This is a genomic window from Lachnoclostridium sp. An196 (assembly GCF_002160135.1).
GTDB classification, from domain to species: domain Bacteria; phylum Bacillota; class Clostridia; order Lachnospirales; family Lachnospiraceae; genus Hominiventricola; species Hominiventricola avistercoris.
In genome coordinates this window covers 1-115,343 of sequence record NZ_NFJZ01000008.1, presented here as the reverse complement: position 1 = coordinate 115,343, position 115,343 = coordinate 1, and the positions used below count along the sequence as shown (strand labels likewise).

113 protein-coding genes, 1 tRNA gene, 1 other RNA gene and 3 pseudogenes (1 of these 118 running past the window's edge) are annotated in these 115,343 nt (G+C 48.9%); 89 read left to right on the top strand and 29 right to left on the bottom strand.

The window, feature by feature from the left end; genetic code table 11:
* The 4 genes in view from B5F29_RS10615 to B5F29_RS10600 are tightly spaced (at most 33 nt apart) and all read right to left on the bottom strand, a layout consistent with a single transcriptional unit that may run on beyond the window.
* On the bottom strand, positions 1-10 hold the beginning of the coding sequence (locus tag B5F29_RS10615) for an Imm17 family immunity protein (protein ID WP_087154609.1). 215 nt of this gene lie to the left of the window's left edge; only the first 10 of its 225 coding nucleotides appear in the window; its start codon is at positions 8-10; its stop codon lies beyond the left edge, outside the window.
* An 18-nt stretch (positions 11-28) separates the two neighbouring features.
* Entirely contained in the window at positions 29-871 is an 843-nt protein-coding gene (locus tag B5F29_RS10610) for a DUF2262 domain-containing protein (RefSeq protein WP_087154608.1), read from the bottom strand.
* 33 nt (positions 872-904) lie between these two features.
* The gene (locus B5F29_RS10605) at positions 905-2,020 is read right to left on the bottom strand and encodes a hypothetical protein (protein ID WP_087154607.1); all 1,116 of its coding nucleotides are present in this window, start codon (positions 2,018-2,020) and stop codon (positions 905-907) included.
* Complete coding sequence (locus tag B5F29_RS10600; RefSeq protein WP_087154606.1) at positions 2,004-2,207, bottom strand: hypothetical protein; 204 nt, start codon at positions 2,205-2,207, stop codon at positions 2,004-2,006. The genes B5F29_RS10605 and B5F29_RS10600 overlap by 17 nt, the downstream gene beginning before the upstream one ends.
* Positions 2,208-2,710: 503 nt before the next feature.
* Between B5F29_RS10600 and B5F29_RS10595 the strand changes: the two genes are divergently transcribed.
* From B5F29_RS10595 to B5F29_RS10580, 4 genes and pseudogenes are all read left to right on the top strand, one after another.
* Positions 2,711-3,925: an ATP-binding protein gene (locus B5F29_RS10595; RefSeq protein WP_087154605.1), complete on the top strand. Its 1,215-nt coding sequence runs from the start codon at positions 2,711-2,713 to the stop codon at positions 3,923-3,925.
* A gap of 214 nt (positions 3,926-4,139) precedes the next feature.
* Positions 4,140-4,361, top strand: a pseudogene (locus B5F29_RS10590) (ATPase); the annotation flags it as partial.
* A 399-nt stretch (positions 4,362-4,760) separates the two neighbouring features.
* Positions 4,761-4,982 (top strand): type II toxin-antitoxin system Phd/YefM family antitoxin, encoded by a 222-nt coding sequence (locus B5F29_RS10585; protein ID WP_087154604.1) that lies wholly within the window; start codon positions 4,761-4,763, stop codon positions 4,980-4,982.
* Positions 4,979-5,386, top strand: coding sequence for a PIN domain-containing protein (locus tag B5F29_RS10580; protein ID WP_087154603.1), 408 nt, complete (start codon positions 4,979-4,981; stop codon positions 5,384-5,386). Before B5F29_RS10585 ends, B5F29_RS10580 begins: the two co-directional genes overlap by 4 nt.
* Before the next feature lie 109 nt (positions 5,387-5,495).
* Here B5F29_RS10580 and B5F29_RS10575 read toward each other — a convergent pair whose 3' ends face one another.
* Complete coding sequence (locus B5F29_RS10575; RefSeq protein WP_206414206.1) at positions 5,496-5,648, bottom strand: hypothetical protein; 153 nt, start codon at positions 5,646-5,648, stop codon at positions 5,496-5,498.
* Between the two features lie 371 nt (positions 5,649-6,019).
* On the opposite strand from B5F29_RS10575, the gene B5F29_RS10570 reads away from it, so the two are divergent.
* From B5F29_RS10570 to B5F29_RS10505, 14 genes are all read left to right on the top strand, one after another.
* A complete protein-coding gene (locus B5F29_RS10570; protein ID WP_087154602.1) occupies positions 6,020-6,565 on the top strand; it encodes a hypothetical protein in 546 nt (181 codons plus the stop codon).
* 9 nt (positions 6,566-6,574) lie between these two features.
* Complete coding sequence (locus B5F29_RS10565; RefSeq protein WP_087154601.1) at positions 6,575-7,105, top strand: dihydrofolate reductase family protein; 531 nt, start codon at positions 6,575-6,577, stop codon at positions 7,103-7,105.
* Between the two features lie 85 nt (positions 7,106-7,190).
* Positions 7,191-7,652, top strand: coding sequence for a YunG family protein (locus B5F29_RS10560; RefSeq protein WP_087154600.1), 462 nt, complete (start codon positions 7,191-7,193; stop codon positions 7,650-7,652).
* Between the two features lie 7 nt (positions 7,653-7,659).
* Complete coding sequence (locus tag B5F29_RS10555; RefSeq protein WP_087154599.1) at positions 7,660-8,262, top strand: DUF4317 family protein; 603 nt, start codon at positions 7,660-7,662, stop codon at positions 8,260-8,262.
* 496 nt (positions 8,263-8,758) lie between these two features.
* The gene (locus B5F29_RS10550) at positions 8,759-9,430 is read left to right on the top strand and encodes a YczE/YyaS/YitT family protein (protein WP_191398523.1); all 672 of its coding nucleotides are present in this window, start codon (positions 8,759-8,761) and stop codon (positions 9,428-9,430) included.
* Between the two features lie 224 nt (positions 9,431-9,654).
* The gene (locus B5F29_RS10545; protein WP_087154598.1) at positions 9,655-10,494 is read left to right on the top strand and encodes a carbohydrate ABC transporter permease; all 840 of its coding nucleotides are present in this window, start codon (positions 9,655-9,657) and stop codon (positions 10,492-10,494) included.
* Positions 10,495-10,543: 49 nt separating this feature from the next.
* Entirely contained in the window at positions 10,544-11,800 is a 1,257-nt protein-coding gene (locus B5F29_RS10540; protein WP_087154597.1) for an extracellular solute-binding protein, read from the top strand.
* Between the two features lie 16 nt (positions 11,801-11,816).
* Positions 11,817-12,710 carry a carbohydrate ABC transporter permease gene (locus B5F29_RS10535; RefSeq protein WP_087154596.1) on the top strand — a complete coding sequence of 298 codons (894 nt, stop codon included), beginning with the start codon at positions 11,817-11,819 and terminating at the stop codon, positions 12,708-12,710.
* Between the two features lie 15 nt (positions 12,711-12,725).
* Positions 12,726-13,703: a ComEC/Rec2 family competence protein gene (locus tag B5F29_RS10530; protein WP_143449144.1), complete on the top strand. Its 978-nt coding sequence runs from the start codon at positions 12,726-12,728 to the stop codon at positions 13,701-13,703.
* 16 nt (positions 13,704-13,719) lie between these two features.
* On the top strand, positions 13,720-14,892 hold the full coding sequence (locus B5F29_RS10525; protein WP_087154594.1) for an ABC transporter ATP-binding protein: 1,173 nt from the start codon (positions 13,720-13,722) through the stop codon (positions 14,890-14,892).
* Positions 14,893-14,904: 12 nt separating this feature from the next.
* A complete protein-coding gene (locus B5F29_RS10520) occupies positions 14,905-15,792 on the top strand; it encodes a PfkB family carbohydrate kinase (RefSeq protein ID WP_087154593.1) in 888 nt (295 codons plus the stop codon).
* 139 nt (positions 15,793-15,931) lie between these two features.
* Positions 15,932-16,438 carry a flavodoxin gene (locus B5F29_RS10515; RefSeq protein ID WP_087154592.1) on the top strand — a complete coding sequence of 169 codons (507 nt, stop codon included), beginning with the start codon at positions 15,932-15,934 and terminating at the stop codon, positions 16,436-16,438.
* A gap of 29 nt (positions 16,439-16,467) precedes the next feature.
* On the top strand, positions 16,468-17,169 hold the full coding sequence (locus B5F29_RS10510) for an ABC transporter ATP-binding protein (RefSeq protein ID WP_087154591.1): 702 nt from the start codon (positions 16,468-16,470) through the stop codon (positions 17,167-17,169).
* A 16-nt stretch (positions 17,170-17,185) separates the two neighbouring features.
* Positions 17,186-20,764 carry an FtsX-like permease family protein gene (locus tag B5F29_RS10505; RefSeq protein WP_087154590.1) on the top strand — a complete coding sequence of 1,193 codons (3,579 nt, stop codon included), beginning with the start codon at positions 17,186-17,188 and terminating at the stop codon, positions 20,762-20,764.
* Positions 20,765-20,767: 3 nt separating this feature from the next.
* On the opposite strand, the gene hcp is transcribed toward B5F29_RS10505, so the two are convergent.
* A complete protein-coding gene (gene hcp, locus B5F29_RS10500; protein WP_087154589.1) occupies positions 20,768-22,381 on the bottom strand; it encodes a hydroxylamine reductase in 1,614 nt (537 codons plus the stop codon).
* Here hcp and B5F29_RS10495 point away from each other — a divergent pair.
* Positions 22,358-22,609 carry a Crp/Fnr family transcriptional regulator gene (locus tag B5F29_RS10495; RefSeq protein WP_087154588.1) on the top strand — a complete coding sequence of 84 codons (252 nt, stop codon included), beginning with the start codon at positions 22,358-22,360 and terminating at the stop codon, positions 22,607-22,609. The genes hcp and B5F29_RS10495 overlap by 24 nt on opposite strands.
* Here the strand turns inward: B5F29_RS10495 and B5F29_RS10490 are convergent.
* Positions 22,584-24,122, bottom strand: a complete 1,539-nt coding sequence (locus tag B5F29_RS10490; protein ID WP_162608406.1) for a D-alanyl-D-alanine carboxypeptidase family protein — start codon at positions 24,120-24,122, stop codon at positions 22,584-22,586. The two genes, B5F29_RS10495 and B5F29_RS10490, sit on opposite strands and share 26 nt — an antisense overlap.
* Positions 24,123-24,657: 535 nt before the next feature.
* Between B5F29_RS10490 and ileS the strand changes: the two genes are divergently transcribed.
* From ileS to B5F29_RS10470, 4 genes are read left to right on the top strand one after another with little or no spacing between them, the layout of a single operon-like run.
* Entirely contained in the window at positions 24,658-27,816 is a 3,159-nt protein-coding gene (gene ileS / locus B5F29_RS10485; protein WP_087154586.1) for an isoleucine--tRNA ligase, read from the top strand.
* 12 nt (positions 27,817-27,828) lie between these two features.
* The gene (locus B5F29_RS10480) at positions 27,829-30,297 is read left to right on the top strand and encodes a glycogen/starch/alpha-glucan phosphorylase (RefSeq protein ID WP_087154585.1); all 2,469 of its coding nucleotides are present in this window, start codon (positions 27,829-27,831) and stop codon (positions 30,295-30,297) included.
* Between the two features lie 49 nt (positions 30,298-30,346).
* Positions 30,347-31,156: a hypothetical protein gene (locus tag B5F29_RS10475; protein ID WP_087154584.1), complete on the top strand. Its 810-nt coding sequence runs from the start codon at positions 30,347-30,349 to the stop codon at positions 31,154-31,156.
* 30 nt (positions 31,157-31,186) lie between these two features.
* Complete coding sequence (locus B5F29_RS10470) at positions 31,187-32,014, top strand: M23 family metallopeptidase (protein ID WP_143449143.1); 828 nt, start codon at positions 31,187-31,189, stop codon at positions 32,012-32,014.
* Positions 32,015-32,062: 48 nt separating this feature from the next.
* On the opposite strand, the gene trhA is transcribed toward B5F29_RS10470, so the two are convergent.
* Together trhA and B5F29_RS10460 are read right to left on the bottom strand one after the other, a co-directional pair.
* Positions 32,063-32,716, bottom strand: a complete 654-nt coding sequence (gene trhA, locus B5F29_RS10465; protein WP_087154582.1) for a PAQR family membrane homeostasis protein TrhA — start codon at positions 32,714-32,716, stop codon at positions 32,063-32,065.
* A gap of 175 nt (positions 32,717-32,891) precedes the next feature.
* Complete coding sequence (locus B5F29_RS10460) at positions 32,892-34,001, bottom strand: C40 family peptidase (RefSeq protein WP_242955641.1); 1,110 nt, start codon at positions 33,999-34,001, stop codon at positions 32,892-32,894.
* 237 nt (positions 34,002-34,238) lie between these two features.
* On the opposite strand from B5F29_RS10460, the gene B5F29_RS10455 reads away from it, so the two are divergent.
* Together B5F29_RS10455 and B5F29_RS10450 are read left to right on the top strand one after the other, a co-directional pair.
* Positions 34,239-34,634, top strand: a complete 396-nt coding sequence (locus B5F29_RS10455; protein WP_087154581.1) for a Fur family transcriptional regulator — start codon at positions 34,239-34,241, stop codon at positions 34,632-34,634.
* A gap of 118 nt (positions 34,635-34,752) precedes the next feature.
* Positions 34,753-35,295, top strand: a complete 543-nt coding sequence (locus B5F29_RS10450; RefSeq protein WP_087154580.1) for an NADH peroxidase — start codon at positions 34,753-34,755, stop codon at positions 35,293-35,295.
* A gap of 41 nt (positions 35,296-35,336) precedes the next feature.
* Here the strand turns inward: B5F29_RS10450 and B5F29_RS10445 are convergent, their stop codons facing one another.
* On the bottom strand, positions 35,337-35,897 hold the full coding sequence (locus B5F29_RS10445; RefSeq protein ID WP_087154579.1) for an HD domain-containing protein: 561 nt from the start codon (positions 35,895-35,897) through the stop codon (positions 35,337-35,339).
* Positions 35,898-36,421: 524 nt separating this feature from the next.
* Here B5F29_RS10445 and trmB point away from each other — a divergent pair.
* From trmB to B5F29_RS17190, 4 genes and pseudogenes are all read left to right on the top strand, one after another.
* Positions 36,422-37,066 (top strand): tRNA (guanosine(46)-N7)-methyltransferase TrmB, encoded by a 645-nt coding sequence (trmB, locus tag B5F29_RS10440; RefSeq protein ID WP_087154578.1) that lies wholly within the window; start codon positions 36,422-36,424, stop codon positions 37,064-37,066.
* Between the two features lie 94 nt (positions 37,067-37,160).
* Positions 37,161-37,233, top strand: a tRNA-Lys gene (locus B5F29_RS10435).
* A gap of 178 nt (positions 37,234-37,411) precedes the next feature.
* Positions 37,412-37,672, top strand: a pseudogene (locus B5F29_RS17195) (GIY-YIG nuclease family protein); the annotation flags it as partial.
* 138 nt (positions 37,673-37,810) lie between these two features.
* Positions 37,811-38,410, top strand: a complete 600-nt coding sequence (locus B5F29_RS17190; protein ID WP_242955646.1) for an HD domain-containing protein — start codon at positions 37,811-37,813, stop codon at positions 38,408-38,410.
* A gap of 34 nt (positions 38,411-38,444) precedes the next feature.
* Here the strand turns inward: B5F29_RS17190 and B5F29_RS10425 are convergent, their stop codons facing one another.
* Positions 38,445-39,194 (bottom strand): sensor histidine kinase, encoded by a 750-nt coding sequence (locus tag B5F29_RS10425; RefSeq protein WP_087154576.1) that lies wholly within the window; start codon positions 39,192-39,194, stop codon positions 38,445-38,447.
* A 142-nt stretch (positions 39,195-39,336) separates the two neighbouring features.
* Between B5F29_RS10425 and B5F29_RS10420 the strand changes: the two genes are divergently transcribed.
* Genes B5F29_RS10420 through B5F29_RS10410 form a run of 3 tightly spaced genes read left to right on the top strand, consistent with a single transcriptional unit; the run spans position 39,337 to position 40,841 of the window.
* Complete coding sequence (locus B5F29_RS10420; RefSeq protein ID WP_087154575.1) at positions 39,337-39,750, top strand: HIT family protein; 414 nt, start codon at positions 39,337-39,339, stop codon at positions 39,748-39,750.
* The gene (locus B5F29_RS10415; RefSeq protein WP_087154574.1) at positions 39,747-40,295 is read left to right on the top strand and encodes an RNA polymerase sigma factor; all 549 of its coding nucleotides are present in this window, start codon (positions 39,747-39,749) and stop codon (positions 40,293-40,295) included. The genes B5F29_RS10420 and B5F29_RS10415 overlap by 4 nt, the downstream gene beginning before the upstream one ends.
* 3 nt (positions 40,296-40,298) lie before the next feature.
* A complete protein-coding gene (locus B5F29_RS10410; RefSeq protein ID WP_087154573.1) occupies positions 40,299-40,841 on the top strand; it encodes an RNA polymerase sigma factor in 543 nt (180 codons plus the stop codon).
* A 2-nt stretch (positions 40,842-40,843) separates the two neighbouring features.
* On the opposite strand, the gene B5F29_RS10405 is transcribed toward B5F29_RS10410, so the two are convergent.
* Positions 40,844-41,908 (bottom strand): undecaprenyldiphospho-muramoylpentapeptide beta-N-acetylglucosaminyltransferase, encoded by a 1,065-nt coding sequence (locus B5F29_RS10405; protein ID WP_087154572.1) that lies wholly within the window; start codon positions 41,906-41,908, stop codon positions 40,844-40,846.
* Positions 41,909-42,005: 97 nt separating this feature from the next.
* Here B5F29_RS10405 and B5F29_RS10400 point away from each other — a divergent pair, with 97 nt between their 5' ends.
* The gene (locus B5F29_RS10400) at positions 42,006-42,764 is read left to right on the top strand and encodes a DUF4367 domain-containing protein (protein WP_087154571.1); all 759 of its coding nucleotides are present in this window, start codon (positions 42,006-42,008) and stop codon (positions 42,762-42,764) included.
* Positions 42,765-42,842: 78 nt separating this feature from the next.
* Entirely contained in the window at positions 42,843-43,328 is a 486-nt protein-coding gene (locus B5F29_RS16305) for a DUF6147 family protein (protein ID WP_143449142.1), read from the top strand.
* A 357-nt stretch (positions 43,329-43,685) separates the two neighbouring features.
* Here the strand turns inward: B5F29_RS16305 and B5F29_RS10395 are convergent, their stop codons facing one another.
* Positions 43,686-44,279 (bottom strand): CDP-alcohol phosphatidyltransferase family protein, encoded by a 594-nt coding sequence (locus B5F29_RS10395; protein ID WP_242955640.1) that lies wholly within the window; start codon positions 44,277-44,279, stop codon positions 43,686-43,688.
* Positions 44,280-44,465: 186 nt separating this feature from the next.
* Here B5F29_RS10395 and B5F29_RS10390 point away from each other — a divergent pair, with 186 nt between their 5' ends.
* On the top strand, positions 44,466-45,452 hold the full coding sequence (locus B5F29_RS10390) for an Rpn family recombination-promoting nuclease/putative transposase (protein WP_087154570.1): 987 nt from the start codon (positions 44,466-44,468) through the stop codon (positions 45,450-45,452).
* 121 nt (positions 45,453-45,573) lie between these two features.
* On the opposite strand, the gene B5F29_RS10385 is transcribed toward B5F29_RS10390, so the two are convergent.
* Together B5F29_RS10385 and B5F29_RS10380 are read right to left on the bottom strand one after the other, a co-directional pair.
* Positions 45,574-46,041, bottom strand: a complete 468-nt coding sequence (locus tag B5F29_RS10385; protein ID WP_087154569.1) for a DUF1700 domain-containing protein — start codon at positions 46,039-46,041, stop codon at positions 45,574-45,576.
* Positions 46,034-46,357: a PadR family transcriptional regulator gene (locus tag B5F29_RS10380; RefSeq protein WP_087154568.1), complete on the bottom strand. Its 324-nt coding sequence runs from the start codon at positions 46,355-46,357 to the stop codon at positions 46,034-46,036. The genes B5F29_RS10385 and B5F29_RS10380 overlap by 8 nt, the downstream gene beginning before the upstream one ends.
* A gap of 139 nt (positions 46,358-46,496) precedes the next feature.
* Between B5F29_RS10380 and B5F29_RS10375 the strand changes: the two genes are divergently transcribed.
* The gene (locus tag B5F29_RS10375) at positions 46,497-47,816 is read left to right on the top strand and encodes a replication-associated recombination protein A (RefSeq protein WP_087154676.1); all 1,320 of its coding nucleotides are present in this window, start codon (positions 46,497-46,499) and stop codon (positions 47,814-47,816) included.
* Positions 47,817-47,821: 5 nt separating this feature from the next.
* On the opposite strand, the gene B5F29_RS10370 is transcribed toward B5F29_RS10375, so the two are convergent.
* On the bottom strand, positions 47,822-48,682 hold the full coding sequence (locus B5F29_RS10370) for an AraC family transcriptional regulator (protein WP_087154567.1): 861 nt from the start codon (positions 48,680-48,682) through the stop codon (positions 47,822-47,824).
* Between the two features lie 228 nt (positions 48,683-48,910).
* On the opposite strand from B5F29_RS10370, the gene gmd reads away from it, so the two are divergent.
* The 7 genes from gmd to B5F29_RS10335 all read left to right on the top strand — a co-directional run bounded on the left by gmd (position 48,911) and on the right by B5F29_RS10335 (position 56,050).
* Positions 48,911-49,966 (top strand): GDP-mannose 4,6-dehydratase, encoded by a 1,056-nt coding sequence (gene gmd / locus B5F29_RS10365; RefSeq protein ID WP_087154566.1) that lies wholly within the window; start codon positions 48,911-48,913, stop codon positions 49,964-49,966.
* Positions 49,967-49,996: 30 nt separating this feature from the next.
* Positions 49,997-50,938 (top strand): GDP-L-fucose synthase family protein, encoded by a 942-nt coding sequence (locus tag B5F29_RS10360; RefSeq protein WP_334293254.1) that lies wholly within the window; start codon positions 49,997-49,999, stop codon positions 50,936-50,938.
* 21 nt (positions 50,939-50,959) lie between these two features.
* The gene (locus tag B5F29_RS10355; protein WP_087154564.1) at positions 50,960-52,276 is read left to right on the top strand and encodes a sugar phosphate nucleotidyltransferase; all 1,317 of its coding nucleotides are present in this window, start codon (positions 50,960-50,962) and stop codon (positions 52,274-52,276) included.
* On the top strand, positions 52,245-53,255 hold the full coding sequence (locus B5F29_RS10350; RefSeq protein WP_087154563.1) for a type I phosphomannose isomerase catalytic subunit: 1,011 nt from the start codon (positions 52,245-52,247) through the stop codon (positions 53,253-53,255). The genes B5F29_RS10355 and B5F29_RS10350 overlap by 32 nt, the downstream gene beginning before the upstream one ends.
* A gap of 10 nt (positions 53,256-53,265) precedes the next feature.
* The gene (locus tag B5F29_RS10345) at positions 53,266-54,963 is read left to right on the top strand and encodes a phospho-sugar mutase (protein ID WP_087154562.1); all 1,698 of its coding nucleotides are present in this window, start codon (positions 53,266-53,268) and stop codon (positions 54,961-54,963) included.
* A 45-nt stretch (positions 54,964-55,008) separates the two neighbouring features.
* Entirely contained in the window at positions 55,009-55,536 is a 528-nt protein-coding gene (locus tag B5F29_RS10340) for a spore maturation protein (RefSeq protein ID WP_087154561.1), read from the top strand.
* Positions 55,537-55,615: 79 nt separating this feature from the next.
* A complete protein-coding gene (locus B5F29_RS10335) occupies positions 55,616-56,050 on the top strand; it encodes a MarR family winged helix-turn-helix transcriptional regulator (RefSeq protein WP_087154560.1) in 435 nt (144 codons plus the stop codon).
* Between the two features lie 9 nt (positions 56,051-56,059).
* On the opposite strand, the pseudogene B5F29_RS16845 reads toward B5F29_RS10335, so the two are convergent.
* The 9 genes and pseudogenes from B5F29_RS16845 to B5F29_RS10290 all read right to left on the bottom strand — a co-directional run.
* Positions 56,060-57,595 (bottom strand): annotated as a pseudogene (locus tag B5F29_RS16845) (DUF885 domain-containing protein); the annotation flags it as partial.
* A gap of 563 nt (positions 57,596-58,158) precedes the next feature.
* Complete coding sequence (gene metG, locus B5F29_RS10325) at positions 58,159-60,111, bottom strand: methionine--tRNA ligase (RefSeq protein ID WP_087154558.1); 1,953 nt, start codon at positions 60,109-60,111, stop codon at positions 58,159-58,161.
* Positions 60,112-60,195: 84 nt separating this feature from the next.
* Positions 60,196-60,762: a glycerol-3-phosphate responsive antiterminator gene (locus B5F29_RS10320; protein ID WP_087154557.1), complete on the bottom strand. Its 567-nt coding sequence runs from the start codon at positions 60,760-60,762 to the stop codon at positions 60,196-60,198.
* A 60-nt stretch (positions 60,763-60,822) separates the two neighbouring features.
* A complete protein-coding gene (locus B5F29_RS10315; protein ID WP_087154556.1) occupies positions 60,823-61,518 on the bottom strand; it encodes an MgtC/SapB family protein in 696 nt (231 codons plus the stop codon).
* 9 nt (positions 61,519-61,527) lie between these two features.
* The gene (locus B5F29_RS10310; RefSeq protein WP_242955639.1) at positions 61,528-62,208 is read right to left on the bottom strand and encodes an MgtC/SapB family protein; all 681 of its coding nucleotides are present in this window, start codon (positions 62,206-62,208) and stop codon (positions 61,528-61,530) included.
* A 5-nt stretch (positions 62,209-62,213) separates the two neighbouring features.
* Positions 62,214-63,059 (bottom strand): carbohydrate ABC transporter permease, encoded by an 846-nt coding sequence (locus B5F29_RS10305; RefSeq protein ID WP_087154554.1) that lies wholly within the window; start codon positions 63,057-63,059, stop codon positions 62,214-62,216.
* 10 nt (positions 63,060-63,069) lie between these two features.
* Entirely contained in the window at positions 63,070-63,951 is an 882-nt protein-coding gene (locus B5F29_RS10300; RefSeq protein WP_242955638.1) for a carbohydrate ABC transporter permease, read from the bottom strand.
* A 119-nt stretch (positions 63,952-64,070) separates the two neighbouring features.
* The gene (locus B5F29_RS10295) at positions 64,071-65,399 is read right to left on the bottom strand and encodes an ABC transporter substrate-binding protein (protein WP_087154553.1); all 1,329 of its coding nucleotides are present in this window, start codon (positions 65,397-65,399) and stop codon (positions 64,071-64,073) included.
* A 315-nt stretch (positions 65,400-65,714) separates the two neighbouring features.
* The gene (locus tag B5F29_RS10290; RefSeq protein ID WP_087154674.1) at positions 65,715-65,936 is read right to left on the bottom strand and encodes a YaaL family protein; all 222 of its coding nucleotides are present in this window, start codon (positions 65,934-65,936) and stop codon (positions 65,715-65,717) included.
* A 140-nt stretch (positions 65,937-66,076) separates the two neighbouring features.
* Here B5F29_RS10290 and B5F29_RS10285 point away from each other — a divergent pair, with 140 nt between their 5' ends.
* The 22 genes from B5F29_RS10285 to B5F29_RS10180 all read left to right on the top strand — a co-directional run bounded on the left by B5F29_RS10285 (position 66,077) and on the right by B5F29_RS10180 (position 85,168).
* Positions 66,077-66,349, top strand: a complete 273-nt coding sequence (locus B5F29_RS10285; RefSeq protein ID WP_087154673.1) for a pro-sigmaK processing inhibitor BofA family protein — start codon at positions 66,077-66,079, stop codon at positions 66,347-66,349.
* Positions 66,350-66,602: 253 nt separating this feature from the next.
* Positions 66,603-67,523, top strand: a complete 921-nt coding sequence (locus B5F29_RS10280; RefSeq protein WP_087154552.1) for a sugar phosphate isomerase/epimerase family protein — start codon at positions 66,603-66,605, stop codon at positions 67,521-67,523.
* A gap of 66 nt (positions 67,524-67,589) precedes the next feature.
* Positions 67,590-68,720 carry a sugar ABC transporter substrate-binding protein gene (locus tag B5F29_RS10275; RefSeq protein WP_087154551.1) on the top strand — a complete coding sequence of 377 codons (1,131 nt, stop codon included), beginning with the start codon at positions 67,590-67,592 and terminating at the stop codon, positions 68,718-68,720.
* Between the two features lie 87 nt (positions 68,721-68,807).
* Positions 68,808-70,319, top strand: coding sequence for a sugar ABC transporter ATP-binding protein (locus B5F29_RS10270; RefSeq protein ID WP_087154550.1), 1,512 nt, complete (start codon positions 68,808-68,810; stop codon positions 70,317-70,319).
* On the top strand, positions 70,319-71,287 hold the full coding sequence (locus tag B5F29_RS10265; protein WP_087154549.1) for an ABC transporter permease: 969 nt from the start codon (positions 70,319-70,321) through the stop codon (positions 71,285-71,287). The genes B5F29_RS10270 and B5F29_RS10265 overlap by 1 nt, the downstream gene beginning before the upstream one ends.
* 9 nt (positions 71,288-71,296) lie before the next feature.
* Positions 71,297-72,211, top strand: a complete 915-nt coding sequence (locus B5F29_RS10260; protein WP_087154548.1) for a ribokinase — start codon at positions 71,297-71,299, stop codon at positions 72,209-72,211.
* 161 nt (positions 72,212-72,372) lie between these two features.
* The gene (locus B5F29_RS10255; protein WP_242955637.1) at positions 72,373-73,086 is read left to right on the top strand and encodes a DeoR/GlpR family DNA-binding transcription regulator; all 714 of its coding nucleotides are present in this window, start codon (positions 72,373-72,375) and stop codon (positions 73,084-73,086) included.
* Between the two features lie 279 nt (positions 73,087-73,365).
* Entirely contained in the window at positions 73,366-74,364 is a 999-nt protein-coding gene (locus tag B5F29_RS10250) for a hypothetical protein (protein WP_087154546.1), read from the top strand.
* Between the two features lie 8 nt (positions 74,365-74,372).
* Positions 74,373-75,605 carry a CpaF family protein gene (locus B5F29_RS10245; RefSeq protein WP_087154545.1) on the top strand — a complete coding sequence of 411 codons (1,233 nt, stop codon included), beginning with the start codon at positions 74,373-74,375 and terminating at the stop codon, positions 75,603-75,605.
* Positions 75,606-75,645: 40 nt separating this feature from the next.
* Positions 75,646-76,314, top strand: coding sequence for a type II secretion system F family protein (locus B5F29_RS10240; protein ID WP_143449141.1), 669 nt, complete (start codon positions 75,646-75,648; stop codon positions 76,312-76,314).
* Positions 76,304-77,497, top strand: coding sequence for a type II secretion system F family protein (locus tag B5F29_RS10235; protein WP_087154543.1), 1,194 nt, complete (start codon positions 76,304-76,306; stop codon positions 77,495-77,497). The genes B5F29_RS10240 and B5F29_RS10235 overlap by 11 nt, the downstream gene beginning before the upstream one ends.
* Before the next feature lie 25 nt (positions 77,498-77,522).
* The gene (locus tag B5F29_RS10230) at positions 77,523-77,705 is read left to right on the top strand and encodes a Flp1 family type IVb pilin (protein ID WP_087154542.1); all 183 of its coding nucleotides are present in this window, start codon (positions 77,523-77,525) and stop codon (positions 77,703-77,705) included.
* Positions 77,662-79,101: a DUF5702 domain-containing protein gene (locus tag B5F29_RS10225; RefSeq protein WP_087154541.1), complete on the top strand. Its 1,440-nt coding sequence runs from the start codon at positions 77,662-77,664 to the stop codon at positions 79,099-79,101. The genes B5F29_RS10230 and B5F29_RS10225 overlap by 44 nt, the downstream gene beginning before the upstream one ends.
* Positions 79,094-79,840: a hypothetical protein gene (locus B5F29_RS10220; RefSeq protein WP_143449140.1), complete on the top strand. Its 747-nt coding sequence runs from the start codon at positions 79,094-79,096 to the stop codon at positions 79,838-79,840. The genes B5F29_RS10225 and B5F29_RS10220 overlap by 8 nt, the downstream gene beginning before the upstream one ends.
* Positions 79,816-80,211 carry a hypothetical protein gene (locus B5F29_RS10215; RefSeq protein ID WP_087154539.1) on the top strand — a complete coding sequence of 132 codons (396 nt, stop codon included), beginning with the start codon at positions 79,816-79,818 and terminating at the stop codon, positions 80,209-80,211. The genes B5F29_RS10220 and B5F29_RS10215 overlap by 25 nt, the downstream gene beginning before the upstream one ends.
* Complete coding sequence (locus tag B5F29_RS10210; protein ID WP_087154538.1) at positions 80,208-80,606, top strand: TadE family protein; 399 nt, start codon at positions 80,208-80,210, stop codon at positions 80,604-80,606. Before B5F29_RS10215 ends, B5F29_RS10210 begins: the two co-directional genes overlap by 4 nt.
* 15 nt (positions 80,607-80,621) lie before the next feature.
* Positions 80,622-81,677, top strand: a complete 1,056-nt coding sequence (locus B5F29_RS10205) for a DUF6382 domain-containing protein (protein WP_087154537.1) — start codon at positions 80,622-80,624, stop codon at positions 81,675-81,677.
* A 137-nt stretch (positions 81,678-81,814) separates the two neighbouring features.
* Positions 81,815-82,597, top strand: coding sequence for a TatD family hydrolase (locus tag B5F29_RS10200; protein WP_087154536.1), 783 nt, complete (start codon positions 81,815-81,817; stop codon positions 82,595-82,597).
* A complete protein-coding gene (gene rsmA, locus B5F29_RS10195; RefSeq protein ID WP_087154535.1) occupies positions 82,594-83,481 on the top strand; it encodes a 16S rRNA (adenine(1518)-N(6)/adenine(1519)-N(6))-dimethyltransferase RsmA in 888 nt (295 codons plus the stop codon). Before B5F29_RS10200 ends, rsmA begins: the two co-directional genes overlap by 4 nt.
* Before the next feature lie 49 nt (positions 83,482-83,530).
* Complete coding sequence (locus B5F29_RS10190) at positions 83,531-84,040, top strand: hypothetical protein (protein WP_087154534.1); 510 nt, start codon at positions 83,531-83,533, stop codon at positions 84,038-84,040.
* Positions 84,012-84,482 carry a tRNA adenosine(34) deaminase TadA gene (gene tadA, locus B5F29_RS10185; protein ID WP_330397583.1) on the top strand — a complete coding sequence of 157 codons (471 nt, stop codon included), beginning with the start codon at positions 84,012-84,014 and terminating at the stop codon, positions 84,480-84,482. Before B5F29_RS10190 ends, tadA begins: the two co-directional genes overlap by 29 nt.
* Positions 84,479-85,168 (top strand): YjjG family noncanonical pyrimidine nucleotidase, encoded by a 690-nt coding sequence (locus B5F29_RS10180; protein ID WP_087154532.1) that lies wholly within the window; start codon positions 84,479-84,481, stop codon positions 85,166-85,168. The genes tadA and B5F29_RS10180 overlap by 4 nt, the downstream gene beginning before the upstream one ends.
* A 60-nt stretch (positions 85,169-85,228) precedes the next feature.
* Here the strand turns inward: B5F29_RS10180 and B5F29_RS10175 are convergent, their stop codons facing one another.
* Entirely contained in the window at positions 85,229-85,777 is a 549-nt protein-coding gene (locus tag B5F29_RS10175) for a Uma2 family endonuclease (protein ID WP_087154531.1), read from the bottom strand.
* Between the two features lie 78 nt (positions 85,778-85,855).
* A complete protein-coding gene (locus B5F29_RS10170) occupies positions 85,856-86,053 on the bottom strand; it encodes a hypothetical protein (RefSeq protein WP_087154530.1) in 198 nt (65 codons plus the stop codon).
* Positions 86,054-86,403: 350 nt separating this feature from the next.
* On the opposite strand from B5F29_RS10170, the gene B5F29_RS10165 reads away from it, so the two are divergent.
* The 4 genes from B5F29_RS10165 to B5F29_RS10150 are packed head-to-tail and all read left to right on the top strand — an operon-like array spanning position 86,404 to position 90,538.
* Entirely contained in the window at positions 86,404-87,441 is a 1,038-nt protein-coding gene (locus B5F29_RS10165; RefSeq protein WP_087154529.1) for an ABC transporter ATP-binding protein, read from the top strand.
* A 20-nt stretch (positions 87,442-87,461) separates the two neighbouring features.
* On the top strand, positions 87,462-88,364 hold the full coding sequence (locus B5F29_RS10160; RefSeq protein ID WP_087154528.1) for a carbohydrate ABC transporter permease: 903 nt from the start codon (positions 87,462-87,464) through the stop codon (positions 88,362-88,364).
* A 13-nt stretch (positions 88,365-88,377) separates the two neighbouring features.
* Positions 88,378-89,223: a carbohydrate ABC transporter permease gene (locus tag B5F29_RS10155; protein WP_087154527.1), complete on the top strand. Its 846-nt coding sequence runs from the start codon at positions 88,378-88,380 to the stop codon at positions 89,221-89,223.
* Positions 89,224-89,257: 34 nt separating this feature from the next.
* Positions 89,258-90,538, top strand: coding sequence for an ABC transporter substrate-binding protein (locus tag B5F29_RS10150; RefSeq protein ID WP_087154526.1), 1,281 nt, complete (start codon positions 89,258-89,260; stop codon positions 90,536-90,538).
* Positions 90,539-90,595: 57 nt separating this feature from the next.
* On the opposite strand, the gene B5F29_RS10145 is transcribed toward B5F29_RS10150, so the two are convergent.
* Both B5F29_RS10145 and B5F29_RS10140 read right to left on the bottom strand, forming a co-directional pair.
* Positions 90,596-91,972, bottom strand: coding sequence for a response regulator transcription factor (locus B5F29_RS10145; RefSeq protein ID WP_087154525.1), 1,377 nt, complete (start codon positions 91,970-91,972; stop codon positions 90,596-90,598).
* Positions 91,969-93,678, bottom strand: a complete 1,710-nt coding sequence (locus B5F29_RS10140; RefSeq protein ID WP_087154524.1) for a cache domain-containing sensor histidine kinase — start codon at positions 93,676-93,678, stop codon at positions 91,969-91,971. Before B5F29_RS10140 ends, B5F29_RS10145 begins: the two co-directional genes overlap by 4 nt.
* Positions 93,679-93,836: 158 nt before the next feature.
* Between B5F29_RS10140 and B5F29_RS10135 the strand changes: the two genes are divergently transcribed.
* From B5F29_RS10135 to B5F29_RS10040, 20 genes are all read left to right on the top strand, one after another.
* Entirely contained in the window at positions 93,837-94,544 is a 708-nt protein-coding gene (locus tag B5F29_RS10135) for an MgtC/SapB family protein (RefSeq protein WP_087154523.1), read from the top strand.
* A 21-nt stretch (positions 94,545-94,565) separates the two neighbouring features.
* The gene (locus B5F29_RS10130) at positions 94,566-95,150 is read left to right on the top strand and encodes an HDIG domain-containing metalloprotein (protein ID WP_087154522.1); all 585 of its coding nucleotides are present in this window, start codon (positions 94,566-94,568) and stop codon (positions 95,148-95,150) included.
* A gap of 129 nt (positions 95,151-95,279) precedes the next feature.
* Positions 95,280-96,128, top strand: a complete 849-nt coding sequence (locus B5F29_RS10125; RefSeq protein WP_087154521.1) for a DUF3737 family protein — start codon at positions 95,280-95,282, stop codon at positions 96,126-96,128.
* The gene (locus B5F29_RS10120) at positions 96,125-97,447 is read left to right on the top strand and encodes an MATE family efflux transporter (RefSeq protein ID WP_087154520.1); all 1,323 of its coding nucleotides are present in this window, start codon (positions 96,125-96,127) and stop codon (positions 97,445-97,447) included. The genes B5F29_RS10125 and B5F29_RS10120 overlap by 4 nt, the downstream gene beginning before the upstream one ends.
* A gap of 60 nt (positions 97,448-97,507) precedes the next feature.
* Positions 97,508-97,770, top strand: an RNA gene (gene ffs, locus B5F29_RS10115) — signal recognition particle sRNA large type.
* A gap of 263 nt (positions 97,771-98,033) precedes the next feature.
* The gene (locus B5F29_RS10110) at positions 98,034-99,110 is read left to right on the top strand and encodes a 6-phosphofructokinase (RefSeq protein ID WP_087154519.1); all 1,077 of its coding nucleotides are present in this window, start codon (positions 98,034-98,036) and stop codon (positions 99,108-99,110) included.
* 18 nt (positions 99,111-99,128) lie between these two features.
* Positions 99,129-100,700: a DNA polymerase III subunit gamma/tau gene (gene dnaX / locus B5F29_RS10105; RefSeq protein WP_087154518.1), complete on the top strand. Its 1,572-nt coding sequence runs from the start codon at positions 99,129-99,131 to the stop codon at positions 100,698-100,700.
* Positions 100,701-100,715: 15 nt separating this feature from the next.
* Entirely contained in the window at positions 100,716-101,063 is a 348-nt protein-coding gene (locus tag B5F29_RS10100; RefSeq protein WP_087154517.1) for a YbaB/EbfC family nucleoid-associated protein, read from the top strand.
* Positions 101,063-101,659 carry a recombination mediator RecR gene (gene recR / locus B5F29_RS10095; protein WP_087154516.1) on the top strand — a complete coding sequence of 199 codons (597 nt, stop codon included), beginning with the start codon at positions 101,063-101,065 and terminating at the stop codon, positions 101,657-101,659. Before B5F29_RS10100 ends, recR begins: the two co-directional genes overlap by 1 nt.
* 18 nt (positions 101,660-101,677) lie before the next feature.
* The gene (locus tag B5F29_RS10090) at positions 101,678-102,721 is read left to right on the top strand and encodes an aldose epimerase family protein (RefSeq protein WP_087154515.1); all 1,044 of its coding nucleotides are present in this window, start codon (positions 101,678-101,680) and stop codon (positions 102,719-102,721) included.
* A 63-nt stretch (positions 102,722-102,784) separates the two neighbouring features.
* The gene (locus tag B5F29_RS10085; protein ID WP_087154514.1) at positions 102,785-104,398 is read left to right on the top strand and encodes a response regulator; all 1,614 of its coding nucleotides are present in this window, start codon (positions 102,785-102,787) and stop codon (positions 104,396-104,398) included.
* 8 nt (positions 104,399-104,406) lie between these two features.
* A complete protein-coding gene (locus B5F29_RS10080; protein WP_087154513.1) occupies positions 104,407-105,852 on the top strand; it encodes a sensor histidine kinase in 1,446 nt (481 codons plus the stop codon).
* 164 nt (positions 105,853-106,016) lie between these two features.
* A complete protein-coding gene (locus tag B5F29_RS10075; protein WP_087154512.1) occupies positions 106,017-107,144 on the top strand; it encodes an ABC transporter substrate-binding protein in 1,128 nt (375 codons plus the stop codon).
* Between the two features lie 115 nt (positions 107,145-107,259).
* On the top strand, positions 107,260-108,780 hold the full coding sequence (locus B5F29_RS10070) for a sugar ABC transporter ATP-binding protein (protein WP_087154511.1): 1,521 nt from the start codon (positions 107,260-107,262) through the stop codon (positions 108,778-108,780).
* Positions 108,773-109,840 carry an ABC transporter permease gene (locus tag B5F29_RS10065; protein WP_087154510.1) on the top strand — a complete coding sequence of 356 codons (1,068 nt, stop codon included), beginning with the start codon at positions 108,773-108,775 and terminating at the stop codon, positions 109,838-109,840. The genes B5F29_RS10070 and B5F29_RS10065 overlap by 8 nt, the downstream gene beginning before the upstream one ends.
* Positions 109,837-110,853, top strand: a complete 1,017-nt coding sequence (locus B5F29_RS10060; protein WP_087154509.1) for an ABC transporter permease subunit — start codon at positions 109,837-109,839, stop codon at positions 110,851-110,853. The genes B5F29_RS10065 and B5F29_RS10060 overlap by 4 nt, the downstream gene beginning before the upstream one ends.
* A gap of 117 nt (positions 110,854-110,970) precedes the next feature.
* On the top strand, positions 110,971-111,996 hold the full coding sequence (locus B5F29_RS10055) for an ABC transporter substrate-binding protein (RefSeq protein WP_087154508.1): 1,026 nt from the start codon (positions 110,971-110,973) through the stop codon (positions 111,994-111,996).
* A 100-nt stretch (positions 111,997-112,096) separates the two neighbouring features.
* Positions 112,097-113,365: a LysM peptidoglycan-binding domain-containing protein gene (locus tag B5F29_RS10050; protein ID WP_087154507.1), complete on the top strand. Its 1,269-nt coding sequence runs from the start codon at positions 112,097-112,099 to the stop codon at positions 113,363-113,365.
* Between the two features lie 54 nt (positions 113,366-113,419).
* Entirely contained in the window at positions 113,420-114,604 is a 1,185-nt protein-coding gene (locus tag B5F29_RS10045; protein WP_087154506.1) for a DUF5711 family protein, read from the top strand.
* Between the two features lie 14 nt (positions 114,605-114,618).
* On the top strand, positions 114,619-115,212 hold the full coding sequence (locus tag B5F29_RS10040) for a CvpA family protein (protein ID WP_087154505.1): 594 nt from the start codon (positions 114,619-114,621) through the stop codon (positions 115,210-115,212).
* Positions 115,213-115,343: the final 131 nt, after the last annotated feature.

Genomic DNA, 115,343 nt, shown 5'->3' with positions numbered 1-115,343 from the left:
CGCCGTTCATTTAGGGTTCCTCCTCACCTTATCCTTGTATATCAGCGTCAACGGGGCCTTTTTTCAGTGTCCCATCCACAGTGATCACATGGCCCCAGAACATATCGTCGTCCTCATACCAGGCGGTAAATCGTCCGCCAGGAGATACTGTAAACTCGGTGAGCAGGATGCGCCGGGCGAACTCATCCTCGGTGATGGGGTCTTTCTCCGGATCCCGGTCGGTCTGGTCATCGTCCGCCAGCCACTCGTTGGCCTGAGCCGTGAGCTTCTGGGCAGCCATAGTTCGCAGAGACTTATCCCAGACTTCCTGATCTGCCAGCAGTTTCTTCATCACATTGGCCACGCGGGTCCAGGACGCTTTCTTTTCAATCTCCACATCCAACGAGATCTGGACTTCTTTTCCCATCCACTTACAGGTCCCATCGAATGTGCTCATCTCACGATCCAGCGTGAGGGTTCCCAGTACTTCGTCTTTCAGAAGAATGGGCTTTGTGTATTCCGCCCAGATCTCCTCCAGCGCCGGACAGGACACACCTTCCTCCAACACTTCCGTGACATACCACTGGGGTTCACTGAGGGCGTCGCCTTTCCAGGCACGAGCTTTGATTCGGTAGATCTGGCCCTTGGAAAACAGCTTGGAATAGTCTCCGTTTTCTCGTTCATTATCCGTCAGCGGCCAGCTCAGATAGCAGCGGCCGGAGATCACCTGTCCGGTCCAGGCGTCCGCCATGGCAAGGGCATAGGTATGGGCTGTCCAAAAGGTATCCAGAAAGGTTTTGTCCGCGCTGATACCGCTCTGGATCAGTACCAGCTTTTCCTCATCTTCTGATGCGTAAAGGACAACAAAGTCTTTGATTTTTCTTTTTTTCATGGTGTCCTCCCGTAAGCACAGTTCAGACGATTTTCAGGTCTGCTGATGCTGCATGGATACGATCTGGCAGTCCGGGCAGAACTCCACATAGAGCGTCCCCTCCGCACAGTCAAACACCGTATCCCACTGGATCTGAGCCAGATACTTCATGGGCTTCCCACAGTGTGGGCAGGTCGTATATTCCGCGTCCTGTACCCAGTTGGCAAAGCCGCCGATGGTGTTCACATCCTGGCAGGCCGCACCGTAAAACAGGGGCACTGGCGCTTCGCCCAGCACAAAGGAATTTTCCGTGAGCGCCTTGTAGTCCTCGGGGCTGACATAGCAATCCGTCTTCTTCGCCCCGTCAAAGAGCTCGGAGGGAAAGACCTCCACGCCGCCATCCAGGGTAAAACTGTTAAAGGCTGGACCTTTCAAAAATCCCACACAGTTGGGGCAGCAGGTGGCAGTCAGGATACCATCCAACCCCAGAAATTTCAGCCGCTCATCCCGGCCATCCATCACCAACATATCCACCATACGCCCGCCGCAGTGAGGGCAGGTGTCCTCCCGTGCCCGGCCAATGCGAACAGGAGATTTCTCGCCAGTGGTTCCCTTGACCATAGGATAACAGGTGCCGAAGTTGAGTTGGATTTTCTGACCCTCCTTGTCGAAGGTCCAGCCTCCGATCTGCGCATAGCTGGATGGGTCTACATAGAGGCCCTTGCGCCAGGGCCGGGGATTTCGCTCCAGCTCCAGCAGAGTCTTCATTGCCTTGTCATCTCCCTGCATAGAAAGGCAACTCATCAGGTTGGCGGCATTTCGAGAGTATTCTGTTTTTAGCAGGGCAGCAACTAAAGCGTCCCGCACATCCTCTGGCGCGTGGTAGTAGAGTTCACAGGGCCAGAACACCTCTGCGACCAGTGCCGCCCGCTGGATCTCCGGGGTAATGGCATCATGGTAGCCAAGCAGCTGCCAGAAGTTGGTGAGCTCCGGGTCCTCCATATCCGCCAGCCGCTGGATGTTCTGGATCAGGTTTCTTTGCTTCTCTGCGATTTGTTCCGGCGTCCAGGCCAGCGCAGCATTTCGCTCCTGCTCGCACTCACATTTCCAGCACAAGCCCTCATAGCCCAAAGGTGTCCCACAGCCAGGGCAATTATAGTTTAGCTTCATCTTTTGCGCCTCCTGTTTTGTAATAAAAAATGCCCTGCGCCGCACTGCCACAAGGGCAGACGAACGCAGGACATAAAAAGTCCGCAAGAGAGGAGCCACATCTACCAGCTGATGTGGTTTCTTCGACAGCTAAAATGGATTTTTTATTTCTAAGAACAGTTGGTGGCTGTCCAAGGACTCTGCCCATAGCGGTGCCTCCTTTATAGCCATAACTTTATATTTTATTATATCATAAGGCGCTTGCCATTGGAAATGTTTTGTCAGTTCTGCCGATTAACTTTTTGCGAATTTGTTATTTATTTGAGATATGTAATATCAGCAGTGTCAGGGTGAATCAGGATGAATGGATCAATGGCAATCTCTCTCTTCGGTTATAGTATAGTCAATTTCATTCAGAATTTTCGTCCAAACCAAATTATTATTTTTGTTTGACAAAACTTTTGCCACAATTCATGTGATGAAAATTGGACGGCAAAAGAAAGCAGCCGATGTCCCGAATTTTATTTGTGCTTTCAATTTGATACGCTATCCTCATTTCCGTTTCATTGCGTTCCCTTTTTTATTTTACCTGTCAATCCATGTCAAAATATAAGTTTTATCGGTTATAACCGTTAAAAAAGATTCCTGTTGATTAAAATCCAGTATATCCGTGATATTATAAAAATAATCCCAGAAAGGAGGCCGATCATTATGATTAAACGGGAAACTTATATGAGCCGTATCCGTCCTTTTATCGGAAATGACCTGATAAAGGTTCTGACTGGTATTCGCCGGAGCGGAAAGTCGGTTATGCTGGACCTGATCAAAGAGGAGCTGTGCGGCTCCGGTGTGGACAGCAGCCAGTTTATTTCCATTGACTTTGAGAATATGAGCAATGCCCATCTCTGCAACGCCGTGGCGCTTCACGATGAGATCATTCGTCAGGCTTCGGAAATCAAAGGCAAAGTTTATCTTTTCTTTGATGAGATACAGGAGGTGGACGCCTGGGAAAAATGTATCAACTCCTTCCGAGTAGAATTGGACTGCGATATTTACATCACCGGTTCCAATGCTAAGCTGCTTTCCGGCGAACTGGCAACTTATCTGGCCGGACGGTATGTGGAATTTGTGGTCTATCCTTTCTCCTTTGCGGAATTTATCGAGCTGTACCGCACTGTCTACCCGAATACAGATAACCGCCAGTGCTTCAGCAAGTATCTGACTGCGGGCGGTATGCCCTATCTGTCCAACCTCCGCTATGACGAAACGGCAAGCCGCCAGTATTTGCGGGACCTGTGGGGCTCCGTGGAACTCAAAGATATCGTCAAGCGAAACAACATCCGGGATGTGGACATGCTGGAACGGATCATTGCCTATGTGACCTCCAATATCGGCACGACTTTTTTCTCCACCGCCATTTCCAAGTATCTGAAAAGCGAGGGACGGTCCGTATTGCCGGAGACAGTGTTGAGTTACATCAAGGCCTGCACCGATGCCTTTCTGTTCTACCAGGTGAAGCGGCAGGATCTACAGGGCAAGAAGATACTCACCGTAAATGAAAAATATTATGTGGCCGATCATGGTATCCGGGAAGCCGTGTTCGGAGGCAATATGAAGGATATCAATCTGGTCCTGGAAAACATCGTTTACATGGAACTTCTGCGCCGGGGCTATGCTGTTACCGTTGGCAAGATAGGAGATAAGGAGATAGATTTCGTATGTGAGGATCAGGGGAACAAGCTATATCTCCAGGTTGCTTACCTGCTTGCCTCAGAAGATACAATAGAGCGGGAATTTGGCGTCTATGACCGTGTCCGTGACAACTTTCCCAAGTACGTTATTACCCTGGATGAGTTTGACATGAGCCGCAACGGGATCAAGCACCGCAATATCCGGGACTTTCTGCTGCAGGAGGAATGGAACTGATATGCCATCCGCCCTTTCGTGCCAGGCAGAAAATGAATGAAAAATAGTCCTGAAATGCAAACAGCCGCAGGTATTTCGCCTGCGGCTGTACCAAACTTATTCTATTTCTTCTTCTGTCTCTGCCTCTATTTCTTCTGGTTCCTCCATCTCCAGCCAATCCTCAAAGGACTGCCTGGAAATACGAATCATGTTGCCAATGCGGATGATTTTGAACGGCAGAGTTTATAAAAATATGGTCTGCATTGAGCTTCTGCGCCGTGGTTACGATGCTTATGTTGGAAAGCTGTATCAAAAAGAGATTGAAAGAGAATATTCTCTGTTGTTGTAAATTCGAGATGCGTATCCGAAAATGATTATCGCACGAACCAGACATCCAAAGTACAGCTATGAAGGTATTGAAATTCACGATATCGCAGAGTGGCTGTTACAGGAATAATAATACAGCTATCTCCGTCATTCGAAGCGAAAATGACGGAGATGGCTTATCAATGAGGCAGATACCTCTGTTACATAGCAGTCGTACATTTCGGTGTATGGCTGCTTTTATTTTTCCAGGAAAGGAGCAGATGCAAATGAAATTACTGCCAGCATTTTCCGTCCGTTTTTCTGCTGAGCCGCCATCTCCCTTTTTGAAATTCAGGGTTATATACCCCACTTGAAAGCGCGATTTTTCACGCGATACTACGCGCCCGATACACATCGCTCGATTTTAGAGATTTAAATACCCCTACCCATATAGAACATTTTGTATCGTACGATTTTATGATGATATTTTCGATCGATTTGTGTATAATAACAATATACAAAGCATATCCCGAACAAAGGAGGGATTCGTATGATCGTTACTGCAACGGAATTTAAAACCAATCTCGGAAAATATCTGGAAATGGCAACGTCCCAGGATATTTTTATTACCAAGAACGGAAAAAGCATTGCCCGCCTCACAAGCCCCGCCGTCAATAAGTTGGCGCTTCTGGACGACCTCGTAGGAATCGTCCCGCAGGAGACGGCAATGGATGAAAATACCATACGAGAGGAGCGGCTGTCCAGACAATGAGAATACTGATTGATACCAATGTCATTCTGGATATTGTCCAGAAACGGGAACCATTCTTCGCCGATTCCTACCAGGCGCTCCGCAAGGCCATTGAAGCGGATGCGGAATGTCTGATCTCTGCATCCGCTGCCACGGATATTTTCTATATGCTCCGCAAGGCGTTCCAGTCCGCGCAAAAAGCAAAAGAGCGGATCGAACAGCTTTCCCAGATCGTCACCTTTGCGGACGTACAGGGCGTAGATATTCATACCGCACTCATGTGCTCCATGCCGGACTTTGAAAACGCGGTTGTTGATGCCGTAGCGGAACGAAACGGCGCAAGCTATATCCTCACAAGGAATATCAAGGACTTTGCCGGTTCCTCCGTTCCGGCGATCACGCCGACTGAATTTTTGAAAAAGTAATAGATACTGCCGCTCTTACCGGGTGGCAGTATTTTTATCCCCACCGTCCGCCTTCACGGAATTTCTCGCATAATGGATGCTCTGCTAGATACCGGTCGCGGATCTTCCATTATGCCCGCCCATACTGTCGCTTGCTGGCCGGATCGCGCTCATGCTTATTGTAGTGCACCGTAATGATCTTCTGATGTTCCTCGCAATATCGGCCCGATACCAGCCAGGGGAAACTGGGATAAGAACAGGGGCGCTTCGGCTTATAAGGCATAGCTGCCGCCTCTTTCCGGACAGAAAGAAAGCCCCCGCAGTTTGTTCTGCGAAGGCTTCTGTCTTTTTCTTTGTTGCTATTGTAATCCTACCAGATTTCCATAGTGTCTTTCTATGTCTTTTAGTGTTCTCTTTTCAATATTATAGTTTTAGTATAGCCAGAATTTTACGGGGCGTTAATGATATTTCTGGCTATACTAAATTATGATTTTTGTTGGGCGTGCGGAATTTAAAATTTCATTTTTTGAGTATATTATTCATGATGGTCACATGTTTCCAAAATTCTCATTTGATATTATAATCTAGTTAGATAAGAATACTGCTCAACCATACATTTTCGTATGAGAAAGTCAGATTATGCGAGGTAGACAAATGAAAGAAAAGATTAGATTATATGTGAATATCTTGTTGCTGATGTTTGTAATCTTAGCAGCTCTTTCTCTGTTTTTCAGCGTCAGAAATATGACGGAAATCCGTTCCATCTCTGCATACGAGGATCAGGGGGTTTATACCTTTGTACCTGTGGAAGTATTTCCTGTACAGGAGGAAAATAACGCTTCAGGGAAAATGAGGAGAAATCACCCTGTAAAAACTGTCTATGTAGTTTCTTATCAGGCATCGGATGGTTCGGGATATGAATACGATTATGAGGCTGGTTCTGTTGACACGATTGCTCAGAAGATTGTGGAAGAAGGCGAGCCAATAGAGCGGAGGGTACTTTCTGCTCCGGATGAGGGCACCTATATTACGGTAGAAGAGGATGAAACGGCGGAAACTTATGTGGCAGGACAGAGAAAAAGATTTGTTTTGATTTCTATAGTTTCGGTGCTGTATCTGGCGGTCTGGGGTATGGTGAATATAATCCTTATGAAAAGAAGAAAAGGAGTTCCAGTCTCCGGACCAGGCCGGACCGGATGAGGAAAATATATGAGAAAAGTGATTTTATTTATAGCCATGAGTCTTGATGGATATATTGCAGATGAAAAAGGCGGTGTCGATTGGCTGAATGGACAGGGCGACGATGATGAAAATCTGGACACTTATTCTGAGTTTGTAAAAGGTATTGATACCATTCTGATGGGATGTAAAACTTATGAGCAGATTATCAATGAACTTTCTCCGGATAGATGGATATACAGTGATTTTACAACTTATGTGATTTCACATCGTGAGCATGCTCAGATGGAAAATGTTCATGTTACAGATCTGGCGCCCGCAGATCTGATAAAACAATTAAGGGAAAAGCCGGGAAAAGACATCTGGATCTGCGGAGGAGCAAACATTGTTCAACAGCTGATGGAAGAAGATCTGATCGACTGCTATCACATAACCGTTATCCCAACACTGCTGGGAGCGGGAATCCGGCTGTTTGAAAATGGGAGAAGTGAAAGAAAATTAAGACTGGCCGGTACGCGGTCGTATAACGGTATGGTGGAATTGGTTTATGTACGAAGATAACATAGAAATATGGAAAAAGAGTACGGTTAAAAACGGAAGCGCAAAGCGATTAGAAATCTTTTAATGAGGTGAAAGGAGTTACATTATGAAATACAATTTCTGGGGCTGGGAGCAGGCGAACATTCCGGCGGTTACGGATCGATATGAAGGGATACATACGCCGCTTGATTTATATGATGCGCTGTCACAGATCTGGTGCGCGGAAACCTGTGCGCCCAGAATGCGGCAGAACTGGACGCCGGAAAACAAGACGCTGGGGCAGTGTTCCATTACGGCGTTTCTGGCGCAGGATATTTTTGGAGGACAGGTGTACGGTGTTTTGCGTCCGGGAGGAAACTATCATTGTTATAATGTGGTAGGAGACTGCAGGTTTGATCTGACCAGCGAGCAGTTCGGAGATGAAAAACTGGTTTATGAAGGCAATCCGGAGCAGTTTCGGGAGGTACATTTTGCAAAAGAAGAAAAACGTCTGAGATATGAATATTTGAAAAAGGAACTGGAAAAATTATGCAGAAATCAAAAGCCAAAGAGTACAGGAGAGGAATAGAAAACAGATGATTAAACGGGAAGAAATGCTGGAACTGACCAGAAGAATGACCCCGGCCCGGTCTTCCGTGCAAAGAATCGCAGGCGCGTATTTTGATGAAGAAGGCTATGTGGATGGAACGTTTAATACGCATTTTCTGAAGCTCTCCCAGGCTGAACGCGCAAAAAACCTGAATCTGGCAAAGACGATTCTGTTGTCCAAAACGAATGAACAGCTGAAGGAATTTAAAATATCTGCGGAGAAAAGAAAACCGGGAAGTATCTGGCAGATGCTGGATGGTATCCGGGAGTCCGGGCTGAAGAACGATGCCCTGCTTGATGTCCTGTATGAATTGATCGGTGAACAGTTCCATCCGGGCCATTCTTTTGCCTGTTTTCTTTTTTTCGGGCAGTACGACGTACCGGTAAAAGGCAGCGACCAGGAGTGGCAGGAGGGATCGGAAGAGGTATATACCTATCTTTTATGCGCGGTCAGTCCGCTGGTGGGCGAATATGAACCCGGGAAACCGGAGGGCGGATTTTTATATCCGGCTTTTCGGAACAGGACGGCAGATATGGAATATATAAATGTGTTTCATGAAGAGCTGTTTAAATACATTGTACATGGATAGTCATAAATTATGTACCATAGTAAATGGTATGTCTAAAAAATCCCCGTGCAGGAGATTTCCTGCAGCGGGGGTTTTTGTTGTTTCTCCACTCTTTGTATAACTCTTTAAAGAGCTTTTATAATAAACGCTTAAAGTGCATTTATCATTTTACTGCTGATGCATAATTTTATGGCATGTTATGGACAGATGCCGCTGCGGGGTATCCAGGTGAAAAAGCAAGGGGTGAAAACCGCCAGTAATGCGTGTATTGTCCGTCAGGTTCAAGCAGAATATGAAATAGAATGGAGCTGTTTTTATGACTGCAGTAAATGGAATTTTAAAAAGAATTAAGAAGCATTTTACAAACAATAACAGTTTTTTAAGATGCTTTACAAGAAAAAGATAGATGTAGATTAAAATGCAAATTATAATTTGAAATGCTGCTGACAATATATGCAGTATTTAATTATGTACGGCTTTCAGAGATTTGTCAGACTGAAGAGGGAGGAGTTTTCTAATGAAGAAGTCGGATAAGATGTTTGTCAGGCGGATGATCATGATGCTGGCCGGGATTGCATTTATTAGTTTGAGCGTAGGGCTTTATAGACTGAGCGGATTTGGCGTAGATGCGTTTACCTGTATGAATTTGGGAATCAGTGGTTATCTGAATATGCAGTTCGGAACCTGGCAGTTGATAATGAATGCGGCTATTTTGATCGTTCTTTTTTTCCAGGGAAGAGAATACATAGGAGCCGGGACGATTGTAAATATGGTATGTGTAGGATATGGGGCGGATTTGTTTTGCTGGCTGGCGCAGGATCTGGCCCGTATAGAAATGTCTCTTGTGCTGAGGATTGGCGCTTTGATTTTTGGGTGTCTGTTTGCCGGTCTGGGAGTAGCATTTTATATGGTGGCCGAAATGGGAATGTCACCTTATGACAGTGTCGCGGTTATGCTGGAAAAAATGACGCATGGAAAGATTCCGTTTCAGTACGCCAGGGTCTGCAGCGACGTTACAGTAGTCATTGTGGGAATTATATTCTGCCTGTTGTCGGGGAATTCCTTATGGACAATCGTCGGACTTGGAACGATCTGTAATGCATGTTTTAATGGTCCGGTGATCCAGTTTTTCCGGATACATGTCAGTGAACCGCTGCTGGGAATGTCCGGTATGAAAGAAAACCTTTAATAACGAATAGGAGCTGCTGCAGGCTGACATGCCGAACAGCAGTTCCTATTTTTTACCATTATTTATGATTGTTTTTATGTTTTTAATATATGTGATTTTTAATAATGTAAATTTTACTGTATTTTTACAAAAATTTACAGAAGTGTGATAGTGAAATGGTTTTCAGATATGTTAGATTAAAACGCGGTGAGCACAGCACGATTGAAAGGAGGAGTTAAAGAAGAATGAAAAAAGATGTGAAAGCCGGTACCATTGGAAAAGGGATCGGATGTGCGGTGCTTCTGTTTATATCCCTGTTTCCGATTTACTGGTTAATCGCTATGGCGATTCGTCCGACAAGCGAGATGGAAGGCAGCATCTCTTTATTTCCCCGGTCGCTGACCTTTGAGTATTTTGTTGACCTGTTTCAGAATGAAGGATTTGGACAGGCAATTCTCAACAGTGCACAGACGACTTTCGGATCGCTGGTTATTTCCCTGCTGGTAGGGATCTGTGCGGCATATGTGATCGCCAGAAAACGTTTTCGGTTCGGGATGAAACAACCCATGACCTACTGGGTTTTGCTGATACGCGTACTGCCGCCGGTGGCGTTTGTGATTCCGCTGTATATTATGTTTAATCAGATTGGCCTGATAAACACGAAAATACCGGTGCTGCTGGCATGCGTTCTGATCAATGTGCCGCTTATTATCTGGTTCCTGCTTAGTTTTTTCCAGGATCTTCCGGATGAAGTGGAAGAGAGCGCAAAGGTGGATGGAGCGACAGAGTGGCAGCTGTTCTATAAGATTGTGCTTCCGTTGGTCGCACCCGGTATCGCAGCCGTTGCAATGCTTTCCTTCATGTATGCATGGAATGAATATACTTATACCGTTATTTTTACAAGAAGCTCCATGAATAACACCGTACCTCTGGCGTTGGCGCTGCTGAATACAGAGGACAGCCTGACGAACTTCGGACTGGTAGCGGCAGGCGGAGTGATTTCTGTGATCCCGATCACGTTGTTTGTAATTTTTGCCCAGAACTATCTGATCTCCGGTCTTTCCAGCGGAGCGGTCAAAGGCTGACGGGCTGCAGACAGAAAAGATATCTTAAATGTTTAGGAGGATAATAATAATGAAAAGAAGATTATTGGCACTGATTTTGGCAGGAGTGACCGTATGCTCGCTGACAGCGTGCGGCGGAAGCAATTCCGGAAACAGCAATGAAAGTGCAGAGACTTCCGCAGAGGGCGGAGCGACGCAGATGTCGATCGCGCTGCGCGGCGGTGTATATGCAGATGTAATTAAAGAATGCCTGCCGGCATTTGAAGAAGAACATAATGTAACTATCGACGTACAGGAACTTTCCGAGGAAGACCTGCATACTTCCGTAGCGCTGAACGCCACAAGCGCACAGGGCGCATATGACCTTTGCATGGTAGACGGATCCTGGATGGCGGAATTTACGGATGCCGACGTGCTGGCGAATCTGTCCGAGCTTGGTTATGAGCTGGATGACGATATCATCGAGGCGACAACTTCAATCTGTTATGTGGATGACAATGTATATCTGGCTCCGTATTACGGAAACGTGACGGTGCTGATGATGAACAAAGCAAATGTAGAGGAGGCCGGTTATACGGTAGACACAGTGGATTCTCTGGATGCCGTACTGGATATCTGCCAGCAGGCGCAGGCCAATGGCAAGAAAGGTTTCATCTACCGCGGAGACAGCCAGAATAACCTGGTTGTAGATTTTCTCCCGATTCTTCTTTCCTATGGCGGATGGGTGGTAGATGAAAATAACCAGCCGACAGTAAACAGCGAGGCGTTTGTTAACGCTATGAATTATTACATGGAACTGATCGCTACCGGTGAAGCGCAGGTAAAAGATGACCTGGTAGCGTCTGTAGACTCCGGAGCGGCGACTATGGGAATCGCATGGCCGGGCTGGTATACGCCTACGGCAGATTCTGCGGCAGATTATATTGCGCTCAGTGGAAAAGCAACCGACGCTTCGGAGGCATACAATGCGAATGTATATGGAATCTGGTGCCTGGGTGTTCCATCTAACAGCCAGAACAAAGAACTTGCGGTAGAACTGCTTACTTATCTGATGGATCCGGAAGTACAGCGCGGTACCGTGGCATCCGGCGGAGTTCCCTGCCGCTACTCCAGTCTTCAGGACGAAGAGGTGCTTGCAGAGTATCCGCAGTATGAGGTGGTATGCCAGGCGCTGGAAAGCGGAATATACCGTCCGGTTATTTCCCAGTGGACCGAATTCTACACCATTCTGGGATCAGAGATGGACAACATCATCAATGGCGCCAAGACTGTGGAAGAGGGACTGAATGATGCGCAGACGTCACTGGAAGAGCTGATGGCAGAGTAACAGCAGGGTGACGATTATGATGGGAAGAAAAAAAGTCAAAGGAGCTGAGCTGCAGACAAGGCGCTTCAGCGCGGCCATGATTACGCCTACAGTGATCGTGCTGGCGGTTATGACGGCCTATCCGCTGATTTTTACGCTGGTCTACAGTTTCACGGATTATAATCTTCTGGGGGCACTGAACAGTGCCCCGGAAGTAGTCGGAGCCAAAAATTATCTGGATCTTCTGACGGATCCGTATTTTCAGCAGTCCGTATGGAATACGGTAAAATTTACGGTATTGACAGTGATCCTGGAGATGCTGATAGGTTTTGGGCTGGCACTGTTCGTCAACAGTCTGCACAAAGGGCAGAAAGTCATGAGAACGCTGCTTCTGCTTCCTTATCTGCTTCCAACGGTTACCGTGGCTCTGATCTGGCGGATGATGCTGTCGCCGAATTACGGGATCGTCAATCAGGTCCTGGAAGCACTGCATCTCCCGGTTTACAACTGGTTTTCCGACATACATACGGCATTTGGCATGCTGGTGCTGATCGATGTATGGCAGTGCGCGCCGTTTGTTTTTCTGCTTTTATATGCCGCGCTCCAGGCGGTGCCCCAGGATCAGTATGAAGCTGCCCGCATGGACGGCGCCGGACGGCTGAAAATCCTGTTTTATGTGACGGTTCCGAATATTAAGAGCAGTCTGGCGCTCTGCGCTCTGCTGCGAACGATTGACAGTTTCAGACTCTTCGATAAAGTCAACCTGCTGACCGGAGGCGGTCCTGCAAACAGCACAGCCACGATCACGCAGTATCTGTACAACTATGGAATCAAGACATTTGACTTTGGCCTTGGCAGTGCCGGCGCCATTGTTATGACCGTGATTGTTCTGATCCTGTCCAGTTTTTATATAAAACGCGCGATTAAATAAATGAAGATGGAACAGATGAAGCTGACATTTGTAAATGTAGGTTACGGGGAAGCAATCCTGTTGGAAATACCGGAGGCTTCCCGCCGGGACGGCATCTTTACGGCATTGATTGACGGAGGGAGCGCGGACAGGCAGGAATACGAAGACCGTTCTTCCGGGCGCATCCCTGTGTGGGATTATCTGCAGAAAGAACATATCGGGCATCTGGATCTGATGGTATGCACGCATATCCATGAAGACCATGTCAGCGGGATGCGGAAAGCGGCTCAGATACTGCCTCCCGGAGAACTATGGCAGACGCTGCCGGTCTCCTTTTATGAGAACATGAGAGACCTGGATCCTGCTGCGGCACAGAACCTGTCTCAGGACAAATTTTTGAGAGCACTGAACGATTATAGAGAGCTGTGTGTACAGACTGTGGAGCATGGCGGATTTATCCGGAAAGTAGATTGCGGACAGACCATGTTCCTTGGCGGGGACGGATATCTGGAAGCGCTGGCGCCGTCCGAAAGAGAACAGAGCGAGCTGGAAGAAGCCATGGCAGAACTGTTTGCGGAATCAGAGACAGGCAGGTTTCTGCAGAAGCTTTCTGAACTGGACCGCCGTATGAATAATTACAGCCTGATCCTTCGGATTGTGTATCAGGACCGCTGCGTCCTGCTGCCGGGGGATACCAACGCCAGAGGTTACGCGGGGATACCGCAGGAGAAACTGCAGGCAGATTTATTTAAAATCGGGCATCATGGGCAGAAGGACGGCATCAGCGGAGAGCTCCTGAAAATAATCTCTCCGGAAGCTGTGGTATGCTGCGCATCCAGCGACCGGAGGTATGACAGCGCGCATCCGGATGTGGTGCGTATGCTGGAAGACATGGGTATCAGACCGTATTTTTCGGATTGTCCTCCGACAGCGAATGGGGAGATACCGCCGCACCGGGCGCTGAGATTTATTGTGGGCAGAGAGCATCCCATGACCGGGGAATATATATCGTAATAGGAGGAATATCACCATGGCAGAAGTGGTTCTGAAGCATATAAAAAAGGTCTACCCTGACCTGGATCTGAAAAAGGGGAAAAATACGAATCTGAAGGTGACGGATGAAGGTGTCCTGGCGGTTCAGGACTTTGATCTGGATATTAAGGATAAAGAATTCATAGTTCTGGTAGGTCCTTCCGGATGCGGAAAATCGACGACGCTCCGAATGGTTGCCGGACTGGAGGAAATCAGCGGAGGCGAACTGTATATCGGGGGCGAGCAGATGAATGATGTCCCGGCCAAGGACCGCGATATCGCCATGGTGTTTCAGAGCTATGCATTGTATCCGCATATGACCATCTATGATAATATGGCGTTTCCTCTGAAACTGAGAAAAATGCCGAAAGAGGAGATCGATAAACGTGTCCGTGAAGCGGCGGAAATTCTGGGAATCACCCAGTATCTGAAGCGGAAGCCGAAACAGTTGTCCGGCGGACAGAGACAGAGGGTGGCGATCGGACGGGCCATTGTGCGGGAACCGAAAGTGCTTTTGATGGATGAACCGCTGTCAAATCTGGATGCAAAACTGCGCAACCAGATGCGGGCTGAGATTATAAAACTGCGCAATAAAATTAATACTACGTTTATTTACGTGACTCATGACCAGACGGAGGCCATGACTCTGGGAGACCGTATTGTCATCATGAAAGACGGAGAAATCCAGCAGATAGGGACGCCCCAGGAAGTCTTCAACCATCCGGCCAATCTGTTTGTGGCAGGGTTTATAGGAGTGCCCCAGATGAACTTCTATGACGCGGAGCTGGTAAAGGACAGCGATGGAAAATACGCGGTGGAACTGGAAAATGTCCATGTAACACTTTCGGACGAGAAACAGGAGAACCTTGCCAGAAACCAGATAAAGGAAGGACCGGTTACGCTGGGCGTCAGGCCGGAGCACCTGCATCTGGCAGATAAGGCGGAAACAAAGATTTCCGGCACCGTGGAAGTGAGCGAGATGATGGGCAGCGCGGTCCATCTGCACATCAGAGCGTGCGGCACCGATACCATCATGATCGTGCAGCTGATGGATCTGGACGAGACTGCAGGCTTCCCGATTGGCAGAGAGGTTGGCTTCTCTTTTAATGGAAAGACAGCTCACATATTCAGCCGCGAGACCGGGGAAAACCTGGAAAAGGTACAGGCATAACCGGAGGAAAATATGGAAAAAAAGTATGACGTAATGGTCATTGGACCGGTATCCATTGATTATAATATTGACTACCAGGGAAATGAGCGCAGAGAAATCGGAGGCGCGGTGGTCGCTTCGGGATTCGCCGCTGCCGGAAGCGGGGTCCGCACAGCGGTTTTCTGTAAATCAAATGAAAAGGATGCAGACATAAAGGAGCGCTTTGCCGGCATCCAGGCAGATTTGTACTGGAGTCCTTCATCAGCTACTTGTTCCATCCGCAACCAGTATTTTACTGCGGACAAGGAAAAGCGTCAGTGTACTTCTCTGGGAGTCTGCGATCCCTTCCGGTTTGCGGAGATTCCTCAGGTGGAGACAAAGGTGTACCATTTCGCAGGTCTGGTATATGGGGATTTTGACGGCGCTTTGTTTGAAGAAGCCGCACAGCACGGAAAAGTGGCTTTGGATGTACAGTGCATGCTCCGTCATGTGGAATCGGACGGTTCCATGAAATTTCATGACTGGGAAGATAAGAAAAAGTATCTTCCGTTGATGGATTACTTTAAGACTGACGCTGCGGAAGCAGAGATCATTACCGGTCTGTCAGACCGCGCGGAGGCGGCCAGACAGCTGCATGCCTGGGGCGCCAGGGAAATCGTAATCACGCACAATACAGAAGTTCTCGCTTATGATGGGAGTGAGATTCTGACCTGTCCGATCAAAGCCCGGAATCTGTCCGGCCGCACAGGCCGCGGAGACACGACCTTTGCCGGGTATATCGCTGCCAGACAGGAAGGAAAGAGCGTACAGGACGCGCTTCTTTACTGTACGGCGCTTGTGTCTTTGAAGATGGAGACGCCCGGACCTTTCCGGGGAACGAAGCAGGATGTGCTGGATTATATAAAAGAATTTTATCTCTGATACAGCAATATTTTGCGTGTTGGCAGAAGGTCCCTTTACACGGCCCCATGCAGGTGGCTGCGTAAGGGGATTTTTTTCTTTCTTATCTGGTTGGGAAGCGTTATAATATAGGTAACATAATGAGAAGGAGACAATAACAATGGCAAAACTGATCGCATATTTTTCAAGAGCAGGCGAGAATTATTTTAATGGAAGTATTCGAAGTGTTCCGGTGGGAAATACGGAGATTGCGGCGAAAAAACTGCGGGACATCACAGGGGCGGATCTTTTCAAAATCGAACCGCTTCATCCATATTCTGACGATTATAAAGAATGCGTGGCACAGGCAAGGGATGAGATGCAAAATGACGCGCGCCCGGAGCTGAAGGCCTATCCGGAGAGTCTGGATGATTATGATACCATTTATCTGGGATATCCCAGCTACTGCGGAACCATGCCCATGCCGGTATTTACGTTTCTGGAGCGCTACGATTTTACCGGAAAGACCGTGAAACCATTCTGCACCAACGAGGGCAGCGGTATGGGGCGCAGCGAACAGGATATCCGCAGACTCTGTCCGGGAGCAAAAGTGGAAAAAGGGCTGTCGATTCACGGAGGGGATGTGGATAAATCCGAAGACGCGCTGCGGGCTTGGAGCGAGGCTTAAGATTCAGAGGCTGACACGGAGGACGAAGCATGAGTTATGTGGAACTGAAAGATGTGACAAAGGTCTATCAGATGGGCGAAGTGGAGATCAAAGCCTGCGACGGGATCAGTTTTCAGATTGAGAAGGGTGAATTTGCCGTAATTGTGGGTCCCAGCGGCGCGGGGAAGACGACGGTTCTGAATATACTGGGCGGTATGGATACAGCTTCAGGCGGAACTGTTATGGTGGACGGTCAGGACGTCAGCGCTTTCCGGGGACGGGATCTGATCCGGTACCGCAGAGAAGATATTGGTTTCGTCTTTCAGTTCTATAATCTTATGCAGAATCTGACGGCCCTGGAAAATGTGGAACTGGCTCTTCAGATATGCAGAAACCCTTTGGACGCAAAAGAAGTGCTGAAGGAAGTGGGGCTGGAAAGCCGGATGAAAAATTTCCCTGCTCAGCTTTCCGGCGGAGAGCAGCAGAGGGTGGCTATCGCCAGAGCACTGGCGAAGAACCCGCGTCTTTTGCTCTGTGATGAACCTACGGGAGCGTTGGACTATGTGACAGGAAAAGCTATTCTGAAACTGCTTCACGATACTTGCCGGACCAGAAACATGACTGTGATTGTAATCACCCATAATACGGCGATTACCCCTATGGCGGACAGGGTGATACACATTCACAGCGGAAAAGTAAAAAGTATGGAGAAGAACGAACATCCGCAGCCCATAGAGCAGATAGAATGGTAGACTTAGGAGGAAGACCGTGAAAAGAGCTTTGAGGAAGGACTCCCTGCGCGAGATACGCAGGAATCCGGGAAGATTTATTTCCATTTTTTTCATCATCGCCCTTGGCGCGGCCTTTTTTACGGGCATTCGTTCTGCAAAATATGATATGAAATACTCGGCGGATCTTTATTATAACAGCGCCAGCCTGATGGATATGCGCGTATTGTCAGATTTAGGGCTGACAGACGACGATCTGGAAGCTTTGCGGCAGGTAGACGGTGTGAATCTGGCAGAAGGCAATTATACTGCGGAAGCAATCTGTGAACAGAACAATGAAGAATATGTCGTGTCGTTGATTTCGATTACAGAAAATATCAACCGGCCGGAGATCCGTCAGGGGAAGATGCCGGAAAAAGATGATGAATGTCTGGTGGATACGCTCTTTCTGGAAGAGAGCGGATATAAGATCGGAGATGTGATCCAATTCCGGAGCGGGACAGATACGTCTATTTCCGACACGCTGACCCGCGACACCTTCACGATTGTAGGTACCGCAGTTTTACCCCATTATATGGATCTGGAACGGGGAAACGCAGGGATCGGAGACGGGACGATCGATGGTTTTGTCCTGCTCAGCCGGGATGTGTTTTCTCTGGATGTGTATACAGAGGCACTGATCCTGATTGACGGCACGGAAGGAGAACTGAGTTACAGTACGGAATATGAAAACCAGTCAGAACTGGTACAGGATAGAATTGAAGCGATTGCCGACGCGGAATGCCAGCGCCGGTACGACGAGGTCTACGCCGAAGGGCGCAGCAAGCTGGATGACGCCGAGCAGCAGATCGCCGATGCGGAGCAGGAACTGGCCGACGCGGAACAGGAGCTGGAGGATGGCCGGCAGAAAATTGCGGACGGAGAGCAGATGATCGCAGAAAATGAGCAGGAACTTCAGGATGCGCGTCAGAGCCTGGCAGACGGAGAGCTGGAACTCCAGGATGCCTGGCAGCAGATCCAGGACGGACGTCAGCAGATTGCAGATGCCTGGATGGAAGTGGCGAAAAATGGCGCAAAGCTGGAGAAAGGGCAGGAACAGGTCGATCAGGGGCTGGAGACACTGAAGCAGCAGGAGGAACAGCTTTCCCAGGCAGAAGCGCAGTACGAAGCAGGATATGCTCAGTATCAGACGGCGGCGGAACAGATCGCTGTCCAGAAGGAGCAGATCGCGCAGGCAGAAGCCGCGCTTCCGGGAATGAAAGAGCAGCTTGCCGCATTGAAAGCACAGCTTGCCGCGCTGCAGGAGCCGGAACCGCCATCAAATCCGGATCCGGAGGCTGAAACATCGGAAGGAGATGCCTCCCATACGCCCGCGGAAGGCGAAGAGACGGAAGAAAATACAGGAGAAGATACACAGCTTCCGGAGGAAATCGCTGTATTGGAAGCACAGATCGCGGAACTGGAGGCAGCCATAGTTCAGATGCAGACAGCGGTGGACATGGGGCCGCAGCTTTTGGCAGCGGAGGCAGAGCTGGAGGCGCAGGGCGGGACACTGCAGCAGACCCGGATCGCTTTAGACCAGGCAAAACAGCAGATTCAGCAGGGATACGCAGAGCTGGACGATGCGCAGGAAGAAGTGGATGCCGGAGAAGAGGAACTGGAAGCCGGGATCGCGGAACTGGACAGCCAGAGCGCGAGACTGGATGAAGCGGAAGCCGAATATGAAGACGGACTGCAGGAACTGGAAGATGCCAGGCAGCAGACCGCAGACGGAGAACAGGCGCTGGCCGACGCCCGCGCGGAGCTGGAGGACGCGAAGAAAGAGCTGGAAGACGGCCAGCGGGAATATGATGAAAAAGCAGCGGATGCCAGACAGGAGATCGCGGACGCCAGAGAAGAGATCGCAGACGGAGAGCGGGAATTGGAAGACCTGGAAGTTCCCTCCTGGTATGTGCTTGGAAGAGATACGATTGCATCCTATGTGAGCTATGAGATGGATGCGGACAGGATGGGCAGTCTTGGCAATGTCTTTCCGGTCATGTTTTTCCTGGTCGCGGCGCTGGTCAGCCTGACTGCCATGACGCGTATGGTGGAAGAACAGAGAACGGCCATCGGTACGCTGAAGGCATTGGGATACGGAGACGGCGTTATTACCTGGAAATATCTGAGCTATGCCATGGCGGCGGCCATAGGGGGAAGTATCCTGGGCGTGCTGGTCGGCTCTGTACTGATCCCCTGGGTGATCATGAATGCCTACGGTACAGCCTTATACCGGGGGCTTTCGATCTACCTGATGCCTCTCAATATGGATCAGGCAATCCTGGCTGTGGCGGCCAGTGTCTGCAGCACCGGAATCGCGACTATGGCGGCGGCTTACCGGGAACTGCGCTCGAAGCCGGCTCAGCTGATGCGCCCGAAAACGCCGGAGAGCGGGAAACGGGTGCTGATGGAACGGATTCCGTTTATATGGAAACATCTGAATTTTACATGGAAATCTACGATTCGCAACCTGTTTCGTTATAAAAAGCGGTTCCTGATGACGGTTATCGGAATCGGCGGTTGTATGGCGCTGATGCTGGTGGGATATGGACTGCAGGATTCTATCTCTGTGGTGGCCGAACGGCAGTATGGAGAATTGTTCCTGTATGACGCTCAGATAACGATAGATACGGAGCAGGATCAGGAGGTTCAGGATACTTTTACGGAATACTGTACCGGGTATGAAGGCGTGGATCGTTCCCTGAGAGTCTACGCAGAGAATGTGACGCTGATTTATGGGGAAGAGGAACATGACGCGGAGCTGGATGTGCCGGAGAATCCTTCGCGTATGGATGAATTTGTGACTTTCCGGGACAGAGTCACACAGGCAAATTATGATTTCCCGTCGGAAGGGGCGGCGCTGAGTGAAAAGACTGCGGATTCGCTGAATGTATCGGCCGGGGATCTGATCCGGATCGAATTTGACGACGGAGGAACAGCAGAGGTGCAGGTGGCTGAAATCATAGAAAATTATATGATGCACTATATCTATCTGTCGCCGGATGTTTATGGGCAGCTTACAGGAAATACTCCGGAATACAATCGGATCTGGGCCGGCTGCTCTATGGATGAGAATCAAAGATACGCATTTGAAAATGATATGACGGCGCAGGATGCCTGCTACAGTGTGGTATTTATGGAAAGCATGGCAGAAAGTCTGAACGATATGCTGGATATCCTGAATGAAGTCATGTATGTATTGATTATCTCCGCGGGACTCCTGGCGTTTGTAGTGCTTTATAATCTGAACAGCATCAACATCACCGAACGGGAACGGGAGCTGGCGACATTGAAGGTGCTGGGATTTTATGATGGAGAAGTGGCGGCATATGTCTACCGGGAAAATATCATATTGACATTTATCGGCATTGCGGCGGGCGTATTTATGGGCATACCGCTTCACCGGTTCGTGATACTGACGGTGGAAGTGGATCTTATGATGTTTGCCAGGGAGATACAGCCCATGAGCTTTGTGATCTGCGCGCTCTGGTCTATGCTGTTCTCCCTGATCATGAATGCGGTCATGTATCTCCGGCTGAGGAAGATCGATATGATCGCGTCGTTAAAAAATGTAGAGTAAATATTAATTGTGCAGAATTTTCTTCAAATCTTCTTCCGGTGTGCTGACAGGCGTGATCTGGTAATTGTCCACCAGGTACTGCAGCACATTTGGGGAAATAAATGCCGGCAGCGTGGGGCCCAGATAGATATTCTTCAAACCCAGATACAGAAGGGAGAGAAGGATACAGACGGCTTTCTGCTCGTACCAGGACAAAACCAGAGTCAGAGGCAGTTCGTTCAGGCCGCAGTCAAAGGCCTCTGCCAGGGCGGCTGCCACTTTGATGGCGCTGTAAGCGTCGTTGCACTGTCCCATGTCCATGATGCGGGGGAAGTCTCCAATGGAGCCCAGATCCAGATCATTGAACCGGTATTTGCCGCAGGCAAGAGTCAGCACAATGGTATCCGGAGGCGTCTGTTTTACAAACTCTGTATAATAATTTCTGCCGGAACGGGCTCCGTCGCATCCTCCAACCAGGAAGAAATGACGGATGGCGCCGGATTTTACAGCGTCAACGATGGTTCCGGCTGCCGACAGCACAGCATTGCGGGCAAATCCGGTGGTTACTTCATGACCGCCGTTGATTCCGGTAAATTCCTGCCGCGTTTTATATCCGCCAAGTTCCAGCGCTTTTCGGATCACCGGGGAAAAGTCCTTTTTCCCGTCGATATGGGTTATCTCCGGATATTCCACGACGGAAGTGGTGAATACCCGGTCCGCGTAGCTTTCTTTTACCGGCATCAGACAGTTGGTGGTGAAAAGGATCGGAGCAGGGACATCGGCCAATTCTTTTTGCTGGTTCTGCCATGCGGTGCCGAAATTGCCTTTCAGATGCGCGTATTTTTTCAGTTCCGGATAAGCGTGGGCCGGAAGCATCTCTCCATGCGTATAGATGTTGATGCCGGTCCCTTCTGTCTGTTCCAGAAGCAGCTGGAGGTCGCGCAGATCATGTCCGCTGATGATAATAAAGGGTCCCGGCTCTACGGTCAGCGGAACGGTGACAGGCTGAGGATTTCCATAGGTTTCTGTATTGGCTCTGTCCAAAAGTTCCATATAGGCCAGGTTTACTTTTCCCACTTCCATGACCACCGGAAGCAGGTCTTCCATCTCATAATTTCCGCCGATCATCAGCAGCGCTTTATAGAAAAACTCTTCCGCAGCTTCGTCCCGGTATCCCAGGATCATGGCGTGATAAGCGTAGGCCGCCATGCCGCGTATACCGAACAGGATCAGGGACTTCAGGGAACGGATGTCTTCCGGCGCGTTCCACAGCAGATTCATATCATAGTCTGCCTGATTTCCGCAGGGAGAGGCGCAGGAAAGACAGTTTGAGGACAAACGCGCTTTTTCTGCTTCCACCAGGCGGATCAGTTCTTTCAGGGATTCACCGCTGAAATTCACGTTGGTAACGGTAGCGAACAAGGCTTCGACCATCAGACGGGTCATTTCCTCTGTGGGCGCTGTATTGCCGGCGGCTCCGGCAAGCCCGATCAAGGCTCCGGTAAGACGGTCCTGCAGAGCGGCGATATCGGAAGTTTTTCCGCAGACTCCTTTGTCTCCGGTGCATCCGGTACATGCGGCGGTCTGCTCACCATACTGGCGGAGAAAAATCTGATGCTCACGCACAAAATAGAGCATATGGCGCAAAAAAATACCCGGGACAAGCTGCTGTCGTATCTGTCTATGGAAGCGGAAAAAAGCGGAAGCGCGGAATTCCGTATCCCTTTTAACAGGCAGCAGCTGGCGGATTATCTGTCTGTGGACAGAAGCGCCATGTCCCGGGAACTGAGTCATATGAAAGAAGAAGGTATTCTGGAATATCAGCGGAACCGGTTCCGGCTTATTTCTCCCAGAATTTCCAGTTGAATTTTCTGCGGCGTTTCCGGCTCCGGTAACGGATGCGGTTCTGGTTGCCGAACGCGTTTCGGTCAGAACGGTTTCTTCTCCATTTGCGGATAAAATTCCATTCTACGGAGAAGTTTCCGGAAAACTTCCGGAGAACCAGAATGAGCACGATGAGCAGGATGATTACGGCCGCGACAACGCCTACGATGCGCAGGTTGATCTTGACCAGCCGGACCTGAGCATCATTTTCACCGGCAGCGGCGCTCTGTTCTTCTCCGTCTTCCCCATCGTCAATTTTTTGAAAATTGAATTCCTGAATGTCGGTGCCTGTCATCAGAAGATCCGTGGAACCGACCTCCTGTCCTGCGAATGAATAGGTCAGGGTCGCGATGACTTCATCGTCTCCGTCTACAAATTCGAGCTGCGGAGAAGCCGCGGAAAAATCCACGCCCGCCGGGAGCACTACATATCCGCTGTCATCCAGCTCGATCATAGGAGTGGTATTCTCAAAGAATGAGCTTCCGGTGCTGAATAGTTCATTTTGATTGATGGTAAAGTTTGTTTCATTCTGTGAAATGTTAATTTTCTGGAAATTTTGGCCCGCATAATCCAGAAGATTAGCCGTGTCGGTGTACAGGGGGACTCCCTGTTCGCCGCTTCCCTGTGTTTTCATGGTTACGCAGAGAAGGTCCATGCCGTTCCGGGTGGCACAGGTTACCAGCGTGTTCAGAGCCACTGTGGTATAGCCTGTTTTGCCGGCGAATACGGTATCGTCCAGAAAACGGGAAGTCTTGTAGGCGGAGATCATGTAATGATGATTGTTCATCAGAAGTTCTTCGTCTTTCAGGTTGGTCGCCCGCAGTGTGTAGTTTGCGGAACCGCTGATGCGGCGGAACGTCTCATGTTTGACGACCTCCTGCAGGATCAAAGCCATGTCGTGAGCAGAAGTATAATGATTCTCATCCGGAAGACCGTGAGGATTCGCAAAATGAGTGTTGGTACAGCCCAGTTCGGCTGCCCTTTCGTTCATCATCTCCGCGAAAGCTTCCGTGGTGCCGGCGATGTGTTCTGCGATGGCGTTGCTGCATTCATTGGCGGATTCCAGCAGAATAGCATACAGACACTCTTCCACGGTCAGAATCTCGCCTTCGTCTCTGGCGATATGGCTGCTGGCATAATCGATGGAATAGACTGCATTATGCGAAAATACGACCTCTTCATCCAGGTCGCAGTTCTCCAACGCCAGAAGCACTGTCATGATTTTGGTGATACTGGCGGGATAATGCTGGTCGTCTATATTTTTTGCGTAGAGGATAGTGCCGGTGGAGGCTTCCATCACGATCGCGGATTCTGCGTAGACCTGGGGACCGGCTGGCCAGTTTTCCCAGGAATTGGACTGAATGTCCATATAATAACGGTCTTCGGGGGTAAGGTTCCGCTCTTCCACTGCCGCGAAGGACGGAAAAGACAGAACTGCGGACAGGCAAAAAGCCGCAGCCAGTACGGATGCTGTATATCTATATAAACGTTTCATGAATAACCTCTTTTTCATCTGGTTTCTATATGCGGGTTTTCCTAATTATAGAATATTTATGGAAACCATGCAAGAGAGGAACGGAAAAGTTTATAAATCCTTGACAAACCGATAAAATCACCGTTATAATGGCATTTGTGTGAAAGGCTTTGACGAAGACAGTAGGAATGATGGAAATACCCAGCGAGCCGGAGAGGGTGCGAGTCCGGTAAGAGTACAGATTTCTGAAGATCACTTCCGAGCTGCGGGCTGAAAGTATGTACAGACAGAAGAAAGCGGGCAGAAAGCAAGTAGGTACCGACGGTGTCCCGCCGTTAGAGGGGACGCATATGGCAGTATGTCGTTACAGGTGGTTTACAAACGGGCAGCAGGCTCCGTCCTTAAGACAGGACGGAGCTTTTTATATTCCGGGAAAGTCCCGGATTGTAAAAGGCTCCGCGGGGAATACGCTGCTGCGGGGCAGAATTCTTATTTATAAAGGAAGAAAGATTTCCTTTTAAAAAATCGAGAAAAAGAAAAATAAGGAGGTTTTCAGATGGTTTACAGTAAAGTGAATTCGGACATGAACTTCGTAAGCCGCGAGAAAGAAGTGGGACAATTCTGGAAAGAACATGACACTTTCCGTAAGAGCATGGAAAACCGCAAGGAAGGGCCGGTATATACTTTCTATGACGGGCCGCCTACGGCAAATGGGAAGCCGCATATCGGTCATGTCCTGACCCGTGTGATCAAAGACATGATCCCCAGATATCGTACGATGAAAGGCTACATGGTACCCAGAAAGGCAGGATGGGATACCCACGGGCTTCCGGTGGAGCTGGAAGTGGAGCGCAAACTGGGACTGAACGGCAAAGAACAGATCGAAGAATACGGAATGGAGCCGTTTATCAAAGAGTGTAAAAAGAGCGTATGGAAGTACAAAGGCATGTGGGAAGATTTCTCCGCTACAGTAGGATTCTGGGCGGATATGGATGACCCGTATGTCACGTATGAAGATGATTATATTGAGTCTGAGTGGTGGGCTTTAAAGACGATCTGGGACAGAGGGCTCCTTTATAAAGGGTTTAAAATCGTTCCTTACTGCCCCCGCTGCGGCACACCGCTGTCTGCCCAGGAGGTTTCCCAGGGCTATAAGACTGTAAAGGAGCGCTCCGCTATCGTGCGCTTCAAAGTGAAGGGAGAAGACGCATATTTCCTGGCGTGGACCACAACGCCCTGGACGCTGCCGTCCAATGTGGCGCTGTGTGTGAATCCGGATGAGACGTATTGTAAGGTAAAGGCCGCGGATGGCTATACTTATTATATGGCAGAGGATCTTCTGGACACGGTGCTTGGAAAACTGGGCACGGAGGATACGCCGGCTTATGAGATTCTGGAGACATATAAAGGAAAGGATCTGGAATATAAAGAATATGAGCCGCTGTTTGCGTGTACCGGTGAAGAGGTGGTCAGACAGAAGAAAAAAGGCCACTATGTAGTCTGCGACGGATATGTAACCATGAGCGACGGTACCGGTATCGTTCATACGGCTCCGGCTTTCGGTGAAGACGACAACCGTGTAGGACAGAAGTACGGCCTTCCGTTTGTACAGTTCGTGGACGGCGCCGGAAATATGACTGACAAGACGCCGTATGCGGGCGTATTTGTGAAAAAAGCGGATCCCATGATCCTTCAGGATCTGGACAAAGAAGGAAAGCTGTTCGACGCTCCCAAGTTTGAGCACGAATATCCTCACTGCTGGAGATGCGATACTCCGCTGATCTACTACGCGAGAGAGTCCTGGTTTATCAAGATGACAGCGGTGAAAGAGGATCTGATCCGCAACAACAATACCATCAACTGGATCCCGGAGAGCATCGGCAAAGGCCGTTTCGGCGACTGGCTGGAGAATGTACAGGATTGGGGTATTTCCAGAAACCGTTACTGGGGTACGCCGCTGAATATCTGGGAGTGCCCGGACTGCGGCCATATGCATTCGATCGGAAGCCGTCAGGAGCTCTGCGAGATGAGCGGGGACGAGAGGGCGAAGACCGTGGAGCTTCACCGTCCGTACATTGACGAGATCACGATCACCTGTCCGGAATGCGGCAAAAAGATGCACCGTGTGCCGGAAGTAATCGACTGCTGGTTCGATTCGGGAGCGATGCCTTTCGCGCAGCATCATTATCCGTTCGAGAATAAGGAAATGTTTGAGCAGCAGTTCCCTGCTCAGTTCATCTCCGAAGCAGTGGATCAGACCCGAGGGTGGTTCTATTCGCTGCTCGCAGAATCCACGCTGCTCTTTAACCGTGCCGCTTACGAAAACGTGATCGTGCTCGGACATGTGCAGGATGAGAACGGACAGAAGATGAGCAAGTCCAAGGGCAATGCCGTAGACCCGTTTGAGGCGCTGGAGACTTACGGAGCAGACGCGATCCGCTGGTATTTCTATATTAACAGCGCGCCGTGGCTGCCTAACCGGTTCCACGGAAAAGCCGTACAGGAAGGCCAGCGCAAGTTCCTGGGAACTCTGTGGAACACGTACGCGTTTTTCGTGCTCTACGCGAACATTGACAATTTTGACGCTACAAAATATACATTGGATTATGCATCTCTGAATGTCATGGACCGCTGGCTGCTCTCCAAGCTCAACAGTGTCGTGGGCGAGGTGGACAGCGATCTGGAAAATTACCGGATCCCGGAAGCTGCCAGGGCCCTGCAGGAATTTGTGGATGAGATGAGCAACTGGTATGTGAGAAGAAGCCGTGACCGTTTCTGGGCAAAGGGCATGGAGCAGGATAAGATCAACGCTTATATGACGCTTTATACTGCTCTGGTGACGATCTCCAAAGCGGCGGCTCCCATGATCCCGTTCATGACAGAGGAGATCTACCGGAACCTGGTATGCAGCATCGACAAGGATGCGCCGGAGAGCGTCCATCTGTGCGATTTCCCGGTTGTAAATGAGAAGATGGTTGACAAGGACCTGGAAAAGGCTATGGAAGAGATCCTGGATATCGTCGTGCTGGGACGCGCGGCCCGCAATACGGCCAATATCAAAAACCGCCAGCCCATCGGCACCATGTACGTGCGCGCCGAGAATGAACTGGACGGAGAATACCGCGGCATCATCGCCGACGAGCTGAATGTGAAGAAAATAGAGTTCCGCGACGATCTGAGCGGATTTACCAGCTATACTTTCAAACCTCAGCTTAAAACCGTGGGACCGAAATACGGGAAACTGCTGAACGGCATCCGCAGCCATCTGACCGAAATGGACGGACGCAGAGCCATGGATGAGCTGAATGAGACAGGAAGCCTGTCATTTGACATCGATGGAACGGGCGTGGTATTATCAAAAGAGGATCTGCTTATTGATACTGCCCAGATGGAGGGATTTGTGACGGAAGCGGACAATCAGGTGACCGTAGTTCTGGATACGAATCTGACCGAGGACCTGATCAGGGAAGGTTTTGTCCGCGAAATTATCAGCAAGATCCAGACTATGCGCAAGGAAGCCGGTTTTGAGGTGATGGATAAGATCACGGTGTACAGCGAAGGCAACGACAGGATTGCCGAACTGATGGATAACTTCTGTGATGAGATCCGAACCGAGGTGCAGGCGGCGGCAATCTGCAGAGGATCTGTAAAGGGATATACAAAAGAGTGGAATATCAATGGGGAGACCGTAACTCTCGGCGTTGAAAAACAGTAAAGGAGGCACATTATGGCCAAAAAAAGGACCTTCAACAAGGAGTTCTTTATCAGAAGCGTAAAGTATAATGTACGCACCCTGTTCCGTAGGGAAATCGAAGAGGCAAGCGAACAGCAGATTTTCCAGGCTGTAGGCTATGCCGTCAAAGACGCGATCATGGACGCATGGATCGCCACCCAGAAAGAGTTAAAAAAATCCGACCCGAAGATTGTATACTACATGTCCATGGAGTTCCTGATGGGACGCGCGCTGGGCAATAACCTGATTAACCTGACATTTTATGATGAAGTAAAAGAGGCTCTGGCAGAGATCGGCCTGGATCTGGATGTGATCGAGGACCAGGAGCCGGATGCGGCTCTGGGCAACGGCGGTCTCGGCCGTCTGGCTGCATGCTTCCTGGATTCCCTGGCTACGCTGGGATATGCGGCATATGGATGCGGTATCCGTTACCGCTATGGTATGTTCAAACAGCAGATCGTAGACGGATATCAGGTAGAAGTGCCGGATATGTGGCTGAAAAACGGCAATCCGTTTGAGCTGCGCCGTCCGGAATACGCGAAAACAGTCAAATTCGGCGGATATGTGCGGGTAGAGAACCGGAATGGAAAGAACCACTTTATCCAGGAGGGATATCAGACAGTGCTGGCGATCCCGGTGGATCTGCCGATCGTAGGATACGGCAACAATGTGATCGATACGCTGCGTATCTGGGATGCGGAAGCGGTAAACTCTTTCCAGCTGGACCGTTTCGACAAAGGCGAGTATGAGAAGGCGGTGGAGCAGGAGAATCTGGCACGCAATCTGGTGGAGGTTCTTTATCCCAACGACAACCATATGGCGGGAAAAGAACTGCGTCTGAAACAGCAGTATTTCTTTGTGTCTGCCAGCGTGCAGGCGGCCATTGAAAGATATAAGAAAGCACACAGCGATATTCGTAAATTCTACGAAAAAGCTACTTTCCAGCTGAACGATACCCATCCGACAGTGGCAGTGGCTGAACTGATGCGTATCCTGATCGATGAGGAAGGCCTGGAATGGGATGAGGCATGGGAAGTGACCACGAAGACCTGCGCATATACCAACCATACCATCATGGCTGAGGCGCTGGAAAAATGGCCGATCGAGCTTTTCTCCAGACTGCTTCCGCGCGTATATCAGATCGTGGAAGAGATCAACCGCAGGTTTGTTGCCAAGATCCAGGAAAAATATCCGAACAACTACGAAAAAGTAAAGAAGATGGCCATCATCATGGACGGACAGGTGAAGATGGCGCATCTGGCTATTGCGGCGGGCTATTCCGTAAACGGCGTGGCGCAGCTTCATACAGAGATCCTGAAACATCAGGAACTGAAAGACTTCTACGAGATGATGCCGGAGAAATTCAACAACAAAACCAACGGTATTACGCAGAGACGTTTCCTGCTTCATGGAAACCCGCTGCTGGCGAAATGGGTGACGGATCATGTGGGAGACGAATGGATCACCGACCTTCCAAAGATCTCGAAACTGAAACTCTACGTGGACGACGAGAAAGCGCAGCATGAGTTCATGAATATCAAATATCAGAACAAACTGCGCCTTGCGAAATATATCAAAGAACACAACGGCGTAGATGTGGATCCCAGATCTATCTTCGACGTACAGGTAAAGCGTCTGCATGAATACAAACGTCAGCTCATGAACATTCTTCATGTAATGTACCTGTACAATAAACTGAAAGAGCACCCGGAGATGGATTTCTATCCGAGGACTTTTATCTTCGGCGCGAAGGCGGCGGCCGGTTATCAGCGCGCGAAGCTGACGATCAAGCTGATCAATTCTGTGGCGGATGTGGTCAACAACGATCCGGCTATCAAAGGCAGGCTGAAAGTAGTCTTCATCGAGGACTATCGGGTATCCAACGCAGAGTGGATCTTTGCCGCTGCGGATGTATCCGAGCAGATTTCCACCGCGTCCAAGGAAGCATCCGGTACCGGAAACATGAAGTTCATGCTGAATGGAGCGGTGACCCTGGGTACCATGGACGGAGCGAATGTTGAGATTGTTGAAGAGGTAGGAGAAGAGAACGCCTTTATCTTCGGCATGAGCTCTGACGAAGTGATCGCATTGGAGAAGCAGGGAGGCTATGATCCTTCCCAGCTGTTCAATACGGATCAGGATATCCGCCACGTGCTGATGCAGCTGATCAATGGAGAATTCTCCCCGCAGAATCCGGAGCTGTTCCGGGAACTGTACAATTCTCTTCTGATCGACGGCGGATACAACAGACCGGACCCGTACTTTATCCTGAAGGATTTCCGTTCCTATGCGGAAGCGCAGGAGCGTGTGGAAGCGGCTTACCGGGATACTTCCGGATGGGCTAAAAAAGCCATGATCAATGTGGCATGTTCCGGAAAGTTTACTTCCGACCGTACAATTAAAGAATACGTAGACGAGATCTGGAAGCTGGATAAAGTTACTGTTAAACTGGAAGAAAACTAATTGAATAGCGGCCCCTCTTCCGCATAGAATGGGAAGAGGGGCATTTTTTATGAAAAATTATCTGAAAAACTTAGTGACAGTAGGATTTCTGGCATTATTTCTTCCATATACAATAACGCTGCTGGTAAACGGGCGTCAGGGCATTCACCGGGAAAGTGAGTGGACAGAGCTGGAATATCAGGTTCTGGACCGGATGCTGCAGGAAGACCTCTCCTGGATGGATGATGATATGTTGTCTTTGATGGCCGTTATCTGCCGGACAGAGTGCGCTGCGCAGGCCGGTGCGGAGAAGCCGAATCATGCTGTCTATGTTCCGCCGGACCGTGGATATGAAAAGATCGAGCAGGCGGTACAAAATACCCGCGGGATGGCAGTCCTGATAAACGGAGAATACCGGGAACTTCCTTATCACGCGGTCAGCGCCGGATGTACCCGGGACGGGTCTTTGCTGGGACAGGAGTACAGTTATGTGATTCCTGCCGAATGCCCGGAGGATCTGAAGTCAGAATCTTATCTGCAGGTCTGTACATTGACGCAGGAGGATTTAAATGGAGCACTGGGATTCGATGTGAGCGTACAGGAACTTCAGATGGAATATGACGCGCAGGGATATGTGACCTGGGTGAGCAAAGGAGATACCCGGTGGACGGGAGAAAGCTTTCGTACGCTCCTGCATCTTCCTTCCAGCTGTATCCGGATGGATCAGGAAGGGGACGACATCCGTATTACAGTCAAAGGCAGCGGACACGGATTTGGGATCAGTCTTTATACGGCGTCCAGGATGCTGCAGGAAGGATCTTCCATACAGGAAATCCTACAGAAATTCTATGAGAATGCAGAGTGTATAACGATTCCCTGATCTGGTAAAAATATGATCAGAGGTGATGTTATGCGTAGAAATCAAAAAGGTTTTTTGATTGTGCTGTGCCTTTGCATGCTTTCCGTATCCGGAGTAATTGGCGTGTATCAGTACCGTAAAGGGCAGAATCAGGAGGCGGAGCCGGAGACTCCGCAGCAGAGCGCCCAGACGGAGGAAACGCAGGAAACCGGGCCGGAGAAAGAAGCGGCAAATTCAGAAGGCACAGTCGCCCAGGCAGACACAGAAGAGAATTTAGACGAAGCGAAAATTGAAACCGAAGAGGACATTTACGAGATAGGAGAAGCGGAACTGGCACAGGCAGAAGAAACAGAAGAAGACGCTGCCTCCGAAGAGACAGAGGAAACAGCCGTGCAGTCTGAAGAGGCGGAGGAAGAACCTTCTGAGGAAGAAGAAGCAGATACATCCGAAACGGAGCAGTTTGCATTTGCTGATGACAGCAGGCTGATCTGGCCGGTGGATGGAGATGTGATCCTGAATTACAGTATGGATAAAAGTATTTATTTTTCTACTCTGAACCAGTACAAATACCATCCGGCCATTGTGATCAGCGCAGAGGTGGGAAGCGAGGTTCGGTGCGCAGCCCGAGGGGAAGTGGCAGATATCTCGGTAAATGAAGAAACCGGTACAACATTGACCATGGATATCGGAAGCGGATATCAGGCGATATATGGTCAGCTGAAGGAAGTGACAGTGGAAGAAGGAGATACGGTAGAATCCGGAACCGTGATCGGATATGTGAGCGAGCCAACAAAGTATTATACGCTGGAAGGAAGCAACCTGTATTTTCAGCTGTTGAAGAACCGGGAACCGGTAAACCCCATGGATTATATGGAATAAAAAATACCTGCACGGATTCGGAGGAGAAACCGTGCAGGATTTTTATCTTTACATCAAAGCGATGTAGAACATTACTACATAGTGGCAAAGGCTTCCGCCCATTACAAACAGGTGAAAGATCTCGTGGGATCCGAAGAATTTGTGCTTTGCGTTGAAAAACGGAAGCTTCAGCGCGTAAATGATTCCGCCGATAGTATAGATAATGCCGCCTGCGACCAGCCAGGCAAAAGCGGCCGCGGGAAGAGACTGTACCAGAGGAACCAGCGCGCCTACACAAAGCCATCCCATGGAGATGTAAATCAGGGAGGAGAACCATTTAGGACAGGTGATCCAAAATGCTTTGATCAGCATGCCGATCAAAGCGATACTCCACACAAGGATCAGAAGAGGGATTCCGATGCTGTCTCTGAGAGGAATCAGGCAGACAGGCGTATAGCTTCCCGCGATCAGGATGAAGATCATCATGTGATCGACCTTCCGAAGTACCTTGTTTACTTTTTCTGAAATATTGAAAGTGTGGTAAGTTGTGCTGGCGGCGTAGAGAAGCACCATGCTGGCAGCAAAAACGGCGAAAGCCGCAACCGTGCCGACACTGTCGTTGGATGCGGCGACAGCCAGCAGAGGTACGGCAGCGATTCCTGCCAGAATCATTCCGATAAAATGGGTCAATGCGCTGCCCGGGTCTTTGATGCTTAATGTCATAGTAATTCCTCCTTTATATCTTTCTATCATATGATGTAGTATTCAAAACTATGTCTCGATTTATTCATATTATAACGCGGTATGGAGAAATTGCAAGCATATTTTTGTAAACAATAAAATTTATGCAAAAAGGGCAGCCCTCAGAGGACTGCCCTTGATAAAACCATTTTTTATTTTAGAAGATACGGCGTACGGCAAGTACATTCTTATATGTAACCGGCGATGTGAATTTAATGCCGGTAGCCGCGGTGCTGGCATGTACAATCGTATTGTTTCCTACATAGATACCCACATGTCCGCTGTAGCAGATAATATCGCCCGGCTGTGCCTCCGCCAGACTTACGCCGTAGCCTGCGCTCCGCAGCGCGCTGGAACTGTGCGGAAGGCTTACTCCGAAGTTCGCATAGACGCTCATAACAAATCCGGAACAGTCGGCTCCGTTGGTCAGGCTGGTGCCGCCGTATACGTACGGGTTGCCGACGAACTGAGACGCGAAACCTGCAACGGAATTACCGGAGGCGCTTCCTGCCCCGTTTCCGACAACTGAGGAAGACTCAGAACCGGAACTGCTGTTCTGGCTGCTCTTTGCCTTGGCTGCCGCCGCCGCATGGGCCGCTTCTTTCGCTGCCTGCTCTTTTGCCAGACGTGCCTCTTCTTCTTCTTTGGACTCTGCGTACACATAATCCGTACGAAGCTCCACGAAATCTTTAGAAACCCATCCGTCGCCTTCTTCGATAGAAACTTTAACAAATCCATCGGTTTCATCGGTAACCGTCAGTTCCTCCCCCATGGGAATCAGGCCCAGGATCGGAGAATCTGTAGTGGCGTCCTGACGGACCCTTAAAGTCTCTGTCGTGACGGTGGCCACTCTGGTTCCCACCTGCTCCGCGACGCTGGCCGCGTCTGATGCGATGATCACATATTCAGATTTTACATAACCGGTGACATTTCCGGAAGTGATACGGTACCAACCGTTTTCTTCTGCTTCTACCGTGCCCACGGACTTATCATACAGCTTGCCCACTACTTCACTTTCTTCAGTCGCCTCGCTGCGGATATTTACATAATCGCTGACCTGCGCGATGCACATACCGGTGTAATTATTTTTGACTGCTTCGTCCAGCGCGCTTGCCATCTCGCTGTCAGAAGCTGCGGCTTCGTCGAAAGAAGAACTGATACCGCCAGCCAGCGCCAGATCGATCTGAGCTGCGTCTGCGGTCATTGGACGAACCAGAACAAGTGCTCCTGCGGTAAGACAAAGAAACAATACTTTTCGGAATGCCATTATGTACCCCCATTCATGTTTTTTACAAATTTATTCAAAATATTACGAATTTGTTACAACCAACACGCTGATTATAACAATATGTGTCGAATTTGTCAACCGAATCAGGCATATTTCCACGAAAAACCAAAGATTTTCTTAAGAAACGGGAAGTTTTTTTAAGAAGATATTGACATGACATAAAAAATAATTATAATAATTATTACTAATATTGATTGTTGAAGGGAGGGACGGAGGATGGCAGCACTCAAATACAGCAGACAGCGCGAGGCGATCAAGAGCTATCTGTGCGGCAGAGAGGATCATCCCACGGCGGACATGATATATACCAGTATTCGCGGCGATTTTCCCAATATCAGCCTGGGTACCGTGTATCGGAATCTTTCCTTATTAGTAGAGCTGGGGGAGATACGTAAGATTACAACGGATGGAGCGGACCGGTTCGATGCGCGTATCACGCCTCACAGCCATTTTATCTGCAGAAACTGCGGATGTGTGATGGACGTTATGGTACCGCTTAACGACCCGGTGCCGCAGGTCAATCAGAGCTGGGGACACGGCGAAGTGGAAGAGTGCCGAATGGAATTTTACGGTATTTGCGAACAGTGTAAACAAAGCGCAAAATGTTCCTGAAATATTGAAAAAAACTATTGACAAGCCAGAACGAAAATACTATAATGACGATAACAGTAATCATTACTGTTTTGTAAAAAGATCAAAAATATTTTTTATAAGAAAAGGAGAAAAAACAATGGCAAAATGGGTATGCAATGTTTGTGGGTATGTTTATGAAGGAGACGCGGCACCGGAGAAATGTCCGCAGTGCGGAGCGCCTGCAAGTAAGTTCACCAAGCAGGAAGGGGAAAGAACCTGGGCTGCTGAACATGTGGTAGGCGTAGCGCAGGGTGTAAGCGAGGATATTCTGGAAGATCTGAGAGCAAACTTCAACGGAGAGTGCAGTGAAGTTGGTATGTATCTTGCTATGGCTCGTGTGGCTCACAGAGAGGGATATCCGGAGATCGGCCTGTACTGGGAGAAAGCAGCTTATGAAGAGGCTGAGCATGCTGCAAAATTCGCAGAGCTTCTGGGAGAGGTTGTTACCGACAGTACCAAGAAGAATCTGGAGATGCGTGTAGAGGCTGAGAACGGAGCTACCGCCGGTAAGTTTGATCTGGCAAAACGTGCAAAAGCGGCTAATCTGGATGCAATCCATGACACGGTTCATGAGATGGCAAGAGACGAGGCTCGTCACGGAAAAGCTTTCGAAGGCCTGCTGAAGAGATACTTTGGCTAATAGATGAATATATGCGGGGCTGCCGTTAGGCGGCCCCATTTTTACGCTTCTTCCATCTTCCGGAGCGTCTCTTCCCGGATCGCCTGTCTTAAATGTGTCAGGTAAGGGGAAAACGCCGCTTTGTCATTTCCATAGGTGAGATTCAGTTCATACTCGTTTTCAGCCCAGGTGGATATGTGGGATTCGTTGTGTTGGATCACTGCTTCCAGACTGTCCATGGCCTTGAATATACGGGCTTCCAAAGTGGTCCGCTCTGCCATCTCTTTATATAAGGAAAGCATATCGCTCCGGAAGGGTTCCGGAAAGGACTGGACCCACCTGGTCAGCAGTTCCTCTTCTTTCTTTTCATCTTCGCCTGTTTTCAAAAATGTGGGAATGTCACCGGTAAATGCTTCTCCCAGGTCATGGATCAGACACATCAGGATCACTTTATCCATATCCGCATCCGGAAACTCATCCCGAACCAGATAAGCCATCAGAGCGATGCGCCAGCTGTGTTCCGCTACGCTTTCCCGGCGTCCGCCGGAGGTATAGCAGTGCCGCGGCGTATCTTTCAGACGCTCTGCCACGTGAAGTATTTCCAACAATTTCTCTGCATTCATAGTCGGTTCCTCATTTCCATTATTGTCATTGTTTCTGATTATAACATAGCCCACATATCTGCGGAATAGGTAAGGTATGTGAATTATTTGAAAAATTTATGTGAATTATCTGCGAATAATTTTTTGGGGAAATCTTATTGACAAACGGGAAAATATGCAGAATGCACAAAACCGGAAATATCCCATGGATAACTCAAAAGATACCCACTTCTTATCAAAAAATTATCCACATTTAAAATTGCTTAAAATAGCGTAAGAAAAAAGTTGTTCACAAAGTTATCCACATTATCCACATTTTTTGGGTAAAATCGGTGGATTATACACAGGACAAAACAAAACAGATGTTTTGTGATTATCTTCTAAAATCCACATTTCAGGAAAAATCTGAAAAGTTTTCTTAACTTCAGAAATGTCAAAATAAGTGTTTTATTGTCAGACAGTAACGGTTCAGGACAACACATCTTGCAATTCTGGCATAATCGTGTAAAATAGCTTTGGAAATGATTAAGATTGGAGAAAATAACGTGCGTTTGAGAAATATCCGGGGATCACGGGAAGTCATTGCAGAGAGCCCCTATGTGATCCATGAAGAAGAGTCCAGGGCAGGAACCTGGAAAGAGATTTTTGGAAATGATCATCCGGTTTGCATAGAGATCGGTATGGGAAAAGGGAAATTTATCATGGAGACAGCCAGAAGAAATCCTCAGAATAATTATGTGGGGATTGAGAAATATTCCAGCGTGCTGCTCCGCGCCCTGGAAAAGATGGATCAGGAGGAACAGCCTCTGAAAAATCTGTATTTTGTGCGGATGGACGCGGAGTACATTACAAAGGTGTTTGCCGCGGGAGAAGTGTCCGGGATCTATCTGAACTTCTCGGATCCCTGGCCAAAAGACCGTCACGCGAAGCGGAGGCTGACCAGTCCGGAATTCCTGCGGAGATACGATCAAATATTGATCCCGGAGGGAAAAGTAGAATTCAAGACAGATAACCGCCCGCTTTTTGACTTTTCGCTGGAATCTGTCAAAGAAGCGGGCTGGAAGCTGGATGCGGTCACTTTCGACCTGCATCATGACGATAAGATGAATCAAAATAATATTATGACGGAATACGAGGAGCGTTTTTCCGCCCAGGGGAATCCGATTCATAAGATGGTGATCAGCAGATAAAAAGTCTGTAAAAATTTTGTGAAAAAAGACTTGCATTTTTTCTGCGCATCCAGTATAATATGTTTTGTTCGGTTGGAACAGAACAAAATAAATTGCGTCTTTAGCTCAGCTGGAAGAGCACCTGACTCTTAATCAGGGTGTCCAGGGTTCGAGCCCCTGAAGACGCAGGTTAGAGCACTGTTTTTGGGACAAGGAAGCCCGGGGGCGGTGTTCTTTTTTTGCGATACGGGAAAATCGAGACGAGAAGTGTGCAATATGCACACAGGTAAAACATTTATATGATGACGCAAATATTCCGCATGTTGTAAATGCGTGTTATATTTAGTATAATTTAGCAAAAAAGAGATGGACTTTTCAAAATCAGTATACTATGATGAGTATAAAGACGGACAAGCTGCATATGTTTATATGGTGAGATGTGAGGATAATTCCATCTACACCGGAATTGCCCGGGATCTGAGACGGCGGATGAGAGAACATTATTATAGGAAGAAATCCGCTGCCAAATATACGAAGAGCAGACAGCTGCTGTCGTTGGAGATGGCCTGGACCGCTCCTGGCTGGCCGGCGGCCGCGAAGCTGGAAGCGCGGATCAAGCGGCTTTCTAAAAAGAAGAAAGAGGCCCTGATCCGGGAACCGGAACTGGCAAATATCTGGTTTCCCGAATTGCGGGAGGAAGGCGTTTACATGCCCTGCGAAGGCATTTCGCTGGAGGATTGTTTGAAAGAAGAGGAGAGTACATCGATGGACAGGCTGGAAGAGCAGATTTCCTTCCTACTGGAGATAGATAAGCAGAAAGAGATCATCCGTCAGACTTATCTGGCAGACGGGAGCCGTAAGGAGACAGACGCGGAACATGCCTGGCATATAGCGGTCATGTGCATGGTGCTCAGCGAGTATGCCAATGAACCTATCGATGTGCCGAAGACGGTCATGATGCTGCTTCTGCACGACGTCATCGAGATCGACGCAGGCGATACTTACGCCTATGACGAGGCGGGCAACGCGACGAAGAGAGACCGGGAAGTCAGAGCTGCGGAACGTATCTATGGATTGCTGCCGGAGGACCAGAGGGAATATTTCAGAGGTCTTTGGGACGAGTTTGAGGCGATGGAGACGCCGGAAGCGAAGTTTGCCAATACTTTGGACAAGATCCAGCCGGTACTGCTGACGGACCGTGCGAAAGGAAAATCCTGGCTGGAGCACGGGGTGCGCAGCGACCAGATCCTGAAGCGGAATGAAAGGACTCATGAAGGTTCTGAAGTTTTGTGGGATTATGTACGGGATATCATTAAAAAGAATACGGAGGGTGGTTTCATAAGGGGAGAAGACAACGGAGCATGAGGGTCTTCTCCCTTATAAAAACCATCTGGGATCATTATATACAAATATGAGATACTGGCAATAATGGCAGGTGGACCTGGAATTCTGTTCCCTTGCCCACAGTGGAACGCAGATGGATGGTGCCGTGGTGGGCGGAGACGATCCGCTGCACGATGGCAAGTCCCATTCCGGTGCCGTTTTCTTTGTGAGTGACGAACGGGCGGAAGATTTCCTCCTGCTGTTCGGGCGGGATTCCGCATCCGTTGTCTTTCACAGCGATCATCAGCCGTTTGTCATGAGTGAATACCTTGAGGGTGATGCGTCCGCGCTCGGTGATGGATTCCATGGCGTTCTTGATCAGGTTGAGGAACGCCTGCTTCAGACGGACGGGATCTCCGTAAAAATCCGGATAGGCGTCGTCCAGCTTGACCAAAAGAGGAATGTGCTGCCGGATCAGTTCCGGCAATAAGGTGTCCTTCAGATCGTAGGCGAATTCTTTCGGGTCGATCTTGCTGAAATTGAGCTGATCCCCGTTGTTAAAGGCAGATATGTCGTCCAGCAGAGTACGCATATACTGGAGATCATTCTTCATCTGACTCCAGAATTCGAAACTTTCGACTTCCGGATGCATTTTCTGGATCCATTGCATGGAACTGTTCACGTAGGTAAGAGGATTCCGGATCTCATGTGAGATCTGGGAAAGAGTAAGATGATAATCATTCTTGATGGCAGTTACTAATTCTTGAAATGTCTGATCCTTTGCCATCATCCGCTCTATCTTTTCCTGTTCGTCATAAGTTAGCATATGATCACTCCCTGATTGACAATATAGCAGAAATGTCAAAAATTGGCAAATGAATTCGTTCGACAAAATTCGACAAAACCCGATGAAATTGTATAATAAGAAACTTTAAAGTGTCAGAAGAAAAGAGAAGGAGGAGATTGACATGAAAGACCAAAACTGTATTTTCTGTAAAATCGCGAATGGAGAGATTCCGTCCACTACATTATATGAGGACGAAGATTTTCGTGTAATACTGGATATGGGTCCTGCCACCCGGGGACACGCGCTGCTGCTTCCCAAAGAGCATTATGCCAACCTGTTCGAGCTGGACGATGAGCTGGCGGCGAAAGCGCTGGTGACGGCGAAAAAGGTAGCGGCCAGGATGAAGGACGCACTGGGAGCAGATGGCTTTAATCTGGTGCAGAACAACGGCGAAGCAGCCGGACAGACGGTATTTCATTTCCACATGCATCTGATTCCGCGTTATGAGAATGACGGCGCCGGCATCACCTGGACGCCGGGCAGTACGACTCCGGAAGAGATGGCGGAAGTGAAGCGGCTTGTGGACGAAAAATGAGCCGGAGGGAAGAACCCCGCAGAGAAGATCAGGATCAGCGTCTGGAAGAATATTTTATGAAATACCATACGATGGTGATCCGCAATGTGTATCAGCGGATGAAGGATTATTATGCAGCCGAAGATATCTGTCAGGAGACCTTTATACGGTTGGCCGGTCATCTGGACGAAGTACCTCCGGAGAAGGTGAAGGCATGGCTGATCTGTGTATCGGATAACCTGGCACTGGATATTCTGAGGAAACACAAGAGCAAAGAGGCGGCGCTGGAGCGTATGCAGGAGGAGGTCAGGAGAAAACAGGGAACAGAGCCGGATAACGTGGTGGAACGTCTGGAAGAATTCCGGGAAACCGGCATGGCCCTGAAAGAACTGAAGGAGATCCGGCCCAACTGGTATGAAGTGATCAGGATGAGCTGTCTCGAAGATATGGATACCCGCGCCATCGGAAAGGCATTGGGTGTGCGGCCTATGCTGGTCAGCAAATGGAAAGAGAGGGGGCGGCGCTGGCTTCGGGACGCGTACAGGAAGAAAAAAGAGGACGGATAAAAAATGCGGCATGTAAGAGATGAAAAACATGCGAAGAAGATGCAGGAAATATATCAGCAATACCGTACAGCGGTAGTCCGGCATGCGTATTCTATGCTGCAAAACCGTGCGACAGCGGAGGATATCTGCCAGGAAACATTTCTGCGCCTGGACAGAGACCTGCATAAGATACCGCCGGAAAAAGTGAAATCCTGGCTGTTCAGCGTATCCGGCAGACTGGTCCTGGATTATCTGCGGAAAATGGGAAGAGTGGAGGTCTCTGCCGAAACGGTCGAAGAAAAGAGACAGACCTGCCAGGATGACCGGATGGAACCGGAACGGGTTCTGGAGCGGATGGAGCAGGCGGGTACTTATAAAAGGGTTCTGGAATACCTGAGAGAAGAGAAACCCCTCTGGTACCAGGTGGTTTGTATGGCTTACCTGGAAGAGAAAAGCAACCGGAAAATCGCAGAAGAGCTGGGAATCAGCTCCAATCTGGTCAGCCAGTGGAAGCGCAGGGCCTCCGCCTGGCTGAGAAAGGTATATGAAGAACGGGAAAATGTATAGCGTCAGCTGCAGACTTCTTCAAGGACGCCCATGATCGTGTCAATGGCGTCAGACTGCGGGCACTCTTCCATGGCTTTCAGATAATCCTGACGGTGTTCCGAAAGGTGTTCGAGGGCAGAGAGAAGGCTTTCCTCTGTCAGTTCATCCTCTTCCAGGACCATGGAAAATCCCTGGCGCTCGAAAGAACGGGCATTCAGGATCTGGTCTCCGCGGCTGGCCTTGGCAGGAAGAGGGATCAGAAGTGCAGGTTTGCACAGCGCCAGCAGTTCACAGATCGCGTTGGCCCCGGCCCGGGAGATCACCAGGTCGCACAGGGCGAACAGGTCGGCCAGCTCTTTCTGAATATATTCATATTGTACATAGCCGGTGATATTGGTCAGGGATTCGTCCAACTTGCCCTTGCCGCACAGATGGACGATCTGCCAGTGCTCCAGGAGCTTTGGAAGGGCTTCCCTGACAGCATGATTGACGGCGGCAGCGCCGAGACTTCCGCCCATAACCATCAGTACAGGCTTGTCCGGCGTAAAACCGGTCATGTTGAGGGCGCGGATACGGTTTCCTTCCCGCAGCTCCTGACGGATCGGGCATCCGGTCAGTACCGCCTTCCCTTCGGGGAGATACTGCAGGGTTTCCGGGAAATTACAGCAGACTTTTGTAGCGGAAGGAAGACTCAGCTTATTGGCCAGGCCGGGCGTCAGGTCGGATTCGTGGCAGACTACCGGGATATGGAGCCGGGAAGCGGCCACCACCACAGGGACGGCTACAAAACCGCCTTTGGAAAAGACCACATCCGGTTTTAATTCTTTCAGGATCCTGGCAGCCTGACGGTAGCCTTTCAATACCCGGAACGGATCCGTGAAGTTCTTCAGGTCGAAGTAACGGCGGAGCTTTCCGGAAGAAATACCATAGTAAGGAATGTCCTGGGACTGGATCAGTTTTTTCTCGATCCCGTCCATGGAACCAATATAAAAGATCTCATAATCTGCGTCACGCAGACGGGGAAGCAGGGCGATATTGGGCGTTACATGCCCCGCGGTGCCCCCGCCTGTCAGTACGATTCGTTTCATAATCATGCCCTCCTGGCAAATGCTTTCTACTCAGATTATGATATAGGAAAAGGGAAAAGTCAACGGTAACAATGCAGCAGATGAAGTGGAGAAAAACATGAAACGTGACAAAGACGACTGGCTGGACCAGAAAATCACAGAAGAACTTCTCGCCATGGCGGACGAGAGGGAAAAAGAGTTGATGGAGATGGAAGAGCTCCAGGACATCGATATGCCCATCGAAAAATTCGAGGACATCAAGAGGGAGGCTGAACGCCGCAGGCGGAAAAGCCGCCGCGGTATCCTGCGCCCCCGTACGGCGATCATCGCAGCAGCGTTGCTGGCTCTTCTGCTGGGAGTTGGTGTGGTGACTGTGGGAAGCAGGGAGTATAGGCCGGAGATTCGAGAATATGAAAGCGGAGATGGGAGTACGACGAGGATAGAGAATTCGGATTCTGTCTTTAGTGAATATGATGAGGAAGAGGTTTGCAGGGAGATTGAGGAGAAGTTGGGGGTGATTGCGCCGAGGTTGATATATAGGCCAGGAGGAATGGAATTAATAGATTATTTTATAAATACTGATATGGGGGAAGCTGTTCTGAAATATGAATATAATAATGATGAGCTAAAAATATATATTAGCAAGGATTTTCGTGATTCTAGTATTAATTTTGAAGTAGATGGTGCTCAAACAGGGTCTGTTGTAATGGAGACAAGTGAAATAGAGTTACCAATTTTAGAGTATCAAGATTCAGAAGGAAAGACATACTATGAGGCTTCTTTTGAATTTTTGGATACATATTATTTATTTACAGGAATGCTTAAACAAGAAGAATTTAAAAAAATACTAGAAAATATTAATATTGAAAATATATAAACTTGTCATAAATTGAATAATACATCGTTAATTAGTATGTAGGTACCTATTTATCAAATTTTATAGAAAGGAGAACGGATGGTATTTCGAAGATTAGGAGCAATGTCTTTGATGGCTATATCGTTAATGGCTTCTTGCTTGAATGTATCAGCAGAAGAAATAGAGCCTGCAGGATACCATGTATATGAAGTTGAAGATAATTATGCCTCTGATACATGGTATGGTATAGCTCGAGGAGATTATTTGCAAGCCGGATTGACCAAGATTAAAGAAGGCAGTGCATCTAAGTATGCTGCCTGCTCTTCTACAACATTTGCACATCGTGCATGTGATCGAGTGTTTGTACGGGTCTATTTAGATCAAAGCGATAATGGGACTAGCGGATGGGGAACTGTGAATTATTGGACAGATATAACTAACAATAATTCTACAGCTTATGCATCTAGCGGAGATTATGAGATTACTCGAGGTAAGTATTATCGTGCTCAAGGTTCTCATTCTGTTACGCAGGGTGATGTGGTAGAAATGACAACCACTTGTACCAATGCTCTTTATTTTGACTGACCATTAAAAGTTTTTATTTCACTTGATCTACTTGTATAGCCTATACAGTATCAAGGAAAATTAATCAACGAAACACCCAGCAACCGTGTCAGCGCAAGGCAGGGTTGGCTGAAAACTACATAAAGCTATTACAACTGAATATGGATTTTATTTTGTGATCCGGCCGGATCCAGACATATCTGCATAAGCAGAAAAACCAAAGAAAAAACCAGACTGTTGTGTAAAACAGTGGTTATACAGAAGCTGGAGTTTTGAACTACACTTCAGAACTTATTTAGTCATTCACAAAAGCAAGAGGAAACAGCTGTCCCGCGCCATCGGCGCGGGACAGTCCTTTTCTGCATATTAGTATTAAATTCAGCGGCCTCTCAAGGTCTTAATGTGATGAATTCCGTATAGGAGCAGAGAGATTGCAAGCATGACAGCGCAGGCAACGATCAGGATATCGGACGCAATCATAGGGATATGAACCCAAAAAACATGCGCGAACATAGTAATATAGAGAAGAAAAGTCGCTGCTTTCCCGTGCCAGTCCGCGCTGAACACCGTTTTTGTTTTATGGATGACCAGCAGTCCGGAGATACTCATAAACAATTCTTTAAAGATCATGATCACAACCAGGATAAGCATGAGCGGATAACGGGTGACGAGGCAGATAAGCATAGATATCTGCGTCAGTTTATCCGCAACCGGGTCGAGAACTTTCCCTACATTGCTGACCATATGAAAGCGTCTGGCGATAAAACCGTCCGTAATATCTGTAATGCCGGAGATCAGAAGCACCAGCCCGGTGCAAAAATATTTTTCCTGAAGGTACAGCCAGACAAACAGGGGAATCAGTAAAAGCCGGAATGCAGAAAGCAGATTAGGTATGGTTAAGACTCGGTTCTCGGGCTGTATATTGTTCTTCATGACGATATGATCCTTTCTCTGATGAAGTGTATACTGCATTTGCCTCCATTCTAGTACCAAATAGGAAGGATGTCAATTTGCGGACGAAGGGAAAAGTTTTGCCCAAAAGGTTTTGACAGGGCCTTGAAATCCTGCCAGGCTTATGGTATGTTCCAGATACAGATCGAACAGGAAGTGTTCTGCTTCCTGTATTCCATTTAGACAATTACATAGGGGGAATTTTACATGGGAAGAGACAACGTGATTGTAAACCGCTGGTTTTCGCAGAAGGAGCGGTTTGCAGATCTGATGAACGGCTGTCTGTTTCAGGGACAGCAGATCATATTGCCTGAGCAGCTGGAAAAGCTTGACCGGGAGACGGATCTTTTTATCCCGGGAAAGCCAGGAACAGAGATGATTCAGGGAAAAGGGATACAGCGCTACCGGGATGTGGCGATGCGCTGGGAGGACAGAGCAGAGCTGGCGATCCTGGCATTGGAGAATCAGGAGCGTGTACATTATGCCATGCCGGTGAGGACGATGATTTATGACGGGCTGTCTTACGCGGAGCAGATTGAAGAAAACTGGAAAGACCGGAAAGATACCGGAGACAGGACAAGCCGGGACGAATTCCTCTCACATTTCCGGAAGACAGACAAACTTTATCCGGTCATTACGCTGGTATTCTATTATGGCTCCAGACCATGGGATGGGAGCAGGGATCTTCACGGAATGATCTTTCCAGAAGGAGCCGGATGTGAAAGAGAGGGTCTCCGGAAATACATACCGAACTACAGGATAAACCTTGTAGACGCGGAGCGGCTTCAGGATATAAACGTGTTTCAAACAGATTTACAATATGTATTAAATATGATAAAATACAGGCAAAAGAAAGAGAAAATTCTGGAATATGTGGAAGCGAACAGATCATATTTTCAGAGAATGAACATGGACACTTATCAGGCATTGAGCGTATTTTTAAATTCGGAGAAATGGCTGGAAGAGATAAGCGTACCGGAAGGGAAAGGAGAGATGGATATGTGTAAGGCATTGGAGGATATTTATGAAGATGGAAAAATAGAAAAACTCAGAGAACAAGTATCCAAGAAACTTCAAAAAGGAAAATCGCTGGAGACCATCGCCGAGGAATTGGAAGAGAGTGCAGAGACAATCAGTCAGCTAGCGAAAGAATTATCAGCAGCGGAAGCCGCGGCAGAGAAAAATAATTTATGAGTGTACGGGCAGAACATATGGATGTCAAATAATCAGCAAATTGGATTTTTGACATCCATATGCGGACAAATTTTATTCCGGCGAGCAACGAGCCAAGCGGATATGCTTGCATCGGGGTTTTTTACTTTCTCCTTCGCCGTACTATATAATAAATGACAGCTGCGCCTATGACTGCTATCGTGATCACATATAACGGAATCGGCGGTGCGATCCGTCCGGCGAGAAAGATACTGGTGGGGCCATCCGCGCCGTCGATGATTGCCACGGAACTGTCGAGGGAAACAGATAAACGGATGGTTCTTTCACAGAGTGAGTACAGGCTGGCAGCGGCAAGCAGGACGCTGGCAAGCACCAGTATGATTAACACAGGATCTTTTTTCCGGAACTGTTCCGGGGCTGCGGCAGACAGGATCTCTCTGGCGGCTGCTTTCGGGGAACCGATCCGGGAGACGGCCTCTTCCTCCGTCATGTGATGCTCGGTCATGTCGGATATTATTTCATCATAATAACTGATGTTTTTCTGTATTTCGGTCTTTTTCAGACTCTTCAGCTCTTTTCTCAGCGCGCGTAAAAAATCTGCTTTATTCATGTTTTTCTACATCCTTTCCTGAAATAAATGCGATGACCTGGAGCAGCTGATCCTGTTCGGATATGAACTGTTCGAGATGTTTCCGGCCTGCGTCGGTGATGCGGTAATATTTCCGGATCCGGTTATGATATTCCACATTGTGGGTATCCACGTATCCGCCCGATTCCAGCCTGCGCAGGATAGGATACAGGGTAGACTCGGAGATTTCGATACAGACAGAGAGATCCCGGATGATCTGATAACCGTAAGATTCTTTTTTCTGAAGTTCAGCCAGAACGCAATATTCCAACAGGCCTTTTTTTACTTGAGCGTCCATGAAATACCTCCATTTACATATTACTATATTATACATAGTATATAAAGTCAATAGTTCTTGTGCTTTAGAAAGAAAGGATTTATAATGAAGAGAACATATGTTTTGTAACGCGGATGAAGAAATGAGGGCGGAGAGTATGATGGAGCAGTTAAGCCTTTTTGACGACCGTCAGACCAGCGCGCCGCTGGCGAGCCGTCTGCGGCCGGAGACGCTGGATGAATATGTAGGGCAGAAGCATCTGCTGGGAAAGGGAAAGATCCTGCGGCAGCTCATCGACCGGGATCAGGTCTCGTCTATGATTTTCTGGGGGCCGCCTGGCGTGGGCAAGACGACGCTGGCAAGGATTATCGCAAACCGGACGCAGGCGTCCTTTATCGAATTCAGCGCTGTGACCAGCGGGATCAAGGAGATCCGGGAGGTGATGGCCCAGGCGGAACAGAACCGGAAAATGGGGATCCGTACGCTGCTGTTTGTGGACGAGATACACCGGTTCAACAAGGCGCAGCAGGACGCTTTTCTCCCGTATGTGGAGAAGGGCAGCATCATTCTGGTAGGAGCCACGACCGAGAATCCGTCGTTTGAGATCAATTCCGCATTGCTTTCCAGATGCAAGGTCTTTGTACTGAAGGCGCTGGAGGAAGGAGATCTGCTGGAGCTTCTGCACCATGCGCTTAAGAGCCCGAAAGGTTTCGGAGATATGCAGGTGTCGGTCGGAGAAGAGCATCTGGAAGCCATTGCCCGTTTCGCCAACGGAGACGCCAGGACAGCGCTGAACACGCTGGAGATGGCGGTGCTGAACGGGGAGATGGATACGGACGGCCTGATTCATGTGGATGATGAAGTCCTGGCTCAGTGCATGAACCGCCGTTCGCTGCTCTACGATAAAAATGGAGAAGAGCATTATAACCTGATCTCCGCCCTGCATAAATCCATGCGCAACAGCGACCCGGACGCCGCGGTCTACTGGATGTGCCGGATGCTGGACGGAGGAGAGGACCCGCTGTACATTGCCAGGCGGCTGATCCGTTTTGCCAGCGAGGACGTGGGCATGGCCGATCCCCAGGCGCTGCCCCTGGCGGTGTCTGTCTATCAGGCGTGCCATTTTCTGGGCATGCCGGAGTGCGACGTGCATCTGACCCACGCGGTGGTCTATCTGTCCATGGCGCCGAAATCGAATGCGCTCTATACCGCGTGTGAAGCCTGTAAGAAAGACGTGAAAGAACTTCCGGCGGAACCGGTGCCGCTGCAGATCTGCAACGCGCCTACCGGCCTGATGAAAGAACTGAATTACGGAAAAGGCTATATCTACGCCCATGACACAGAGGAAAAACTGTCCCGGATGCAGTGCTTCCCGGACAGCCTGGCGGGAAAGCGGTATTATTATCCTACAGAGCAGGGACAGGAAGGAAAGGTAAAAGAGCGGCTGGAAGAGATCTTAAAGTGGAAGAATGAGGAGTAAATATATCACCACCTTCTCCGGTATTCTCCAGGCGTGACGCCCTCGACTCTTTTGAACATCCTGGAAAAATAGTTGGCGTCGCTCATGCCGCATTCGTGCGCGATCTTTTCTACAGGAAGATCCGTAAAGCGCAGCAGCTGCTTGGCGTGGGTGATGCGTACCTGCGCCAGATAGCTGTTTATGGAAAGGCCGAACTGCTCCCGGAAGATGCGGGTCAGGTAGAATTTATTGATATAAAAAAGTTCCGCCAGGCCGTCCAGGCTGATTTTCTTCTGGTAATTCTGATCCAGGTATTCCTTCACATTCTGGAGATCCCTTCTGCGGGACGCGCTGTGGGGGCTTCCGGAAGGGTTCCAGCTCTCTTCCATGAGATGGGTCAGAAGAGATGTAAGCGTCTCATAGATCTTCATATCCCGTATATAGGCGTTGGAGGACGCGATTTCGTAGAGCCGGTCCAGGATCGATATATAGGTTTCCGGATTCCTGCTGTGAAAGCAGGGCGCGCCTCCCCGCTCCACATATTTTTCATAGATTCCGTTCATGTTGGGTCCATAAAAATGGGCCCATTTCAGTGTCCACAGATCCTCCGAGGTGCGGTGGGAATAGGGCCTTCGGCAGTCCAGAAAGACACAGTCTCCGCCGGAAAGGGGATAAGTGCGCCCGTCGTATTCCAGCGTGCCGGATCCTTTTTCCACAAGGAAAAACAGATAGGAAGCAAGATTTTCCCTTTTGCTGGTGTGAGGCTTCTGTGCCTGCAGGGTTCCGGTTTCCTGTAAGTGGATCAGGTTGGTCTTGGCGAAGACCGAAGGCGTATAGAGGATCCGGCTGGAATTGACCAGATTTCCCTGAAATAATGATGCATCCATAAATGTTCTCTCCTTTTTCGCGCAGCGCGGAAGCGGGACCGCCGCATTCATTTACAGGTCTGAAGTAAGTATAACAAAAAAGTCAATATAATGCTAGCAGTCTGCAAGATATACACTTATAATGCACGGACGACTTGATTAGAATAAGTAACAGAATGTTTTTAACTGTTAAATTGTCATGGCGCGGACGGCCCATGGCTGAAATACATGAGAAAGTTGAGGAATCATATGAAAAAAGCGTTAATCACGGGTATCACAGGACAGGACGGATCTTATCTGGCAGAGTTTCTGCTGGAAAAGGGCTACGAGGTGCACGGCATCACCAGACGCGCATCCATTTCCAATACATCGAGGATCGATCATCTGATTGAGAAACAGGCAGTGACGCTGCACGACGGGGATCTGTCGGATTCTTCGTCGCTGATCCGCATCATCGGCCTGGTACAGCCGGATGAGATCTACAATCTGGCGGCTCAGTCCCATGTACAGGTGTCTTTCGATGTGCCGGAGTATTCCGGAGAGGTAGACGCCATCGGGGTCCTGAGAATCCTGGAGGCAGTACGGATCCTGGGACTTACGAAGAAGACAAAGATCTATCAGGCGTCCACATCGGAATTGTACGGAAAAGTGGAAGAGGTGCCGCAGAATGAGAATACGCCGTTCCATCCGTACAGCCCGTACGCGGTGGCGAAACAGTACGGTTTCTGGATCACGAAAGAATACCGGGAGGCTTACGGGATGTTCGCGGTGAACGGCATCCTGTTCAACCATGAATCCGAGCGCCGGGGAGAGAATTTTGTAACCAGAAAAATCACTCTGGCAGCGGGACGGATCGCCGAGGGGCTTCAGGATCATCTGGAGCTGGGCAATATGGATTCCCTGCGCGACTGGGGATACGCCAAGGATTACGTGGAGTGCATGTGGCTGATCCTGCAGCAGGAGGTGCCGGAGGATTTCGTGATCGCCACAGGCGAGCAGCACACCGTGCGCGATTTTACGGAGAGAGCGTTCCGCGCCAACGGCATCGAACTTCGCTGGGAGGGAAGCGGCCTGGATGAGAAGGGATATGACAAAGCCACCGGAAAGATGCTGGTATGTGTAAATCCGGCATGGTTCCGCCCCACAGATGTGGATAACCTCTGGGGAGACCCCACCAAGGCGAAGACGGTGCTTGGATGGAATCCGCAGAAGACCAGTTATGAGGAACTGGTGCGGATCATGGCGGAGCATGACCGCGCGCTGGCGAAGAAAGAAGCGGCCATGAAAGCGGCAGGACAGGTATAACAGGATATAATCAGGAGGATGAAGACGATGATGGAAAAAGACGCGAAGATCTATGTGGCGGGACACCGGGGCATGGTAGGCTCGGCGATCCTCCGGGAACTGAAAAAGGAAGGATATCACAATTTTGTGCTGAGAACCCATAAAGAACTGAATCTGTGCCGCCAGGATGAAGTGGAGAAATTCTTTGCCGAAGAAAAACCGGATTACGTATTCCTGGCAGCGGCCAAAGTGGGCGGTATCGTGGCAAATCAGGAAGCGCTGGCGGATTTCATGTATGACAATATGATGCTGGAGATGAACGTGATCCACAGCGCATGGCAGAACGGCTGCAGGAAGCTTTTGTTCCTGGGATCCTCCTGTATCTACCCCAGGATGGCGTCCCAGCCCATGCCGGAGAGCTGCCTGCTCACTTCGGAACTGGAGAAGACCAACGAGGCTTACGCTCTGGCCAAGATTTCCGGGCTGAAATACTGTGAATTCCTGAACCGCCAGTATGGCACGGACTATATTTCCGCCATGCCTACAAACCTGTACGGACCCAACGACAATTACCATCCCACCCACAGCCATGTGCTCCCGGCTCTGATCCGCCGTTTCCATGAAGCGAAGGAGGCAGGGCTTGCGGAAGTGACCTGCTGGGGCACCGGTACTCCGCTCCGGGAGTTCCTGTATGTGGACGACCTGGCGGAAGCCTGTGTATTCCTGATGAACAATTATTCCGGAAACGAGACGGTAAACGTGGGTACCGGCAAGGAACTGACGATCAAAGAGCTGACGGAGCTGGTGGCGAAAGTGATCGGCTATACCGGGGAAATTAAATGGGATCCGTCCAAACCGGACGGCACGCCCCGCAAGCTGCTGGACGTATCCAAACTGGAAAAACTGGGATGGAAATATCATACGGAGCTGGAAGACGGCATCCGTCTGGCATACGAAGATTTCCTGAACAACCCCATGCGCGCGGAGCGGTAAGGAGAAAGGACGGCATCATATATGAATATTGTATTATTATCCGGCGGATCCGGAAAGCGTCTCTGGCCCCTTTCCAACGATATCCGTTCCAAACAGTTTATCAAGATCTTCAAGAAAGAGGACGGAGAATATGAGTCCATGGTACAGCGGGTATACCGCCAGATCCGTTCCGTGGATCCGGACGCCACGGTGACGATCGCCACCAGCAAGACCCAGGTATCCGCGATCCACAACCAGCTGGGCGAGGGGGTGGGTGTCTGTGTGGAACCCTGCCGCAGGGACACGTTCCCGGCGATCGCGCTGGCAACCGCGTATCTCCATGATGTGAAAGGCATATCGGAAGAGGAGGCTGTGGTCGTCTGCCCGGTGGACCCTTATGTGGACCAGGATTATTTTGAAGCATTAAAGGAACTGGGCAGGCTCGCCGAGACCGGAGACGCCAATCTGGTGCTCATGGGAGTGGAGCCTACCTATCCCAGTGAAAAGTACGGTTATATTATACCGGCGGACAAGGAAAAAGTAAGCCGGGTGGATACTTTCAAGGAGAAACCGGACGCGAAGACGGCGAAAGAATATATACGCCAGGGCGCCCTGTGGAATGGAGGCGTATTCGCCTATAAGCTGAAGTATGTGCTTCAACGCGCCCATGAACTGATCGATTTTACGGATTACGAAGATCTGTTCTCCAAATATGAGGGGCTTACGAAGATCAGCTTTGACTATGCGGTGGTGGAGAAGGAAAAGGATATCCAGGTCATGCGTTTCTCCGGACAATGGAAGGATCTGGGTACCTGGAATACGCTTACGGAGGCTATGGAGGACGCCAGCGTGGGTCAGGCGATCTTCAATGAAAACTGTGAGAATGTGCATGTGGTCAATGAACTGGATGTGCCGGTGCTCTGCATGGGTCTGAAAGACGTGGTGGTGTCCGCCAGTCCGGAGGGAATCCTGGTATCGGATAAAGAACAGTCCAGCTATATCAAGCCGTTTGTGGACCAGATCGATCAGCAGATCATGTTTGCGGAAAAATCCTGGGGCAGTTTCCGGGTGCTGGATATCGAGGATGAGAGCATGACGATCAAGGTGGTGCTGAATCCGGGCCACCGCATGAATTATCACAGCCATGAACGGCGGGACGAAGTGTGGACCGTGATCTCCGGAGAGGGCAGGACCATTGTGGACGGTATGGAACAGCCGGTGAAGGCCGGGGACGTGGTGACCATGCAGGCGGGATGCCGCCATACGATTATCGCCGACACAGAGCTGAAAGTGATCGAGGTACAGTTAGGCAAGGAGATCAGCGTCCATGACAAACAAAAATACGAACTGGAAGTATAACCGTCCTTTTCTGCTGAAACCGGCCGGGAAGGACTATCTGTGGGGCGGCAGCAGGCTCAATGATGATTTCGCGAAAGGGATCGATCTGGAACCTCTGGCGGAGACCTGGGAATGCTCCACGCATCCGGATGGTCCCAGCCTGGCGGCCAGCGGGGAACATGCGGGAAAGCTTCTGACAGAGGTGCTGAAGGAGCATCCGGAATATCTGGGTACCCATCCGCATACGGACGGAGAGCTGCCGATCCTGATCAAGTTTATCGACGCCAGGCAGGACCTGTCGGTGCAGGTGCATCCGGACGACGATTATGCCCGCGAGCATGAGAACGGTTCTCTGGGGAAGACAGAGATGTGGTATGTGATGGACGCCACGAAGGACGCCCGGCTCATATACGGTTTTTATCATGACATAGATAAGGAAACGCTTCGGCAGAGTCTGGAGCAGGGGACGGTGGAAAAATATCTTCAGAAAGTTCCCGTAAAAAAGGACGACGTCTTTTATATCGAGGCAGGGACGGTGCACGCCATCGGAGCGGGCGCTCTGATCGCGGAGGTCCAGGAAAGTTCCAATCTGACGTACCGGATGTACGATTACAACCGGGTGGACAAGTACGGCAGACATAGAGAACTCCATATTGAGAAAGCGCTGGAAGTGGCCAATCTGCATGGCAGCGCGGAACCCAGACAGCCCATGCGCGTGCTGAGATACAAAAAGGGATGCGCGTCGGAGCTTTTATGCAGGTGTAAATATTTTCAGGTGGAGCGGCAGCTGATCAATACGGAACGCTATCGGGAGATGGCGGATATCCGTACGGGGAGCAATTCTTTTCAGGTACTGCTGTGTATCGGCGGATGCGGCGTGCTTTTTGAGGAAAACGGAGAGTCGCTGAATTTTTTTAAAGGGGACTGCCTGTTCCTGCCGGCGGATTCCGTGCCGCTAAAAATACACGGCAGGGCGCAGATGCTGAAGGTAAGTTGTTAGGAGGAGACAGATGGAAGAGAGCAGAATCATGGAGCAGTACCGGATCTGGCGGGAGAATGCCAAGGCGGATCCGGATGTGGTGAAAGAACTTCAGGAAATAGAAGGAGACGGAGCACGGATTGAAGACGCGTTTTATCGGGATCTGGCTTTTGGAACCGGCGGGCTGCGCGGCGTGATCGGCGCGGGAACCAACCGGATGAATGTGCATACGGTGGCAAAAGCGTCCCAGGGACTGGCGGATTATGTGAAAAAACATTATGAAGGCGGCGCGAGGAAGATCGCGGTAAGCTATGATTCCCGCATCAAATCGGATCTGTTCGCGCAGGTGGCGTCCGGAGTATTCGCGGCCAACGATATTCAGGTGTATATTTATCCGCAGCTGATGCCCACTCCGTGCCTGTCTTTTGCGGTGAGGAATCTGAACTGCGCGGCGGGAATCATGGTGACGGCTTCCCACAATCCGTCCAAGTACAACGGATATAAAGTTTACGGAGCGGACGGCTGCCAGATCACGACGGAAGCAGCGGCAGAAATTCTGGGTGAGATTGAGAAACTGGATATTTTCAAAGAAGTACAGACCATGGACTTTCAGAAAGGTGTGGATGAAGGAAAGATTCATTATATCGGGGAAGATGTCTATACGGCGTTTGTGGAAGCGGTAAAAGGCCAGTCCATGCTGGATGAAAAGACGCCGGTGGACAAGGATGTGGCGATCGTTTACTCTCCGCTTAACGGAACCGGATTAAAACCGGTGCTCCGCACTTTAAAAGAAAGCGGATACACGAATATCACCGTGGTCAGAGAACAGGAACAGCCGGACGGCCATTTCCCGACCTGTCCGTATCCGAATCCCGAGATCCGGGAGGCGATGGCGCTGGGCATGGAATATGCCGCAAAATACCAGGCAGATCTTCTGCTGGCCACGGATCCGGACTGCGACCGGGTAGGCATCGCGGTGAAAAACCAGGATGGGGAATATGTGCTTCTGTCCGGAAATGAGACAGGCATGCTTCTTCTGGACTATATCTGTTCCCGCCGCAGGGAGATGGGGACGATGCCGGAGGATCCGGTGGCGGTGAAGTCCATCGTGACCATTGATATGGCAGAGCGTATCGCGGCCCATTATGGCGTGCGGACGGTCAATGTGCTGACCGGATTCAAATTTATAGGAGAACAGATCGGGCTTCTGGAGAAGAAGGGAAAAGCGGATTCTTATATCTTCGGATTCGAGGAGAGCTACGGATATCTGAGCGGCTCCTACGTCAGAGACAAGGACGCTGTGGACGGCGCGTTCCTGATCTGCGAGATGTTTGCGTACTATAAGACGAAAGGCGTCAGCCTGCTGGAAAAACTGGAGGAACTGTACCGTACTTATGGATTCTGTCTGAATACGCTGCATTCTTATGAGTTTGACGGATCGGCGGGGTTCGCGAAGATGCAGGAGATCATGAAAGCATTCCGCGCGGGTCTGACACATATCGGGCCGAAAAAAGTGGAACGCTGCCTGGATTACGCGGACGGGCTGGACGGTCTTCCCAAGTCGGACGTGCTGAAATTCCTGCTGGAGGACAACTGCTCTGTGGTGATCCGTCCTTCCGGTACAGAGCCGAAGCTGAAAGCTTATATTTCGGTGAGCGCTCCGGACAGAGCGGAAGCAGCGGCAGCGGAGAGCCGGATCGCGGAAAGTCTGAAAGAAATCATAAAATGAATCTTTGCGGAATAAGTTAAAAAAAAGAGAAATGAGGAGAATCGTTTGGAGTTTTTCTATTTTCTCTCGGATTTTATGATTCCGTTTGTGATCTTTTATCTGATCGCCTATGGCCTGACGGAAAAAGTACAGGTATATGATGAGTTCGTCGCCGGAGCCGCGGGCGGGCTGAAGATCGTCCTGAAGATTATGCCGACTCTGGTGGGGCTGATGGTTGCCGTGGGGATGCTGCGGGCGTCGGGATTTCTGGATCTGATATCCGGCCTTCTGGCTCCTGCGGCATCCTTTCTGCACTTTCCGGCGGAGCTGGTTCCTCTGACATTGATCCGGATGTTTTCCTCTTCGGCCGCATCCTCCATGGTGATAGACATCTATAAGTCTTATGGGACAGATTCCTATATCGGAACACTGGCGTCGATCATGATGGGATGCACGGAGACGATCTTCTATACTATGAGCGTCTATTTTCTGACCGCGAAAGTGACGAAGACCCGCTGGACCCTGGCCGGAGCACTGGCGGCCACCTTTGGAGGTCTGGCCGCCAGCGTGGTGCTGGCGGGGATGATGGGGTGATTTCTCCGGCGTTGAAGAGAAAAGAAAATTATGCTATACTTGCACCAGATAAGATGAATTTCTGTGAAGAAGGTGAGGCATGAACCGGGAAGAACTGTTGAATCAGCTGCTAGTAATGACATTTAATGAGATTATGGACGCAGAGAACCGCGCGTTGATTACCGGCGCGTTCAAAGAGATCTCTATCAATGACGTGCATATCATCGACGCGGTCGGAATCGCGGAGCCCAGAAACATGTCCACCGTGGCGAAGAAGATGTCGGTGACGGTAGGCACATTGACTACCGCCATCAACAATCTGGTGAAGAAGGGCTATGTCTCACGCATCCGCAGCGCGGAGGACAAGCGGGTCGTCCTGCTCTCTCTGACCGAGAAGGGCAGGAAGGTCTACCGGCGTCATGCCGCTTATCATAAAAAGATGGTTCAGACGGTTATGGAAGGGCTGGGCGGAGAGGAGATGGACGTCCTCGCCCGCGCCCTGGAAAAGATCCGGGGATATTTCCAGGAGGTTTAGCTGTTCTTCCAGGAGGAAAAAGGGCGCAGGTCCTGTGGTCAGGAACCATTCATGAAAATCTGATATGGAAATTTCCGGGGAGAGTGCCAGCGCGCTCTCTTTTAGTCTGCAGATTTCCAGATATCCCAGATAATATTTCAGATAGTTGGAAGGCTCTTCCAGTATATCTGTGTAAAGAGCACGGACCTGCTCTTCATCAGTGACGCCGAAAGAAGAAAGGTAGTTCCGGCATTCTTCCTCTGTCCATCCTTCCGTATGGACAGCCAGATCCAGAGTGGCGCAGATGGCATAATTCAGGGATGAAAGTGCCCGCAGGAAACCGGCTTCTGTTTCGGTAAGGCCCAGGAAATCGTAGGCATAGAATTCGCTGTACAGTCCCCATCCTTCTGTATACCCTCCCACATAGACCATGGAACGGATCGGGGCATACGCGCCTGCCCGTTCAAACGTATTCTGGTACAGATGGCCCGGATAACCTTCGTGCGCCAGAGTAGTGATCAGTTCTTTAGAGTCCGGTTCATAGGACGGATTGATGTAGATATTGTTTTCTTCCGGCAGATCCAGCGCGGGGACCATGTAAAAAGCGGGACTGAGCCAGTCCTCTAAAGACTCCGGGACTTCCTTGACCTGCCAGGATATGTCTTCCGGAATTTCGGGAAAATCATCTTGAATCCGGACCGTCAGATCTTCCAGTATCTCGTCCGCGGAACTGGCGGAAGGAACGCTCCTGGTCAGATTTAAAACGTCGGCTCCCTCGTGGATGGCGAAAAGGATCGTCTCATAGTCGTCTGCGATCTGTTCTTCCAGCATACGGCGGATAACCGGCACGCTGAGATCCGTTCCAATAGAATAACGCAGAAGGTATTCATAATAAGAAATACCGTCCGGCGTATAGTAGAGACCGCCGGTGTTGACACCGGTTCCGCGAAGCTTTTCCAGGGCCAGACAGAGCTGCTGGTACGCGGGACGGAAATATTGGTTCAGCGCATTCAGATTCTGCACTTCATAGGAAATCTTCTGATCCGCATCCAGAAAGCTGCAGGCTTCCAACCGTTCGGCGAAGGTGGTGACAAGGAAATGTTCGTTGTCAATTTCCATGATGGAACGGCACTGATTTAATATCTGATCCAGGGTTTCATCTGTCATAAAGAGCCCGGCACTGGATTTCTCTTCTTCAAATCGGGCGATCTGCATGAAATAATCAGGAAGTTCAGCGAGAAGCTTAAGATAAGTATCAATATCTTCCCGATTCCGGAAAGAGTATTCTGCCAGCAGTATGGGAAGCTGGGCCTGGGTACCGAGGGCAGGTCCCAGGGGCTCCTGATAATAATAAAAATCTTCCAGTGTCAGCTGGGCGTCAACCCACCAGGACAGGAGAGCCGCGGCGAACTGTTCTTCTTTGTCGAGTTTTTTCCCCAGATATTCATCCAGACGATCGCGGCATGAGGCCAGCCAGGTGTGTTCTTCGGCTCTCGCTTCCGCGGAAAAATCTCCAAGTGTGGGTTCTTCTTCACGGATCCCGTAAGCAGAAGGCTCCGCCAGCATGTAGTGCAGGCTCAGAGTATCTGAGGACAGTTCATGGCGGAACATTTCCATGGCGTAATCCTGGAAATCCTGGCCCAGGCGGAGGAACCAGGAAAAGACAGAGGTATGTATGGTAAGCAGCAGAACCATCCCTGCCGCAAGGCATCTGTACATATGCAGTCACTCCTGAAAGTTTGTCAGATAAATATATGCGGACGGAAACAGAGATATGCACTTTTTTGCGATTGACAAAAAAGTGCATTTTTTTGAATACAAGTTTTTGCTTTTTGACAAATATTTTAAAAATGATGGCAATTATCTTGAATTGAATGAAAATATTGCACAAGATATAATTTTTACAGGCATCAGAAACGGGAAAAATTGCTGACGCCTGCAACTATCCATACAAAATACAGATACAGGGAGGAAAGAAAAAATGAAAAGAAAAGTCATTAGTGTCTTGCTGTCACTGGGAATGATTTCCGCGCTGGTGACAGGATGGTGTATTATACGATACCAGGGAACAGATTTCAAGGCGGAATCTGTTCCCTGATGTCATTTTTTATGAGTATGATAATATCTAATCAAGAAATCTCCGCGCCTGCCGGCATCTCTTTTTCCGGCGTTACCAGAGAAAGGTTTCCATTCTCATCCTCCGCACACAGAAGCATGCCTTCGGACACGAGACCACGAATCTTTCTGGGTTCCAGATTTACCAGCACCATTACCTTTTTGCCAACCATTTCTTCTGGAGAGTAGGTATTGCGGATTCCGGAAACGATCTGGCGTACCTGGCTGCCGACTTTTACCTGGGAGCAGAGCAGCTTGTCTGCTTTCGGAACTGCCTCGCAGGAGATGATCTCTCCCACCTGGAACTGCAGTCTTGCAAAATCGTCGTAAGAAATGTTTTCCTTGGGCTCAATGTCAATGACAGGTTCTTTCGGCGCTTTGGCCGCTTCTTCCGCAGCTTTGCGTGCTTCTACTTTTTCCAGTACTTCTTTGATGTCCATTCTTGCGAACAGGATCTCCGGCTTATCGGTTACTTTAGCGCCGGACCGGTAAAGCCCGAAATGATTCATCTGCTCAATTGTGCGCGGTTCGGCGTTCAGCTGTTCCAGAATCCTGCGGGAAGTAGACGGCATGAACGACTCCAGAAGAGTTGCTCCATAACTGATACTTTCTACCAGATTGTAGAGAACTTCTGACAGCCGGTCTTTTTTTGTCTCGTCTTTTGCCAGCGCCCAGGGCATGGTTTCATCAATATATTTATTGCAGCGTTTGAACAGCGCGAAGATCTCGGTAAGCGCGTCTGCCACACGCAGCTGGTCCATTTTGTCTGTGACTTTTGTCAAAGTGTTCAGAACTGTTTTCTTCAGGTCCTCATCTACTTCTTCTGCGGCGCCGGTCTGTGTGACGGTTCCGCCGAAATACTTATTGGACATGGAGATCGTGCGGTTTACCAGATTGCCCAGCGTGTTTGCCAGTTCGGAATTCAGCCGTTCCACCATAAGTTCCCATGTGATGACGCCATCGTTTTCAAAAGGCATTTCATGCAGGACAAAATAACGTACAGCATCTACGCCGAAGAAATCTGCCAGTTCATCTGCATAGAGAACGTTTCCTTTGGATTTGCTCATCTTGCCATCACCTTGCAGGAGCCATGGATGGCCGAATACCTGCTTCGGCAGAGGGAGATCCAGAGCCATCAGGAAGATCGGCCAGTAAATTGTATGGAAACGGATGATATCTTTTCCGATCAGATGCAGATCGGCAGGCCAATTCTTTTTGAATAAATCGCTGCTTTCTCCTTCGCAGTCGTAACCGATGCCGGTGATATAGTTTGTTAGCGCGTCCAGCCATACGTAGATGACATGTTTGGGATCGAAAGTAACAGGAATGCCCCAGGTGAAGGAAGTCCTGGATACACACAGATCCTGCAGACCGGGCAGCAGGAAGTTGTTCATCATTTCGTTCTTTCTGGAGACCGGCTGGATAAACTCCGGATGGGTATTTATATAATCGATCAGACGATCCGCATACTTGCTCATACGGAAGAAATATGCTTCTTCCTTAGCCGGCTGGACTTCCCGTCCGCAGTCCGGGCATTTGCCGTCTACCAACTGGGATTCCGTGAAGAAGGATTCGCAGGGAGTGCAGTACATGCCTTCATAGTATCCTTTGTAGATATCTCCTTTGTCGTAGAGATATTTAAATATTTTCTGTACCTGCGCTTCGTGGTCCGAGTCGGTGGTACGGATGAACTTGTCATAGGAAGTATTCATCAGATCCCAGATTTCTTTGATCTGTCCGGCTACTTGATCTACATATTCTTTCGGAGTGATCCCTGCTGCTTCCGCTTTCTGTTCAATCTTCAGGCCGTGCTCATCGGTGCCGGTCTGAAAAAAAACGTCATAACCCTCAAAGCGTTTATAGCGTGCGATACTGTCTGCCAGGACGATCTCATAAGTATTGCCGATGTGAGGTTTCCCGGAAGTATAAGCAATCGCGGTGGTCATATAAAATTTCTTCTTTTCCATTTGATTACCTCTGTTTCCTTATATTTCTGCGCTTAAAACCATTATTTACAGATTAGCACAGGAGGTAGGAGAAGTCAATAAATGCTAGGTGAACCACAGATTCGGAATGGAAGTGGTGATGTTGGAAGCACCGCAGTGAAGCGCAGTTTCCACCTCTTTCTGAGAATTTATAAAGCCTCCTGTAATAAAAGGCAGCCGGCAGTCGGAGGACAGGTCACGGATTACGCTCGGAATAACGCCAGGAAGGATTTCTATGGCGTCTGCATTGCATGCCGCGATCTGTGTGCGGATATTATTCTGAGAAATGGCGTCGAATACAAAAAATCGCTGGATACAGTACAGTTCCAGAGTCCTCGCCCGCTTAATCTGCGCGTTTTTGGTTGTCACGATCCCTGCCGCGCAGGTATAGTACTTGATAAAATCGACAGCAGCTTCTTTGGCGGACAGCCCGTCAATAAAGTCAATATGAATGAATGGCAGGATATTGGCTTTCTTAATTCGTGAAGCGATTGACGGGAGAGATTGAAGATCTCCATACAGTATGAAGGCGATCCTCACGTTGGACAGACACAGGTCGTCCAGGTCGCTTTCCCGGCAAAGAGATGCAATAATTGGATTTTTTGCTAAAATGTTTTTCAAGTCTGATTTCATGGTCTTATCCTCAAATTGTATAGTTCTGCTGGAATGTAAAAATGTTTGTCAGAGCAGCTGTTATATGATTTCCACCGTGATAGTCTGCGGGAAAGCAGACACGCCGTCTATAATATCTGACTGACAGAGATTTTTATGCAGTTGTACGGTAAAAATAGCGATATTTTTTTTGTCGTCTTTTTTTGTTTTCTTGATGATTTCTATATCTAAAATCCGGATGTTTTCCCGCTTGAAATATTCCAGAAGACGATATAAATATCCGGCTCCGGTATATTCAATGTAAAGATTCAGCTCTGCCAGTCTGGTCCGGAGAAGGTTTTCCAGCCGGCTCAGGACCAGTTCGGCAAATAAAATTAACAAGGTTGCCATGATGCTGCATTCATAAAAACCCATGCCGACAGCCAGACCTACCGTAGCGGTCGTCCAGAGTCCGGCGGCAGTGGTCAGGCCTTTTACCCGGCTGCGTTTTGACACGATGATGGTACCGGCTCCGATAAATCCGATGCCTGCGACAACCTGGGCGCCCAGCCGTCCGGGATCTGCGGCCAGTTCCAGATCTGTAACAAGAAACTGGCTGGTCAGGGTGGTGATCGCCGATCCCAGGCTGATCAGGATATGTGTACGAAAACCGGCAGGCCGCCGTTTGTATGCCCTTTCAATGCCGATGACTCCTCCGCAGAGTACCGCGGTAAGCAGTTTACACAAAGTGGAAAGAAAATCGGTGCCTCTGACAATATCAAGAAATTCCAGCATCATGTTATGTCCTCAAATCTCCTCAATCCGTAAAACATATTCCAGATCTGACAGAAACGCGATAATCGGCGCATGATTCTGTTTCCGATCCAGCCGAAGGGAAAAAATAGCGGCCGGATAATCAGCAGGCATGCCTTTTTCACTCATGATCTCCACTTCATAGATCTGGATATTCTGTTCTTTTATCAGTGTCAGGATAGGGTGGATATGCGTCAGTTCATCAAATTCCAAAAAGACGTTCATATTTTTGGAATTACTCATCAGGTGCCTTTCAATATAAGGCAGAAGACGGAAACAGATGATAATTAATCCGAACCCGATCAGAGCGCACATATAATTTCCCGCGCCGATGGCAAGCCCCATACAGGCGGAAGCCCAGAGTCCGGCGGCAGTAGTCAGGCCTTTGACTTCCTGATGCGCAGTTACAATGATGGAGCCCGCTCCTAAAAAACCGATTCCGTTGATAACCTGTGCGCCGAATCGGGAGACATCCAGGGAGGTGAGACCGGATATGCAGTAAAATTCATACTGACCAAGCAGCATGGTGATGCATGCTCCCAGACTCACCAGCATATAAGTACGGAAACCGGCGGGGCGGTTTTTGTTTTCCCGTTCCAGACCCAGGACGCCGCTGCACATAATGGACAGGAACATGCGGAAAACAACGGAGCCTAAGTTAAACTGGCCTGTCAAAATTATCAGCCTTTCACACCGCTGCTGGTGATGCCCTGTACGAAGTATTTCTGCAGCGGCAGGAACAAAAGTACAGGTACGATGGCCGATATGGCAGAGCCTGCAAAAATGTAGCTGAAGTATACCGCGTTCTCATCCTGGAAATAGGACAGCGCTACCTGGATTGTCCGGAATTCTTCCGTCCTCGCCACCAGCAGAGGCCAGAAGAAGTTATTCCATTCATTGACAAATACCATCAGCCCTGCCGTGATCGTCACCGGAATGGACAGGGGCAGTACGACTTTCGCAAATACCTGCAGCCAGTTGGCTCCGTCGATGCGCGCCGCTTCCAGAAGGCTCTTCGGAATCTCCTTGAAAAACTGAGTGAACAAAAACATGGCAAGCCCGCTGGCCGCGCTGGGCAGGATCAGGGATGCGTAGGAGTTCACAAGCCCCAGCTTGGAGATCAGGTTGTACAGGGGAAGTACGATCGCGTCTATGGGCACCATGAAAGAAATCAGGCACAGAGCGAACAGAATGTTCTTCCCTTTGAAATCGAAGAACGCAAATACAAACCCGCCCAAAGCGGAGATGCATAAGGACAGCGGAACCAGAACCGCAACTACGATCAAAGTATTGCGGATAGCCAGCCCGAAATGGAATTCTTCGAAGATTGCGACATAGTTGTCAAAAGTCCATTCCTGAGGGATCAGGGTCTTCCAGGTAAATGGAAGCGCATAGTCGAAAATTTCGATATTGGTCCTGAAGGACGCCATCACGATGTAAAAGAGCGGGAAGATGGCGATAACAGCGATGAGGGCCAGGACGATATACAAAAGTACAGTCTTTAAAGTATGATTTTTCTTCGTCATGTCCGTCCTCCTACTCTTCTTTTTCGTTCAGCATGCGGAACTGTATGATGACCACAGTCAGCACAATAATCAGAAGGATGGTGGTCAGTGCGCCCGCACGGGAAGCGTTGCCGTTCTGGAAAGCGGATTTATAGACTTCATACATGAGTACGTTGGTACTGTTCTGAGGACCGCCTTCGGTAATCAGCTGCATGGGAGCGAACAGAAGCATGTTCGCGGAAGTGTTGGCGACAATGACGAACAGCATGGTTCGCTTGATCAGCGGGAGGGTAATGCTGAACAGAGTACGGAAGTACCCCGCGCCGTCCAGCCTGGCGGATTCATAGATGGAGGTGTCCACGCCTTTGAGCCCGGCAAGGATATACATCATCCACATACCGCATCCTTTCCAGGTTGCCATGACCACGATGCACCACAGGGCCTGGTTGGCATCCGTGAAAAGCCCCTGGCGTCCGATCCCCAGGGCGGTAAAGAGACTGTTAAATACACCGTTGTTGTAATTCGCCATAAGCTCCCAGGTGATGGCTGCCACAGAGATTGCCATGGTCACCGGAAGGTAGTAGATGCTGCGGAAGATCCCGATTCCCTTGACCGTGGAGTTTACCAGAAGCGCCAGCGCCAGTGACAGCACAATCTGAAGCGGAATCATGACCAGGTTCATTTTGATCGTAGTCCACAAAGACATCCAGAAGGTCCGGTCTCCCAGAAGGATCTCATAGGTCCGGAACGTGAACTGCCCGTCCCGGATAAAGGATGTGATCATAACAGATACGATCGGATAGATTTTGAATACAAAGATAATGATCAGTGCCGGCGCCAGCATCAGATAGGGCAGTACCTTTCTTGGCACCGCGAATTTACGCCGCGCGGCCTGAGTTGGTCTTTCAGTCACTTTCTCCCTCCTTCGTTGTTCATATATTTAGGGAAACGCTGATTAAATCAGAGCTTCCTTTAGAAGGATACCCGCAGAGGGCGGACTGTGCGGAAACGCGCAGTCCGCTGCGGAATGTTTTATTGATACTCTGCGAACGCAGTGTTCAGTTCGGCGATACAGTTGTCCACAGATTCATGAATGTCCGCGCCGTTGCGGATGTTGTCCCACATGGCGTCCATAGCCGTGGAGTACTCGTTGTATGCCGGAGTGATCGCGCGTACCAGGGAGGTGTTCATAACCTCATACTGGGCCATTTCCATAAACGGTTTTTCCGCGATCAGCTCATCGGTGAACTGACGGGTCAGTGCCGGAACCATGCCGGAAGCGTTGATATATACGTCCGCTCCATCATACAGAGTCAGGTATTTGATGAATTCTGCGGCTGCGTCTTTTTTGTCGGAGTAGACATTCATGCCGATGGTCCAGCTTCCGCAGGAAGTTCTTACCTGGTCTTCATGTCCTTCAAAGCAGGGAACATAGGTGTATCCATAGTCCGTAAATCCATTCTCTTCAAAGGTAGCCGGAAGAGCGGTGGTACCCAGATAGAAAAGAATCTGTCCGGACTGGAAGTAGCTGCTGGTCTCGGTAGCGGAGATGCCTCTGGTAAAGATGCCTGCGTTTACATTATCCTGATAGAACTGCAGAGCCTCATACCACGGATCGGTATTGATGACCCCGTCCACACTCAGTCCGTCATCGCTGATCTGAGCGCCGCCCAGGGAGTTGGGAAGGACATTCATCTGATAAACACGTCCCACTTGCTGGAACTCGATGCCGTAGATGCCGTTGGAGCCGTCGGGATCCAGGACATCCAGAGCCTGCTGCGCGTAGTCTACCAGCTGTTCCCAGGTCAGACGGTTCTCCGGAGTGATAGATTCAAAGTCGATATTCAGCCCGGCCTGCTCCAGGAGAGCGGTGTTGTAGTAGAGAACCAGGGAAGAATCGCCCATGGGAGCGCCGTAGAACTGGTCGTTCACGGTACCCTCGGTGATCATGGAGTCGGTGAACATGGCGATTTCCTCATCGCTGAACCACTCGTTGAGGGGTTCCAGATATCCGCGGTGAACATAAGCGGACACGTTGGGGCCGTCTGCGGCGAACACATCATACTCGGTAGACTGGTTGCTCATGAGGACCTCAAGGTTTTCGAAGACGTTGTCAAAGGCGACATAGTCGGCTTCGCAGCGGATACGGCCGGCGTATTCCTCGTTGAAGGCCTCGACGGCAGCGCTGACGCCAAGTTCCTGGGAATTGCTCATCATGAGATGGATGACCACCTCATCGCCGGAGCTTTCGGTGGAAGCGGAGTCGGCGGAGCCGGAGTCAGAGCCGGAGCCGCCGCAGGCGGTAAGGCTGAGAGCAGCGGCAGTAACCAGGAGCCCGGATAACAGTCTTTTGAATTTCATAAACTTTTTTCCTCCTTAAGTAAGAATGAATGTTTTGACTCAGAAGCGCGTATGAAAGCAGGGACATGATCTGCCAAGAAAAAAGGACAAAATGCTACCCCTGTAACATCTTGTCCTTACCCATACGCTAGAACTTCTGTTGATTTCATACTAGCATATGTATGCCGGGAATTCAATTCGCCATAACAACAAAGATTTCTGCCGATGATTGTGTACATTAGACAAAGGTTTTCCCCGGGAGTAAAAAGCGCGAAAAATCAGGTAAAATACATGTAAAATCACATAAAAAATGTGTGAAACAAAATTTCACACAAATCAACCGGAAACAGAATCCAGAAGTTCCGCCTGGCGGAGCAGAAAACGGTAGCGCATCTGTACCGCCTGCAGTTCGTAGATGGAACAGTCGATCAGGTCCGGGTCGACGACATTTTCAAAATTGGAATAGGCGCAGTCCAGCGCATACTTGGTTTTACGGATATCTTCCAGGAGCTGCTTTCTGCGGGGATCGATATTTTCTTTCTGTTCCGAACGTTTCATCTGCATCTTCCTTCCTGTTCTGGGAAATATCGGGTTACTAAAAGTATAGTCGGCAGTTCCCGGATTTATACAGAGAAGGGCATATTTTTTGGATGTCCTCATATATTTTAAAGAAAAAAGAGATCGAAGAGGCATTGATTATGGAAAAAGATATGGGTATGGCAGTTATCGTGGGAGCCTGCCTGGTGGTGCTTTTTCTTGTGGCAGTGAAACATAAGGCCGAATTTATTCTGAATTTCTGCCTGAGGGCAGTTGCGGGCGGAATTGCCATCTGCGGTGTGAATCTGGTACTGGAGTCAATGGGAATATCCTGCGCTGTGGGGATTAACCTTTGCAGTTTGTTTACATCCGGAACCTTGGGGTTCAGCGGCGTTTCTCTTCTTTATGCAGTTGCGGCTTTTCAGATTTTATAAGAACTTTTCTGTTCTTCTATAAAGGTGCGGTATTTTGAGACGGGCGGTGCCCGTCTTTTTTTGTGCTTGGACTACATGGAAAAAAGTGGGAATGCGTGAAAAATGTTGGTTATAATTAACAAATTATTTCAAATAATTTCAGCATAATGCCAATTTTTTTCATAATATATTGACAGAAAATGATAAATATGATTATATGATATCAAGAGTTGAAAAGATATGAAAAATAATAAAAAGGAGGTTGGGAAATACGATGAATTATGCAGGACGTTTCAATTCATTTATTTTTAAAGGTCAGAACGTATATGACGCTATTGCTGCGTATAAAGAGATGAGCGGCATTACACATCTGGAATTTAACTATCCGGAACACATTGCGGGATATGATTTGGAAGAGCTGAAGGATGCTATTGCACCGTTGAAAGTTAACGGTTTGGCAGTAAGGTGGCGAAAAGATTTCCTTCATGGAGATTTCACCAATCCAGATGAAAAGCTTCGCAGACGAGCGATCCAGATGTCGAAAGACGCATGTGATGTGTGCAGAGAACTCGGGGGAAGCGTGATCACGCTCTGGTTCGAAAATGACGGTTTTGATTATCCATTTGAGATAGATTATGAAAAAGATTGGGAAAAATTGATAGAAGGTTTGCGGGAAGTTGCAGATTATGCACCGGATTTAAAGATAAGTATTGAGTACAAGCCCTTTGAAGAACGTGAATTTGCGTTGGTGGACAGTGCAGGAATGACGCTTTATTTAATCAGGGAAGTAGATCGTCCAAATGTGGGATGTACACTAGATTTCTGCCATATGTTAATGAAACATGATAATCCGTCTTTTGGACTGGCGCTGGCCGCATCAACAGGAAAGCTGTTTGGACTACATATGAACGACGGATACGGAAGAAAGGACAGCGGATTGATATTCGGTTCTGTAAACTTTGCATTGTCGGCAGAATTTATTTATTATCTTGAAAAATATAATTATGACGGCGTGGTTTTCTTTGATACTTTTCCTATTAGAGAGGAATCAAGAGGCGAATGCCAGGCAAATGTGGATGCGTTTGAATTAATCAAAAGTAAAGTTGACCGGGAGGGGGTAGAAAAAATCAGCGAAATTGTATCAAAGCATGATGGACTCAGCACGAATAAGCTGATCCAGGATATGTTGAGATAAAATGTGTAAAACGGGAGAGGTTTTGCACAAAGAGCTAAGAACACAATAATAAAGGAGGATTTGAAAATGAAAAAGAGGTTTTTAGCAACATTTTTAGCAGCGGCAATGGTACTGGGAGTCGTGGGATGCGGATCATCCAGCAGTTCTACCACATCTGATTCTGCATCGGACAGTACAGAACAGGCAACTGATGCGGCAGAAGAGGAGTCTGCAGAAGAAGTGGACGAGCTGGAATTTAATCCGGATCAGGCAGAAGATGCTATGACGATTGATGAGCTTCGCGAAGCAAACGGAGTAGAAGTAACGGTAAATTCAGATTGGGAAATCGGTGTTGTTATGAAATCCCTTTCTAATGAGTTCTGGAGAACTTTGCAGGAAGGTTATGAGCAGGCATCAGCAGATACGGGCCTCGCATTTAATATCCAGGCTACTACAGATGAGTCTGATGAGATCGGACAGCAGACCATGACAGAAACACTTACAAACCAGGGTGTAGATGCATTGCTTCTCAGCCCGATCTCTGATTCTAACCTGACATCGGCAGTGGAGAATGCAAATGATGCGGGTGTATTAACTGTAAATGTAAATGATGGTCTGATTGCACAGGCACAGCATTATGTAGGGCCGAACGCGTATATGAATGGACAGCTGGCTGCTGAGTGGATTTCTGAGAAACTGGGTGATGAAGGTGATGTCGCTATCGTAATCGGCATGGCGAAAGCATTTGCTGCTCGTGAGCGTACAGCCGGATTCAAAGATTGGATTGAGGAAAACAATTCTGGTCTGAATGTTTGGGCAGAGCAGAATGCGGACTGGGATCGTACAAAAGCAAAAGATCTGGCGGCAACCTGGATCCAGCAGAATCCGGACCTGAAAGCGATCTTCTGCAACAATGATGATATGGCCCTGGGTGTTGTGGAAGCTGTCAGAGAAGCAGAGGCAGATATCCTGGTAGTAGGCGTAGATGGTATTGGCGAAGCATATGAGTCTATCCGCAATGGCGGATTGGATGCAACAGTGGACTCGTTCCCGTACTATATGGCACAGGTAGCGACGGAATGTACACTTCGTGCTCTTGGAGGACAGGAACTTCCGAGCGCGGTTGCAACTCCGCAGGCGCTGATTGATGCAGACAATGTTGACACGGATCCGGCTGAACTGATCAACTGGGTTGCTCCTACCTACGTAACCGAATAATTGAAACTTTTACACAATTGACCGCATCTTCTTCCTTGGCACTGTTGGAACAGAGGATGCGGTCCTCTATAAGGGAGGTTTTCATAGATGGGAAAAGCAATCGAATTTGTTAAGATTAACAAAAGATTTCCGGGTGTGCACGTTTTAAAAGACATTTCCTTCTCCGTGGAAGAAGGCGAAGTACATGCGCTTCTGGGGGAAAACGGAGCCGGGAAATCTACATTGTTAAATATTCTGCATGGAGTATATGGAGAATATGAAGGCTCTGTATTGCTTCATGGAAAAGAGGTACATTTTAAGAGTGCCAATGATGCAATCAAAAATGGAAATATTTCCAAAGTTCATCAGGAAATCATGGTTGTGGAAGAACTGTCGGTAGGACAGAATGTCACCATGGGATATGAACCTAAAAAGGGCGCGTTTATAGATTTTAATAAGATGCATAATGATGTAGATGCGATCCTTACAGAACTAAACTGTAATTTTAAATCCAGAGACATAGTAAGAACCCTAACAGCAGGACAAAAGCAGATGATCGCAATTGCAAAGGCAATCTATCACCATTCGAATATCATTTCCTTCGATGAGCCGACGGCATCTCTTACTTCTAAAGAGACAGAAGCATTGTTTGCTGTTATTGAGAAATTGAAAAAAGATGGAATCACAATTTTATATGTTTCACATCATCTGGAGGAGATTTTCCAGATCTGCGATCGGGCGACGATTCTTCGAGACGGCGAATTTGTTCAGACATTAAATGTGAAAGAGACAACAGAAGATGAACTGATCCATGCTATGGTGGGACGCAGCGTTTCTGCTGTAGCTTCCCGTACGATTCCATGTCAGGCTACCAAAGAGGTAGTTTTGAAAGTGGAGGGATTGACAGATACCACCGGAGGGAAATTTAAAGATATCAGTTTTGAATTACATAGAGGAGAGATCCTTGGGTTTTACGGCCTGGTGGGAGCCGGAAGAACCGAAGTTATGCGTGTACTTGTAGGTGCTGATCCGAAACTGGAGGGTAATATTTACCTGAAAAATGTGCCGATTCCACGGAACTGGAATTCTACAAAAGCATTGTCCAGAGGAATCGGAATGTTATCGGAGGACCGGAAAAATACGGGATTCAATAAACTTGCAACGAATACGCAGAATATAGTGATTTCTTCACTTGAAAAATATATGCACGGCTTATTTTTTACAGATGAATCCAAGAAGATAAAGAACGCAGAACATTATTTTGAAGAACTGGATATCAATCCGAAACTGCCTATGTATATGACGGTGAATATGTCAGGAGGAAATCAGCAGAAAGTCATTCTTGCAAAATGGATGTCTACAGATATTGATATTATCATTTTCGATGAACCGACAAAGGGTGTAGATGTGGCTGCAAAAGCAGAGATTTACCGATTGATGGAAGAACTGGTTTCTCAGGGAAAGAGTTTGATTGTTGTATCCAGTGAACTTCCGGAGGCCATCGGGCTCAGTGACCGGCTGGTAATTATGAGTGAGGGACGCATCACAGGAATCCTCACGGACAGATCAGAATTTGATTCAGACGCTATCCTAAACTATGCGATTGGAGGAAATGAGTAATGAAAAATTTTTACGTGAAGTATAAGAGAGAGATTCTTGTATTCGTCGCGACGCTGATTCTTTGCGTGGTATTTACAGTACTGAACCCGCAGTTTCTTACCTGGAGAAATTTTCTGACAATCTTCCAGCAGATGGTATTGAACGGGTTACTGGCAGTTGGTATTATGTTTACAATCCTGACCGGCGGTATTGACCTGTCTATCGGATGTACTTTTGCTATAGTGGGTATTGCGGTAGCAACCTGTACAGTCGGAGGTATGAACCCGGTGATGGCTCTGGTTATTGGCCTGATTGTGGGCGCAGTGCTTGGTTTGTTTAATGGATTTTTAGTAACGAATTTGAAATTGCAGCCGTTTATTGCCACACTGGGTACCATGAGCCTTTATCGTGGTATTGCCTATGTAGTAACGGGCGGCGTTCCGGTTACCAATGTACCGGATTCTTTCCGCAATATTTTCAATGGACAGATAGGAAATTCTGGCATTCGTTATTATGTTATCGTTATGTTGGTGGTATTTATAGTCGCGCATGTAATTCTTTCCAAAACCAGAACCGGAGATTATCTGTATGCAGTGGGCGGCAATGAAGAGGCGGCAAAATTATCTGGTGTTAATACACGGAAAACAAAATATATTGCTTATATTGCATCTGGCGTATGTACTGCAGTGGCAGGACTGGTGATGCTGGCCTCCCTGGGTTCTGCAGAGGCAACTGCGGGGATTGGATATGAGACAAATGCCATCGCGGCAGCAGCCATCGGAGGGACTTCTATGGCAGGCGGTCGTGGTACGGCACTGGGAACTTTTGTGGGAGCTCTTTTGCTGGCAGTCCTGAAGGTAGGTATGGTGGTTATCAATGTGGACTCCTTCTGGCAGTATGTGGTAACCGGTTTGATTATTATTGTAGCTTCCTATTTCGAATATGCGAAAGATGATTTTGCGGCTTTCCTGGCACGCCATAAAAATTAAGGGGCAGTTATGAGAAATAAAATTGTTGTAATCGGCAGTTTGAATTACGATATTATTCTAAAATGCAGCCGCCTTCCGGAAGAGGGTGAAACTATGCCGGTGGACGGCGCTACATTCAGCGCCGGAGGAAAAGGCGCGAATCAGGCGGTTCAGGCTGCGAAATTAGGAATCAAGACCTATATGGTAGGGTGTGTGGGAAAAGATGCCCATGGAAAAGATTTAATTGCGTCAGCAAAAAAATTCGGCCTGGATACTACATATTTAAAAGAGGTGGATGAACCTACCGGTTTGGGTGTGGTGAATGCGCTGGCAGATGGAAGTGTACATGCAAGTATTGTAAGAGGTGCTAATTTTGCAATAACCAAAAAGGATATTGATGCAGCTGAAAACGTTATGAAAGAGGCCGAGATTGTAATCCTTCAAATGGAAATACCCATGGAGATTAATCAGTATGCTATAGATAAAGCAAAATCATGCGAGTGTAAAATTCTGTTAAATGCAGCACCGGCAACCAGAATACCGGAAGAATATTTGCAAAAATGTGATATTCTGGTGGTTAATGAGGTGGAAGCTGCTTTTTATCTAGGGCAAGTCATTGAAAACGAGGAGCAGGCAAAAGAAGGGGCTGCGAGATTGGCTGAGCGTCTGGGGGCTGATGTGATTATCACCTTGGGAGCCGCAGGATCTGTAGTATCAGATCATAAGACGGTGACTTTTATACCATCTAAGAAAGTGAATGCAATAGAATCTACCGGTGCGGGTGACAGTTTCATTGGAGGTGTAGGGTATGCGCTGATCCAGGGAATGAATCTTACACAAGCATGCGAATTTGCTACTTGCTGCAGTGCCATCACAGTATGTCGTCTGGGTGCGCAGGATTCTATGCCGATGTTAGAAGAGGTGCAGGATTTCCAACGAGCTTGATGATAAACTTGTTGAAAGCATATGCGAAATATCTGCAAAATAATGAAAAAATATGACGAGTTCTGTTGACTTTTCAAAATGCAGCCAATATAATGATAATATCGTTTTATAAAACAGAAAGTGAAAGTAACAGAATGATTCCATATCAGAGAAGGCTGCAGATGCTGCAACTGCTGGAAAATAAGGAAGTTGTATTTCTAAGTGATTTTTGTAAAGCGTTGGACGGTGTCTCGGAATCCACAGTGAGAAGAGATTTAAAAACGCTGGAACAGGAGGGACAGATTATCCTTCTGAGAGGCGGCGGAGCTTGTTTGAAGCAAGGCTCTTATGAGATGCCGGTAAATTCTAAGGGCATTAAAAATGTCAGTGAAAAGGAACAGATTGCGCGTTATGCGGCAGGATTGGTAAAGGATGGGGAGTCTATCTATCTGGATTCCGGGAGCACATTGTATCGTATGCTTCCTCACCTGAAGGGGAAAGACATTAATGTTATAACGACAAATGCGTTAGTCTTTACTGATATGCAGGACCTGAAAATGAAATGTTTCATTATTGGCGGAGAGATTAATTTTTCTACTGGATCAATCGTGGGTGCGATGACGATCCGGGAACTTTCAGGGATGTATTTTGACAAGGCGTTTTTGGGCGCGAATGGTGTTTCAGAACGTGCGGGCATCAGTACTCATACCATGAGTGAAGCGGAAAAGAAAAGAGTGGTAAAAGAAAATTCTACAGAGACTTATGTGCTTGCCGATAGCAGTAAGATTGGTAAAAATGCCATGTGCAAAATTTTCGAACTGGGTGAAGTTCCTGTGATCTGCGACAAAGAGTCCGAGATCTTGATTAACAGCGGGAATTATATTATTGCGAAATGAAAATAGGGGCCGTTGCAAAATAGATGGGAGATCATCTGTGGAGCAATGGCCCCGGTTTTTTGGTTCTCTTTTGTCTTTGCTATTTTTTGTAGATATTTCCTAAAATTGTTAACAAATTGTAAAAGCCGTAGACGTGCGGAAAAAGAGTCATTATAATAAAATCACGATAAACGTTTATCCATTAGTGGCGTTCGCCACGGGCTCAACGATTTATTCTGAGCCAAATTCCATTATTAATATTGCAGCGTGGAGAAAAGCTTTGTGTTGCAGGAGGTTATTGTGAAAAGTGCAGGATTATGGATTGCGGATTCACAGGAGGCCTATGCAAGGGCTTTCATGGAGTATGCAAATCTAAAAGAAAACCATTTGTTTCAGGTACGAATGTGCACCAGAGAAGAACAGCTTCTCCGGGCGCTTGCCGAGGAAGAAATCGAGATATTGCTGATAACAGCAGAATGGTATCCGCTTTGCAAAGAACGAATTACCAGGGAGTGCGTGATTTTCCTGTCCGAAGGCAGCCTTCCGTCAGAGCTGAGGATTTATCCGGCGGTGTACAAGTATCAGTCCGCGGAGAATATTCTTCGGGAAATTCTGTATTATTATTCTGAACAGTGCGGAGAAGATTTCTGCCTGACAGGTACGCGCAGGGACAACAAAGTGATCGGGGTATACTCTCCGGTGGGTGGTAGCGGGAAGACAGTGTTTGCTTTGACTTTGGGGCAGGTTCTCGCGGAGAGCAAGAATGTTTTATATCTAAATCTGGAAGAATGTTCCGGACTCGCAGAGCTTTCGGGGAACAGCAACTGGAATCTCTCAGATCTGATTTATTTTTTCAGACAAAAAAATTCATCATTTCTCTACCGGCTCAACAGTATGGTCCGAAAATGGGATCGCCTGGATTACATTCCGCCCTGTGACTCCTATATGGATTTCCGACAGGTCGCCGTGGACGAGTGGCAGAAGCTCCTGTACTGGATTCGCACCCGGAGTGATTATGATGTCGTTGTATTGGATTTGGGCAATATGGCGGGGCATGAGCCGGAGATTCTTCGTCAGTGCGACGGAATATATGTACCGGCCGGGCAGGATCTTCTTTCTCAGGCAAAGCTGGCCCAGTGGCAGAGATACATTCAGATCTTAGACGGAGTGGATGTGCTGGAAAAACTTCAGGTTTTGGAACTGCCTTCTCCCGGAGAAAAGATCGGGAGCGAAGAGGAATTATTCGCGCTGCCGAGACAGACATTGGGAACCTATATACGGGGACTGCTGAGAGAGTAGGAGGAACCATGGAATATGAGCAGGGAGAAGCGGAAGTCTTTGGAAAACTGAAAGGACAGATCCTGGAAAGAATTGATCTGAGCCGGGAAGTGCCGGATGAGGAGATGCAGGATCTGATTGACCAGGTGGTGCTCACTTGCGGAAAAGAACAGCATCTGCCGCTGAATGAGCGGTGCCGGCTGAAAAAGGATTTGTTCCAGGCGCTGCGCCGGATGGATGTGCTGCAGGATCTGCTGGAGGAGACGGATGTCACAGAGATCATGGTAAACGGAATGGACGGTATCTTTGTAGAAAGAGATGGGAAGATAAGCCGTTATGACAGAAATTTTCGTTCCGAAGAACGGATCCTGGATATTGTTCAGCAGATGACAGCCGCCTGCAACCGGACGGTTAACGAATCGCAGCCAATTGTGGACGCGCGGCTGGCCAATGGGGACAGACTTCATGTGGTGCTGCCGCCGGTGGCAGTCAATGGGCCGATCATCACAATACGAAGATTTCCAAAAGAGCCCATGACAATGGAGCGCCTGCTGAACCTGGAAAGCATATCCGAAGAGGAAGCATCATTTCTGGAACGGGCCGTACAGGCCGGCTGCTCGATCCTGGTGGCCGGCGGTACCGGATCTGGGAAGACTACATTTTTGAATGCGCTTTCGGAATTTATTCCCGCAGATGAGCGGGTGATTGTTATCGAAGATACAGCGGAACTGCAGATCCGGAGTGTGGAGAACCTGGTAAGGTTGGAAACACGCCCGGCCGGAGCGGAAGACAGCAGAGAGATTACGATCCGTGATCTGATTCGGGCGTCATTGCGTATGAGGCCGAGCAGGATAATTGTAGGTGAGGTGCGCGGAGCGGAAGCTTTTGAACTGCTGACCTGTCTGAATACAGGGCATGACGGGAGTATCTGTACCTGCCATGCCAACAGCACCCGGGATACGGTAAGCCGGTTGGAAACTATGGTCCTGATGGGGATGGAATTGCCTTTGCAGGCGATCCGGAGGCAGATTGCGTCCGGGATTGATTTAATCGTTTATCTGGGAAGGCTGCGGGACAAGAGCCGCAGACTTCTGGAAATCACGGAAGTGGCCGGTATGGAAGGAGAACAGGTGGCGTTTAATCCTCTGTTTTCCTTCCGGGAGACCGGAGAGAGTTCCGGCAGGGTTGCCGGAGTACAGGAAAGGATAGGAGAAATGAAAAATATCGAAAAATTTTTGCGCGCAGGTATGGAGGCAGGATAGAAAAGAGCTGTTAACGGATATACTGCAAGGATCTGTTCTGGTGCTCGTCGGAGCAATTCTGTTTTATGATTCTTTAGTTGCGGTACCGTTTCTTTGTCCGTTGTTATGGCTGTGGCACAGGGAGCGGCGGGAAGGAAGACGGAAAAAAGAGCAGGCACGTCTGTGCTGGATGTTCCGGGAGTGGATACTGCTTCTGTCTGCGTCGCTGTCTGCAGGATATTCGGTGGAGAATGCCTTTCGTCAGTCTTATCGGGAACTGCAGCTAATGTTTCCGAAAGGCGGACCCATGCTGAATGCGCTGAAGGATATGCTGGCAAGGGCGGAGAATAACCAGGGCGCGGAGGTCATGCTGAAGGAATTTGCCGCCGCTTATCCGCTTCCGGAGATCCGGAGTTTTGTGGATGTCTTCTGTGCGGCAAAATACAGCGGCGGGAGTCTGAATCTGGTAATCCGCAGCACCGCGGCGCAGATCGCGCAGATCATGGATACCCGCAGGGAGATTGAAACCATGCTGTCTTCCCGTGCCTATGAACAGAAGATCATGTCTGTGATGCCTGCGGCAATTCTTCTGTATCTGAGAGTCGGCTCGGCAGAATTTCTGGAGGGTCTGTATCACTGTCTGCCGGGGGCGGCGGTGATGACAGTCTGTCTTATCATATATCTTGCCGCATATTTGTTGGGAAAGAGGCTGGTGGATATTGAAATATAGAAAAAAATTTTTATGTACGGCTGTAACGGGAGGAATACTGACATTATATTTTTTTCTGTATGCCTGGAGTAATCAGGAACAGCTCAGGGAACTGGAACGTCCGGGGTATGGGGAAGGGGATCAGGAACAGAGTCTGCAGGTACAGATGGAAGACGGATCGTATTCGATAGACCTGCTTCTTGCGGAACTCCCGCTGGGGGAGGAGGAAGCGCAGGAGTGTCTTGCAGCTGCGGCGGAGGGACTGGAAAAACTGATGTTAAACGGAAATGAAGATTTGCATCAGATACAAACAGATCTCTATCTGCCTTCTGAGATTCCGCAGACCCAGGTGACTGTGCAGTGGTATCTGGATTCCTGGGAATTGATCGCTCCGGACGGCACGGTATACAGCGAACGGGTAAAAGAAGCGACGACAGTCCGGATACAGGCGCTGCTGAGCCTTCAGGGAAATACATTGACATGGGAAAGGGAGGCCCGGGTCTGTCCGCCTGTGTCTCCGGATTCAGGACAAAAACTTCGGATGCTGCAGCGGCAGGTCCAGGAAGCGCAGAAGAAACCAGACAAAAAACTGATTCTTCCGGAAACAGTGAATGGGGAAGCTGTGGTCTGGTACCGGAAAAGGGATGACAGATGGATGCTTATCGGTTTATGGACGGTGGCTGCTCTGTGCGCTATGGCAGCCGGAAGACACAGGGAAGAAGAACTGAGAATAAGGGAGAGGGAACGGAGCTTGCAGTTGGATTATCCGGATATTGTCAGCCGTCTTAGTCTGTACATGAGCGCAGGGATGAGTACGCGGAAGGCCTGGGAAAAAATCGTGGACAATTATGAAAGACGGGAAGGAAAAGGAACAAGAGCAGCTTATGAGGAAATGTGCAGGACTTTGCGAGAGATGCAGAGCGGAATTCCCGAGACGGCAGCATATGAGAGATATGGAATGAGATGCAGGCTTCCGTCATATTTAAAGCTGGGCACATTGCTGGGCCAGAACCTTAGAAAAGGAAACAAGGATCTTTCACGGCTGCTGGAAGAAGAATCAAGGGAGGCATTTGAAGACCGAAAAGCGCTGGCAAAAAAGCTGGGAGAAGAATGTGAGAGTAAATTGTTGCTCCCCATGCTGCTTTTGCTGGTCACGATTCTGATCATGGTAATGTATCCGGCTGCAGTATCTTTTCAAATATAAGGGCTGTAGAACAAGGGAGGAGAATATGAAAAACAGAATTAGAAACTGGTGGTACGGATTCTGCTGGGATGAAAGCGGTATGGGGGTCGTGGAGGTGATTCTGATTATCGTGGTATTGATCGGACTGGTGATCATTTTTAAGAATCAGATCACAGGAGTGGTAAATGATATATTTGAAAAAATCGTCTCTCAGAGCAGCAGTATCTGATGAGTCAGGAGGAATTACGGCTTGGCTTTCTCTTTGTTTTCTGGTATTTCTGGCGTTATATCTGGCATGTCTGCAGTCTGTTCAGAGACAGTACCGCAGGCAGCAGGCGGAACAGGCGGTAGAAGCAGGAATGTTTTCTCTGTTTTCTGAGTATGAGCCGCATCTTCTGGAGCGGTATGATCTGTTCTGCCTGGATCTTTCTTTTGCAGGAGGCGTTCAAAGAGATGACTGGCTGTGCAGCCGCCTGTGGAAGCATATGGCCGGTCAGCTGGCGGATGCAGCGGGCAAATTCCCTGAAGGTCTGGAACCGCAGGGGATATTTATACAGGATCCGGAACGGCTGACCGATGACGGCGGAGCAGTGTTTTACCAGCAGGCGGTCAGGATTATGAAAGAAAAAAGCGGCGTCTCGCTGGCACAGGATTGGATCCGGCAGCAGGAGTTTCGGGAACAGGCGGGAAAAAAAGCGGAACGCTTTCAGGAGGATTGCGAGAAATATGAAGGGGTTGTGCAGAATTATGAAGAAAGTGAAGAAGGAGAAATGGAAGCAGAAGCCCGCCAGTGGGATGGGCTGCGCAGCAGCTTTTTGTGTACCATGGCGATTCCGGGACATCAGGAAATATCCGGTAAAACGGTGAATCTTTCAGAGGTTCCTTCTGTACGTGAATTGTCTGCGGGGAGCGGGAACGCAGATGGTACGGAAGGGGACTTGCTGGAAAAGCAGTGGTTTATTAGTTATCTTTGTGAATATTTTCCGCAGGCGCAGGAAGTTCTGGCCGGAAAGGAACACAAGGGGGAACGATGGCTGGATTATCAGATGGAATATGTGCTTTGCGGACATGCGTCGGATCAGGAAAATCTGGAGCAGGTAATCCTGCAGATTCTGCTTTTGAGAGAAGGAGTTAATTATGTATTTCTGCTCAGTCATCCGGCGTATTCTGACCAGGCCCAGATGCTTGCAACGCTTTTGGCAGGGCTCACCGGAAATGCAGAACTGATTAAAGGGTTAAAACATCTGATCCTGCTGGGATGGGCATATGGGGAAAGTGTTGTAGAACTGCGTCAGCTTCTGGCGGGATATGAATTGTCTTTCCTGAAGACAGAGGAGAACTGGCAGGTGCCGCTGCCGGGGCTTCTGGCTTTGATTGGAGATTCGGACAAATATGATATTCAGGACGGAAAACAGCAGGGTATGGATTATGAAGCGTATCTGCGCATGTTTCTGACACTTTTGCCGCCGGAGACACTGGCTATGAGAACGTTGGATGTGGTCGAGGGGGAACTTCAGCGGATAGACGGATGCAGCAGGATTCATGTGGATCATTGCGCAGATCGCCTGACTGCCCGGATCTGGTTTGAGGATATTTACCTGGAAAGGACATATGGCTATGAATGATACAGACAGGGAGCATGCGGGGGGACCCTATGAAAAGCCTTCAGATGAAAAAAAGAAACTCCAGACACCCCACAAAATCAGATGCAGTGCAAAACAGAGGGTTTCCCCGCATGCTCCCTGCCGGGGCAGCCTGACGCTGGAAACAACTCTGGTACTTCCCCTTCTTCTCTGCGCGGCGGCCGCGCTGCTGGCGATGTTTTCTTTTACGGTCATACAGGGGAAAAGATCTCGCAGCCTGATGGAGCGGGCACAGGTTCTTGCGGTCACAGTAAAAGCGCCGGAATCAGATCCTTATGTCCGGCTGTACGATTATAGCCGACTGGAACTTCCTTACGCGGCGCTTGGATTCAACTCCCGTCCGACTGTGCAGAAAGCGGTGGTTCGCGCGTGGGTTGGCCGCACCGAAGAATGTATTTCCGGAATTCATGAAACTTTTGTATATGTGACTCCGGATGGCTCTGTGTACCACAAGAGCAGTGAGTGTACCTATCTGAGATTGAGCATTCGGAGTATTTCGGGAGAAAGTCTGGACAGAGAAAGAAACCAGTCGGGAAGTAAATATAGTCCCTGCGAGACCTGCGCAAAAAATGCTGTGCCGGCACGGACAGTTTATGTAACAAATTATGGAGACCGTTACCATAACAGCAGATCCTGCAGCGGTTTGAAAAGGACTGTGATGATGACGCCGCTGAACCAGGTGGGAGGAAGAGGAGCATGCTCAAAGTGTGGAGGGAATTGAGCTGGTGGTGGGTGCTGGCTTGTCTGATCGTGCTCGCCATGGAAGATATTCGGGACGGCTGGCTGTCTATGCCTGTGATCGGAATACTGGGAATCACAGGAATTGCAGGAGTGCTGCTGCTGGAAAGGCGTCCGTCGCTGCTGCCGGGATTGATCATTTTGGGGGCAGGCTTTTTTTCGGAAGAGAAGATCGGATATGGAGACGGATATCTGATGCTGGCGCTGGGCACATGGCTTGGAATTCTTGAATTGCTATGGATTCTTGGAATAGGTCTATTCATGGCGGTTTGTATATCTGTTGTGACACATAGAAAAGAACTGCCATTGGTTCCGTTTCTGACAGCGGCATATATACTGGGGAGATGGTGTTGAAAAAAAGAGGAAGATTTGTTGTGGAAGCAGCCCTGCTGGTACCGGGGATCTGCCTGCTGCTGGTATATACAGTGTTTTTTACTCTATATGTGCATGATTATGCTGTATGCGCGCATGCGGCACTGGAATCCGGGATCAAAGGTGTCTATCGGGATGGAGCAGGAGCCTCCCAAAAGGAGCAGAATATAGAAGCTGATCTGGAACAGAAGCTTTCACAGCGGCTTTTGTGGATGAAAGAAAAACAGGTAGAAGTTCAGGTAAGCCCTGTGCGCGTGAGGATCCGAATCTCAGGCGGAGGGTCTTATTTCCCGAAAGAGAGGATAGAGGTAGAACGAACGATATATCGGACAGCGCCCTGCGAAACCATACGCAGGAGCAGGTGGTTGAAAGAATAGAGGGGGAGTGCAGTCATGGAAGTGCGGTACAAAAGAGATTTGAACAGTAATTATATGATCCTGGGCGGAGACGGTATAGAAGACGGCGGATACGAACTCCGTATGGTGACAGAGAACCGGATTCCCGGATTTTTGCCCTGCGTATGTCAGAGACATGAAAACCGGACAGAATATTATTACGAGATAACCGGAAAACAGAGTATGGCGTTGATGTATGAGCGCAGGAAGCTTGGTTTTGATCAGTTAAAAAATCTTTTAAAGGATTTGGAAAAGGTTCTGGAGGCTTCCAAGGAATATTTGCTGAGTCCGGATCATTTTCTGTTGAAACCGGAGTATATGTATCTGCATACAAGAACGGAAAAGCTGTACCTTTGCTTTGATCCGGAGTACCGGGGAGATATCAGAGAGTCATTTCTTGACTGGACAGAGTATCTGCTTGGGAAATTAGATAAAAGTGATATGAAAGGCATCGAATTTGGATATGAATTGTATCAGAGCGCTTTGGAACCGAATTTCAGCCTGCTTGAAATTCTCCATAAACACACAGAAGAAGAACCGCCTGAAATACCTGAAGAACCAGCAGCGGCCGCTGACGTACAGGAGGAAATTCTTGAAAAAACCGGAAGTTGGAAAAATTTCTTCCGGAAAAAGAGCCGCAAACCGCAGATAGAAGATTATGTGGCGGAAGCGGAACGGATGAACAGCGGATCGTTGCTGTTTCTAAGAGAACAAGGGGCGCCTGCCAGAGAAACGGTCTGCCTGTCGGAACAAAAAAGAGAAGGATTAGTGCTGCATAGCCTGGATCCTGAGTATCCGGATTTTGTGATTCAGGAAGAGAATTACATTATTGGGAAGAAAAAGGAGGGGGTGGATGGCTGTATTCCCGCCTCTACGGTCAGCAGGCTTCATGCCCGCATTACCTTCGACGGTACTGTCTATTATCTGGAAGATCTGAACTCTACCAATGGTACCTGGGTGGACAGGGAACAGCTCGACCCGTACGAACTTCGTCCACTGGCAAATGGAAGCAGAATTGTTTTCGCCAGTGTGGAGTATGAGGTACAACTGTAAAATGATATTTTCAAAAGACCGCCGGAATCCGTATTGATGGACTCCGGCGGTCTTTTCGTTTCAATCAAAGAGATTGCGTCCTTTTTGCGCTTTTGATATAATCGCTTTATCAGTTATTTGGTGAGGAGAGAATTATCGTGATATTTGACAGCCATGCGCATTATGATGCTGAAGCGTTTGATAAGGATAGAGAGGAACTGCTGGGCGGTCTTGCGGATGCGGGCGTCGGGACTGTGGTCAATGTAGGCGCCAGCCTGGAGGGAGTCCGCCGGACCGTGGAATTGACGGAGAAATATCCATTTATATATGGCGCGGCAGGCGTGCATCCGGACGAAGTGGGCGCGCTGAACGAAAAAACCTTTGGATGGCTGAAAGAGCAGTGCGGACGGAAAAAGATTGTGGCAGTAGGAGAGATCGGACTGGATTATTACTGGGATAAGGAGGACCATTCCATACAGAAGGAATGGTTTGTGCGCCAGCTCCGGATGGCAAAGGAGCTGAAGCTGCCGGTGATCATTCACAGCCGGGAGGCGGCGGCTGACACTTTTGAGATTCTGAAACAGGAGAAGACATCGGAGTGCTCTATGGTAATGCACTGTTATTCATACTCTTCCGAAATGGCGAAGGAATATCTGAAGATGGGCTTTTACCTGGGTATCGGCGGAGTGCTTACCTTCAAAAACGGGAAGAAACTGAAAGAGACCGTGGCGGAGGCTCCCATGGAACAGCTGCTGCTGGAAACGGACTGCCCCTATCTGGCGCCGATGCCATATCGCGGAAAACGAAATGATTCCAGAAAGCTTGTGCTGGTAGCGGAGGAGCTTGGCAGGATCAAAGGAATCTCTGCAGATGAGGTGATCCGGATTACCGAAGAAAATGCCAGGAGATTTTTCCGGCTGGAACAGGAGGAGAGATTATGAGCCGTCCGGCGCCGACTCTGGGGAATCCCCAGAATACCATAGAAATTTTGAACAAATATAAATTTGTGTTCCAGAAAAAATACGGCCAGAATTTTTTGATTGATTCCCATGTGCTGGAAAAGATTATCCGTGCGGCACAGATTACCGAAGATGATTTCGTGGTTGAGATCGGACCGGGCATCGGGACCATGACACAATATCTGGCCGCCTCAGCCAGGGGGGTAGCGGCGATCGAGATCGACCGGGCCCTGATTCCCATTCTTCAGGATACGCTCAGCGCATATGATAATGTGACTGTGATGAATGAAGACGTGATGAAGGTGGATCTGAAGAAGCTGGCGGAGGAGATGAACGGCGGAAAACCGGTAAAGATTGTGGCGAATCTTCCATACTATATTACTACGCCGATCATTATGGGCCTGTTCGAAAACCATGTCCCGGCAAAAAGCATTACGGTCATGGTGCAGAAGGAAGTGGCGGACCGGATGCAGGTGGGGCCGGGAACGAAAGATTATGGAGCTCTATCTCTTGCGGTCCAGTACTACGCAGAACCGGAGATCGTGGCAAATGTGCCGCCCAACTGCTTTATGCCCCGGCCCAATGTAGGGTCCGCGGTGATCCGTCTGTCGGTTTATGAAGAGCCGCCGGTGAAGGTGAAGGACGAAAAGCTGCTTTTCGCGATTATCCGCGCTTCGTTTAACCAGAGACGGAAGACGCTCCAGAATGGTCTTGGCCATGTACCGGAACTCGGTATCCCGAAAGAGATGACGGTACAGATTTTGGAGGAGATGGGACTGCCTGCATCCGTGCGGGGAGAAGCATTGACTCTGGAGCAGTTTGCCGGTTTTGCCAATCGCGCGGCATCGTTGAAAGAGCAGTCATAAGCAGGGACGGACGGGCATAGAATACCCTGAAAGAACAGGAGGGAATTCTATGCAGGGATATACGAGAAAGATCGCATACCTTTATGAATATAAAGACGGGGAGCAGATGAAGAGCGCGGGCTTTGTGAAAGTGGAGGCGCGCGGCGGGGTCTGCCGGATCGATATTCACCTGAAGAGCTACTGCCACACCGGGGAAGAGGCAGGGAAAGTTTATATTTATTTTTATTATCAGAAACATCCGGTAGGAATCTGCCTGGGAGCTCTGGAAAGCCGCAACGGCGCATTGGAGTGGCAGGGGATATTAGACGCGGAAAATATTCAGGACAAAGGAGTATCTCTTGCGGAAACCAGAGGAATCTGGGTCCGGAGGCCGGATCATCGCCAGTATGTGGCGGACTGGGACGACTACCCGGTGGATGTGAGACGTTTTCTGCTGTTTCCAAGCGGAGGGAAAAAATGTATCCGCTGCCCGTGGTTTGGAAGTTGTGAGAGGAGCATGGAACATGCCGCTGACAGAAGAGGAGAGATATATGAAGGAAGCCATCCGGCAGGCGCATAAGGCCTGGAAGCTGGGGGAGGTCCCCATCGGATGCGTAATTGTGAGGGACGGGAAGATCATCGCCAGAGGATATAACCGCCGCAACACAGACAAAAATACGCTGGCTCATGCGGAACTGCAGGCGATCCGCAAGGCCAGCCGTGCGGCGGGAGACTGGAGGCTGGAAGACTGTACGATCTATGTGACGCTGGAACCCTGCCAGATGTGCGCCGGGGCCATCGTACAGGCCAGGATCCCCCGGCTGGTGATCGGCAGCCGGAATCCCAAAGCAGGCTGCGCGGGTTCGGTGCTGAATCTTCTGCAGGTGCCGGCATTCAACCATCAGGTAGAAATTACGGAGGGCGTGTTGGAAGAAGAGTGCTCTCTCATGCTGACGAACTTTTTCCGGGATCTGCGGGAGAAGAAGAAAGAAGCGCGAAATCATACGGAGGATAAGAAATGAATCGGTTTGATGTAATATTATGGGACGTGGACGGCACCCTGCTGGATTTCCTGGCTGCGGAAAAGGCTGCGATCCAGAGTCTTTTTAAAGAATTCGGGCTGGGAGAGTGTTCGGATGAGATGCTGTCCCGGTATTCGAAAATTAATCGGGAATATTGGAGAAAACTGGAACGGGGAGAGATGGAGAAGTCTCAGATCCTGGTAAAGCGGTTTGAAGATTTTTTCCGTGAGGAGGGACTGGATACTTCCCTGGGAAAAGCGTTCAATGAGGCCTATCAGGTGCGGTTGGGAGATACCATCGTGTTCTGTGACGACAGCAAAGATCTTGTGGCGTCTCTGCGGGGAAAAGTCCGGCAGTACGTGGTGTCCAACGGAACCGTGGTGGCCCAGACGAAGAAACTTCGCCGTTCCGGATTTGACAAGCTGATGGACGGCGTTTTTCTGTCCGAGGAACTGGGATACGAAAAACCTGCAAAAGAATTTTTTGATCTGGTATTTCAGGAAATCCATGTGCCGGAAAAGAACCGCGTACTGATTGTGGGAGATTCCCTTACCAGCGACATCGCCGGCGGCAACCGCGCCGGCATCCGGACCTGCTGGTATAATCCGGGTGCACAGGTGAATGAAACGGGTGCGAAAGCGGATTATGAAATTCAGAATCTGCAGGAGATATGGGAGATAATCTAAGATATACCAAGCTGAAAAGAAAGCCACCCCACTAATGAGTGTGGAGCGGCAAGTTGTTTTTCATTTAGCGTCTATTAAGCTGAAATCAATCTCCAAATCATCATAGATCCCGGTTTTGACAGCCTCAGAAAAAGTATATTCTGCGATATCGTCGGACTCAAAAGAATAAACCATGATCCTGTTTTTCTCTGGATCAACAATCCAGTATTCACGAACTCCGGCAGTACGGTACTTGAACAACTTGGTATAATAGTCTGTTCGCCTGCTGCCGGGAGAGACAATCTCAATGATCCAATCCGGCGCACCTGTGCAGCCTTTGTCTGTGAGCTTGCCGGGAGTGCAAATAACACTTATATCCGGTTCGACATAGTTTTTATCATCTGCATTCAGAAATACGGCAAATGGGGCTATATCGACCTCACAGGGGCCGCCTTTATCCTTAATATAGTTATTGATGACGGTTGAAAGCTCCAGTGTGATTCGCTGATGCCTCCGCGTGGGCGGCGCCATCATATACATCTGCCCGTCAATCAGTTCTGCACGTTGTCCATCCGGCAGGGCATAGATATCATCAATGGTATACTCTTTGTTCTGTTGCAGTAATGGCATAGTAACACATCCTTTCATGGTGAGAGTGTTGACAGTTGCTTGAGGACTGCTCTTCATCATTCCAAAAAATCTCGAACATTATTGTTCGCGCTCCATTCGCTCATTGACAGAACGAACAATAAAGGCATTCACACTTTCTCCGTGTCTTCTTGCGTGATCTCTTATTATTTTCTTTTGTCCTTTTGGAAAAGTAACATTAATTCTATCATAATTGTTCTTTACATATTTATTTACTGCTTTTTGCTGTGCTTTGCTAATTTTTGATTCTTCAGGCATCTGGTCTCCTACTTTCACTAATTTATAGATATACTGCATCTATTCTATAGAGATTATAACCCCAAAATCTATTGATGTAAATATACAATGCTGATAAATATATTGGTGCAAACATAGTAATTATGTCAATGAATTATTAGTGTAATAGTAACTATAATGCAGACATAAAAAGTTTGATACATACCCTTCATCCCTTCTTCACATTCTTTACCTGCATCTTACATGCTGTCAAATTCCGACAAAAAATAGCACTCTAAATGTGGAAATGAGCAAAGAGAAAGCTGTTTTTAAATGTTATATTGAATTTAGTCAAAGCGCGCAGAGAAAAACAGAATGAAGGAGATGAAGTTATGGGAACGATTCAGTTAAAAAATGTGAAAAAGCAGTTTGACAAAGATGTTGTCATCGAAAATCTGAATCTGGATATTGAAGATGGTTCCTTTACGGTGCTGGTAGGACCTTCCGGGTGCGGTAAATCAACGACTCTTCGGATGATTACTGGACTGGATGATCCCACAGAAGGTGACATTTATATTGACGGACAGAAAGTGAATGATGTCACTCCGGGTAAAAGAGATATTGCCATGGTGTTCCAGAATTATGCGTTGTACCCGACTATGACGGTCCGCCAAAATATTGCGTTCGGTCTGGAGAATAAGAAAGTGCCGAAGGAAGAACGGGACAGACGGGTGAAAGAGATCTGTGAGATTGTAGGTTTGACAGAATATCTGGACCGTAAGCCGTCAAAGCTGTCCGGAGGGCAACGTCAGAGAGTGGCGCTTGCCAGGGCTATGGTAAAACAGCCGAAGGTATTTCTGATGGACGAGCCTCTGTCGAACCTGGATGCAAAATTGCGGGCACAGATGCGTGTGGAACTGATCGAGCTTCACAAAAGACTGGGAACCACGTTTGTGTATGTAACCCATGACCAGACGGAAGCCATGTCCATGGCAGACACCATCGTGCTGATGAAAGACGGATATATTGTCCAGCAGAGCTCCCCGAGGGAGTTGTATAACAATCCCAACAGTGTCTATGCCGCTCAGTTTATCGGGACTCCCCAGATGAATGTGCTCCGGAATACCCTTCCGGATGGGAAAATGCTTGGTTTCAGGCCGGAAAAACTGTCATTCCAGGAAATGGAGGCTCCGCATATTACAATCCGGGTACAGGTAGCGACCAAGGAAATGCTGGGCTCGGAGATCATTTACTCTCTGAATAGCAAATACGGCACATTGATGGCCAAAACAGATTATGAGATCGGCGGAGGTGCAGAAGCTGATATTCATGTCCCGTTCTCATCTATGTATCTGTTCGGACAGGATGAGAAACGTATAGAGCTGGATGACACGGCACGGGAACAGATTAAATCCGTATTTGCAGAATAAAGTGGAGAGGGGGTATACCTGTGAAGAAAAAAGAAAGAAGTGCAAGTGAAAAAAGAGACAGGCTTCTGGGTATAGTCACAGCTTCACCGGCAGCGATTCTGTTATGTGTGTTTACGGTCTATCCTGTGATTTATCTGATCTATCGGTCTCTTTTTTCGGGGAGCCTGATTTCCACGGAAAAGGAATTTGTGGGAATCGATAATTATAAAGAAATACTTTTTGATGAAACCTTCCACAAAGTATTGATGAATACTATTATTTACACGGTGCTGTTTGTGGGACTTACCATGGTGCTGGCCATTATAATAGCAGTATGGCTGAACGGATCCAGACAGAAGAAGCTGAATAATATGGTAGAAGCGTGTATATTTACGCCTCATGTTATTTCCATGGTATCTGTTTCCATTGTATTCTTATGGCTTATGGAACCGGATACCGGATTTTTCAATATGGTACTTACCTCTCTGGGACTGGACAAGTTTCCGTTTCTGTCAAGTCCGTCCACGGCGATGATTTCATTGGTGCTGGTGATGGTATGGAAGAGTGTTGGATACTATGTACTGCTGGTGATGGCAGCTCTTCAGACAGTTCCGGTAAGTATTTATGAGGCGGCAGAATTGGATAATACGCCCAAAATTCGTACGTTTTTCAAGATTACGCTGCCTATGATCTCGCCGACGATTCTGTTTACCTGTGTTGTGGCGTCGATTGCGTCTTTCAGGATTTTTGACGCGGTGAATGTCATGACCCAGGGAGGGCCGGTAGATTCTACCAACACACTGGTATATTATATTTATGCATACGCGTTCCGTTACGGAAATCCGGGAGTCGCATGTGCGGCAGGCGTAGTCCTTCTGGTGCTGGTATGTATTATGACCTATGTACAGTTCGGCGTCAGCAGAAATAAAGTGCATTATCAATAAGGGGGGTGGAAAAATGCAGACTTATGACAGAGACATTATTTTGAACAAAATCACACGGGCGCTGAACGTGATACTGAAAGCGATTGTGATCGTGATCTTTATATTCCCGTTTTACTGGATGGTCAGTACATCCCTGAAGGATCTGACGGAGGCGCTGCAGTTCCCGCCCACATTGATTCCTTCCAGTTTTCATTGGGAGAACTTCACACATGTATTTGAAGTAGTTCCGATTGCGCAGTATTTTAAAAATTCCGTGATTGTCAGCATTACAGTGCTGGTACTGCAGTATCTGATCATTGTTCCGGCAGCTTACAGCCTGTCGAGACATGAGTATCGCGGTAAAAAGCTGTTTTTCGGGCTGGTACTTCTGGGACAGATGATTCCGCAGCAGATTACATTTCTTCCGGTTTACTTTATGTTCAGCAGAATGAAACTGCTTGGCACGCTGATCCCGCTGATCATACCGTTTATTTCAAATCCGTTCGGAATCTTCATGTTGAGGCAGTATTTCATGCAGATTCCGCAGGAAGTCATCGAGGCGGCAAAGCTGGATGATGCAAGCAACATGAAGATCATGTTTAAGGTTATGATGCCCATGGCGAAACCGGCGCTGGTTACGATTGGTCTTTTGTCGTTCATTTCCACATGGAATAACTACTTCTGGCCGTTGATCATGACTTCCAGTGAAACACTCCGTACGCTGCCTGTAGGAGTAGCGGCGCTGAAATCTTCGGAGACGCTGCAGATGTGGAACATTATTATGGCAGGCAACGTGGTGCTGGTACTGCCGATCCTGATCGTCTATATTGTGGCAAGCAAAAAGATCAGGAACTCATTCACTTATTCTGGTATTAAGTAAATAAAACAAAAGGTTTTAAGGAGGATAAATTGTAATGAAACGAAAAGTATTGCTCGGGCTGGTAACGGCCATGTCACTGTTCATGCTTTCCGGATGCGGATCCGGATCGGGAGAGGATTCTTCATCTGCGGAAACTGCCGATGGAAGAATTGAGATTGAGTTCTGGCACTGCATGGGCGCTTCCAACGGAGAACTGATCCAGGAACTGACAGACGCTTTTAATGAATCTCAGGATGAGATTTATGTAAAGGCGGTGCATCAAGGTTCTTATACGGAAGCAAGCACCAAGATGCAGGCAGCTCTGTCAGCAGGGGAGGCGCCGGTTGTCGCTCAGATGGAGATCGGAAGTCTCGGCGTATTCGCAGATTCCGGACAGCTGGTGGATTTACAGAAATATGTGGATGCGGAAGAGTTTGATCTGGATGACTTTATGCCCGGACTGTTGGACGCTTCCTATTATGATGGGAAACTGATTGCTCTTCCTCATTCTAGAAGCCTTCCGGTATTGTATTACAACAAAGATCTTTTTGCACAGGCAGGGATTGAAAATCCGCCGGAGACCTGGGATGAGCTGAAAGCGGATGCGGAAGCTTTGACGAAAGACGGAGTCTACGGATATTCTTGTCCGTTGGATCAGTGGTATTATACATCTCTGATGATGAACGCAGGCGGTACGATTTATAATGAGGATGAGACAAGCATCGGATTCAATGACGAATCAGGAACAGGTCCGCTGTATTTGTGGAAAGATATGATCGATGCAGGAACTATGAATGTTCCGTCCGGACAGGACTATAATTCTTCCGAAGCATGCAGAAACATTTTCGCGGCAGGTACCGCAGCTATGATCATGCAGAGCAGTGCTCAGCTGAAGGGACTGGAAGAAACCTGTGACTTTGAAGTAGGAGTAGGAGCAATCCCGATGCTGACAGACCGTGCGTATCCGGCAGGGGGATCCAACCTGATGATGTTTGCGGGACACAGTGAAGAAGAGGAAGCCGCAGGATGGGAATTCCTGAAATTTATGACTAATACGGAAAATTCCATTACCTGGGCGAACGGAACCGGATATTTACCGGTGAGACAGAGCTGTACAGAACAGGATGCCTACAAACAGATGGTAGAAGAGGACCCGAATCTGCAGGTGATCACGGATAATGTACAGTACTGCGCAGAGGCGACCTTTATTCCGGAATATGCAGAAACCAAAGACATCATCGCAAATGAGATCCAGAAGTGTATCCTTGAAGATAATTATACGCCGGAACAGGCTGTACAGAGTATGGCTGACCGGGTGGCGGAGCTTTTCCAATAAGAAAAGTGAAAAATAATAAGGAGGACCAACCGCAGAGAATGTGGCGGGTCCTCCTTATTATTTACAGCGCCTACGATATTCGGCGGGTGTACATCCTTCGTATTCCATGAACAGTTTTGTAAAATGACTTTGACTGTAATAACCGCAGGCGGAGGTAATCTCTTTTACGGATTGACGGGTCGACAGCAAAAGTTCTTTTGCGTGGTTTAATCGGAGCTGCGTAATATATTTGTTGTAAGAGATCCCCAGTTCCTGCTTTAAAAGGTTGCTGATATAGTTGGCGGAAAACCCAAATTGCTCGGAAAGACCGGAAATGGACAGATTTTCACAATAATGTTCCTGGATATACTGAATGATTGACCGAACCGGATGTCCGTCCTCTGCGTTATGGATCAGATTCCTGGCATATTCATGAAGGAAGGTCCGGAGCTGTTCCTGACCGGAGGGAAGATAGGGCTGGATTCCAAGCGTATATGAAAGAAATGTACGGATCTCCGTCTTATATTTCCCAAGCTCTTTGACCTGTTCGAATTGCCGGCAGATTTGCTCACTGCAGTTTATGAATTCACTATAATTTTTCTGAAAGCATGCAGTCTGCCATTTCACGCAAAGTCTGCCAAAGTCCAACAGCTCAGGGCCGCAGGCAAGAAGCGGCTTGAGATAATAGAAACGTTCGATCCCTTTAAGAACCCGCAGACAGGAGAACTGCAGCAGTTTCCACAGATCGTTTTTCAATTCTTCGGTCTTTCGGGTAATGGAGGACGCGAAGAAGGTGACTCCATCTGTATATACCTGGCCGGACAGATTTTTGGACATGCTGTGGAGCGGTTCGGCATCTTCTGAGAAGCAGAGCAGGAGGATCTGATTTCCGGAAAATGAGGAGACATAGTATTCTTCATAAGGCTTCAGCTTTTCCAGAAGAGATTCCGGAGGCAGTTTCGTATTGTCCAGGGTGATAAGAAGGATGAAGCCATAGTAGCCGTCATATTTGCCCAGGGTTCCGTTTCGGTGATTGATATTGTTTTCTAACCAATTGCGGAAGACAGTTTTCTTTTCTCTTTGGTTGGACATTTCCAGAAGCTCGGCGGTCTGGATCGTTTCCCAAATCGTTTTTTGATCCAGGGGTTTCATAAGATAGTCTTCCACCTTCAATTTGACGGCCTGTTTCGCGTATTCGAATTCATTAAAGCCCGTCATAATGTAATAATGGGTTGAAGGAGAGACTTCTTTGGCGAGCCGGATGGCTTCCAGACCGGATAAACCCGGCATTTTAATATCCACGTACGCCAGCTGAAATCTGTGTTCTTTTAGAAGTTCCAGCATCTGGCGCCCATTGGATGCATGATATACATGGCTGTTTTCCGAACATGATAAAATCAGTTTTTCAATGGACAGATGAATGAGGGGTTCGTCATCAATGACTAATATATTCATTGTTTTGCCTCCTGTACAGAATCGGGAATGATGACAGCCTGAATCGTCAGACCTTCTGCCCGGTAGATGTAAAATTCAATGTCTTTATTCCAAAGTTGGATCCGGTTTTCTACATTTTTTAGCCCAATGGAAGTAGAAGAAAAGAGCTGGTCTTTTTGAAATCCAACGCCGCTGTCTTCAATAATAATATAAATCTTTTCCCCGTGTTTTTCCACTGAAATGTCAAGAGTGCAGGGAATTTCGCTGGGTTCGATACCGTGGATAACGGCATTTTCTACCAGCGGCTGCAGCAGCAGTTTCGGCATTTTAAGCGGGCGCAGAGGATCTTCACAGGAAATATGATATTGGATTCTGTCACCAAAGCGCAGATGGAAAAGAGAACAATAACTGTCCAGAAAATCAAGTTCTTTTTCCAGTGTAGTTTCCTGATCCTTACTTAACACATAACGGAGAATGTTGGCAAAACGGTAAAAACAATCGTTCAGCAGTTCGGTCTCTCCAATTTGGTTGAGTGTGATAAAGCTATAGATCGTATTGATAATAAAGTGCGGGCGGATCTGGGACTGGAGCGCCTGAAACTGCAAATTCTTCTGGGCGATTAACAGTTCATATTCATTATGAATCTTTTCCTGAAGCTTTTCTGCCATATGGTTGACGGAGGAGCCGATATCCTGAAATTCCCGGATGGGGAGATCCGGACACCGCGCATCCAGGCCGCCTTTTTCCATCGTCTTCAGCACGGACTGGATACGATGTACCGGCATCTGGATCCAGCGGTTATTTCCCCGGAAGAGGAGATATGCGATGCAGATGGCAACCAGGAAACCGACAACGCATATGAGCATGAATGTTGCAAACTGCTGTACGACATAAGAAGTAGAAAGCAGCACGTGGATAGTCAGCGGGTAGTTCTCCAGAGGCTGTGAATCTTGGATCCATATACGGCCGCCGTAACGGAAAGGCGAACTTCCCAAGTGGTTCAAAAAAGCATCGTCTATATCCTGACTGGAATAGATGAGTTCTCCGTCGTCGTTGGTAAAAAGCACGATGCCGGGGGTATTGGCATCCAGTTTTGAAAATAGTGTATCCAGAAAGGATGTTTTCAGATTGATCATGATTACATTTTCCTGATCCGGATCATGGAGATTTTTCAGCTGACGTGAGACAAAAAAACTGTCGGCGTTCTGCGCAGATTCAACATTTTTCGGATCCTGATAGGGGGTAATCGCTATCTTGCCGTCTTTCTTCAGCGCGGCCAGATACCAGCTGCGGTCTTCCAGAGACTGTGTAGTGGGAAGATACTGATAATAGTTTTCTGCATTAAAATAAAGAACTTCCTGTTCGGATATAAACAGCAGGTCGCCAAAATCATCTCTTGAATAAGCAGTAAGTGATAAAGTATCACCAATCTCTTCGCTCAGCCGGCTCTTGTCGTAGATAGACAAAGCGGATATATCCGTTTCTGACTGAAGATATGAATTAAAGTAGAGACCCTTCATAATATCGTCGATATCGTTAATATAGTTTGCCATATAAGCGCTGATCAGCTGCGTGTTGTTTTCGGACTGGGCATGGAGTCCCTGATACTGATAATCGCTGAACAGGTAGGATATAAAAAAATCGATCAGGATCAGCGGGACGATGAAACTCAGAATAAATGTAAGAAACAGTTTATGAGAAAGAGACGGAAGCCGCGGCGATTTCATAGGATATTTCCTCCTTGGTTTTCTTTTCTGATTATATCAGACGAAAGCGCAGGGTTGAAGATCTTCTGGGAAAATAGCATGAAAATAATAAAAAAGAGCAAGAAATCTTGTATGGAATCCATGATATACCAATAGTGAAGTATTTGGGAGGTGAAGGTATGAGCGATATGTTAATGGGCTTGACCGGAGATACCACAGAATCTTTTTTAATCTCTGTCCTGGTTCGTTTGTTCTGTGCGGCGATCTGCGGCGGCATCATCGGATTTGAGAGAGGGTTGAAGGGACGTCCGGCAGGTCTGAAAACTTTCTCATTGGTGTGCATTGGAGCCACCATGGTAATGGTGACGAACGAATATATTATGATTTATGTTTCGGGCGGAAGCGGAGATGCGGCCAGGATGGCTGCTCAGGTCATCAGCGGTATTGGGTTTCTGGGAGCCGGTACGATTATGGTCACGGGAGCGAACCAGGTCAAAGGGCTGACTACGGCAGCAGCGCTTTGGGTGACGGCTGCCCTGGGCATAACAATAGGGTCAGGATTTTATTTTGGAGCTATAGCCGGCACCGTTATGGTATGTGGGTTTTCAGGGTTGTACACTCTGTTTGACAGTGTAATAATTGGAAATTCCCGTTATATGAAGCTTTGCATTGAAGGAGCGGATGAACGGTTTATGATCCGGCTCCTGGATTTCCTCTCGGAGCGTCAGATTCAGGTAAAAAACCTTACAAGAAGAGCGGAATATAAATGGTATAAAAAAGACATATGTGCTATTGTGGAATTGGACTTTGGAAAAAGACAGAAGCATCAGGAAGTGCTGGAAGAGATCGGAAAGATTGAAGGCATAAGATTTATACATGAAATCTAATAGAAGAAAGAAGGATAAATTATGAGATTGACATTGGATAAGGCAAAAGAGTTATTGGAACATGCAAAAAAAACAGTTGAAAATGATGGATTTATCCGTCACAGTATCTGTGTGGGAGATACGGCTGCGGTGATCGCGAAAGCACTTGGACTGGAGGACCCGGATTATGCCAGAGCACTGGGATATGTGCATGACATAGGAAAGCATCTTAATGAGAAAGATGTGGAATGGCATGACGTTCTGGGATTCAATTATCTACTGGAGCAGGGGATCGATGAGCAGGATGCCTGGATTTGTATGACCCATTCTTATATCAATGGAGATTACACCTGTGAGGCGGGAGGAATCCCTAAGAAACATCCGTTGCGCTGTGAGAAACTGCGGGAACATCATTATAATACTTATGAGGAGATTATTAATCTATGCGATCTCATGTGCCTGTTCGAGACCATGACGATGGAAAAAAGACTGATCGATTTGTTGGTACGGAAAGGAGTTCATGAGAATACGCATTACCACATTGTAGAGTCGCTGAAACTGAAAGAAAAATATGATAAAATGCTTGGGCATAATCTGTATGATTTATTTCCGCACATAAAAATATAAAAATAACCATATAGGCACCGGGGATCCCATTTCCATACATTTTATCTATACAACGCTATCGACAATAGGTATTTGTCATTTTCTGATTCTTGTCATAAAATAGCAGCGTAAAGATTGGAGGCGTTGAGATTGAAGACAATACAGAATCAGACTTTTGACGAAGAGAGAGCTCTCTATGGGAGCAGGGATATATTGGTAAAAGACTGCGCTTTTGACGGACCGGCAGACGGGGAGAGCGCTTTTAAGGAATGTGCGGATATCCGGGCGGAGCACTGTTTTTTTAATTTGCGGTATCCGTTCTGGCATGTGCACGGGCTGAAGATCAGCGATTCGGAGATGACAGAATTATGCCGCGCGGCCCTGTGGTACACGGATCATGTGGAGATCACCGGAACAAAGATGCACGGCATCAAGGCTCTGAGGGAGTGCGCGGATGCGTCCCTGGAGAACTGCGATATCGTTTCTCCGGAATTCGGCTGGTCTGTACGGGGGATCCGTATGAAGGACTGCACGGCAGAAAGTGAATATTTCATGATGCGTTCGGAACATCTGAATTTTGAGAACGTACATATGAAAGGGAAATACTCTTTCCAGTATATTGAGAATTCGGTTTTTGAGAACTGTGAATTCGACACCAAAGACGCGTTCTGGCACGCAAAGCACGTGCTGGTGAGAAACAGCGTGGTAAAAGGGGAATATCTGGCATGGTACTGCGAAGATGTGACCTTTGAGAACTGCAAGATTATCGGGACACAGCCGCTGTGCTATTGTAAGAATCTGAAACTGATTAACTGTGAAATGATCGATACGGATCTGGCGTTTGAAAGATCAGAAGTGGAGGCAACCGTGCTTACGCCGGTGCTCAGTATCAAAAACCCGTATGCGGGGCATATCAGTGTTCCGTCTGTGGGAGAGATCATCAGAGATGATGAGCACGCAAAAGGAGAGATCCTGATCGGAGGTACCAGGAGAGCATGAGAAAGCATGCATCCCGGCTCCTGGTGCTGTCGATTCCCACCATTATAGAAGAGATCCTGTCGACTCTGCTTCAGTACGTGGATACTGCCATGGTGGGACGGCTGGGAGAGGAAGCTACGGCGGCGGTGAGCACGACCACCACCATCACCTGGCTGGTCAACAGTGTTCCGGGAGCCATCGGCACCGCAATGTTGATCCTGATCTCCCGCGCATCCGGGGCGGGAGATCAGAAACAAGTGGAAAAACTGTCGCAGCAGGCACTGCTGCTGTCTGTGCTGTCCGGCCTTGTGCTGGGCGGCCTTTCTGTCGTGCTGAGTCCGTATATTCCGGGATGGATGGGAGCAGATCCGGGGATCCGCGCCGAGGCGTCCCGGTATTTCTTTATTGTCAGTATCCCCATGGTATTCCGGACGGCCGGTTCCGTGCTGGGAGACGCGCTGCGGGCGGTACAGGATACGAAGACGCCCATGCTGATCAGCGTGGCCGCCAACATCCTGAATATTATCCTGAACTATATCCTGATCTATCCTATGGGTCTGGGCGTCGCCGGAGCGGCGATCTCTTCTGCCGTTTCCTATATGATGTCGGGAATCCTGATGTATCTGGTCTACCGCCGGAAGCAGGAACTGCATTGGAAATGGAATACGTTCTCGGCGGAACCGGAACTGCTGAAAGAATGTACGGCTGTAGGATCTCCGGTGCTGGGGACCAGTGTGGTCTCCTGCCTGGGTTATGTGGTGTTCGCCAGTCTGGTCTCCGGAATGGGTACGACGGTGTTTGCCGCCCACTCTATCGCGGTGACGGCGGAGACGATCTTTTATGTGCCGGGATATGGCCTGCGTACCGCCACTTCTGCCCTGATCGGGACGGCCAGAGGCGAGAAGGACGATGAGAAGATCGCTGCGGTAGGAAAACTCAGTGTCCTGTTGACGCTGGGCATCATGTGCGTCAGCGGCGTTATCCTGTATATAGGGGCTTATCCGCTTATGAGTCTGTTCACGCCCAGCACCGCGGTGGTAGAACTGGGCGGTGAGATGCTGCGCATCGTTGCCCTGTCGGAACCGTTCTTCGGCCTGATGATCGTCCTGGAGGGAATCTTCTACGGACTGGGCAGGACCCGCTACGCGTTTGGGGTGGAGACCTTCGGCATGTGGGGCGTGCGCATCTTCAGCACCTTCCTGTGCGTCCGCGTCTGGGGTCTGGGGCTGCGCGCGGTGTGGTACTGCATGATTGCCGACAATATCTGCAAAGCGGTGCTCTTTGCAGTACCGTTCCTTGCGGCGTGGATCCGGAACAGAAAAAGTAAAGGTTCGATTTGACAAATCTTCCGGAACAGGCTATACTGTACAGGCATTTAATTTTATGTCGTCATAAGATTTCCGTGCAGCCGGGGAATTGGCGGGGCCCTGTACCTACAATCCGCCATAGTAGGGGTGATATCCTGCCTCGGGCTGTCCGGTCGGAAGCTGCCCTGCGTAAGCGGCGCTGATGCCTGGGTCTTGCGCAACAGGAACCTGTGAACCGTGTCAGGTTGGGAACAAAGCAGCACTAAGCGGGACCTCCTGTGTGCCGCAAGGGTGCCTGGGCTGAGCTGGCTGCGCAGGTAACGTTCCGGTCCGGCTGTTCAAAGCAGGATGCACGGATTATAAAAAATATAAAATACAATTACAGATTCAGTCGACGAGGCGTTCTGAAGCTGCCCTGAGGTACGGCGTTTGCCGTACGGCAGCTTTGAGGACGCCTCGTTCGGATATCCGGGGGTTGTAAGGGCCAAAACGGTCATCCGCACTTGTGAAAACCCCGCGATTAGGGTATAATAACAGCATATCATGACCGGCGGCGGGACAACTTGGCCGATTCGCGCCGGGGTGCGGAAAATTATAAAGTGTAAAGGAGATACGGGTTATGAAAAAAGTAGGGTTTTTGACCAGCGGCGGAGACTGCCAGGCGCTTAACGCTACCATGAGGGGCGTGGCCAAGGCGCTGTACAATGAGCTGGGGATGGAAGTGGAGCTGTATGGATTTGAAGAGGGATATAAAGGTCTGATCTACAATGAGTACCGCCATCTGACCCCCAGGGATTTTTCAGGTATCCTGACAAAAGGCGGAACGATTCTGGGAAGCTCCAGGGAATCTTTCAAGACCATGAGAGTCCCGGATGAGAACGGACTGGATAAAGTGGCGGCAATGAAGCAGAACTACCGCAGGCTGGAACTGGACTGCCTGGTGATCTTGGGAGGCAACGGCACGCAGAAGACCGCGAACCTGTTGCGCGAGGAAGGACTCAATATCATCCATCTTCCCAAGACCATTGACAATGATATCTGGGGGACAGATATGACCTTCGGTTTCCAGAGCGCGGTGGATATCGCCACGAACTGTATCGACTGTATTCATACCACGGCGGCGTCCCATGGACGGGTGTTTATCGTGGAAGTAATGGGCCATAAAGTAGGATGGCTGACCCTGCATGCCGGCATCGCGGGCGGGGCGGACATCGTGCTGATTCCGGAGATTCCTTATGATATTGATAAGGTCTGCGACGCTATCGCGAAAAGAAACCGCGCGAAGAAAGGCTTTACAATTCTGGCTGTGGCAGAAGGAGCGATTTCCAAACAGGACGCGAAGCTGTCCAAGAAAGAATACAAGAAGAAACTGGAGAATTATGAGTACCCATCGGTATCCTATGAACTGGCGGACGAGATCCAGAAGCGGACCGGCGCAGATGTAAGAGTGACCGTACCGGGACATATGCAAAGAGGCGGTTCCCCCAATCCGTATGACCGCGTGCTCTCCACCAGACTGGGTTCCAAAGCGGCAGAGCTTATCATTGCAGGAAAGTACGGTTATATGGTGGGCATCGTAAATGGAGAGACCTGTAAGGTGCCGCTGGGAGACGTGGCAGGAAAACTCAAGATGGTGGATCCGAACGCGGGCATCATCAAGGAAGCAAAACGTATCGGCATCAGTTTTGGCGATTAAAAAAAGGAGCAAATAGACATGTCCTATACTGCATTGTACCGAAAATTCCGCCCGGCGGAATTTTCGGATGTAAAGGGTCAGGATCATATTGTGACAACATTGAAGAACCAGATCTGCGCTGACCGCATCGGGCATGCCTATCTGTTCTGCGGAACCAGAGGAACCGGAAAGACGACCATCGCGAAGATCTTTGCCAGGGCAGTGAACTGCGAACATCCGGTGGACGGGAATCCGTGCGGAGAGTGCGCGTCCTGCCGTGCGATCGCCGCAGGTACGTCCATGAATGTGATCGAGATCGATGCGGCGTCCAATAACGGTGTGGACAACATCCGGGAAATCCGGGAAGAGGTGGCGTATTCTCCTACGGAAGGCAAGTACAAGGTCTATATTATTGACGAGGTTCACATGCTTTCTATCGGAGCTTTCAACGCGCTTCTGAAGACGTTGGAAGAACCTCCTTCCTATGTGATCTTCATACTGGCGACTACGGAGGCCAATAAGATTCCGATCACGATCCTGTCCCGCTGTCAGAGATATGATTTCCGCAGGATCACCGTAGAGACGATCGCTGGACGGCTGCGGGAATTGATGGAAAAAGAGCAGGTGGAAGTGGAAAAAAGGGCGCTGGAATATATCGCGAAAGCCGCGGACGGTTCCATGCGCGACGCATTGAGTCTTCTGGATCAGTGTATCGCGTTCTATCTGGGGCAGAAACTCACTTATGACCATGTGCTGGATGTCCTGGGCGCCGTAGACATGGATGTATTCAGCGGATTTTTCCGGAAAATCTGTGCCAGGGACCTGAAGTCCGTGATCCGGGAGCTGGACCAGATTATCTTGCAGGGCAGGGAACTGTCCCAGTTTGTCACGGACTTTATCTGGTATCTGCGCAATCTCCTGATGCTGGAAAACGGGCGAGAGATGGAGGCGGTGATCGATGTGTCGGACGAGAATCTGGCGCGGATGAGAGAGGAGGCGCGGCTGGTAAAACTGGAAGAGCTGATGCGCTATATCCGGATTTTTTCCGAGCTGTCCGGACAGATCCGCTACGCCACACAGAAGCGCGTGATGGTGGAGATGGCGCTGGTCAGACTCTGCCGTCCGGCCATGGAACCGAATTATGATTCCATCCTTCAGAGACTTTCGGATCTGGAGAAGCGGATGGTGCAGGGAATCCCGGTCTCCGCGCAGGAGAATCGGGGAGAAGACCCGGGGGGAAACGAGGAGGTTCCTTCCGGAGAACAAAGGAAGATTTCGCCGGAGCTGCTTCCGGCAGATATCAAAATGTTTCTTGATCGTTTTCAGGAGATACGCAAAAAAACCGGCTCCTGGGCGAGACAGGTTTTGAAAAACGCCGGTTTCCGGGAACTGCCGGATCACAGCGGAGTACAGATCATTCTCTGCAGGGATTACGCGGTAGACGAGCAGGCGCTGGCAGAGGAGATCGAACAGACGGCGGCACAGGAATTCCAGATGGATATCCGGGTACAGGTGCGCACGCCGCAGACGGACGCAGGATCACAGGAGCCGTGGATCGACATGGACGATCTGAGCGATTCCATAGACATGGAAATAGAGATAGAAGGATGACAGGAGGATACAGGAATGGCAAAAAGAGGAGGATTTCCAGGAGGCGGTATGCCCGGAAACATGAATAATCTGATGAAACAGGCACAGCGGATGCAGCGCCAGATGGAAGAAAGCCAGAAGGAACTGGAAGCCGCGGAATTCACGTCCGCGGCCGGAGGCGGAGCCGTGGAAGTGACGGTGACGGGCAAAAAAGAAGTGACGAAAGTGAAACTGGATCCGGAAGCTGTGGATCCGGACGATGTGGAGATGCTGGAAGATCTGGTCATGGCGGCAGTAAATGAAGCGCTGCGCAAAGCGGACGAGGCGTCCGCGGCCAGCATGGCGAAGCTGACCGGCGGTCTGGGCGGAGGATTCCCGTTCTGATGGAATACTACAGCAGCCAGATCAGCCAGCTGATCGAACAGCTGTCGTCGCTTCCGGGAATCGGGACAAAGACAGCGCAGAGGCTGGCTTTTCACATTATCGATATGCCGAAGGAACGGGTGGAGAAGCTGGCGGACACTATGGTAAAGGCCAGGAATACGATCCGTTACTGCCGGCAGTGCCTGACTCTGACGGATCAGGAACTGTGCCCGGTCTGCAGCAATCCCAAACGGAACCAGAAGGTCATCATGGTAGTGGAGAATCCCAGGGATATGAGCGCCTATGAGAAGACCGGGAAATACGACGGGGTTTACCATGTGCTCCATGGCGCGATCTCGCCTATGCTGGGCATCGGACCGGGGGATATCCGGCTGAAGGAACTGATGCACCGGCTGGAAAAGGACGTGGACGAGGTGATCATCGCCACCAATTCCAGCCTGGAAGGAGAGACCACCGCCATGTACATCAGCAAACTGGTCAAACCTACGGGGATCAAAGTAACCAGGATCGCCAGCGGCGTGCCCGTGGGCGGAGACCTGGAATATATCGACGAAGTCACATTGCTGCGCGCCCTGGAAGGACGCGTGGAGCTTTAGTTAAGGAGCGGGGATGTCATGATTACGAAGAAAGAATTTGGAGTAACAAAGAACGGAGCGCAGGCGTATCTGTACACCATGAAAAATGAAAACGGCATGGAAGCCGCGGTCACGGACTTCGGGGCGATTCTGGTGAGCCTTCTGCTCCCGGACGCGGACGGCAAAAAGACGGATGTGGTGCTGGGATATGACCGCCTGGAAGACTATGAAGAGAACGGCTGCTTTTTCGGCGCGGTCATCGGAAGGAGCGCCAACCGGATCGGCGGGGCGTCTTTTGAAATCGACGGGACGAGATACGAGCTGGCGGCCAATGAGAACGGAAACAACCTGCATACGGACCATGAGCGCGGATTTCATAAGGTAATGTGGAAGGCGGAACCGGACGAAGGGGCGAATGCCGTGAAATTTTCCTATGAGAGCCCGGACGGAGAAAACGGATTTCCGGGGAATGTACGGATCTCCGTGACCTACACGCTGCTGCCGGATAATGGGATCCAGATTACATATGACGGCGTCAGCGATAAAAAGACACTTTTAAATCTGACGAACCACAGCTATTTCAATCTGGCCGGCCATGACGCGGGAAGTATTGAAGACGAGATGCTCACGATCAACGCAAGCGGGTTTACGGAGATTTTGCCGGGAGCGATTCCCACAGGCAGGATCCTTCCGGTGGAAGGAACGCCGATGGATTTCCGCAGGGCGAAGAGAATCGGCGATGAGATCAATGCAGACTGGGAACAGCTGACGATGGTGCAGGGATATGATCACAACTGGGCCCTGGATACGGAGTTCGGCAAACTGGAAAAGATCGCGCAGGTGGAAGATCCGAAGGCAGGCCGCGTTATGGAAGTGTACAGCGACCTTCCGGGAGTGCAGTTTTACGCGGGCAACTGTATTACGCCGCAGAAGGGAAAAGGCGGAGCTTCTTACGATAAGCGCTGCGCGCTTTGCCTGGAGACCCAGTATTTTCCAAACAGTATCAATACGCCGGGATTTCGGCAGCCGGTGTTTGACGCGGGACAGCCGTATCATACGACGACAGTATATAAATTCAGATAAGAAGAAAGTGAAAAGGGTTGCCGGGGCAGCCCTTTTTATGAATAAAAAGGTTCGGGAGTCAGCATGCTGAAAGTGTTTTTGGTAGAAGATGAGATCGTGATGCGGGAAGGCATCAAAAATAATATCAACTGGACAGAGGAGGGGTTTGAATTCGCAGGCGAGGCCAGTGACGGAGAACTGGCATACCCTTTGATCCAGAAGACCAGACCTGATATTTTAATTACAGATATTAAGATGCCGTTTATGGATGGCCTGGAACTGAGCCGCCTGATCAAGCAGGAGATGCCGGATATCCGAATCATCATTCTGAGCGGCTATGATGAGTTTGAGTATGCAAAAGAAGCCATTAATATCGGGATCACCGACTATCTGGTAAAACCTGTTTCCGGCGCGCAGCTTCTGGCAGCGGTAAAAAAAGTAGAGAAAGTGATTCTGGAAGAACGGCAGCAGCGGGAATTCCTGCAGACCTTTGAAAAGGAACGGACGGAAAACGCCCAGCTTGCCCGTCAGAAGTTTTTCCGGAGTTTGATATCCGGGAAACGTCCGGTGTCCGAATTGCTGAAAGAAGGCCGCGAGGTCGGTATGGAACTGGCGGCAAAGCGATACAATATTGTGCTGTTCCAGATCTTTTCAGAAGGAAAAGTAGAAGGTTATTCAGAGGAGCAGAACGCGGTTACGACGGCCATCGAGGATATGACAGAGAATTCCGACGAGATATTGATGATAGAACTGGGCGTAGAGGGATGGGCATTCATCCTGAAAGAAACCGAGGAAATAGATCTGGAGCGGATACAGATGGAATTCCTGGAACACCTTACGCAGGTATTCCGGGGACATACGGAGATTGAGTATTTTGGAGGCGTGGGGCAGCCGGTGGGACGTCTGAGCGAACTGGGAAAATGTTTTGAAGAAGCCAGCCGTGCATTTGCGTACCGGTACCTGAAAAAACGCAACCGGATTATTTTCAGCGACAACGCGCCGGAAGAGGATACGGTGGATGAGGAGCTGTCGTTGAACTCTCTGAACGTGGAGAAACTGGACCGCAGGATCGTGGTGAATTTTCTGAAGGTCGGTTTAAAAGGAGAAGTGGGGCATTTTATTGACGAGTATATGGCCAGTCTGGGAGACCGGAATGTACAGTCGCTTTTATTCCGCCAGTACGTGACCATGGATATGTATTTTGCCGCAGTGTCAGTACTTGAACAGCTGGGATACGGGACCGAGGATCTGGTGAAACGGTGCGGAGATTTTCAGAAGATGACGGCAGAGCTTTCAACAGTAGAACAGACAAAAGAATATCTTGAAAAGGTATTTCAGACGGTCATTGATCTGAGGGAAAAAGCGTCGAGTCAGAAATACCGGACGCTGCTGCAGGATGCCCGGCACTATATTGAGCAACATTTTGATAATGAGGATATTTCCCTGAATACTGTGGCGGCCAGCGTGAACCTGAGCCCGAATCATTTCAGCACGATTTTCAGCCAGGAGATGGGACAGACATTTATCGAGTATCTGACTTCGGTGCGGATGGAAAAAGCCAAAGGGCTTTTGCGCAGTACGTCTATGAAAACCTCGGAGATTGCGTACGCGGTAGGATACAAGGATCCTCATTATTTCAGTTATTTATTTAAAAAGACGCAGGAATGTACGCCGAGAGAATACCGCGCAGGCGCGTAGGAGGAAAAATGGGAGGAAAAAAGTCTTTTTTAAAGCAGCGCCTGAATATGCTCTTGTTGGTATGTCTCATTCCTCTGACAATAATGATTGTCTATCTCCTTCTGTTGATGAATCGTTTCTCATCGCGATATGACGGTATCGTTTCGAATATTACCATGGCAAACGCCTATAACCTGACGTTTAAAGAAGATATGGATTATCTGATGTATATCATTGTGGTCAACTCGGAGCGGGCGGAAGAACTGGTAGATACGGAACAGCCGTATGTGATGATCGAGGAAGCGAGAGAAGACTTCCGGCAGCTTTATGACAAAGCGGATGCGGATTATGCCAGAAACTGTCTGAACGGTATACTGAAGAGTCTCAATTCTCTGGAAGACCGGGTTGAAGAGATCGAAAATGATGCTCTGGTAAGCGGTTCCTACGATGAAAATATGGAGCGGCTGGATATGAATATCCGGATACTGACAGAATTGATCCAGGATCAGATCCAGAGGTATATTTATTATGAGGCAACCAATCTGCAGGCACTTCGTGAGGAGATCCGGGGAGATGTGGTGACAGCCCTGCGGATGAGCGTGGTGGTGTATACGTTCATCCTGGTAGGGGCGCTTTTGATCAGCCGTAAGATTACATTGGATATTACACAGCCGATTCAGCGTCTCTGCGAAGTGACAAGGCAGGCGGGAAAGGGAGATTTTGCGGTACGTGCCAGTGAGGACAGCAATAATGAGCTGGCTGTCCTGGGATCCAGTTTTAACCGGATGGTAGAAGAGATCGGGAAACTCGTAGAAGACATCCGTGTGGAGCAGCTTAATCTTCGAGCCACAGAATTGAAACTTCTTCAGGCGCAGATTAATCCGCATTTTCTTTACAATACCCTTGACACGATTGTCTGGCTGGCAGAGGCGGGGAAAAAAGAGGAAGTGGTGTGGATGGTATCGACATTGTCCAACTTTTTCCGTACAACTTTGAGCAAAGGAAGAGATTATATCACAGTTAGAGAAGAGGAGTCGCACATTCGAAGCTATCTGGAGATTCAACAGTTCCGTTACCGGGATATCCTGAAATATGAAATTCAGATCCCCGCAGAACTGGATGAATTTATGATTTTGAAACTGACGCTGCAGCCATTGGTAGAGAACGCGCTTTACCATGGAATAAAAAACAAACGGGGGCTGGGTCATATTCGCGTGACGGGGGAACTGGACGGCGAAAAACTGGTATTCCGGGTGTGGGACGATGGGATCGGCATGACTCAGGAACGGCTGGCGCAGGTCAGGCAGATGATTCGAGGGGAAGTCCAGTCGGAAGACCAGTCGTCGGGATTCGGACTGTTTAATGTATGGCAGCGCCTGCAGCTGAATTATGGTATTGAGTACGGACTGGAGATTGACAGCCTGTATGGAGAGTGGACGGAATCCCGGGTGACGATTCCTGCCGTAACAAAATAAACTTTCTTCGGAAAAAAACTAACTTTTGTTCATAGTTTGTTCAAAAATTAGTAAAAAAACGTACTTATTCCCGAAAGAATTCTGTTTCACGTCTGGACAAACTGTTGTATTCTATTATCAGAGCCGAGGACGGCAAAACAAAATTACATAGGGAGGTTTTTCCAATGAAAAGAAAAGTTGTAAGCGTACTGGTATGCGCAGCAATGGTAGCTACCATGGCAGTTGGATGCGGAAGCAGCAGCTCCACCGACACCAGCTCTGATGCAGCGGCTACGACAGAGGAGGATACGGCAGCTGCAGACGATGCGGCAGCTACGGATGACGCAGCAGCTACGGATGATGCAGCAGCGGACGGAGATGTGATCACCATTGGTTTCGCTCAGGTTGGACATGAGTCTGACTGGCGTACCGCTTCTACCCAGTCCTGCCAGGATGTATTCTCCGCAGAGAACGGATATGACCTGCAGTTTGTAGACTGTGACAATGACTCCGCTGTACAGCTTGAGGCAGTTCGTGGATTCATCGAGCAGCAGGTAGATTACATCATCATCGACCCGATTGTTTCCACCGGATGGGATACAGTCCTGACCGAGTGCGAGGATGCGGGCATCCCGGTTATCGTAATCGACCGTACCATTGACGATTCTGATAAATATGTATCCTGGGTAGGATCCGAGTTCAAGACAGAGGGTCTTGCAGCAGGCGAGTGGCTGAAAGCTTACGCAGAAGCGAAAGGCATCAGCGAACTGAATATCCTGGTAATCGAGGGAAGCACCGGCGCATCCGCAACCATCGGACGTACGGAAGGCTTTAATGAGATTGCAGAAAGAGAAGGATGGAACATCATCGATTCTCAGACCGGTGACTTCACGCAGGAAGGCGGACAGACTGTTATGGAGTCTTACTGCAAGTCCTATGAAGGACAGTTCAACGTAGTAATCTGCCAGAACGATAACGAGGCATTCGGCGCTATGGACGCTATGACCGCAGCAGGCGTTTCCTACGGTGTTGACGGCGATGTGATCCTGGTATCCTTCGACGGATGCAGAACCGCTCTTGACTACTGCCTGGCTGGCGACATCAACGCAGTATTCGAGTGCAACCCGATGGCAGCTCCGATGGTAGAAGAAGTTATCCAGGCACTGGCAGCCGGCGAGACTCCGGAAGCTGAGATCTTCGTAGAGGAAAGCTGCTTCGCAAGCGAAGACAACGTTCCGACGATCGAGGTAAATGGAGAGACTAAAGAGATGACGGTTGTTACGCAGGAACTGATCGACGCTCGTCCTTTCTAATTACCAACGGCTGGATCTGCGGATGATGTTCCGCAGAGAAAATTGAGAATGGGAACTGGAAATGGGGAGGCTCAATACACGGGTCTCCCCTTCTTAAACGAAAGGGTATGAACTTATGGACAATAATGTAGTATTGACCATGCGCGGCATAACGATGACCTTTCCTGGTGTGAAAGCCCTTGACAACGTGGATTTTACGCTGCGAAAAGGAGAAATCCATGCGCTGATGGGCGAGAACGGTGCAGGAAAGTCCACATTGATCAAATGCCTGACCGGAATCAACGCCTTTGAGGCGGGGGAAATCCATGTGGACGGCATCGACGGACCGGTGGTAAACCATTCTACGCTGGACGCGCAGAAGAAAGGCATTTCCACCGTATATCAGGAGGTAAACCTCTGCCCGAACCTGAGTGTGGCGGAGAACCTGTTCATCGGCAGGGAGCCGAAGACGAAACTTGGCACCATTGACTGGAAGGCTATGGTGAAAAGATCAGAACAGATCATGAAGGATCTGGATATGAATATTGATGTGACTCAGAATCTGGAAGAGTATTCTCTGGCGCTGCAGCAGATGATCGCGATCGCACGTGCCGTGGATATGGACTGTAAAGTTCTGATTCTTGACGAACCGACTTCCTCTCTGGATGATCACGAGGTGGAGAAACTGTTTAAGCTGATGAACCAGCTGAAAGACAAGGGTGTAGGCATCATCTTCGTTACCCATTTCCTGGAGCAGGTATATGCGGTATGCGACCGTATTACCGTGCTGCGTAACGGCCAGCTGGTAGGAGAGTATCCGATTGCGGACCTGCCGCGCGTGAAACTGGTGGCAGCCATGATGGGTAAGGATTTCGATGACCTGGCCGCTATTAAGTCTGACGAATCTCCGGTATTTACGGATGATGATATTTTGATTGATGCACGGGGTATGAGCCATAAAGGAACGATCAAGCCGTTCGACCTTCAGATCCACAAGGGTGAAGTGGTCGGTCTGACCGGACTTCTGGGATCCGGACGAAGCGAACTGGCCCGCGTGATCTACGGCGCAGATAAGAATCAGACCGGTACGCTGAAGGTAAAAGGAAAAGAAGCAAAGATCAATGCGCCGATCGACGCCATGAATCTGGGCATGGGTCTTCTGCCGGACGACCGGAAAGCAGAAGGCATTATCGGAGACCTGTCCGTGCGTGAGAATATCATTCTGGCTTTGCAGGCGAAAAGAGGTATCTTCAAACTGCTTCCGATGAAGGAACAGATTGAGCTGGCGGATAAATACATCGAAATGCTGCAGATCAAGACGGCGAGCCGTGAGACTTTGATCAAACAGCTCTCCGGAGGCAACCAGCAGAAGGTGATCCTGGCGAGATGGCTGGCGACAGATCCGGATTTCCTGATTCTGGACGAACCGACCCGTGGTATCGACGTAGGTACGAAGACTGAGATCCAGAAACTGGTGCTGAAACTGGCAAAAGAAGGCAAGGGCCTGATCTTCATTTCTTCCGAGATCGAAGAGATGCTCCGTACCTGTACCAAGATGGCCGTCCTGCGTGACGGACAGAAAGTGGGAGAGATTACGGAGAGTCTGACTCAGGAGAGCGTGATGAAGGCAATCGCAGGAGGTGGCTCTGATGAGTAAGATTAAAAAGATTACAGGAATGCGGTTATTCCTGCCTATATTCTGTATGATACTGGTTATGGCGGTCAACATCCTGTATGATGTGGCTTCCGGAAATTTTGCGTTAAACTTTTTCACGATTTCTGTCCGGAACGGAGTCCTGTACGGACGTCTGATCGACATCCTGAACAGAGGAAGTGAGATTGCGATACTTGCCATTGGCATGACGCTGGTAGTGTCCGCGTCGGCAGGTACGGATATTTCCGTGGGTTCCGTCATGTCTCTGGCAGCTTCTTTCTGCTGTATGCTGCTGGCAGGATATGGCGTATCTTCCACGACAGAACTGGCTATGCCGCTGATCGCGGGCGTTTTGGGCGGTATTCTGCTGGCGTGCGTCTGCGGCGCGTTTAATGGATTTTTGGTGGCGTATCTGAACGTACAGCCCATGGTGGCGACGCTGATTCTGTATTCGGCGGCGCGTGCGATCGGTCTGCTGCTCTGCAACAACCTGATCGTGTATGTGCGTGAGGATTCTTTCAAAGCCATCGGTGGATATCTGGGATTTATCCCGACTCCGATTATCATTGCGGCGGTTTGCGTGGCAATTGTAGCGGTGCTCCTGAAGAAAACCGCGCTGGGCCTGTATATCCAGAGCGTAGGTATTAACAAGAAGGCATCCCGTATTGCGGGCTTGAATTCTTCCCGGATTATTTTCCTGTGCTATTTGGTATGCGGTCTTTGCGCAGGTATTGCAGGTGTAGTGGCATCTTCCCGTATCAGCTCCGCAGACTCCAATAACATCGGTCTGAACTATGAGCTGGATGCGATTTTGTCCGTGGCGCTGGGCGGCAACAGCCTGGGCGGAGGTAAATTTAACCTGGCAGGTTCCATTATAGGCGCTTATACGATTCAGGCAATTACGACGACGCTGTATGCGCTGGGCGTATCCTCGGATGTGGCTCCGGTATACAAGGCAATCATCGTCATCATTATCGTAACGATTCAGGCTCCGCCGTTTAAAGCGTACATGAAGAAACGGTCGGCGAAAAAAGCGTTGGCGAAAGGAGGGGCTGCGGCATGAAAGCAAAAAAGATAAACAGCAATACTCTGCTCCTGCTGATTACGATCGCGCTGTTCTTCGTGATGTACATAGCCGGGTGTGTGATATATGCCGATAAAGGCTTTACTCACCTGCAGACTTTCCTGAATGTGCTGATCAACAATGCGGGCCTTCTCTGCGTGGCATGCGGCATGACCTGTGTCATGCTGACCGGCGGCATTGATATTTCGGTCGGCTCTCTGATCGCCATGGACTGTATGTTCCTTGCAGTGGGAATGGAACGGTGGGGGATGAATGCTCCGCTGCTCTGTGTGCTGGTACTTGTGATCGGTTTGGTTTTTGGCGCAGTGCAGGGCTTCTGCATCGGTTATCTGGAGATTCAGCCGTTCATCGTTACCATGGCGGGTATGTTCTTCGCCAGAGGTATGACGGCGGTGATCAGTACGGATCAGGTGTCCATCAGTACAAATCAGTTTTTTGTAAACCTGGCGAATATGAAATTCGAGATTCCGTTTGGCGGCTATGTTAATAACAAAGGTATCCTTCAGATTCCATTTATCCGTGTTACGGTACTGATCGCGCTGGTTGTGTTGGTTGTTGTATTCCTGATGCTGCGTTATACGAAATTTGGACGCAGTCTTTATGCAGTAGGAGGCAATGAACAGTCTGCAACCATGATGGGACTGGATGTAAAAAGAACGAAGCTGAAAGCTTACATGCTTTCTTCCTTCCTCTGTTCTATCGGCGGTATCTGTTACTGCCTGAACACTATGTCCGGAAGTGTGCAGCAGGCACTTGGCTTGGAAATGGATGCGATCTCTTCCGCAGTTATCGGCGGCACGCTGCTGACCGGCGGTGTGGGTAATGTGATCGGTTCCTTCTTTGGCGTGCTGATCAATGGTACGATTTCCACGCTGGTAAAGACCAACGGTAAACTTTTGAGTTCCTGGTCCAATATCGCTGTAGCAGCTCTGTTGTGCTTCTTTATTGTGCTGCAGAGTATCTTTGCGAAGCTCAAGGAAAGCAAAAAATAAATTATACAGAAATTTCTGTGTCCGCATGGAAGTCCGAGAGGATTCCATGCGGATTTTTCTTGCGGAATGGCTCTGGCTCAAGTATAGTAAGGTAAAAAGAGAAAAAGAGGGATAAGGATGAAAAAAACCTGGTTATTGCTTTTGACAGCTGCGGCTGCGGCCGGCGCAGTGTGCGGCTGCGCCGAACAGGCGGAGCAGACCGAGGGACTCCTCCCATATGAAGAACTGGCGGAGGTCAGTGATGAATATATCGTCGTGGGATTTTCCCAAGTGGGATCGGAGTCTGACTGGAGAATGGCGAATACGGCTTCCCTCCAGGAAACATTTACGGAGGAAAACGGATATTACCTGCTGTATGAGGACGGACAGCAAAAACAGGAAAATCAGCTGAAAGCAGTCCGTAACTTCATTTTGCAGGAAGTGGATTATATCGTGCTTGACCCGATTGTGGAAACTGGATGGGACGGAGTGCTTCAGGAAGCAAAGGATGCCGGAATTCCGGTAATATTATCGGACCGTTCGATAGAAACGGCAAATGAAGATCTGTATACCTGCTGGGTGGGCAGCGATTTTACGGCGGAGGGAGAGCGGGCCGGCGAGTGGCTGAGCGCCTATTTAGAAAACCGGGGACGCGGGAAAGAGGAAATAAGGATCGTAACGCTGCAGGGGACACTGGGATCTACTGCTCAGATCGGAAGGACAGAAGGCTTTGCCCGGGTCATGGAAGAGCATGAGAACTGGAAGATGCTGGACCGCCAATCGGGAGATTTCACGCAGGCAAAGGGAGAGGAAGTGATGGAACAATTCCTGGAAGCCTATGATGACATCGACGCGGTAGTCTGCGAGAATGACAATATGGCATTCGGAGCGGTGGATGCGATTCAGAAAGCCGGACGGACCTGCGGGCCGGACGGAGATATGATCGTTATCTGTTTTGACGCAATGCAGGCGGCGCTGGAAGCGATGGTGAAGGGAGAGATCAACGCGGCGTTTGAATGCAATCCGCTCCTGGGACCGGAGGTAGAAGAGATCATTCAGAGTCTGGAACGGGGAGAACCGGTGGAAAAAATCCGTTATGTGGAAGAGACTTATTATGACACTTCCATGGATCTGGAGAGTATTTTAAAGAACCGTTCATACTGACAGCAGTTTTTGTCGAAGAGAAAAGGGGATTTGCGGACTCGTTTCGCCAAAAAGAAAAAACCTTCTGTGCTACGATGGGAGCAAAACGGAGGTGGACAAGATGATGGATCTGGTGGAACGGAAAGATACGAAGGAAGAACGGAAAGTCCCCAAAAACGTGAGGCAGATCGGGGAGCCCGGAGCCGGGACCAGGATTTATATAGAGGATTATGCATATACATATCTGCACCAGCTTGCAGAGGCGAACCTGACTTGTATGAAAACAGCTATTTTGGTGGGACATGCAGAGGAGGGCTCCAGAATCTATATTCAGGGAGCGCTGGAATTGGAGATGGGACGGGAAATCCGCGGCTGGTTTTCGAATGAACATTGGAGAAAAATCTTCCAGGACATTCAGGACTGGTATGAAGGAATGGACGTGGTGGGGTGGTTCCTGTCTAATCCGGGATTTCCGCCGGTACTGACAGAGGAGATGAAAACACTGCATCTGAGAAACTTCTCAGGAGACAGATATGTATTTTTTCAGATGGACGTATTGGATAATGAAGAGATATTTTACGCAGGCAGTGCGTCGGGACCTGCGCCTCTTAGCGGTTATTATATATATTATGAAAGAAATGATCCCATGCAGGCCTATATGAGCCAGAAACGCGGCGGGATCGGAATAGAACCCGAGGGAATGATCAAAGATCAGGCGGCGGCCAAATTCCGCAATGTCATGCAGGAGAAACGGGAACAGAACGGCCAGAGAAAAATGCTGGCTTTTCTTTATACGGCGTCTACATTCCTGGTGATGGTGATTCTGGTGATCGGCATCACTATGATCAATAATTATGACCGCATGGTAAATATGGAAGATGCGATCTATCAGCTGTCCGAAAATCTGGAAGAAGATACTTCTCTGGAAGCGGCGGCGGAGGAGGAGAACAGGCAGGCGCTGGAGATGGCGCAGGCATCGGACGGACAGGGCGGGGCAGATACAGAAGAAGCCTCCGCAGCTGTTTCTGAGGAGACTCCGCCGGAAGAGATATCTGCGGAAACGCCGGCTCCGGAAGAAACAGCAACTGCAGAAGAAACCGTTCCGGAAGACGCCCGGCCGGCGGAAGAATCTGCGGAAACTCAGAATCCGACAGAGGAGATCCCGGCAGAGGAACCGACGGCACAGCCGGAACCGGAAGAGGAAGTACAGGAGGCCATGTCCCAGGCTGTGCAGGAACCTGAATCATATATGGTTCAGGCAGGAGACACGCTTCTGGAGATCTGCCGGGACCGGTATGGAAACGAAGATATGGTAGCGCAGGTCTGCGAACTGAATCAGCTGGATGACGGAGATAAAATCTATGAAGGCCAGGTGATACTGCTTCCATAATCATGGGGAAAGTGTTATACTAAAGATCAGCATCTCGAAAAGCGGGAGAACAGCATGAGCATTCAGTTATTGAAAAAAGGGTCAAACACAGATCCGGATATGGAACAGTACAATAAAAATCTGCGCAGGCATCATTTGCGCAATATTGGCATCGCAGCAGCGATAGTTTGCCTGGCGGTGCTGTTCGCATGGGGAATCCAGATCGGGCTGCAGCACAGAACATATGACGTGTACGAGGTGGTAAGAAGCTTTGAGCGTTCAGATACAGTGATGACACAGTATACGGAATTTGGAACATATGTGCTGAAATACAGCCGGGATGGAATCTCTTGTGTTGACTCTTCCAACAATCTGGTATGGAGTCAGACCTATAATATGCAGAATCCCATGGTAGATATATGCGGAAACAGTGCGGCGGTGGCGGACGAGAATGGGACAGAAGCCATGGTATTCAGCGCGGACGGTCTTTTAGGAAGCTTTCAGACGCTGCTTCCTATCCGAAGTATCTCTGTATCCTCCCAGGGTGTGCTGGCCTGCCTTCTGGAGGACGGAGAAGCCATGCGTCTGAATTTGTACAGCAGTGAAGGAGAAGAACTGGTGACCTCTCATTTTGACCTCCAGGATACAGGGTATCCGGTGCAGATGTCTTTGAGTTCTGACGCCGCGAAGCTGGCAGTGTCGTTCCTGCAGATACAAAACGGAACCGTAAATACTTATCTGGCATTTTATAATTTTGGCTCTGTGGGTGAAAACTATGAAGACCACCTGGTGGCGGCCAGGACGCTGGAAGGTGCAGTGGTTCCCAGTGTGAAATATGTAGATGCCACTCACTGCTTTGCGGTGGGAACTACATCGCTTCTTTTGTATGAGGGATCCCAGATCCCGGAACTGGTACAGGAAATTCCCCTTGATCGGGAGGTGGAGAGTGTATTTTATTCTGACGACGCGGTAGGACTTGTATTGCCGGGGCAGGAGCAGGCTCATGCTCTGCGCGTCTATAACACCCAGGGGAACATGGAATTCGAGACGGAATTTGATCTGGATTATGGTACTTTAAAATTTTCCGGCGCCAATATATTAATTTACAATGAGTTTGAATGTCTCATGATTAATAGGAGTGGGACGGTTTTCTTTACGACGACATTTGACGAATCTATATCGAATCTCTATACACTTTCCGGCAATCAGAGATTTATTCTCATGCATGCATCACGGACGGATCAGATTCGTTTAAAATAGCAGGAGGACATAAGATGGCTTTGAATCTGGCAGATATTCTGGGGGCGGTATTCCTGGGACTTGGTATTTGGGACGGTTATAAAAAAGGTTTGATAAAAAAAGGAATGTCGCTGGCCATCACCCTGGCTGCCCTGGTGATCGTATATATAGCCTCCCCTTCTGTAGAAATTTTCTTCCGCGGAGTTCTTCCGGAGACAATGGGACTGGATCATCTGTTGGAAGACGGCGGAGATCTTTATCAGACGCTGTTCCTTTCCGGACTGAAAGAACAGGCGGCAGAATATGTAACATTGTTTGCGGCCCGGATCCTTTCGGTGGTTGTGACTTATGTAGTAGCAAGATTTCTGCTCCGCCTGATATTCATTCCATTGGAAGCGCTTGTGAAGGTACCCGGGCTTAGCCTTTTAAACCGGTTGGCCGGCGCCTGTTTCGGGCTTTTTCAACAGATTTTGACCTTATGGGTGTTCTTTCTGCTTCTGATGGTGTTCAGCGGGACTTCCTGGGGAGAAGCCGTAAGCGGGTTGGTACGGAGCAGCGCTTGGATGAGCTCTTTATATGAAAATAACCTGCTGCTTTTGTTTGGAATTTTATTTTTTCTAAAAGTTTAAAAAAGGTGTTGACATTCCTCGGAAGCAGTGGTATTATAATCGAGCTGACTCCGAAAGGGGTAAGCAAAGAAGCCAAAACGGTTCAAGAAAAAATAAAAAAGTTCTTGACAATGAGAAAGAGTTTTGGTAAA

Excerpts from the sequence above, each read along its gene's own strand:
- B5F29_RS10610 (WP_087154608.1), bottom strand. The coding sequence starts at position 871 with ATGAAAAAAAGAAAAATCAAAGACTTTGTTGTCCTTTACGCATCAGAA.
- B5F29_RS10605 (WP_087154607.1), bottom strand. The coding sequence starts at position 2,020 with ATGAAGCTAAACTATAATTGCCCTGGCTGTGGGACACCTTTGGGCTAT.
- B5F29_RS10600 (WP_087154606.1), bottom strand. The coding sequence starts at position 2,207 with ATGGGCAGAGTCCTTGGACAGCCACCAACTGTTCTTAGAAATAAAAAA.
- B5F29_RS10595 (WP_087154605.1), top strand. The coding sequence starts at position 2,711 with ATGATTAAACGGGAAACTTATATGAGCCGTATCCGTCCTTTTATCGGA.
- B5F29_RS10585 (WP_087154604.1), top strand. The coding sequence starts at position 4,761 with ATGATCGTTACTGCAACGGAATTTAAAACCAATCTCGGAAAATATCTG.
- B5F29_RS10580 (WP_087154603.1), top strand. The coding sequence starts at position 4,979 with ATGAGAATACTGATTGATACCAATGTCATTCTGGATATTGTCCAGAAA.
- B5F29_RS10575 (WP_206414206.1), bottom strand. The coding sequence starts at position 5,648 with ATGCCTTATAAGCCGAAGCGCCCCTGTTCTTATCCCAGTTTCCCCTGG.
- B5F29_RS10570 (WP_087154602.1), top strand. The coding sequence starts at position 6,020 with ATGAAAGAAAAGATTAGATTATATGTGAATATCTTGTTGCTGATGTTT.
- B5F29_RS10565 (WP_087154601.1), top strand. The coding sequence starts at position 6,575 with ATGAGAAAAGTGATTTTATTTATAGCCATGAGTCTTGATGGATATATT.
- B5F29_RS10560 (WP_087154600.1), top strand. The coding sequence starts at position 7,191 with ATGAAATACAATTTCTGGGGCTGGGAGCAGGCGAACATTCCGGCGGTT.
- B5F29_RS10555 (WP_087154599.1), top strand. The coding sequence starts at position 7,660 with ATGATTAAACGGGAAGAAATGCTGGAACTGACCAGAAGAATGACCCCG.
- B5F29_RS10550 (WP_191398523.1), top strand. The coding sequence starts at position 8,759 with ATGAAGAAGTCGGATAAGATGTTTGTCAGGCGGATGATCATGATGCTG.
- B5F29_RS10545 (WP_087154598.1), top strand. The coding sequence starts at position 9,655 with ATGAAAAAAGATGTGAAAGCCGGTACCATTGGAAAAGGGATCGGATGT.
- B5F29_RS10540 (WP_087154597.1), top strand. The coding sequence starts at position 10,544 with ATGAAAAGAAGATTATTGGCACTGATTTTGGCAGGAGTGACCGTATGC.
- B5F29_RS10535 (WP_087154596.1), top strand. The coding sequence starts at position 11,817 with ATGATGGGAAGAAAAAAAGTCAAAGGAGCTGAGCTGCAGACAAGGCGC.
- B5F29_RS10530 (WP_143449144.1), top strand. The coding sequence starts at position 12,726 with ATGAAGCTGACATTTGTAAATGTAGGTTACGGGGAAGCAATCCTGTTG.
- B5F29_RS10525 (WP_087154594.1), top strand. The coding sequence starts at position 13,720 with ATGGCAGAAGTGGTTCTGAAGCATATAAAAAAGGTCTACCCTGACCTG.
- B5F29_RS10520 (WP_087154593.1), top strand. The coding sequence starts at position 14,905 with ATGGAAAAAAAGTATGACGTAATGGTCATTGGACCGGTATCCATTGAT.
- B5F29_RS10515 (WP_087154592.1), top strand. The coding sequence starts at position 15,932 with ATGGCAAAACTGATCGCATATTTTTCAAGAGCAGGCGAGAATTATTTT.
- B5F29_RS10510 (WP_087154591.1), top strand. The coding sequence starts at position 16,468 with ATGAGTTATGTGGAACTGAAAGATGTGACAAAGGTCTATCAGATGGGC.
- B5F29_RS10495 (WP_087154588.1), top strand. The coding sequence starts at position 22,358 with ATGCTCACGCACAAAATAGAGCATATGGCGCAAAAAAATACCCGGGAC.
- hcp (WP_087154589.1), bottom strand. The coding sequence starts at position 22,381 with ATGCTCTATTTTGTGCGTGAGCATCAGATTTTTCTCCGCCAGTATGGT.
- B5F29_RS10490 (WP_162608406.1), bottom strand. The coding sequence starts at position 24,122 with ATGAAACGTTTATATAGATATACAGCATCCGTACTGGCTGCGGCTTTT.
- ileS (WP_087154586.1), top strand. The coding sequence starts at position 24,658 with ATGGTTTACAGTAAAGTGAATTCGGACATGAACTTCGTAAGCCGCGAG.
- B5F29_RS10480 (WP_087154585.1), top strand. The coding sequence starts at position 27,829 with ATGGCCAAAAAAAGGACCTTCAACAAGGAGTTCTTTATCAGAAGCGTA.
- B5F29_RS10475 (WP_087154584.1), top strand. The coding sequence starts at position 30,347 with ATGAAAAATTATCTGAAAAACTTAGTGACAGTAGGATTTCTGGCATTA.
- B5F29_RS10470 (WP_143449143.1), top strand. The coding sequence starts at position 31,187 with ATGCGTAGAAATCAAAAAGGTTTTTTGATTGTGCTGTGCCTTTGCATG.
- trhA (WP_087154582.1), bottom strand. The coding sequence starts at position 32,716 with ATGACATTAAGCATCAAAGACCCGGGCAGCGCATTGACCCATTTTATC.
- B5F29_RS10460 (WP_242955641.1), bottom strand. The coding sequence starts at position 34,001 with ATGGCATTCCGAAAAGTATTGTTTCTTTGTCTTACCGCAGGAGCACTT.
- B5F29_RS10455 (WP_087154581.1), top strand. The coding sequence starts at position 34,239 with ATGGCAGCACTCAAATACAGCAGACAGCGCGAGGCGATCAAGAGCTAT.
- B5F29_RS10450 (WP_087154580.1), top strand. The coding sequence starts at position 34,753 with ATGGCAAAATGGGTATGCAATGTTTGTGGGTATGTTTATGAAGGAGAC.
- B5F29_RS10445 (WP_087154579.1), bottom strand. The coding sequence starts at position 35,897 with ATGAATGCAGAGAAATTGTTGGAAATACTTCACGTGGCAGAGCGTCTG.
- B5F29_RS17190 (WP_242955646.1), top strand. The coding sequence starts at position 37,811 with ATGGACAGGCTGGAAGAGCAGATTTCCTTCCTACTGGAGATAGATAAG.
- B5F29_RS10425 (WP_087154576.1), bottom strand. The coding sequence starts at position 39,194 with ATGCTAACTTATGACGAACAGGAAAAGATAGAGCGGATGATGGCAAAG.
- B5F29_RS10420 (WP_087154575.1), top strand. The coding sequence starts at position 39,337 with ATGAAAGACCAAAACTGTATTTTCTGTAAAATCGCGAATGGAGAGATT.
- B5F29_RS10415 (WP_087154574.1), top strand. The coding sequence starts at position 39,747 with ATGAGCCGGAGGGAAGAACCCCGCAGAGAAGATCAGGATCAGCGTCTG.
- B5F29_RS10410 (WP_087154573.1), top strand. The coding sequence starts at position 40,299 with ATGCGGCATGTAAGAGATGAAAAACATGCGAAGAAGATGCAGGAAATA.
- B5F29_RS10405 (WP_087154572.1), bottom strand. The coding sequence starts at position 41,908 with ATGAAACGAATCGTACTGACAGGCGGGGGCACCGCGGGGCATGTAACG.
- B5F29_RS10400 (WP_087154571.1), top strand. The coding sequence starts at position 42,006 with ATGAAACGTGACAAAGACGACTGGCTGGACCAGAAAATCACAGAAGAA.
- B5F29_RS16305 (WP_143449142.1), top strand. The coding sequence starts at position 42,843 with ATGGTATTTCGAAGATTAGGAGCAATGTCTTTGATGGCTATATCGTTA.
- B5F29_RS10395 (WP_242955640.1), bottom strand. The coding sequence starts at position 44,279 with ATGCAGTATACACTTCATCAGAGAAAGGATCATATCGTCATGAAGAAC.
- B5F29_RS10390 (WP_087154570.1), top strand. The coding sequence starts at position 44,466 with ATGGGAAGAGACAACGTGATTGTAAACCGCTGGTTTTCGCAGAAGGAG.
- B5F29_RS10385 (WP_087154569.1), bottom strand. The coding sequence starts at position 46,041 with ATGAATAAAGCAGATTTTTTACGCGCGCTGAGAAAAGAGCTGAAGAGT.
- B5F29_RS10380 (WP_087154568.1), bottom strand. The coding sequence starts at position 46,357 with ATGGACGCTCAAGTAAAAAAAGGCCTGTTGGAATATTGCGTTCTGGCT.
- B5F29_RS10375 (WP_087154676.1), top strand. The coding sequence starts at position 46,497 with ATGGAGCAGTTAAGCCTTTTTGACGACCGTCAGACCAGCGCGCCGCTG.
- B5F29_RS10370 (WP_087154567.1), bottom strand. The coding sequence starts at position 48,682 with ATGGATGCATCATTATTTCAGGGAAATCTGGTCAATTCCAGCCGGATC.
- gmd (WP_087154566.1), top strand. The coding sequence starts at position 48,911 with ATGAAAAAAGCGTTAATCACGGGTATCACAGGACAGGACGGATCTTAT.
- B5F29_RS10360 (WP_334293254.1), top strand. The coding sequence starts at position 49,997 with ATGGAAAAAGACGCGAAGATCTATGTGGCGGGACACCGGGGCATGGTA.
- B5F29_RS10355 (WP_087154564.1), top strand. The coding sequence starts at position 50,960 with ATGAATATTGTATTATTATCCGGCGGATCCGGAAAGCGTCTCTGGCCC.
- B5F29_RS10350 (WP_087154563.1), top strand. The coding sequence starts at position 52,245 with ATGACAAACAAAAATACGAACTGGAAGTATAACCGTCCTTTTCTGCTG.
- B5F29_RS10345 (WP_087154562.1), top strand. The coding sequence starts at position 53,266 with ATGGAAGAGAGCAGAATCATGGAGCAGTACCGGATCTGGCGGGAGAAT.
- B5F29_RS10335 (WP_087154560.1), top strand. The coding sequence starts at position 55,616 with ATGAACCGGGAAGAACTGTTGAATCAGCTGCTAGTAATGACATTTAAT.
- metG (WP_087154558.1), bottom strand. The coding sequence starts at position 60,111 with ATGGAAAAGAAGAAATTTTATATGACCACCGCGATTGCTTATACTTCC.
- B5F29_RS10320 (WP_087154557.1), bottom strand. The coding sequence starts at position 60,762 with ATGAAATCAGACTTGAAAAACATTTTAGCAAAAAATCCAATTATTGCA.
- B5F29_RS10315 (WP_087154556.1), bottom strand. The coding sequence starts at position 61,518 with ATGATGCTGGAATTTCTTGATATTGTCAGAGGCACCGATTTTCTTTCC.
- B5F29_RS10305 (WP_087154554.1), bottom strand. The coding sequence starts at position 63,059 with ATGACGAAGAAAAATCATACTTTAAAGACTGTACTTTTGTATATCGTC.
- B5F29_RS10295 (WP_087154553.1), bottom strand. The coding sequence starts at position 65,399 with ATGAAATTCAAAAGACTGTTATCCGGGCTCCTGGTTACTGCCGCTGCT.
- B5F29_RS10290 (WP_087154674.1), bottom strand. The coding sequence starts at position 65,936 with ATGAAACGTTCGGAACAGAAAGAAAATATCGATCCCCGCAGAAAGCAG.
- B5F29_RS10285 (WP_087154673.1), top strand. The coding sequence starts at position 66,077 with ATGGAAAAAGATATGGGTATGGCAGTTATCGTGGGAGCCTGCCTGGTG.
- B5F29_RS10280 (WP_087154552.1), top strand. The coding sequence starts at position 66,603 with ATGAATTATGCAGGACGTTTCAATTCATTTATTTTTAAAGGTCAGAAC.
- B5F29_RS10275 (WP_087154551.1), top strand. The coding sequence starts at position 67,590 with ATGAAAAAGAGGTTTTTAGCAACATTTTTAGCAGCGGCAATGGTACTG.
- B5F29_RS10270 (WP_087154550.1), top strand. The coding sequence starts at position 68,808 with ATGGGAAAAGCAATCGAATTTGTTAAGATTAACAAAAGATTTCCGGGT.
- B5F29_RS10265 (WP_087154549.1), top strand. The coding sequence starts at position 70,319 with ATGAAAAATTTTTACGTGAAGTATAAGAGAGAGATTCTTGTATTCGTC.
- B5F29_RS10260 (WP_087154548.1), top strand. The coding sequence starts at position 71,297 with ATGAGAAATAAAATTGTTGTAATCGGCAGTTTGAATTACGATATTATT.
- B5F29_RS10255 (WP_242955637.1), top strand. The coding sequence starts at position 72,373 with ATGCTGCAACTGCTGGAAAATAAGGAAGTTGTATTTCTAAGTGATTTT.
- B5F29_RS10245 (WP_087154545.1), top strand. The coding sequence starts at position 74,373 with ATGGAATATGAGCAGGGAGAAGCGGAAGTCTTTGGAAAACTGAAAGGA.
- B5F29_RS10230 (WP_087154542.1), top strand. The coding sequence starts at position 77,523 with ATGAAAAACAGAATTAGAAACTGGTGGTACGGATTCTGCTGGGATGAA.
- B5F29_RS10225 (WP_087154541.1), top strand. The coding sequence starts at position 77,662 with ATGATATATTTGAAAAAATCGTCTCTCAGAGCAGCAGTATCTGATGAG.
- B5F29_RS10220 (WP_143449140.1), top strand. The coding sequence starts at position 79,094 with ATGAATGATACAGACAGGGAGCATGCGGGGGGACCCTATGAAAAGCCT.
- B5F29_RS10215 (WP_087154539.1), top strand. The coding sequence starts at position 79,816 with ATGCTCAAAGTGTGGAGGGAATTGAGCTGGTGGTGGGTGCTGGCTTGT.
- B5F29_RS10205 (WP_087154537.1), top strand. The coding sequence starts at position 80,622 with ATGGAAGTGCGGTACAAAAGAGATTTGAACAGTAATTATATGATCCTG.
- rsmA (WP_087154535.1), top strand. The coding sequence starts at position 82,594 with ATGAGCCGTCCGGCGCCGACTCTGGGGAATCCCCAGAATACCATAGAA.
- B5F29_RS10190 (WP_087154534.1), top strand. The coding sequence starts at position 83,531 with ATGCAGGGATATACGAGAAAGATCGCATACCTTTATGAATATAAAGAC.
- tadA (WP_330397583.1), top strand. The coding sequence starts at position 84,012 with ATGAAGGAAGCCATCCGGCAGGCGCATAAGGCCTGGAAGCTGGGGGAG.
- B5F29_RS10180 (WP_087154532.1), top strand. The coding sequence starts at position 84,479 with ATGAATCGGTTTGATGTAATATTATGGGACGTGGACGGCACCCTGCTG.
- B5F29_RS10175 (WP_087154531.1), bottom strand. The coding sequence starts at position 85,777 with ATGCCATTACTGCAACAGAACAAAGAGTATACCATTGATGATATCTAT.
- B5F29_RS10170 (WP_087154530.1), bottom strand. The coding sequence starts at position 86,053 with ATGCCTGAAGAATCAAAAATTAGCAAAGCACAGCAAAAAGCAGTAAAT.
- B5F29_RS10165 (WP_087154529.1), top strand. The coding sequence starts at position 86,404 with ATGGGAACGATTCAGTTAAAAAATGTGAAAAAGCAGTTTGACAAAGAT.
- B5F29_RS10155 (WP_087154527.1), top strand. The coding sequence starts at position 88,378 with ATGCAGACTTATGACAGAGACATTATTTTGAACAAAATCACACGGGCG.
- B5F29_RS10150 (WP_087154526.1), top strand. The coding sequence starts at position 89,258 with ATGAAACGAAAAGTATTGCTCGGGCTGGTAACGGCCATGTCACTGTTC.
- B5F29_RS10145 (WP_087154525.1), bottom strand. The coding sequence starts at position 91,972 with ATGAATATATTAGTCATTGATGACGAACCCCTCATTCATCTGTCCATT.
- B5F29_RS10140 (WP_087154524.1), bottom strand. The coding sequence starts at position 93,678 with ATGAAATCGCCGCGGCTTCCGTCTCTTTCTCATAAACTGTTTCTTACA.
- B5F29_RS10135 (WP_087154523.1), top strand. The coding sequence starts at position 93,837 with ATGAGCGATATGTTAATGGGCTTGACCGGAGATACCACAGAATCTTTT.
- B5F29_RS10130 (WP_087154522.1), top strand. The coding sequence starts at position 94,566 with ATGAGATTGACATTGGATAAGGCAAAAGAGTTATTGGAACATGCAAAA.
- B5F29_RS10120 (WP_087154520.1), top strand. The coding sequence starts at position 96,125 with ATGAGAAAGCATGCATCCCGGCTCCTGGTGCTGTCGATTCCCACCATT.
- B5F29_RS10110 (WP_087154519.1), top strand. The coding sequence starts at position 98,034 with ATGAAAAAAGTAGGGTTTTTGACCAGCGGCGGAGACTGCCAGGCGCTT.
- dnaX (WP_087154518.1), top strand. The coding sequence starts at position 99,129 with ATGTCCTATACTGCATTGTACCGAAAATTCCGCCCGGCGGAATTTTCG.
- B5F29_RS10100 (WP_087154517.1), top strand. The coding sequence starts at position 100,716 with ATGGCAAAAAGAGGAGGATTTCCAGGAGGCGGTATGCCCGGAAACATG.
- recR (WP_087154516.1), top strand. The coding sequence starts at position 101,063 with ATGGAATACTACAGCAGCCAGATCAGCCAGCTGATCGAACAGCTGTCG.
- B5F29_RS10090 (WP_087154515.1), top strand. The coding sequence starts at position 101,678 with ATGATTACGAAGAAAGAATTTGGAGTAACAAAGAACGGAGCGCAGGCG.
- B5F29_RS10085 (WP_087154514.1), top strand. The coding sequence starts at position 102,785 with ATGCTGAAAGTGTTTTTGGTAGAAGATGAGATCGTGATGCGGGAAGGC.
- B5F29_RS10080 (WP_087154513.1), top strand. The coding sequence starts at position 104,407 with ATGGGAGGAAAAAAGTCTTTTTTAAAGCAGCGCCTGAATATGCTCTTG.
- B5F29_RS10075 (WP_087154512.1), top strand. The coding sequence starts at position 106,017 with ATGAAAAGAAAAGTTGTAAGCGTACTGGTATGCGCAGCAATGGTAGCT.
- B5F29_RS10070 (WP_087154511.1), top strand. The coding sequence starts at position 107,260 with ATGGACAATAATGTAGTATTGACCATGCGCGGCATAACGATGACCTTT.
- B5F29_RS10065 (WP_087154510.1), top strand. The coding sequence starts at position 108,773 with ATGAGTAAGATTAAAAAGATTACAGGAATGCGGTTATTCCTGCCTATA.
- B5F29_RS10060 (WP_087154509.1), top strand. The coding sequence starts at position 109,837 with ATGAAAGCAAAAAAGATAAACAGCAATACTCTGCTCCTGCTGATTACG.
- B5F29_RS10055 (WP_087154508.1), top strand. The coding sequence starts at position 110,971 with ATGAAAAAAACCTGGTTATTGCTTTTGACAGCTGCGGCTGCGGCCGGC.
- B5F29_RS10050 (WP_087154507.1), top strand. The coding sequence starts at position 112,097 with ATGATGGATCTGGTGGAACGGAAAGATACGAAGGAAGAACGGAAAGTC.
- B5F29_RS10045 (WP_087154506.1), top strand. The coding sequence starts at position 113,420 with ATGAGCATTCAGTTATTGAAAAAAGGGTCAAACACAGATCCGGATATG.
- B5F29_RS10040 (WP_087154505.1), top strand. The coding sequence starts at position 114,619 with ATGGCTTTGAATCTGGCAGATATTCTGGGGGCGGTATTCCTGGGACTT.